Origin of the sequence: Microbacterium sp. MYb72 (genome assembly GCF_002979415.1) — a bacterium.
GTDB classification, from domain to species: domain Bacteria; phylum Actinomycetota; class Actinomycetes; order Actinomycetales; family Microbacteriaceae; genus Microbacterium; species Microbacterium natoriense.
In genome coordinates this window covers 1-100,113 of the sequence record NZ_PCOT01000012.1, presented here as the reverse complement: position 1 = coordinate 100,113, position 100,113 = coordinate 1, and the positions used below count along the sequence as shown (strand labels likewise).

Below are 100,113 nucleotides of genomic sequence, written 5' to 3'. Positions count from 1 at the left end.
AGTGCGCCGCGAGGGCGCGGGGATGACCGTTCCCCTGAGTATTGTCGTGACGTCGCCCCGGACTCTGGTCCGGGGCTGGACATCTAAGCCGAGCCGATCGCGTGGAGCGAGGCCGTGACGTGGTGACGTGGTCGGCACGGTGGATGCTGTCCGTCGCCGTGATCGCGTCTGCGCTGACTCTGACGGGGTGCGCTCTGCGGAACATCGCCTACGACGTCGATGAGCGCGAACTGGTGGGAGTCTGGGGGCAGGAGTCTGGAGATCACGCCGTGAGTCTCGTCATATCGGCGGATGGGACGTTTGTGGCCTCGTCGTGGCCCCGGAATCTCGTCTGCTCGGCGAGATCTGCAGACACCGTTGAGGATCTGAACGGGGACGATCTCGTCGATTTCGGTGGCTCATGGCGAAGCGTCAGCCCGGATCTCGTCTATTCGTTGGTCTTCTCGATCGAGAGTGGCGACTGTGCGCGCACAGGCTGGTCGTCTGACGTCTGGGACAGCGGGTCGGGGGAGCTGGAGCTGAAGATCTTCCTCGACTCCGTGATGGACCCGGACAGTGCGACCGACAGTCAGATCTTCTGGATGCGTAAGGACGCGCGTGTCTCCTGAGGTCATCATCAGTCCGATCATCGTGTTCGGCGCCTTCATCACCGGAATCGGGTTCTTCGGCGGATGAACACCGTCCCGGGAGATCCAGCTTGTCGATGAGTAAGCGCTTGATGCGGGTATTGATCATGATTGCGTTGGCCGCGAGCGCGTCGGTGATCGCAGTTATCGTGATCGTCGGCTCCACGCGTAGCGGGCCCGGAGACCAACTGGTGTTCCCGATCAGATGGACGGCCGCGACGCCGGAGCAGGGCGTGCCCTGGGAGAAGTCGACGATCGAGTTGCGTGAAGACGGTTCGGCTCGCGTTGCAGACCTGCTCGTCGGGGAGATCGGCGAAGGGGATGCCGGGGATCGCTGCGTCGCCGCAGATCCGACGACCTTCTCGGGAACGGGGCGATGGGCGATGGATGCGGATGGTCATCTGAGAATCGACACGGACGCGGGCGTGGCCCTCTTCGCACCGTGGCCGGGGCGATTCGACGGCGTCGATTGGGGGAGCATCCATGAAGAACTCTGCGATGGTTCGCCAGCAGACTTCGCCGCTCGGACTCCGAGCAGACGATGATGTCGTGACCGGGTGGGGCCCTTCGGCGGATTTCCAGCAGACTCAGGGGTGCCTCTCGGCAGTGTGCCGTGAGGCTGAGGTGATGACCGTTTCGCTGAGATCCGCTGATGACTTCGCACGGGGCAGAGACGACGCCGCCGTCTCCATTCCGCCCGTCGATGCGGGAGTCCGAGGGTGAACCCGCGACGGATGCCGTTCACCTCGATGCTGCGTCAGGTCGGGCTCACGCTGGCGATCGGGGCTGTCGTGCTCGTTCTCGATACGTGGATCTTCGGGAGCATCCCTTGGCAGGATGTCCCGGCACGGAATCTCTCTGCGCTGCGGGGCTGCATCGGGGTCGTAGGTATCGGTGCTGTCCTCACGCTGGCGTTCGCACTGGTCGTGCAGGGGTGGAGCCCGGCGACCCCGAGGGCGGCGCTCTCCGCCTGGCTTGTCAGCGGCGCGCTCGTGAGCCTGACCCCGACGGCGGTCTGGCTGGCCGTCGCTCCCGGCTATCTCGGCTCGGAGGGATGGACGGTGAGCTCACTGATGCTGACCGTCCTCCCGCCGGTCGTCGCGACATCGGCATTCATCGCCCTCATCGCCTGCGGTCTCGTCGCCCGAAGGCGGGGGATCTGATGGCCTACGCATCCGATCAGCGCAGCCGAGCATTCGCCGTCGTCATCGTCACGCTCGTCGCCCTCCTCGCGGGGATCGTCGTCGCGTCATCGATAGCAACCGGGGCGTCCAGAAGTCGCATCGAGGAGCTGGCAGGAGTTCCGGTCGAGTTGGCGCCGGAGGACTCCGGCGGTGCCGCAGGCGGGGCGACCGGGCGTCTCACGCTCGACGATGGCGGCGTCGCCGTTCTGCAGGGGTTCCCCGTCGGCTCCACGCGAACGACAGACGGAGACACGTGCGTGGAGTGGGACGGGTCTTCCGTCTACAGCGGTCGGGCGACGTGGCGGCAGATGAAAGGCCAGATGATGCTGGTCGACACCCCTGACGGCGTGGTCGTGATCGGGCCGTACCTGCCGCCGAACAGCGACGCGGTCTGGTACCGGTTCGGGGTCCCCCTGTGCGACGGCGACCCGCTGTGGTACCGGCCTTCGGCCGGATAGAGACCCGTCTCCCATCCCGCCGAGATCGCTCGCGAGCATCACACGCTCTCGCGGATGGGCACTTCTCCCCATTCAGGATCGTGCGTGCGGGTCGATAGTCTCGACGGTGAGACCGGGGGGAACGGCATGAGCGCACAGGACGTCATCATCGACTACGACCTGCTCGACGGCATCCGCTCGTCGATCAGGACGGCGATCGGCGAGTTGGAGGATGCACCGGAGCGCAGTGCCGACATCGCCGGTGCGATCGACCTGCCCTACGACATGGCCGAGCTGAGTGCGGCTGCCGCTGACTTCTGCGGGGCGTGGGAGCCGAAGCGCGAAGACCTGATCGCGACGCTCGAAGACATCTCGACGTACATCTCCGACGTCATCGACTCCTACATCGGCCTGGACAGGTGGTTCTGACATGGGAGGTCAGCAGGTCGCACCGGGTACTGCGGGCGTGGCTCCGGGGCTCGGCGAGGAGATCCGCTCGATGGCGGGCGAACCCGCGACCGTCTTCTCGAGCGGGCGCAAGATGGCCGACCACGGCAACGTGATGAGCCAGCTCGCCACCCGGCTGCGCGCGATCAAGGACTCCGAGATGTCGCAGTGGCGGATCACGGGGCAGGCGGCGGAGAAACTCCGCTCGTCGATCGGCGACACCGCCGATCGGATCGCGGTCGCCGGCGCCATCTACGGACCGGTCGGCCTCGCGCTCGTCAGCTACGGCTCGCAGACCGCCGACTGTCAGGAGAGCCTCGACGCTCTCGCCGTGCAATGCCAGGAGCGCTGGAAGGCGCTGAAAGAACTTCAGGGCGACTACGCCGACGGCGAGGCGCCCGTCGAGGGCTCCGACGACTACGACACGGAGCTCGCGAAACGGCAGCAGCTGGAGGCCGACATCTGGGCGGCGCGCGAGGCGTGGAACGAGGTCGCGACCCAGTGGAACAACAAGGTCGTCGACTGGCGCTCCACGTATGACGAGGCCGTGGCCGCCCTCTCCTCGCCCGATCTCGATGCGATCCGGTCGGGGGAGAAGCTCCCGGGTGACGGATCCTCGAGCCTGTTCCCGAACGGCCAGCCAGAGCCCGGCGACGTCCACCAGGGAGGAGCCGGCGACTGCTACCTGCTGGCCGTGCTCGCCGGTCTCGCCGACGGCGACCCGCAGAAGATCAAGGACATGATCACCGTCAACCCCGACGGCACCTACACGGTGCACTTCGCCGACGGCGACATCACGGTCAGCAGCGACCAGTTCCTCGACAACAGCCAGGCCGACTGGGTGCGCGTCATCGAGGCGGCCTACGTCATCCACGAGGGCAGCTACAAGGAGTTCGAGGGCGGCTGGCCGCAGGATGTCATGGAGGACATCTTCGGGCACGGAGCCGACACCAAAGACGACGACGCCGGATTCTGGGACTTCGTGACCGGAGGCAACGACATCGATGACAGCTTCGGCGAGATGAAGGACGCGCTCGGGAACCACCGACCCGTCGCCGCCTGTGCGACCAACGGCCAGCTCGGCTTCGAGGGCGGCGGCCATGCGCTGACCGTGACCAAGGCGTACGAGGTCGACGGCACGCAGTACGTGGTGATCCGCAATCCGTGGGGTCACAACGCCGGGCACGAGTCGGCGATCACCGATGCCGGAGGCGTGCTGAACAACCCCGACGATGGAAGTTTCACGATGAGCATGGAAGACTTCGCGAAGTCCTTCTCCGACGTGGCGATCGCGAACCGATGAGAAAGTCCCCGTGGCAGGGCTTCGTGGCGGTCATCGCCGCGCTGGTGGTCCTCACCGCGTGCAGTCCAGATCCTGAGGAGGACGCAATGCCCACCCCGCAGCCGTCGACGACGCAGTCCGTCTCCGCACCGAACCCGGCCGAGACCATCACCGAGCTGGTCGCGGGAGCCGACGCGATCCTGTTCGGCACCGTCGAGTCGGTCGACCCCGCGGTCACGGATGCCGACGGCGCCGACTTCCCCGCGCAGACCGCCGTCGTCCGCGTCTCGGACAGTCTGAAGGGTGACGCAGCGGCGACGATCACGGTGACCAAGCCGGCCGGCACCGCGTACTACCTCACAGAGCAGACGGAGTTCTCTTACGACGCCCGTCACGAGGGGATCTTCGTGCTCACGGGCGCGGGCGACGAGGGATACGAACTCCTCGGCTACCTCGGCGTGCACGACGACTGGGGTGACTGGCAGAAGTTCGAGCGGGTCCTCGCCGGCCTCCCCGAGGCGGCCCCGGCTGCGACCGCGGAGGAACTGGCCGCATGGACGGACCAGGCCGACATCGTCGTGTTCGCGAGTGCGCGAGGCGACGAGGACGACATCGTGCTGCACACGTCTCGGGCCGACTATGCGGCGTCGGCGACGCTCTCGCCCATCGAGGTGCTCAAGGGAGAGATGCCGGAACCGCTCGACGTGGTGCAGGGGCCGCAGCCGGACGTGGTCGGCGGCACCTGGGCGTTCCCCGTGACCGACAAGGGTCAGACCGGCGTCTTCTTCATCGACCTGTCCAGCGGCACGCCGACCGTGATCAACACCGTCAACCCGACCTCGATCAGCACGAACAGAGTGCCGCTGGGCTGAGGGGCCCGGGAGCGTCGAGGTCGGCGTCAGCCGAGCATCCGCTCGATCACCCGCGCCACCCCGTCGTCGTCGTTGGATCGTGCGATCTCGTCTGCTGCGTCCCGCACGACATCGTCAGCGCCGGCCATCGCGACCCCGTGACCGGCCCAGCGGAGCATCTCGACGTCGTTGAGCGCGTCGCCGAAGGCGATGACGTCGGACCGTGCGACGCCGAGATGCGCGCACAGGCGCGCGAGCCCCGTCGCCTTGGTCACGCCCTCGGCCATGACCTCGACGAACGGGGCACCGGACAGCGTGGCCTCGAAGCCGCTCAACCCGAGGTCGCGGAGGGTGTCGTACAGCACGGTCGGCGTGAGCTCGGGATGCCGGATCACGAGCTTGAGCGTCGGCGCGGCCAGGACGTGGTCGAGCGGCACCCCGCCCATCGTGAGAGGGTCGCGCTTGTGGTCGGAGTAGTCGGCGACCTCCGCGTAGCCGTGCTGCGCGACGAAGGTCTCGCCGCCCTCGCGCACGCTGGCGAACAGCAGCCCGGGGATGCTGGACCGAAGAGCCTCCGCGAGCGCGCGGATCGTGTCGGCCGGCAGCTCTTCGGCGAACAGCATCCGTCCGTCGGCGAGATGGATCGCGTAGGCCCCGTTGCCGCACAGCGCCCAGCCGTCGAAGCCGGCGTCGGCCGCGATGGCCCGCAGACCGATCGGCTGCCGGGCGGTCACGGGCACGACGTGGATGCCGCGGGCTCGGGCCGCATCGAGAGCCGCGCGCGTGCGCGGAGTGACCGCGGGCGAGGAGTCGAGCAGCGTGCCGTCGAGATCGGTCGCGATCAGTCGGATGGTCATGGACGTCCTTCCTGTCAGCGTGCGCCGTCTCTGCGTTTCGTCTCTGCGTTTCGTCTCGCTTCGCTCGCTCAACGACCGTCGCTCGCTCAACGACCGGGTTGCGAGTCTCGCTCAACGACCGGTGTGAGCGACGACCGGGCGGGTCAGGAGAAGATCATCGGCAGGTCGTCGTCCTCTTCGGCCGAGCCGAAGTCGAGGTCGACGACCACCGGGACGTGGTCGCTGGGCTGCTCGCCCTTGCGCTCGTCGCGGTGGATGGAGGCCCCGGTGACGGCATCCGCCAGGGTCTTCGATCCGAGGATGAAGTCGATGCGGATGCCCTCGTTGCGGGGGAACTTGAGGCGCTGGTAGTCCCAGTACGTGTACCCCTCGGGCAGCAGCGGCCGCACGACGTCGGAGACGCCGGCATCCGCCATCGCGAAGAACGCGTCGCGCTCCTGAGGGGAGACGTGCGTCGAGCGGCCGACGACGATGTCGGGGTCTCCGTTGTCGGCGTCGAAGGGGATGATGTTGAAGTCGCCCACGAGCGCCAGCGGCAGCGCCGGATTCGCCTGCAGCTCGGCGGCGGTGGACTTCTTCAGCTCCTCCAGCCAGTGCAGCTTGTAGGCGTAGTGCGGGTCGTCGAGCGCGCGTCCGTTGGGCACGTAGAGGCTCCACACGCGCACCCCGTCGACCATCACGCCGAGCGCGCGGGCTTCGAGCGGAGCATCCGGACCCTCGTGCCCCTTCGCGAAACCGGGCATCCCGTCGAACGCTGTGCGGACGTCGGTGACGGGCAGGCGGCTCGCGATGGCGACGCCGTTCCACTGGTTCAGGCCGTGGACCTCGACGTGGTACCCGGCCTCTTCGAACGGCCCGTACGGGAACTGCTCGGGCTTGCACTTGATCTCCTGCATCGCCAGCACGTCGATGTCTTCGCGGACGGCGAACTCGACGGTGCGGGTGACACGGGTGCGGATGGAGTTGACGTTCCAGGTGGCCAAGCGCATGAGAACAGCCTATGGGGGAGCGCCGACAATGACGGCACTCCCCGCGGCTCAGGCCTGCTCGGCCTTCTTCTCGCGACGCAGACCGTGCAGCAGCGGCTCGGTGTAGCCGCTCGGCTGGGCGGCCCCCTCGACGATCAGGCGGCGGGCCGCCGTGAACGCGATGCCCGGCTCCGCGTCCTCGGCGAACGCCAGCGGCTCGTAGTTCGGGTCTCCGGCGTTCTGCGCGTCGACGACGGGCGCCAGTCGGCGCAGGCTGTCGTCGATCTGCTCCTCGGTGATCACGCCGTGGGTGAGCCAGTTGGCGAGCAGCTGGCTGGAGATCCGCAGCGTCGCGCGGTCCTCCATGAGGCCGACGCCGTTGATGTCCGGCACCTTCGAGACGCCGATGCCCTGATCGATCCACCGCACCACGTAGCCGAGGATCGACTGCACGTTGTTGTCGATCTCGTTCGCGACGATCTCCGGGGTGAGGTCGCCATCGCCCGCCAGCGGCGGGACCAGCAGGGCGTCCAGCGCGCTCTCGCCCACGGCGGGCAGCGTCGGGCGCACGGCGAACGCATCGACCCGGTGGTAGTGCAGGGCGTGCAGGGTCGCGGCGGTCGGAGACGGCACCCAGGCGGTGGATGCTCCCGACTGCGGGTGCGCGATCTTCTTCACGAGCATGTCGTGCATGAGGTCGGGCTCCGCCCACATGCCCTTGCCGATCTGCGCGCGCCCGTCGAGACCGGAGGCCAGGCCGATCGCCACGTTGCGGTCTTCGTAGGCCTTCATGAACGGCTGCGCCTTGATCGCGGCCTTCGGCAGGAACGGCCCTGCATGCAGCGAGGTGTGGATCTCGTCGCCGGTGCGGTCGAGGAATCCGGTGTTGATGAACACTACTCGATCGGATGCCGCGGCGATCGAGGCCGCGAGGTTCGCCGAGGTGCGGCGCTCCTCGTCCATGATCCCGACCTTCATCGTGAGGGCGGGCAGCCCGAGCAGCTCCTCCACCCGGCCGAAGAGCTCGGCGGCGAAGGCGACCTCCTCCGGCCCGTGCATCTTGGGCTTCACGATGTACATCGACCCGGTGCGGGAGTTGCGTCCGGCATCCGCTCCCTCGAGCTCGGGGAGGGAGCCGAGCGCGGTCATGATCGCGTCGAGGATGCCCTCGAAGATGGGGCCGCCGTCGCGGTCCAGCACGGCATCCGTGCGCATGAGGTGACCGACGTTGCGGACGAACAGCACCGAGCGGCCGGGAAGCGTGACCTCGCCGCCGTCGGCGGTGCGATACGTGCGGTCGGCGGCGAGCGTCCTGGTGAATGTGCGTCCGCCCTTGGTGACGGTCTCGGACAGCGTGCCGTCCATGAAGCCGCGCCAGTTGCGGTAGCCGAGCGCCTTGTCGTCGGCGTCCACGGCGGCGACCGAGTCCTCCAGGTCGAGGATCGCGGTCAGAGCGGACTCCAGGATGATGTCCTGCACGCCGGCGCCGTCGGTGCGGCCGATGCGTCCGTCGTGGTCGATCACGATCTCGGCGTGCAGGCCGTTGTGCACCAGCAGCACGGCGGTGGGCGCATCCGCGTCGCCGGTGTGCCCGACGAAGGCCGCGGAAGATGCCAGGCGGCGATCACCGGATGCCGTCTGCACGATCAGTCCGTCGGCGTCGACGCGATAGCCGGTCGCATCGCGGTGCGAGCCGGTCTCCAGCGGGGCGATCTCGTCGAGGAGCTCGCGGCCGAACGAGACGACGGCGGCGGCGCGGGTGAAGTTGAACTCCGCACCGGGCGCGAGGTCCCCGGTCTGATCGATCGCGTCGGTGCCGTACAGCGCGTCGTAGAGGGAGCCCCAGCGGGCGTTGGCGGCGTTGATCGCGAAGCGCGCGTTCAGGAGGGGGACGACCAGCTGAGGGCCGGCGATGGTCGCGATCTCGGGATCCACGTCCACCGTGGTGACCGTGACCTCGGAAGGCACGGGTACCAGGTAGCCGATCTCCGTGAGGAGCGCGCGGTACGCATCGCGGTCGGGCACGCCGGGATTCGAGCGGTGGAACTCGTCGATGCGCTGCTGCAGTTCGTCGCGCGTGCGCAGGAGCGCGGCGTTGCGGGGGACGAGGTCGTGCACGATCGCACTCGCCCCGGACCAGAACGCATCGACGTCGCGTCCGGCATCGGAGAGCGACGCCTCGGCGAACTCCACGATCGGGGCGGCCACCGAGAGGTCGGCGCGGGTGAGGTACTCGGTCATGATTCCATTCCTTCTACTCGTGCGCCGAGGCGCCTCAGAGTCTCGAGTGCGATGTCCGCATCCTGGGCGGGGCTGCCGCCGGCGACGCCGAGCCCGCCGACGAGGTCGTCGCCGAAGAAGATCGGCACGCCTCCGTCGATCGTGGTCAGCGCTCCGCCCGTGCCCAGCGGCAGGGTCGTCGACAGCGCGTCGGGGATCCGCCCGGTCCGACGGCGCGTGGACGCCGAGGTCGCGGCCTTGCGGCGGCTGGTCTCCGAACTGTGCGGCGTCGCCCCGTCGGCCATGCCGTACGCGATCAGGGTCATCGACGGGTCGGCGACCGAGACCACGGTCTTCACTCCGTGCCGCTCACCGACCTCCATCGCGATGGACACGGCTCGCACGGCCGTCTCGTAGGTGATGGCGACGATCTGGCGGTGGGTAGACATCGGCGTCTCCTCGTGTCGGGCAGGTCGGGGCGTGCGTTCTGATTCTTCACATAGCGAATATTTGATTTCGCATGATGGAATCATATGACATGACACCGAGTCCTGTCCAGACGCGCCCTGCAGCACCGCCCTGCAGCATCGCGTCGGGGGTGGATGCCGGTCGTTCAGCGCTCCGACGGGTCGGCCGTCCCCACGAGGACGCCCCGGGCCAGTGTGTGGAAGTGGCGGTGGAAGCCGAGGGTCCCCGGGGTCTCGTCGCCGGTGAGGTCGAGGTGATCGACATCGAGCGCGTCCACCACGAAGAAGTAGCGGTGCACTCCGGTGCCCGCGGGGGGAGCGGCGCCGATGAAGCGCTGCAGCCGAGCCTCGTTCGGCATGACCTTGGCGCGGGTCGGAAGGCTCGCCGCCGTCCCGTCGATCGAGTCGAGCTCGGTCAGATCGGCGGGGAGGTCGAAGGCCGCCCAGTGCCAGAACCCCGAGCCCGTCGGCGCATCGGGGTCGAAGCAGGAGATCGCGAGGCTCTTCGTCCCCGCAGGGGGAGTCGACCACTGCAGCCGCGGCGTGAGGTCCGCGCCGCCGCGCTCCGACGACCAGGCGAAGACGGGCAGCGCGCCTCCGCCCGCGAAGTCGGGGCTGGACAGTTCCAGGGCGGCGGTCGGACGCAGCTCGGCGAGGGCGGCATAGGGGTCGTATGCGAACACGGGGTCTCCTTCGAGTCGGTCACGGCCACGATAGGGGGATGCCGTCGGCGAATCCATACCCGCCGCATGCGGTTCTCGGCTCCGCTCCTTCTACACTGGATGCCGTGACCGCACTCGACGCAGACCGCCAGACACTTCTCGACCTGATCACGGACGAGGCGGTGTTCCACGGCGACTTCACCCTCTCCAGCGGCAAGAAGGCGACGTACTACGTCGACATGCGCAAACTCACCCTCGATCACCGGGCCGCGCCCGCGATCGGCCGCATCATGCTCGATCTGATCGGCGACCTCGACGTCGTGGCTGTCGGCGGACTGACCCTCGGCGCCGACCCGATCGCGAACTCGGTGCTGCACGCGTCGGTCGCCGCCGGAACGCCGCTCGACGCCTTCGTCGTGCGCAAGGAGCCCAAGGACCACGGCCGCGGCCGGCAGATCGAGGGCGCCGACGTCAAGGGCAAGCGCGTGGTCGTGCTGGAAGACACCTCGACCACCGGGCAGTCCGCGCTCAAGGCGGTCGAGGCGCTGCGCAAGGAGGGCGCCGAGATCGTGGCCGTCGCCGTCATCGTCGACCGCAAGACCGGTGCGCAGGTCGCCATCGAGGCCGAGGGCCTGGAGTGGCGCGCGGCGTTCGATCTCGACGACCTCGGACTCGACCCCCAGTGACTCGCTACGCGCTGGCCGTCGATGTCGGCGGCACGAAGATGGAGGCCGCCCTCGTCGGCGAGGACGGCACTCTGGTCGACGGCAGCCGCAGTCGTCAGGCGACGGGGCGAGAGGCCACGTTCGCCTCGCTCACGGATGCCGTCTCCGCAATCGTCTCGCATGCGCTCGCCGCACTCCCCGCAGGCGCCGAGCTCGTGGGCGCGGGCGTCGGCAGCGCCGGCCCCATCGACCGCGCAGCGGGGGCGATCATGCCGGTGAACATGCCGCTCGCTCGAGGCTTCGGACTCGCGGAGGCCGTGCGCGTCGCGGCATCCCGCGTGCTCGGACGTGAGGTTCCGACCGTGCTCGGGCACGACGGAGGAGCGCTCGCGCTCGCCGAGTCGTGGCTGGGAGCGACGCAGGACGCTGGTGCATCTCTGTCGATCGTGGTGTCGACCGGGGTCGGCGGAGGGTTCGTCGCGAACGGCGCGTACATCCCCGGCGCCACCGGCAACGCCGGTCATCTCGGTCAGGTGCGCCGCGAGGGCGGGCTCACGCTCGAGGAGATCGCCTCCGGGCCGGCGAGTGCCGCCTGGGCGCAGCAGCAGGGCTGGACCGGGGCGACCGGCGAAGACCTCGCCAGGGACGCCGCGGCCGGCGACGCCATCGCGCGCGCGGCGATCGAGCGCTCGGCGCGCGCCGTGGGCGAGGCGCTGGCGGATGCCGCGACCCTCGTCGACCTCGACACGATCGCGATCGGCGGAGGCTTCTCCCGCGTCTCCGCGGACTACATCGACCTCGTGCAGCAGGCCCTCTCCGCGAGCGCGGCACACGAGTACTCACGTCGCGCGCGGGTCGTGCGCTCGGGTCTCGGCGACGAGGGTCCGCTCATCGGCGCCGCGGCTCTCGTTCTGCGCTGACGGCTCACTCGCAGCCGAAGGTTCCGGCTCAGCGGCCTGCCACGACGAGGTGCCGTGGCGGGCCTTCGAGGCGCGCGACGGCGATCTTCACCTCGACGACATCGCTCGCGACGGCATCGATGCGTGCGGTGAGTGTGGTTTCGACGTCGTCGATGCGTGCGGTGAGTTTGGTTTCGACGACGTCGATGCGTGCGGTGAGTTTGGTTTCGACGTCGTCGATGCGTGCGGTGAGTTTGGTCTCGACTCCGTCGATGCGGTGGGTGAGTTTGCTCTCGACCCCGTCGATGCGGCGGACGATCCATCCCGCGCCGGCGAACATGCTGGCGCCGATGCTCACCACCGCACCTACGGCGCCGATGAGGACAGTCAGGGTGTCGAGGGACATCTTCGCCTCCGTTTCGAGATGGGTGGACGAGGACGAATCTACGGATCCGCGACTCCAGCATCCCTCCGTCTCGCGCCTTCGTCCACGATCTGGGGAGAGATCCGTCAGATCGATCGCTGAGGACGACAGGTCTCCTCGGCCGGCGGCGGACGATTCCGTACGCTCTCCTTACAAATTCGTCGTACCCTCGTAGAAGACCCCGGAAGGAAGCGCATGCGCGTACTCGGCCTGCTCTCTGGCACCTCTCATGACGGCATCGACGTCGCCGTCGTCGACTTCGCCGACGCAGACGGCGCGCTGCACGGCACCGTGCTGCACGAGGACAGTGTTCCGTACAGCCCCGACCTCCGTGCCCGACTCGTCGCCGCGCTCCCACCCGCGCCCACCACGCTGGCGGAGGTGTGCGAGCTCGACACCCTGATCGGGCAGGAGTTCGCAGAGGTCGCGGCATCCGCTGCGGCATCCGTCGGCGGAGTCGACGCCGTGTGCACGCACGGCCAGACGGTCTTCCACTGGGTGGATGCCGGCCACGCCCTCGGCACCCTGCAGATCGGCCAGCCCGCCTGGATCGCAGAGCGCGTCGGGGCGCCGGTCGTCTCCGACGTGCGGATCCGCGACATCACCGCGGGCGGGCACGGCGCGCCCCTCGTGTCGTTCCTCGACGAGCTGCTCCTGCGCGGCCGCCCCGGCGTCTCGGCCGCCGTCAACCTCGGCGGCATCGCGAACATCACCATCACGGGGCCCTCGGGTCTCGTCGCCTACGACATCGGCCCCGCGAACGCCCTGGTCGATGCGGTCGTCGTCGCCGAGGGCTTGAACGAGCGCGGCTACGATGCGGATGCCGAGATCGCCCTCGCCGGCACCGTCGACGAGACCCTCCTGGCCGCCCTCCTCGATGATCCGTACTACGCGCTTCCCACCCCGAAGAGCACCGGCAAGGAGCACTTCCACCTCGACTACGTGCGTGCGCACGTCGGCGACAGGGACATCGCGGACGCCGATCTCGTGCGCACCCTCACGGAGCTGACCGTCCGCACCGTGGCGCACGACGTCAGGGCCGCGGGCATCGGCTACCTCGCGGTGTCGGGCGGCGGGTGCCACAACCCGCTGATCATGAGAGGCCTGCGCGACGCGCTGCCCGGAGTGGAGGTCGTCCTCGCGGACGAGCTCGGGGCATCGGCTGACAGCAAGGAGGCGATCCTCTTCGCACTGATCGGCTGGTGCACCATGCACGGGGTCGCCGCGGTGATCCCCGGCGGCACGGGGGCGCGGGAGCCGCGCATCCTCGGAACGATCACGCCGGGCGCAGGCCCGCTGCGGATGCCGGAGCCGGTCGCCCGCGTGGAGAGCCTGACCCTGAGCTGATCGGCCCGCTCCGGATCAGCGTCGTCGGTCGTCGTCGTCCCAGGGGCCTTCCCACCAGCCGGCGCGGCCGTCGTCCGACCCTCCGCGTCGTCGCGACCGCGCGAACTGCACGATGATCACCACGAGCGAGGTCACGAGGATCAGCGTGACCACGAGGAACAGCAGATCGCTCTGATTCACGGTCGCCTCCCTTCTGCGGCATCGGCCACGATCTTCGCGATCCGGGCGCGACGGGTCTCGTCCCGCTTGGCCATCGCGATGTTCGTGAGCCCGAGCTTCTTCACCGACTTCGGGAACGCGTCCCAGTTCTCCCTGGCGGCGGGCACGGCGTCCAGCGCCTGAGTGAGCTCGGGCGGCTCGATCCCGGCCTCCGGGCCGTCGAGCACGCTCCACGAGCCGTTCGCCTTCGCCGCCTCCAGCACGCGGATGCCGGCGGGGGCGAGGAGCCCCTCGGCCTCGAGCTCTGCGATGCGCGCCTTGTTCGTCGCCGCCCAGCCGCTCGACGGCCGTCGCGGAGAGAACCACTGGCCGACGGTCCGATCGTCGAAGGTCCGCACGGGCCCGTCGATCCAGCCGAAGCAGAGCGCCTGGCGCACCGCGTCCTCATAGCCGACGCCGACGTCGTTGTTGCCCCGCACGCTCAGCAGCCAGACGCCCGCCGCGCGCTCGTGGTTCTCCTGGAGCCACGCGCGCCAGACGACGGCATCGGCTGCGGTGACGCGCTCACCTTCGTCGAGGACGCCCATCGCTCACTTCTTCGTCTTGACCGTCGTGATCGTCTCGGTGATGCGCGGGAGCAGGTCGGCCACCGACTGCACGATCTCATCCGGACGGAACGGGTACTTCTCGATCTCGACCTGGTCGCTGATACCCGTGAGCACCAGCACCGTGTGCAGCCCCGCCTCGATGCCGGCGACGACATCGGTGTCCATGCGGTCGCCGATCATGCCGGTGCGCTTGGAGTGCGCCCCGATCTTGTTCAGCGCCGAGCGGAACATCATGGGGTTCGGCTTGCCGACGACGTAGGGCTCCTTGCCGGTCGCCTTGGTGATGAGCGCGGCGATCGCCCCGGTCGCCGGCAGCGGTCCGTCGGCGCTGGGGCCCGTGGCATCCGGATTCGTGACGATGAAGCGCGCACCGTCGTTGATGAGTCGGATCGCCTTGGTGATCGCCTCGAAGGAGTAGTTGCGCGTCTCGCCGACGACGACGAAGTCGGGGTTGGTCTCGGTCATGATGAACCCCGCGTCGTGCAGGGCGGTGAGGATGCCGGCTTCGCCGATCACGAAGGCGGACCCGCCGGGCAGCTGCTGCTTCAGGAAGTCGGCGGTCGCGAGGGCGGACGTCCAGATGCGGTCCTCCGGCACGTTCAGGCCGCTGGTGCGCAGCCGCGCGGAGAGGTCGCGGGCCGTGAAGATCGAGTTGTTGGTCAGCACGAGGTAGGGGATGCCGGAGCTCTCCCATCCGGCGAGCAGTTCGGACGCGCCCGGGATGGCGTCGTTCTCATGGACGAGCACGCCGTCCATGTCGGTGAGCCAGCATTCGATGTCGTCGCGTTGGGCCATGTGCACAGCCTATTGGGCGCGTGTGTCGCGCAGGTGACGAGGTCTGCCGCATCGGGTCGAGGGAGTGCGCGGCGCCCGATGACCGAAGGCCGCCCTCCGGGGGAGCGGAGGACGGCCTTCGTCGGGGAGGTGCGACGGCGGGCCGGGGTCGGCCGTCGCACCGGCTCAGTCGGCCCTGTTGCGGCGGTGGCGGGCGGCGGCCGCGACCGCTGCGGCAGCGGCGCCGGCGGCGAGGAGTCCTCCGCCGATCAGCAGGGCAGCGGTGGGCGCGGTCCCGCCCGTCGTGGCCAGAGAGCCGCCACGGGAGGGCGACGAACCGCCGGCGCCCGTCGCCGGGCCTGCGGGACCCGCGGGATCGACCGGGTCGACCGGATCGACGGGGTCGACGGGGTCGATCGGATCCACCGGGGCGGCGGCGGCGACGGGAAGGCTCTCCACCGCGGCGGCGTCCAGCGCGGTGACGACCCAGGTCTCCCCGGCGGCGGCCGCGACGGTCGGCGGAAGGTCGTAGCCCAGCTCGGCGGACCCTCCGGCCCAGAACGTGTCGATGAGCGTGCCGCCGGTCGCGACGACCTGCGCGGGAGTCCCGGTGCCGCGGTAGATCGCGTACTGGCGTGCCTCCGCGGCATCCCCGGCCTTCCAGGTGATCCGCCCGTCCTTCAGCGTCACGTCGGTCGGGGCGGCGACGACGCCGTCCGACAGCCAGGGCTTGGCGGGGACGATCGTCGGCCGGGCGAAGGCTTCGGACTTCAGCAGGGCGATCGCATCGTTCTTCGCCTGGTTGCGCGGCTGCTGATCGGCCGGGAGCGCGGCGACGGCGCTCGGCTTCATGTCGTTGTAGCTGAACAGCACGCTGCCGTCGATCCCGTCGAGGGTCTGGTTGAACCGGATCTGGTTGGGGACCTCTTCGGGGTTCATCCATGCGGGGTCGAAGCCCCCGTTGCTCACGTGCTTGTAGAGGGCGTGGCCGGTGTAGATCTGCGTGCGGCTGTCGGCGGTGGTGTTGCTCCACCACTGCGCGAGCTCTCCGTAGGGGGCGGCTGCCTGGTCGAAGCTCCAGTAGATCTGCGGGGTGAGGTAGTCGACGAGCTCGTCCTGCACCCAGCCGCGGGTGTCCGCGAAGATCGACTTGCTGTAGCTCTGGGACGAGCCGGTCGGGGTGTGAGACCCCGCGGGGTCGAGGGCGCTGTGCTCCCAGATCCCGAACGGGCTGACACCGAACTGCACGGCGGTGCCGTCCTGGTCGTTGTGGTCGTCGATCGCATCCCCGACCTCGGTGATCAGCGCCGTGACGTTGTCGCGTCGCCACTGCTCGACGCCGGCGACGGTGTCCGGGTAGCCGGCGGCCAGGCCGTACTGCTCGAACGTCGCCCTGTCCTCCCCGGCGTCGCCGAAGAACACGTTCGCTCCGTTGACGCTGATCCGATACGGATAGAAGTAGTCGTCGAAGTGGATCGCGTCGACGTCGTAGTTCGCGACGATCTCCGCCACGGATGCCGTGACGTAGTCCCGGACCTCCGGTCGCCCCGGATTCAGGAAGAGTTTCTCGTCGAACGACAGCACGAGGTCGGGGTGCTGCACGGCGAAGTTGTCATCGGCCAGGACTCCGGCCGCGTTGAGGGCGGCGATGTACTCGGTCGTCGTGAGCGCCTTGACCTGATCCGCCGTCAGCTTCAGCGCCGACAGGATGCTCGCCGCCGTCATCTTGGTGTTCGTCACGCGGTAGGGGTTGAGCCAGGCGTGGTACTCCATGCCGCGGGCGTGGGTCGCCTCGACCATCCGGGCCAGCGGGTCGTAGCCGGGATCCGTGCCCTGAGCGCCCGAGACGAACTCGGACCAGGGGTTGATCTCCGAGGGGTAGTACGCATCGAGGAGCGGGCGCACCTGGAAGATCACGGCGTTCATGTTCCACGCCTCGAAGTCGTCGAGCACCGCGTCGTACTTCGCGTCGAAGTCGGCTGCGCTCGTCGGCTTGCCGAAGTTCAGGTTGCCGATCGTCGCGACCCACGCGCTGGAGAAGCGACGGTTCTCCGGGGCGAGGGCGGCGGGAACCGCGACCTGGGCGCCGGAGCCCGGATACGTGTACACCGGCTTGTCGCCGTAGCCGTATGTGCCGTCGGCGTTCTTGACGTAGGAGTAAAGGAGTTCCGTGTCGGGGGCTGCCGCCGCCATGGCAGCGGGCGCTCCGACCATCAGCAGCGCGGCTGTCGCGGCGACGAGGGGGCGTCTCTTCATCGAGTCCTCTTTCGAGCAGGGTGATAATTGTTTTCAGAGTCTTGCACAAAAGTGGAAACAATTGACACCCCCTGACCTGACGGTACGCGGGGTTCTCGGGCGTGGTCTCAGGACGTGAGCCAGATCACATCGGCCGCGTGGGCGATCTCGGCCTCCGTGCCATCGACGGAGAAGCCGCCGGCGGTCACCGACACCTCGACCCCCACCGCGACGCCGGCGGCCTCGACCGCGCGCAGGATCTCCGGGTCCTGGTCGCTGACCCGGAGGACGCGACCGACGTGGCCCTCGACGGCATCCGCGAGCAGGACGAACGGCTCGCGGATGACCGCGCCGTCGGCATCCGGGATCGCGTCGCCGTGCGGATCGAACCGCGGGCGTCCGAGCCGCGCATCGATGCCCTCGAGCAGCCGGTCGCTGATCGTATGCTCGAGCACCTCGGCCTCGTCGTGGACCTCGTCCCAGCCGTAGCCGAACTCCCGCACCAGCCAGGTCTCGATCAGCCGGTGCCTGCGGATGATCGACAGGGCGCGTGCGGTACCGGCATCGGTCAGCCGCACCGCTCCGTAGGGCACGTGCGAGACGAGGCCCGCCGCCGCGAGCTTCTTGACCATCTCGGTGACGGACGAGGGGGCGATCCCGAGCTTCGCGGCCAGCACCGACGGCGTGATGGGAGCATCCTGCCATTCGGTGTGCGCGTAGACGGTCTTGAGATAGTCGTCAGCTGCCGGGGATGCCACGGTCTCAGCCTACGCGTCGGCGGTCAGTTCGCGACGTCGACGAGGATGCCGAACGCGACCTGTCCGGCGAAGAACACCACGAGGAATCCGAGCAGTGCGGCCGCGAGCGACAGGCGGCCGTCGAAGCCCTCGATGTCGGCGATGCCGATCTTGCGCGCGCGGAACGCCAGCACGAGGGTCGCGATGCCGAGTCCGAGCTGCACCCACGGGCCGCCGACCGGGAGCGTCTTCGGGAAGGCGATGAGGAGTCCTCCGGCCAGGCCGGTCGCGATGCCGATCCAGGTGAGCAGGCGGACCTTGGCTTCGGCAGTCATGGCTTCGAGCCTAACCGCCGAGCGCGAGCCGGACTCACGCCCCCGTGAGCACCAGCCAGAGCAGGGCGCCGTTCAGCGCGATCAGGAGCACGGATGCCGTGACCCCCGCGACCGTCGTCCACACGCGGTTGGCCCACGGGCCGAGGGTGCGCCGCTGCGCGGTGAGCGCCACCAGGGGGATGAGCGCGAACGGGATGCCGAACGACAGCACCACCTGGCTCAGCACCAGCGCGAGCGTCGGGTCGACCCCCGCCCACAGGATGGCGAGCGCGGGGATGAGCGTGACGAGCCGTCGGGCGAGCAGCGGCACGCGCACGTGCAGCAGGCCGTGCATGATCTCCGCGCCCGCATAGGCGCCGACCGAGGTGGAGGCGAGACCGGAGGCGAGGAGCCCGACGGCGAAGAACGTCGCGACGACGGGGCCGAGGCTCGCGGCGAGGGCGGCGTGCGCTCCCTCGAGGGAGTCGGTTCCCGCGACGCCCGCGAGGTTGGCCGCGGCGAGGAGGAGGATGCCGAGGTTCACGGAGCCGGCGATCACCATCGCGATCGACACGTCCCAGCGGGTGGCGGTGAGCAGCCGGCGGATGCGGGAGGTCTCGGTCCGGACCGCCTCGGTCTCGGCGTGCGACGCCGCGGAGCCGAATCGGTCGCGGGCGAGGGAGGAGTGCGCGTAGATCGCGTGCGGCATGATCGTCGCGCCGAGGATGGATGCCGCGAGGAGCACCGAACCCGTGCCCTCGAACCGGGGGACCAGTCCGCCCACGACCCCCGCCGGGTCCGGGGGCGCGACGAATACGCCGGCGACGAAGCCGATGGTGATGATCGCCATGAGGCCGATGATCACGAACTCGAAGTGGCGGGGCCCTCGACGGCTCTGCACCGCGAGCAGGACCATCGAGACCGCGCCGGTGATGAGGCCGCCGAGCAGCAGCGGCACGTTGAACAGGAGGTTCAGCGCCACCGCCCCGCCGATGATCTCGGCGAGATCGGTCGCCATCGCCACGAGCTCGGCCTGCAGCCAGTACGCGCGCCGCGCCCACGGTCGACGCAGGCGGGCCCCCAGCATCTCGGGGAGGCTCTGCCCCGTGACGACGCCGAGCTTGGCGGATAAGTACTGGATGAGCCACGCCATCACGTTGCCTGCGATCACGACCCAGACCAGCAGGTACCCGTACTGGGCGCCGGCGGTCATGTTGCTCGCGACGTTGCCGGGGTCGAGGTACGCGACTCCGGCGACGAGCGCCGGCCCGAGGAGCCAGAGGCTGCGCGGAGCGGTGGTCCGTACGGCGGGGGCGTCGTCGATCGCGGAATTTTTAGGCATGCCGAAATCGTAGCGGATTTTTCGGTCTACCTAAATAGTCGGTCGCCGCGGGACGTCGACGGCCTCAGTGCCGGATAACCTGGCGGGATGGACGAGCAGAGTGCCGAGACGCCGACAGGATCGGCGACGCAGCCGGGATACGGCGTCGGGCCCTGGCCGGATGGTGAATCGGCGTGGCCGGCGGGGGAGCAGTACGACCCCGAGCTGCTGGCCGTCGGCGACACCCGCAACGTCGTCGACCGCTACCGCTACTGGCGCATGGAGGCGATCGTCGCCGACCTCGACACGCACCGGCATCCGTTCCACGTCGCGATCGAGAACTGGCAGCACGACATGAACATCGGCTCGATCGTGCGCAGCGCCAACGCCTTCCTCGCAGACACCGTGCACATCATCGGACGCCGCCGCTGGAACCGGCGCGGAGCCATGGTCACCGACCGGTACCAGCACGTCGTGCATCACGAGGATGTGCAGGCCTTCACCGCCTGGACCGAGGCCGAGGGCCTCCCGATCATCGCCGTCGACAACGTCGACGGCGCCGTGCCCGTCGACCACGCCGAACTTCCCGAGCGGTGCGTGCTGCTCTTCGGGCAGGAGGGGCCGGGGCTCTCCGCCGAGGCGCTCGCCGCGGCATCCTCGCACATCGAGATCACCCAGTACGGCTCGACGAGATCGATCAACGCGAGCGCCGCGGCCGCCGTGATCATGTACGAGTGGTGCCGGAGGTACGCGGGCTGAGTCACCTCACCGGAATCAGTCGCGGTCGATGCCGAAGGTGTTCTTCATGAGCGAGTTGACATCACGGTCGAGGGTGCGGATATCGCCGCGCAGGGAGGCGATGTCGCCCTTCACCTCGGCGCGGAGTTCGTTCATGTCACCGCGGATCTCGGCGCGGAGTTCGTTCATGTCACCGCGGATCTCGCTGCGGAGTCCGCCGATCTCGGTGCGGATGATGCGGACGAACATCGTGGACATGATCGTCAGCATCCCGAACAGTCCGGCGGCGAAGACGCCGATCAGCGTCCAGACCTGAGGTTCGTTCATCGCGAGCACCCTCCCATTCTGTTGCGCTCACGACGAGCGTGCCAGGGATGCGCGGTACACAGATATGACGGATTCCGGACATCCGCGAGCGTGTGGAGAAGTCGTGCGTCGGCCCCGGCTGTGGGCGAGGAGTCGGGGCCTCAGGCGTCCACCGCGACCCAGCGCCCCGACCGCACCCGCCAGCCCAGCGTGCCGAGGCGGGCGAGGAGGTAGACGCCGAAGAAGGCGACCGAGAGCCAGACGAGCCCGGCGCTGCCGTCGACACCGCTCGCCGAGATGATCCACAGCGCGGGGAGGAAGGGCACGAGGTTGAGGCCGCCCGCGACCGCCAGATACCTGGCGTCGCCGGCGCCCATCAGCACGCCGTCGAGGACGAAGACCACCCCGGCGATCGGCTGTGCGACGGCGAGCACGATGAGGGCGGGCTGGACCAGGGACGCGACCTCCGGGTCGCCGGTGAACAGGATCCCGAGCACACCGGACAGCGCGCCGATCACGGCGCCGACGATCACGCCGAACCAGGCGCCCCACGCGACGGTGCGCGCGAGCACGCGATGCACCCTGCGCTCGTCTCCGGCGCCGAGCTCCTTGCCGATCAGTGCCTGAGCGGCGATCGCGAGCGCATCGAGAGCGAACGCCGCGGCGGAGAAGATCGTGAAGACGATCTGCCAGCCGGCGAGTTCCGTGGTGCCGATGCCCGTCGCGATGCCCACGGTGGCGAGCAGGGCCACCCGCAGGCTCACCGTTCGCAGGAACAGCCAACCGCCCGACCTGGCCGTGCCGCGGATGCCGTCGCGCTGCGCCCGCAGGGAGGCGCTGTGCCTCGTCGCGAGGCGCCGCACGACCAGCACGTAGGCGGCGACCATCCCCCATTGCGCGGTCACCGTGCCGACGGCCGATCCTGCGATGCCCCAGTTGAAGCCGTAGATGAAGAGGACGTTCAGCAGGGCGTTGGCGCCGAACCCGAGCCCCGCGATCCACAGCGGCGTCACCGTGTCCTGCATGCCGCGCAGCAGCCCGGTCGCGGCGAACACGATCAGCATCGCCGGCAGACCCCACATCGAGATGCGGAGGTAGTCGTCGGCCTGAGCCGCGACGGCGTCGCTCGCCCCGAACAGGGAAACCAGCCAGGGCGACGACACGGCGCCGATCACGGCGAGCACGGCTCCGAGTCCGAGGGCCAGCCACATGCCGTTCACGCCCACCGAGACGGCGTCTCCCGGCGCGCCAGCGCCGAACCTCCGGGCGACGGCGGGGGTGGTCGAGTAGGCGAGGAAGACCATGAGCCCGACGATCGTCTGCAGGACGGCTCCCGCGATGCCGAGCCCGGCGAGCGGTGTGGTGCCGAGGTGGCCGACGAGGGCGGCGTCGACGATGAGGAAGGCCGGCTCGGCGATTAGAGCGCCCAGCGCGGGCACCGCGAGCCGCAGGATGTCGCGGTTCAGAGAGGCGGGCCTGGTCACCCTCAGAGCCTAGGCGCTGGCGGGGACACCGCGTCTCCGCGCCCTGACTGCGCGGCCGTCGTACGCTGGAGAGCAGTCGGAGGTGCACATGAGCGATCCACGAGAAGCGGCAGCGAGATATCGAGCGCGTCAGCAGAGCGGCGAGGCGGTCGCGGATGCCGAGGCTGACACCGGGACGCCACCCGGAGCCGCCGCGGCGGTCGACCGGGCCGCCTACATCGAGAGCGCGATCCAGGTCGCGATCCGCCGGGGCGACTTCGACGACCTCCCCGGCGCGGGGAAGCCGATCGAGGGCCTCGGCGACCACCACGATCCGGACTGGTGGATCCGCCGGAAGATCGAGACCGAGAACCTCACGGGGCTCGGCCCTCCCGCCATCCTCCTCCGCGCCGAGGACCGCGAGCTGGACGATCAGCTCGACCTCCTCGGCCGCGAGGCCGATGTGCGCGACGTGCTCGCGGACTTCAACCGCCGGGTGCTGGAGGCGAGACGGCAGCTGCAGGGCGGCCCGCCCGTGGTCACGCAGCCGCGGGACATCGATGCGGAGGTCGTCGCGTGGGCGGAGCGCAGGGCGGCGCGCCCGATCCCCCAGGCTCCCGCGATGCCGAAGCGCCGCCGCTTCGGCATCCGACGCAGGGGCTGAGCGCTCAGTCCGGGTCCCGTCGAGAGGCGTTCCGACGTCTCCGCCACCAGCCGTCGACCCCGAACCGTCCCGCCGCCGGCAGCACGAGCACGAGCGCCGACAGCAGCACCATCACGGGATACTGGGCGATCAGCTGGTCTGACGCCCAGTAGAGCATCAGCGTCCCGATCGACGCCAGCGCGACGGGTCTCGTCATCAGGCCGACGAGGAGAAGCGCGCCGAGCAGCGTCTCGAGCGCCGGTATCACCACCCCGAAGAGGCCCGCCGCGCTGTCCATCGCGCCGCCGAGGGGCGCGAACCACCAGGGCGTCCTGCTGTTGCCTGCGGTGCTCCTGGCGACGAGCTCGATATCGGCCGCGCCGAACCCCGCGCGGTACTTCAGGATCCCCTCCAGGAGCCAGAGGACCCCGACGGCGACCCTCGCCGCGCCGCCGAGCAGCGACGAGGCGAGGGCGAGGGACCGTCCGGCGCCGTTCATGACAGCTTCGCGGCGCCGAACACCGCCTTGGCCTTGTCGCAGTGGATCACGACGTAGGTGTAGTCGGCGATGTCGGCGCCCTTCAGGGTGAAGGTCTGCGATGCGGTGTCGAAGGACACCGCATCGACCATCACCCCTGCCGAGACGGCGGCCTCGTCGGTCCCGTTCGTCAGGTAGACGTGCAGGTCGGGTCCCTCGTCGGAGGAGAAGTCCGACAGGACGAGCATCCCGTCTGACACCGACACCGAGCCCTTCACGGTCTTGTCGTTGAGGCCGGCGAAGTCTCCGGTCCGCTCCATCCCCATGGAGGCGCTCTGCGACGTCGAGGGCTCCGGCTTCGTTCCGCTGTCGGCGCCTGGCGAGCTGCAGGCGCTGAGCGAGAGGGCGAGGGCGAGTGCCGCTGTGGCGGCGAGAGCGGTCGTGCGCATGGGATTCTCCTGTTCGCTGTACGGCGGGTGCCGCGGCTGATTGCACTGCCGAGCACGCTACGGAGCGGGGCCGCGCGAAAGGGGAGTCCTTTCAGGATCGTAAGGAACGGGCTGGCCGTGCTCGCCCCGCGACTAGTGTCGACCGCATGGAGGAGGCCGCCCGCGTCGTCGTCGTGGAGGACGACCCGACCGTCAGAGGAGCGGTCGACGCCTACCTGCGCGCCAACGGGTACGCCGTCGCCGCCTACGGCGACGGGATCGCCGCGAGGAGGGCCATCTCGGCCGGCCCTCCCGACCTCGTGATCGTCGATCGGATGCTGCCGGGCATCAGCGGCGACGAGCTCTGCCGTGAGATCCGCTCGATCTCCGACGTTCCGATCATGATGCTGACGGCGCTGGGGCAGGTGGAGGACCGCATCGACGGGCTCGAGGCCGGCGCGGACGACTACCTCGCGAAGCCGTTCTCCCTGCGCGAGCTGCTGCTGCGTGTCGGCGCGCTCGTGCGTCGCGCTCGCGTCGCGGGGTCGGCGGCGGAGATCATCGCCGGGGATTTCCGGGTGGACCCCCTGCGCCGTCGCGTGTGGGTGCGCGGGGTCGAGGTCGTCCTCACGGCGCGCGAGCACGACCTCCTCGTGTTCCTCGTCCGCAACCCGGACCGCGTGATCGGTCGCGACGAGATCCTGCGCGAGGTGTGGGGGTGGACCGTCGGAGACGGCGCCACCGTCACCGTGCACGTGCGGCGCCTCAGGGAGAAGATCGAAACCGATCCGCAGAGTCCGCAGCACCTGCACACCGAGTGGGGCGTCGGCTACTTCTTCTCGCCGCAGGGGAGGGCGGGATGATGGGGCTCGCGGCGGGAGACGTCGCCCTCATCGTGGTGACCGGCATCCTGTGCGCGGCCGTCGTGGCCGCCGTCGCGCTCCTGGCGCTCCGACTGCTGCGTCGCCGCACCATGACCGCCCAGTTCCTCGTGGTGGCGTGCGCGGGTACGGCGGCGATGACGGCATCCGTCCTCGCGATCTCGATCGAGATGTACATCTCCGTGCACGACCTGACGGTGCTCGTCGTCGTCCTCGGCGTCTCCCTCGCACTCGCGCTCGCCGTGGGATGGATCGTCGCCCGCGCGGCGCGGTCGTCGCTCGGCAGGTTCGCCGCGTCGCTCGATCGCGTGGGCGGCGGCGACGTGGTGGAGGCGGAGCCGTCGGGGTGGAGCGAGATCGACGATCTCTCCGCCCAGCTCGCGGCCGTCTCGGCGAAGGTGGAGGCTGCGCGCACGGAGCTGGAGCAGCTGGACTCGGCGCGGCGACGGTTCTTCGCATGGATCTCGCACGATCTGCGCACGCCGCTGACGGCCGTCCGCGCGCTCGCGGAGTCTGTCGAGGCGGGGGCCGCCGATGCGCCGGAGCGCTTCGCCGGAGAGGTGAGGGCGCAGGTGGAGACGATGAGCCGCATGGTCGACGATCTCTTCGAGCTGTCGAAGCTGACGGCGGGCGCGGTGCAATTGCGCACCGAGCAGGTGGGGCTCCTGGACATCGTGTCGGATGCCGTCGCCGATGTCCGCGCGGCGGCCGAGCGTCGAGGGCTGCGCATCGTCGAGCGGGGGATCGCCGGTCAGGTGCTGTGGGCGGATCCGCACCAGCTGGGGCGGATCATCGGCAATCTGCTCACGAACGCCGTCGCCCACGCCCCCGCAGGGACCGACATCGTCATCACGGCGTCGGAGGGAGCCGGCCGCGGCCTGGTGCTCGGGATCCTCGACCACGGGGCGGGGGTGGCCGTCGAGGATCTGGACCGGATGTTCGACATCGGCTGGCGTGCGGATGCCGCGCGCACGACGTCCGGCGACGGTCTCGTGTCGTCCGGGTCGGGGATCGGGCTCTCGATCGCCCGCGGTCTCGCCCGCGCCCACGGCGGGGACGTCGTCGCCGAGCTGACCGCGGACGGGTTCCGCATGAACGTGCTGCTGCCGTACGGGGCGGCGCAGGAGCGGGAGTGAACGGCGCCCGATGTCGGCGTCGCCGCATAGGCTGTTCGCATGACAGACGTCCTCCCCTCTGGCCTGGCCACCGAAGAGTTCAGCTCCGACATCCGTCCGCAGGATGACCTGTACCGCCACGTCAACGGCGCGTGGCTGTCCCGCACCGAGATCCCGGGCGACAAGGCGCGGTGGGGGTCCTTCCACCTCCTCGCCGAGCAGGCCGAGAAAGACGTCAGGGCCATCATCGAAGAGTCGCAGGATGCCGCCGACGGCACCCTCGCTCGCAAGATCGGCGACCTGTTCGCGAGCTTCATGGACACCGACCGCATCGCCGCGGCGGGCGTGACCCCGCTGGCCGACACCCTCGCCGAGATCGACGCGATCGACGGCGTCCCCGCGTTCCTGCGCGTCGCGGGCGCGTACGACCGCGACGGTCGCGCCCACCTGATCGGACTGTACGTCGACGGCGACCCCGGTGACCCCGAGCGCTACGTCCCGGTGCTGCTGCAGGGTGGTCTGTCGCTGCCCGACGAGAGCTACTACCGCCTCGACACCTTCGAAGACACGCGGGCGAAGTACCGCGAGCACCTCGAGCGCCTGCTCGCTCTCGCCGGCGTCTCCGACGCAGCGTCCGAGGCGGAGCGCTCCATCGCCCTCGAGACCGAGCTCGCGGGGCACCACTGGGACAACGTGCGCAGTCGCGATGCCGTGGAGACCTACAACCTCAAGACCTGGGCCGAGCTGCAGGAGCTCGTTGGCGTCGATCTCGGCGCGTGGCGAGACGCGGTCAGCCCGTCCAACCCGGTCGCGCTCGCCGAGGCGGTCGTCTCGCAGCCCAGCTTCTTCGAGGGACTCGGCACGCTGCTGACCGACGAGCGCCTCGACGACTGGAAGGCGTGGCTGCGTGCGCAGGTCGTGCACGCGGCCGCCCCGTACCTGACAGACGACCTCGTGCAGGAGAACTTCTCGTTCTACGGCACCGAGCTGTCCGGCGTCCCGACGATCCGCGAGCGCTGGAAGCGCGGAGTGTCCGTCACCGAGGGCGCGCTGGGCGAGGCCATCGGCAAGGTCTACGTCGAGCGGCACTACCCGCCGACGGCCAAGGCCGCGATGGACGAGCTGGTCGACAACCTGATCGAGGCGTACCGGCAGAGCATCGCCGAGCTCGAGTGGATGACCTCAGAGACCCGTGAGCGCGCCCTCGCCAAGCTCGACGCCTTCACCCCGAAGATCGGACACCCCGAGGTGTGGCGCGACTACTCCTCCCTCGCGATCGACCGCGCCGACCTGTTCGGCAACGTCCGCCGCGCCGCGATCTTCGAGCACGACCGCCACATCGACAAGGTCGGCACGCCGATCGACCGCACAGAGTGGCACATGCCTCCGCAGATGGTGAACGCGTACTACAACCCGTCGATGAACGAGATCGTGTTCCCCGCGGCGATCCTGCAGTACCCCTTCTTCGACGCCTCGCGCGACGCGGCGGCGAACTACGGCGGCATCGGCGCGGTCATCGGCCACGAGATCGGCCACGGGTTCGACGACCAGGGCAGCCGCTACGACGGCGACGGCAAGCTCGAGGACTGGTGGACGGATGCCGACCGCTCGGCGTTCGAGGAGCGCACCAAGGCCCTCATCGCGCAGTACGACGCGCTCGTCCCCGAGGGACTCGACGCCGAGCACCACGTCAACGGGGCGCTCACGATCGGCGAGAACATCGGCGACCTGGGCGGACTCGGCATCGCGCTGAAGGCGTACGAGCTCTCGCTCGGGGGTGCCGAGGCGCCCGTCATCGACGGGTACACCGGCGTGCAGCGACTGCTGCTGTCGTGGGGCCAGGTGTGGCAGCAGAAGAGCCGCGAGGCGGAGACGCTGCGCCTGCTCACGATCGACCCGCACTCGCCGAACGAGTTCCGCTGCAATCAGATCGTGCGCAACATCGACGCGTTCTACGAGGCGTTCGGGGTCACCTCCGACGACGCTCTGTGGCTGCCCGAGGGCGACCGCGTCACCATCTGGTGAACGCCCGCGTGCGCAGCGTCACAGACTTCTGACGCTGCGCACGCCGCGCATGTGACGATCTGATGACCAATCTCCGGAGTTTGTGAGGGTTCCTCACTCGCGGGGGTTACGATATCCGTGCTGCGGGGGAGTGCATCCCGCGGCTTCCCGCCAATCCACCCCCCGTAAGGATCACGCGTGGGCGCTCCCGAGCCTGTCGAAGGGCCGTCGCAGGCGATGCTGCGCCGCTCTCAGCGCACCAGTCGGCGCCTGCCGCGTCGTGCCGCCGCCGGTCGGCGGTCGTTCACCTCGACGCTGCGCGCGCTGGAGGCGCTGGCGGATGCCGGGGCGCAAGTGTCGGTGCACGTCGTCGACCTCGACAGCCACGTGCACGTCCTCTCCGGAGACGACCATGTGACGATGCCCGTGGCCGGGCTGGGCGTGGTGCCCCTGCTGATCGAGGTCGCCGCGGGGTTCGAGGCCGGAACGCTCGACCCGCTCGAGATCGTCGATCGCACCGCGGTGGATCAGGTGTCGACATCGGGGCTGTGGCGTCATCTGCACGCTCCCGCTCTGCCGCTGGAAGACCTCGCCGTGCTCGCCGCCACGGCCGGTGACCCGATCGCCGTGAACGCGCTCCTGCAGAAGGTCGGACACGATCGGGTGCGCGAGCGCATCGAATCGCTGGGGCTGCGCCGCACGGCGCTGCTCGATCGGTTCCGTGATGAGCGGGGCCCCGATGACGCCCCGCATGTCTCCGTCGGCTCGGCGCGCGAGCTCGCCGGGCTCTTCTCGGCTCTCGTGAACTCCCAGGTGGTCGATGCGGCCGTCAGCGCTCAGGTGTCGGAGTGGCTCAGCCTCAACCAGGACCTCAGCCTCGTCGCCGCGTCGACGGGCCTCGACCCGTTCGCCCATGACCACGACGCGCACGGCCTGCTCTTCATCAACAAGACCGGGCGTGATCGCGGCGTCCGCGCCGAGGCGGGAGTCCTCGCGGGGCCCCGCGCCGGCGTGGCCTACTCGCTCATCGTCTGCTTCGACGATCTCTCGATCGCGCACCGGCTGAGGGCGCACGACGCCTTCCGCGTGCTCGGCGTCGAGCTCATGGAGTACACGCACTGACGTTCTGCCGGCCACGGCATCCGGCGGTTAGCATCGGGAGATGCCCTACGCAGACTGGACCCCGCACCGCCGCGACGACGGCGAGCTCCTCGGATGGATCCACCCCGAGGGAGACGACTGGGTCGCCGTCGACGTGCTGGGGCGCACGGCATCCGATCCCGTCGAATGGCTGGACGCCGAAGTCGCGCTGGAGGACCGGGGGATCGCCTGGCTCGCGGACCCGTGGATGCTGGAGGGCGAAGCCGACCGCCCGCTGCGGGTGCGGATCCTCGAGGTGACACCCGACGAGGTGGGCGCTCCGGGGCGGATCGTCGTGAAGATCGACGACTTCGGCGACATGACCCGTCCGGCGACGGCGCAGTTCACGCTGGCGTGGCCGATCCCCGATCGGCTGCGTCCACCGCGCGACGGCGACCCCGACCCGCGCACGATCGGCTGATCACCGACGCACGGCAGGATCCGTTCAGCCGGGAAGCGACGGATGCCGCTCTGCCGCGCGCTGCCGCGGGATGAACAGGGAGAGCACGACGGCCACGGCTCCGGCGGCGATCGCGAGCCAGAAGCAGACGTCGAAGGCCGCGCGGGTCGGCACCGCGACGCCGTCGACCTGCACGCTCATCGCGGCGAGCACTCCGCCCATCACCGCCGAGGCGCTGGACGTGCCGACCGAGCGGAACAGCGCGTTCAGTCCGTTCGAGGCGCCGGTCTCGTTGGCGGGCACGGAGCGCATGATGATCATCGGCATGGCTGCGAACGTGAAGCCGATGCCCACGCCGATGAGGATGTTCGCGACGAAGATGTGCCAGACCTCGCTCGACCACAGCAGCACGAAGACGTAGGCGAGCACGATCGCGACGGCGCCGACGGTGAAGAGCGGGCGCGGGCCGACGGTGCGTTCGAGCCAGCCGGACAGCGGGGAGATGACCATCATCACGAGACCGGCCGGCATGATCACGAGAGACGCCGCCACCATGTCGAGCCCGAACCCCGAGCCGGAGCCGACCGGCATCTCGAGGAGCTGGGGGAACGTCACGTTCGAGGCGAACAGCGCGAAGCCCATGCCGATCGCGGCGATGTTCGTGAACAGCACCGCCGGGCGGGCGGCGACGCGGAGGTCGAGCAGCGGATCCTTCGTGCGCAGCTGGTACCAGCCCCAGAGGAGCAGAACCAGGATGCCCCCGATGATGCAGGTGAGGGTGAGCGGCGCCGTCCATCCCCACTGCGCGCCGCGGGAGACGAAGAGGAGGATGCCGGTCAAACCGATCGCGAGCCCGACGGCGCCGAGGACGTCGAGCCGACCGGGGAAGCGGAGCACGTCCTGGGGGACCGTGACGAGGACGAGCACGAGGCCGATGGCGCCGAGCGCGGCGGCGAGCCAGAACAGCCAGTGCCAGTCGGCGTTCTCGGCGAGGACCGCGGCGACGGGCATCCCGATCGCGCCGCCCACTCCCATCGTCGCGCTCATCAGAGCCACGGCGGTGCCGAGTCTCTCGGGTGGCAGCGCATCCCGCATGACGGCGATGCCGAGCGGGACGACCCCTGTCACGGCGCCCTGCAGGGCGCGGCCGATGATGACTCCGACGATCGATCCGGACAGGGCGGCGATCGTGGAGCCCACGATGAGGAGGGCGAGCAGAACGATGATGACCCGACGCTTGCCGTACATGTCGCCCAGGCGGCCGGAGATCGGCGTGGCGACGGCGGCGACCAGCAGCGTGATCGTGACGACCCACGTGGTGTCCTCGCGAGAGGAGTTCAGCAGGTGCGGAAGCTCGGCCTGCAGCGGGACGACGAGCGTGAACATGAACGACGAGCAGAGTCCGGCGAAAGCCAGCACCGCGACGATCGCCCACTTGGGCGGTGTGCGGGAGAGCCGTTTTCGCGCGCGGTCGTCGTTCTCTCCCATCGGCTCAGGCTATCGGCGTTCGACGGGGGCGAGGCGCGTCGTGAGCGAATCCGTCGCGGTCATTCCGGAAGCACGAACGCCCCGGTCTCGCCGGGGTTGACCGCGATCTCCCAGCGGAAGCCGTCGGGGTCGGTGAAGTACCCGGAGTAGCCGCCCCACACCCGCTGCTGCCCGCGGCTCACCGGGGCGCCGAGAAGCGCGGCCTCGGCGAGCACGTCGTCGACCTCAGCGGGCGTGGCGAGGTTGTGCGCGAGGGTGATCGGGGCAACCCCCGCGGCCGGTGCCTCGCCGATCTCGGCGGTGAAGCCCTCGACCGACCACAGCGAGAGGATCACCTTCTCCGCGACCGGGAACATGAGGACGTCGTCTCCGGCGAAGATCGGCTCCCAGCCGAGCCCGTCGACGTAGAACGCCCTGCTGCGGGCGAGATCGGCGACGGCGAGGGTGATGAAACTGACGCGCTGTTGCATGACACGAGTGTCGCACCGGCATCCGACATCCGCCTGTCGTGTGCAGCGACCGGCTCGACGGCGTGCTTGCATGTGGGGATGAGCGCAGACATCGAGCAGCATCCCGCGGACACCCCCTTCCACCGGCGCCTCGTCTACGGCGAGCGGCCGGACGGATCGTGGATGACGCAGGGCCCGGCCGGTGCCTACGAGTCCGTCGTCATGCGCCCGCTCGAGCCGATGCTCGTTCCCGAGAAGCCGCGCAGCGGCGAGCTCGATCCGGAGAACTGCGGGAGCTGCAAGGCAGACGAGCACACGATCTGGCACGACGACCTGTGGCAGGTGCGCGCGGGCTGGGAGCCGGGTGGTCTGCCGTTCATCGGCGCCATCTCTCCGCGCGATCACTGGCTGCTGGAGGACGCCCCCGTCGAGGTGCTCGCCGCGCTCGGGCCTCTCCTGCAGCGCATCTCAGAGGCCGTCAAGAGCATCCCCGGTGTCGCGCGGTGCCACTTCAGCCGCTTCAACGACGGCTCGGCGCATCTCCACCTGTGGGCGTTCGCCCGACCGGCGGGCATGATGCAGGGGCGCGGCGCCGTGCTCTCGTACTGGGACGGCATGCTCCCGGAGATGAGCGTCGAGATGATGGAGGAGTTCCTCGACATCGTCTCGGAGTCCCTTGCGGCGGGCGGCGGCACCGCCTTCCCGCGGGGCGCGGTTCCGCGAACCGCGTGAGAGGGGGCAGACTGGACCCGTGCGCAGCATCCGTGATCTCGACACCGTTGAACTCATCATCGACGCCCAGGGCCTGCTGGACTCCATCAGGGGCCCCGAACGCGTCGTCGACGCGGGCACTCTGCGTGCCCTGCAGCAGTCCGGCAACTACGTCGTCGGCCTCTTCGACGGCGACGGCGACGAGGAGCGCATGGTCGGAGCATCCATCGCCTTCTTCGGCGAGCCCGGTCGGCGCGCGATGCACTCCCACATCACGGCGCTCGTTCCGGAGTACCGCGGTCGTGGGTGGGGGCGCGAGCTCAAGGAGCATCAGCGCCAGTGGGCCTTCTCGCGCGATGTGGGCCGCATCACCTGGACGTTCGATCCGCTGGTCGCGCGCAACGCGCACTTCTTCCTGACCGTCCTCGGCGCCCGCGCGACCGGGTACTCGGTCAACGTGTACGGCATCTTCGGCGGAGGAGACGCGGGCGACGAGAGCGACCGCCTCGACGTCGAGTGGGCGCTCGCCGACATCGCCCGGCCGCCGGCCGCCGAGACGGTCGTCGAGACGCTGGCGATCCCCGCCGACATCGAGGGACTGCGAGAGTCAGACCCCGCCGCGGCGCACGAGTGGCGCCTGCGTCTGCGCACCGAGATGGAGGCTCTGCTCGGCCGTGGCCTGCGCCTTGCGGGCTTCGACGTCGAGCGCGGCTACCTCTTCACCGCATGAGGGGGTCGTGCTTGACGGTGGGCACGACGCTCGATACCGTGCACGCGGGGGAATAACAAAAACGATCGGAGAAATCATGCGAAGCAAAATCGGGGGATTTGTCGCAGCAGTGGCGCTGGCGGCAGGAGCATTCGTCTTGACAGGACCAGTCGGTCCGGCGGCGGCTGCCACCTGCGATGTCACAGGCTCCTACACGGGAACCACGTCAAGCTACGCGCGCACCGGAGGCACGTGTTCACAGGCGAGGGCCTTCATCTCTCGGCTGAACTCGTCGACAGGAGTCGTGTCGACGTACTACGGCTCGTGGCGGGCGAGTGGGTACTCGACGGTGAGCGCCTCGAATGGCTACCCGTACAACGGCGGATTCCAGATCCGGTGACATTCGCACCATCACTTCTGCGTGGACTGACGCTCGCCCTCATCTTCATGGGGGCGGGCGTCAGCCTCGCCGCATGCGCTCCCGCGGACGACGTGGGCAACGATCGAGTAGACCGCGTGGTCAGCGGGTACGACGGCGTCGAACTGTCGGAGTTCGAATCTGGTGTCCTCGAGGACGGGACGGTTACGCAGGCGGAGTACGACGAGGCGTTCGCAGCGTGGAAGACCTGTGTGGAGGGGCGCGGCCTCACCGCCACCGACGAGCGCGACGAGTTCGGCATCTATCGTCAGGCGATCAACCGCCCCAAGGAACAGGCGACCGAAGAGCAGATTCGGGCTGACGGCGAGGTCGCAGGCGACTGCGGGAAGGGCACTCTCCTGATCGTCGACGCGGTCTATCGGGATCAGGTCATGAACCCTGCATCGCGCGACTGGGACCAAGGCGTCGTCGACTGTTTGATCCACGAGAAGGTCGTGGAACCGGATTTCAACACCGAAGACCTTCTGTCGGGCCAACCACCACTGCCCGAAGCCGCATACGCCACGACGTGTCTGGACAATCCCTTCGGCGTCAGGGCCGGGTCGTAGGGCGGGATCGATGAGAGCGAGCAAGTCGTCTTACGCTGTCGTCGCGGCGGCGCTTCTCTGCCTGGGGGCCGCTGCAGGCATGCTCGCGGTCACCCTGCCGAAACCTGCATCGCTGGAGGCACCCGCGGAGACCACGGTGCTACCGGTGTCAGAGCGGTCCTTCTCAGATGAGCGCGCAGTCGGCGTCGCCGTCGAGTACGGCCCGGCTCGTGCTCTGACAAGCGGCCGCACGGGAATCGTCACAGCATCCACCTGTGAAAAGGGCGCGGCGCTCACCTCGGGGTCGGCCCCCTTCTCTGTCGATGGCTCACCGGTGATCGCACTGGCGACGAGCGTTCCGCTCTGGCGTGATCTCGCGATCGGGGCGAAAGGCTCCGATGTCGTGGCGCTCCGCACCGAACTCGCCCGTCTCGGCGCAGGCGTCGAGCCCGGCGATACAGTGAATCGCGCCACCCTTCTGGCCTTCCGTCAGTTGGTCGTGAATGCCGGGGGCACTGCGGCGGGCGTCGAATCGATCTCGCTCGGCGCAGTCACGTGGCTGCCTGCGCCGTCGATCATCGCCACGGAATGCCCTGTCGCCGTGGGCAGTCAGGTGGGTCAGGGCAGCGCTCTCGCGGGCCTTCCGTCGCTCGTGCTTGGTGCACGGGTGTCGCCGCTCCCGGATGATCTGGCGGAGGGGCAGCGTCTCGTCAGAATCGACGACCAGGAGTTCGCGGTCGACGCGGAAGGCGCCTTCGCACCCGTCGACCTGGACCGCCTCGCAGCCACTCCTGCGTACGCGGCCGCACGGCAGGTGTCCGACGCGGAGAAGATCAAGGCATCGTTGCTGCTGACCGAACCCGTGCAGGTGTACCCGGTGCCGCCGCGCGCGATCATCGAGGCGGGAGGTTCCTTCTGCGTCATCGACGGAGGATCCCCGACGAAGGTTGATGTGCTGGCGTCTCAACTCGGACAGTCCTTCGTCCGTCCGACCGGCGAAGGTGCCGCATTGTCGGAGATAGCCCTCGATCCGCCCTCGAAGACGACATGCGGTTGACGGCGACGGGTCTCGGTCACCGGTTCGGGGAGCAGCCGTTCCTCTTCCGTGGGCTGGATCTCGATCTTCGGAGCGGCCGGACTTACGCCGTCACCGGACCTTCCGGATCGGGCAAGACCACGTTGCTCAGCATCCTGGCCGGATGGGTCGCCCCGGCTGAGGGAGAAGTCGATCGGGGAGAGGCCGGTACCGTCGGATGGGTCTTCCAGAACCCGCATGGCGTGCATCAGCGCTCCGCGCTCGATCACGTGGTGCTTCCCTTTCTCGCGAGAGGGGCGACCCGGTCGGATGCCGAAGCGCGGGCAGCGGTGCTCCTCGACGATTTCGGGCTCGCGCACCGCGCGGAGACGTCCTTCTCGGCCCTGTCCGGCGGTGAAGCGCAGCGGCTTCTGCTCGCGAGAGGACTCGCGGCTGCGCCCGCTCTGCTTCTCGTGGATGAACCGACGGCACAGCTGGACCGGGCCACCTCAGCGACGGTGAACGACGCGCTGGGGGCGGCAGCGGGACGCGACAGCATCGTCGTCGTCGCAACCCATGATGTCGGCACTCGCGACGCGTGCACTGATCACATCGACATGGCCCGGTTCGCGGTGGCGCCGCCGTCATGACCCGAGTTCGAGGATCGATGCGCACGCGTGAAGCGATGCGCGAGGCGCTTCGGAACCTGCGCGCGGGAGTCGGGGGGAGTCCCTGGCTCGCTGCTGTGCTCGTGGTGATCCTTGCCGCCGCGGTGATTCTGCCGCAGCTTGCGCTCCTCGACGCCGATCGTCGCGCGCGGGACTTCCGTGAGTCGGGGGCGGCGACGCTGGTCATACAGGCGCCGGGGCGGATCGATGGACCCCAGTGCGATTCGTTCGGCAACCTCCCGAACGTCGTGGCCGCCGGAGCCGTGCGCGAGTTATCCGATGGTGTGCGGCTCACTCTGCTCCCGAGCACCTCCGCCCGCTTCTACGAGAGCACGCCTGGCTTCGCCGGCGTTCTCGGCGCTGACGTCACGGGAACGGGAGTTCTTCTGTCCACGGAAGTGGTCGATGCCCTCGGCTGGCGATCCGGGCAGGCTGCTCTCATCGCCGGAGGCCGAGTTCCGGTCGCTGGCTCGTTCTCTTACCCCGATGACGGCAGGCGCCCTGGGTTCGGCTTCTCCGTGGTTGCGGAAACGCTCGCCGATCAGGGCCCGTTCGATGAATGCTGGGTCACCGTGTGGCCTCAGACGTCAGACGTGGAGTCCCTAACGGGGCTTGTCGTCATGGCGGCGCCCGGGTCGGACGACGCGGATTCGGGTCCGAAGCTCCTCCGGGTGAACACGTCATTCGGAACGACGTTCGACACGGGACCCGTCGCGTACGTCTGGGAGTACGCTGCGGTCGCCGGTCTCGTGCTCGGTGCGATCGCAGCGGTCACGTTCGTGCGTGGGCGACGCCTTGAGCTCGCCTCCGCGCGCCATGTGGGGGTGCAGCGGGCGGACCAGCTGGCGATGCTCCTGTCGGAGATGATCATCGTGACTCTCATCGCCGCCCTGGTGGTTGCGCCGTTCGCGGTGCACCTCGCCGTCATGGCGGAGCCGACCGCAACAGAGTCCCTTGCTCTGTACGCGCTCCGCGGTCTGTGCGCGACGCTCGCAGGGGTCGTCGCCGGGACGATCCTCGCCTGGTCGGGCATTCGCGAACGACACCTGTTCCGCTACTTCCGGGAGCGCTGAGCGAGCTCCGCGCTGAGCGGAGTCGGAGCGGCTGCTCCCGCCGACATCACCGCGTAGGGCTCAGCTGACGCCCTTCATGAGTCGCAGCACGGGCTTCACCGCGAGCAGCAGTCCGAGTCCGACGACGATCGCGATGCCGCCGAGGATCGAGAAGTAGGGCACCTCGTCGCTCGGGTCGTAGAACTGCACGAGCCATCCCGAGATCGCCGTGCCCAGCGCGATCGACAGGAAGAACAGCGCGACCATCTGCGTGTGGAACGCCGCAGGGGCGAGCTTGGTGGCCACCGAGAGCCCGACGGGCGAGATCAGCAGTTCCGCAACGGTGAACACGAACAGGATGCCGACGATCGCGAGCAGCGGCGTGGAGTTCTCGCCGCCCCCGGCGAACGGGAGGAACAGCAGGAACGCGGCGCCCATCACGATCGCCCCGAGCGCGAACTTCACGGGCGTGGAGGGCTGGCGGCTGCCGAGGCGCGTCCAGATCACGGCGAAGACGCCGGACAGGATGATGATGAACACCGGGTTGATCGACTGCACCCATGACACCGGCATCTCCCAGCCGAAGAGCGAGCGGTCGAGCCTCTTGTCGGAGTACACCGTGAGCACCGTGAACTGCTGCTGGTACAGCGACCAGAAGGCGACGCTCGTGACGAAGAGGGGGAGGAACGCCCAGACGCGCGACCGCTCCGTCCCGTCGATGCGGCGGCTGCCGAGGATCACGGCGAAGTACGCGACCGCGGCGATGATCGTGCCGAAGATCACGATCGTCGCGAGGTTGTCCGGCCGGATCGCGCCCACCAGCACCAGCACGACGACGAGCAGGATGCCGGCGCCGCCGATGATCCACATCAGCGGGTAGCGCGAGGCGGGGAGCGGGTTCGGCACGCGCCTGGCCGCGTCGGGGAGCTTCCGGCGCCCGAAGGAGTACTGCACGAGACCGAGGGTCATGCCGATGGCCGCGAGGCCGAAGCCGAAGTGGAAGCCGAGCGACGACTGCAGGATGCCGGTGAGGATCGGCCCCATGAAGGCGCCCAGGTTGATGCCCAGGTAGAACAGGGAGAACCCGGCATCCCGTCGGGGATCCTCCGCGCTGTACAGGCTGCCGACGACCGAGGTGGCGTTCGCCTTGAGCCCGCCGGAGCCGAGCGCGACGAGGACGAGGCCGACCCCCACACCGAGCACGCCGGGGAGCACGGCGAGGGCGATGTGTCCGGCGACGATGACGATCGCGCTGAGGAACAGCACGCGCTCGGAGCCGAGCAGGCGGTCGGCGACCCAGGCGCCGAGGATCGTCGACAGGTAGACCGATCCCCCGTAGGCGCCGACGATGCCGCCGGCGACCGCCTCGGGGATGCCGAGACCGCCCTGCGTCGCCGAGTAGTACAGGTAGATGAGCAGGATGCCCTGCATGCCGTAGAAGCTGAAGCGCTCCCACATCTCCACGCCGAAGATGTGCACCAGCGCCCAGGGCTGGCCGAAGAAGCGGGTGTCCTCACGGCTGTTCTCGCCGGTCTGCTCTGCGGTGCTCATCCCTCGACGGTACTCCGAGCGCGGAAGCGAGTGCACGCCCGAGGCCGCGAACACGTACGGATGGAGCGACGAACACGCACGGATAGAATGGAGTGCCCGTGTTCACGGGCGTCCTCCCGCATCCGACCATTGGAGCCACCGTGGCCGAACAGTCCCGTCTTGACAAGGTCATCGCCCTCGCCCGCCACCGCGGCTTCGTCTTCCAGGCGGGTGAGATCTACGGCGGTTCGCGTTCCGCGTGGGACTACGGACCCCTCGGCACGGAGCTGAAGGAGAACATCCGCCGGCAGTGGTGGCAGACCTTCGTGCGCGGCCGCGGCGACATGGTCGGTCTCGACTCCAGCATCATCCTGCCCAAGCGCGTGTGGGAGGCCTCCGGCCACGTCGCGACCTTCACCGACCCGCTGGTCGAGTGCCTCAGCTGCCACAAGCGTTTCCGTGCCGACAACCTCATCGAGGACTTCGAGGCGCGCAAGGGCCGCAAGGCCGAGAACGGCCTCGCCGACGTGCCCTGCCCCAACTGCGGCACCAAGGGGCAGTACACCGAGCCCAAGTCGTTCTCGGGCCTCGTGAAGACCTACCTCGGCGTCGTGGACGACGAGTCGGGCCTGCACTTCCTGCGCCCCGAGACTGCGCAGGGTATCTTCGTGAACTTCTCGAACGTGCTCACCGCATCGCGCAAGAAGCCGCCGTTCGGCATCGGCCAGGTGGGCAAGGCGTTCCGCAACGAGATCACCCCCGGCAACTTCATCTTCCGCACGCGGGAGTTCGAGCAGATGGAGATCGAGTACTTCACCCCGCCCGCCGAGGCGCAGGAGTGGTTCGAGCATTGGGTCGAGGCCTGCTGGGACTGGTTCATCGATCTGGGCATCGACGCTGACAACATGCGCCGTTTCGACGTGCCCGAGGAGGACCGCGCGCACTACTCCGCCGGCACCATCGACGTCGAGTACCGCTTCGGCTTCCAGGGCAAGGAGTGGGGCGAGCTCATGGGCGTCGCCAACCGCACCGACTACGACCTGTCGAGCCACAGCGAGGCCTCGGGTTCGTCGCTGTCGTACTTCGACCAGGCGTCCGGCGAGCGGTACACCCCGTACGTCATCGAGCCGTCGTTCGGCCTCACCCGCGCGATGATGGCCTTCCTCGTCGACGCCTACGTCGAAGAGGAGGTGCCGAACGCCAAGGGCGGCACCGATGTGCGCACCGTGCTGCGCCTCGACCCTCGCCTGGCTCCGGTCAAGGTCGCCGTGCTGCCGCTGAGCCGCAACGAGAACCTGTCGCCGCTGGCCCGCGAGGTCGCCGCGACGCTGCGCAGCTCCTGGTCGGTCGACTTCGACGACGCCGGCGCCATCGGCCGCCGCTACCGTCGACAGGACGAGATCGGCACGCCGTTCTGCGTCACGATCGACTTCGACTCCCTCGACGACCGTGCCGTCACGGTGCGCGACCGCGACACGATGGCGCAGGAGCGCATCTCGATCGACGAGCTGCACCAGTACCTCGCGGAGCGCCTCAAGGGCGCCTGAGCATCCTCGTCGGGGTCGCCGCGACCCCCGCCCGTCTCGAGACCCCCGCCTGCGCTCACCGCAGGCGGGGGTCTCGTCGTCACGCCGGGGCGTCGACGGCAGGCGGCTTCGGAGAACCCGCGACCGCACGGGCGTAGCGCTCCGAGAGCAGCTGGAGGCGCGGGATCAGCTCCGGCGGGCTCTCGACCGTGAAGTCCATCATCAGCATCCCGATGTAGGTCGCGACCGTGTCGAGGCTGTCGGCGCCGGTGACGAGGATGCAGTGGCTGTCGTCGACCGGCTCCACGACGCCGACCGCGGCGTGGATGCGGTCGAGCACCGCCTCGGCCGGCGCGTCGATGCGGAGTCGGGCGTGCACGATCCAGCCGCTCACCGCGATGGTGCGCATCGCGAACGCGGTGTAGTCGCCGCCGGGCAGCGGCTGTGGGGAGAAGCGGCGGTGCGTCGCCATCCGCAGGCGCATCCGGTCGACGCGATACGTGCTCCACTCGCCCGACTGCGGATCGCGCGCCACGAGGTACCAGCGCCGGTGCCAGGTGAGCAGGCGGTAGGGCTCGACCAGGACCGGCGTGTCGTCGAGGTCGAAGCGCAGCCACTCCTCGTCGCGGATCGCGCGGGCGATGGCCTGCAGCGCCGCGGCGTCGACCTCGGGGTCGGGAGCATCCGTGTCGTTGTTCTCCGGCGCCCTGTCGACGCTCGACCGCAGCGCATCGACGGTCGGGCGCAGGTGCGAGGGCAGTACCTGCTCGAGCTTGGCCAGCGCGCGGGCGCCGGACTCCGCGACCCCGGCGATCCCGGCTGCCGCGCGCAGCCCCACGGTCACCGCGACGGCCTCCTCGTCGTCGAGCAGCAGCGGGGGGAGCTTGCCGCCGGCGCCGAGCCGGTATCCGCCCAGGGAGCCGCGCGTCGCATCGACGGGATATCCGAGCTCGCGCAGACGATCGATGTCGTGACGGATGGTGCGCGTGGAGACGCCGAGCCGGGAGGCGAGCGTGCTTCCGGAGCGCTCCGGCTCGGCCTGCAGCAGGGCCAGGAGTGCGAGCAGACGGGCGGTCGGATCGGCCACAGAGATCCTCCGAAAAGAAGTTCTTCCATTAGGAACGAATCCAGCCTAATGCGTTCCTACAGTCGAGATATGGAAAACAACACCCTCTCCCTCAGCCCCTTCACCGTCACCGTCTCCGCCGCCGAGGTGGCCGATCTCCACGACCGGCTCTCCCGCACGCGCCTTCCCCAGCCGTCGCCCACGGACGACTGGGACGCAGGAACCCCCAACTCCTACCTCCGCGACGCCGTCGCCGCCTGGCGGGCGTTCGACTGGGAGGCCGCGCAGGAGCGGATCAACTCCTTCCCGCACTTCACGACCGAGATCGACGGACAGCGCATCCACTTCATCCACGTCCGCTCCGCTCACGAGGGCGCGACCCCGCTCCTCCTCGCGCACACCTACCCCGGCTCCGCCGTCGACTACCTCGAGCTGATCGACCTGCTCGTCGACCCGGCCGCTCACGGCGGACGCGCCGAGGACGCGTTCGACGTCGTCATCCCGGACGCCCCCGGATACGGCTTCTCCCAGCCGCTGTCCGCCGCAGGATGGACGACGGCGCGGGTCGCCGCGGCCTACGACACGCTCATGCGCGGCCTCGGCTACGACAGCTACGGCATCCACGGCTCGGACAACGGGGCGATGGTCGCCCGTGAGCTCGGCCTGCTGAACCCCGAGGGGTTCCTCGGACTCCACGTGCTGCAGCTGTTCTCCTTCCCCTCCGGCGATCCGAGCGAGTTCGAGCGTCTGGAGCCGCAGGACTACGCGGGGCTCGAGCACATGCAGTGGTTCCAGTCGGTCGGCGGCTACAACACCATGAACTCGTCCCGTCCGCAGACGGTGTCGGTCGGCATCAGCGACTCGCCCGTCGGTCTGCTCGCCTACAGCGAGCTGTTCAACTCCTTCGGCAACGGCACCTCCCTCGTGCCGCTGGAGAAGATCCTGCTCGAAGTCAGCGTGAACTGGTTCGCCAACGCGGCATCCGGCATGTCCCGCAGCTACCTGGAGAACGCGCGCGCCGAGGCATCGGATGCCGTCAACGCGGCGCCGACCGGAGTCGCGGTGTTCGCCGACGACTTCCAGACGATCCGGGTGTTCGCCGAGCGCGACAACTCGAACATCGTGCACTGGAGCCGCTTCGACGAGGGAGGGCACTTCGCGGCCCTGGAGCGTCCGGACGTGCTGGCCGGAGACATCCGCGCCTTCTTCGCAGGACTGCGCTGACCCATCGACCTGACGCCGAGACCCCCGCGTAGCCGTTCGGTACGCGGGGGTCTCGGCGTCGGATGCTGTGGCTCAGCCGGTGACGGTGAGCTGCACCTCGGGTGTGCCGCCGGCTTCGACCCAGGCGAGCGAGCGCTCCAGGATGCCGCGGAGCACGTCGAGGTCGATCTGCTCGAGGTCCTTGATGTAGAGGCAGCCGGTGCCGGTCGTGTGCGGTCCGAGCGCGGAGAGGGCCTCGGTGTGCGCGGCGACGCCGTCGAACAGGTAGATCGTCGTCGCGGCCTTGCGCGGGGCGAAGCCGAGCAGTCCGCTGTCGCCCTCCGTGCCGGTCGGGTAGCGGTAGTGACAGGAGCCGAAGCCGATGATCGTGCCCCAGGTCGCAGGTTCCCGCCCGGTGATCTCCTGCATCAGCGCGGTGAGGGTCTCGGCATCCCTCCGGCGGATCGCCGGACTGGACCGCGCGATGAGTCCGGCGACGTCGTCGCCCGTCGGCTTCACTTCTCCGCCTTCGCGGCCGCCTTCATCGCCTTCTTGTGCTCGCGGACCTTCGTCAGGGACTCGGGCGAGACGATGTCGGCGACGCTGCGGTACGAGCCCTCCTCGCCGTACGGAGCCGACGCCTCGCGCCAGCCGTCGCCGGTGAAGCCGTACTGCTTGCCGAGCAGGGCGAGGAAGATCTTCGCCTTCTGCTCTCCGAAGCCCGGCAGGGTCTTCAGGCGCTTCAGCACCTCGGCGCCCGAAGGGTCTCCTTCGGTCCACAGGGCGGCGGCGTCGCCGCCCCAGTGGTCCACGAGCTCCTGGCACAGGGTCTGCACGCGTGCGGCCATCGAACCGGGGAACCGGTGCACGGCGGGTGTCTGCTTGAACGCCTCGAGGAACTCGTCGGGGTTCAGGTGCGCGATGGCGGCGGCATCCGTCGCCCCGGTGCGCTGCTCGATCTTGAGGGGGCCTGCGAACGCGGTCTCCATCGGAACCTGCTGATCCAGCAGCATCCCGACCAGCAGGGCCAGGGGGTTCTCGGTGAGCAGGGTGTCGGCGGCGGTGTCTCCGGTGATGTGAAGGGCCATGAACCCATCATCCCTCACGGCGGCCGTCGTGGTCAGAGCCGCTGCAGTCGGGTCAGCGGACCCTCGAGTCGCGCGATGGAGAGCTTCAGGTCGCTCAGCTGACTCTCCAGCTCCTGGAATCGAGCGTCGACCTTCTCGAACCGCGCGTCGACCTTCTCGAACCGTTCATCGATCTTGTCGAACCGCAGGTCGATCTTCTCGAACCGCGCTTCCAGCTCTCGCGACTGCCGCGCGAGCAGTCCGGCCACTCCGCCGAGCACCGTCAGGGTGAAGGCGAAGAGAGCGATGATCATTCCGATCACGTCCGGGGACACGAGCATCCTCCCATCCTGCGCCGATGACGCGGCGCTGTCACGCATCCGACCGTAGGACCGGCAGGGGTGGGGGAGGAGCGGCGGGTGCCGGGAGGCAGCGACTCTGTGGAGAACCGGTGCTCTCCCGGTTCCTGTGGAGAGCGGGTGGAGCTCAGGCGCTCGCCGCGTCGGCGATGTCGTCCTGCGCCGGCTCGATGCCGTACAGGGAGGCGAGAGCCGACGTGAACTCGTCGGCCTTGCCCGATGCGGCGAGCTCGTGGGCGCGCACGGTCGGCGTGTGCAGCAGTACCCCGGCGAGATGGCGCAGCGCCTGCTCGACCCTGCCGTCCTCGTCACCGCGGGCGCGGGCTCGGTCGATCTCGGTGTCGAGCAGGGAGAAGATGTGCGAGCGGAGGGCGACGACCGCCGGAGTCACGCTCTGACGGGAGCCCACGACGTGGAAGGTCTCCGCTGCTTCGCGCACGACGCTGCGCGCGGCATCCGTCGCCTGCAGCTCCTCGAGAGGGGCGTGCAGGCGGATGGTCTCGAGGTCGAGCAGGGCGACGCCCTCGAGCGTCGCGACGGCGGGGTCGACGTTTCGCGGCATGCCGAGGTCGACCACGAGCCGGCTGTGCGAGCCGACGGGGCATCCGACCGCTGCGGCGCCGACCGGCAGCTGCAGGTGCTCGAGGCCGAGGACGGGCTCCGTCGCGGTCGTGCAGGTGATGAGGAGGCTGGAGCGTGCGGCCGTGCGCGCGTAGTCGTCGGCCGACACGGCGCGGATGCCGTGCTTCGCGGCGAAGATCTCGGCGCGCCCCGACGGCGAGTAGACGGAGATGTTCTCGGCGCCGCGCTCACGGAGCGTGGCCAGGGTGACGGCGGCGTAGGCGCCGGTGCCGACGAGCAGCACCCGCTCGGCCGACCAGTCGGCGATGCGGCTGTCGGCAAGCTCCAGAGCGAGGCGGACGAGCGAACGCCCTGCACGGCCCAGGGCGGTGACGTTCTTGACCTTGCGCTGAGCCTGGCTGGCGCGCTGGAACAGGCGCTCGAGCTCGGGAGAGGTCGTGCCGTCCTTGCGGGCGGACTTCAGTGCGCGGCGCACCTGGCCGGCGATCTCGCCCTCGCCGGACACGACGGATTCGAGTCCGGATGCCACGGAGAAGAGGTGCTCGGCGACGCGACGGCCCGAGTGCACGGCGTAGGCGCCGTCGAGTTCGGAGGCGGGAACACCGGTCGCGGACTCGACCGCTTCCAGCACGGCTTCCACGCCGACGGCTCCGGCCGCAGTGACCGGCTCGTCGATCTCCACGTACGCCTCGAACCGGTTGCACGTCGCGAGAACGACCGCACCCTGCACGCACGGCGTCAGCCCCACGAGGGTGGGTGCGACGTCGTCGGGGGTGCGGCTCAGGCGTTCGAGCAGGTCGAAGGAGGCGGTCTTGTGACTCGCCGTCACACACAGCAGCACACGACGATTCTACCCGAGCCGCGGTGGGCCGGGTTCGGCGGCCCTCGCGCGGCTCTCGGACGGGTCGCGCCAGAACTCCGGAGAACCGTCAGCCCGTACGCCGGACAGCTCCGAGCAGGCGCGGGATCATGCGCCCACCCGGGCAGGCGCGGCCTCGGATCTCCGGAGTTCTGGAGCGCAGCCGGCCCATAGATCCCGGATGGGAGGATGGACGCATGGCCCTCTCTGACGCTCCGCTGCTGCGCGCCCTCGCCGGACACCGACCCGAGCAGACCCCGGTCTGGTTCATGCGACAGGCGGGTCGGTCCCTGCCCGAATACCGCGATCTCCGCGTCGGCACGAGGATGCTCGACGCCTGCCTCACTCCGGAGCTCGCGGCGGAGATCACGCTGCAGCCGGTGCGCAGGCACGGCGTCGACGCGGCGGTCTTCTTCAGTGACATCGTCATCCCGCTGCGCCTCGCCGGCGTCGAGGTGGAGATCGAGCCTGGGCGCGGTCCGGTGTTCGCCAACCCGGTCAGGACCGCGGCCGACGTCGAGCGGATCACCGCGATCGACCCCGCCGACCTCGACGGATCCGCCATCGCCGCCGCCGTGGGGATCGTCACGGACGAGCTCGGCGACACCCCCCTGATCGGGTTCGCGGGGGCCCCGTTCACCCTCGCCGCCTACCTCGTGGAGGGCGGGCCGTCGAAGGAGCATCTGCGCGCCAGGGCGATGATGCACGCCGATCCCGAGTCCTGGAACCGCCTCGCCGGCTGGCTCGCCCGGGTCTCGCGCCGCTTCCTGGAGATCCAGAGGGATGCCGGAGCCTCCGTCGTCCAGCTGTTCGACTCGTGGGCGGGGTCGCTCAGCCCGGCGGACTACCGTGCCTTCGTCGCTCCGCACTCGCACGCGGCGCTGGCCGGCATCGGCATCCCGACCATCCACTTCGGCGTCGGCACCGGTCCGTTCCTCGCCGACATGCGCCTGGGCGGCATCGCCGACGGCGTGGGAGTCGACTGGCGCCAGCCGCTCGACGAGGCCGCGGCGATCCTCGGCGACGGCGTCACCGTGCAGGGCAACATCGACCCCGCGCTGCTGAGCGCCCCGTGGCCGGTGCTGGAGGCGCACGTGCGGGAGGTCCTCGAGCGGGGCCGCGCGGCCCGCGCGCACATCCTCAACCTCGGTCACGGCGTGCCTCCGGAGACGGATCCCGACCAGCTCACCCGCATCGTCGAACTGGTGCACGCGGTCTGAGGGGCTCTGCCTCCGTTTCCCCGCGTTGTCGAACTGGTGCACGCGGTCTGAGGGGCTCCGCCCCGGTTTTCCCCACGTCTCCCCGCTGCGCGCAGGTGCGGAGGAGTTCGCGCGTTCGGGAGCACCTCGCGCGTTCGGGAGGAGTTCGCACGTTCGGGAGCACCTCGCGCGTTCGGGAGCACCTCGCGCGTTCGGGAGGAGTTCGCACGCTCGGGAGGAGCCCTGCGCGTGATTCCTCAGCCCGAACGCGCTTTCTCCTCCCGAACGGCGGCGCGGCGGGGGTCGGCACGGCGGCGCGACAGAGGTTCAGCACGGCCACGCGACAGAGGATCGGCACGGCGGCGCGACGGAGATCAGCGGCGGCGGGGGAGTGCGATCCTCAGGTCGCTCAGCCCGAACCGGCCCTCCGGGAGCGCGGCGCGGATCCGCTCGTCGGTGAACCCGCGTGACGGACGGATGCCCACGGGCGGCTCCGGTGCCGGCGGAGCGGCCTCGCTCACGCCCTCCGCGAGCATCCGGGCCTGCGCTCTCGCCACGAGCGGCACGACCATGAGCCGCTCCGTGATCCGCGCGAGGAGGCGGATGGTCCACACCGGCACGGGGAGGTAGGCGGGGCTGCGATCGGCGACGCGGGCGATGCGGCGGATCGCCTCGCCCAGAGTCACCTCGTCGACTCCCATCACGGCCACCGTGGGGTCGGGGATGCGGCCTTCGAGGGCGGCGACGAGGACGTCGACCGCGTCGTCCACGGGGACGGGGCGTGCGGTGCGCTCGCGGAAGCCCACGGTCCAGAAGAACGGCAGCGTCCGCACGGCCTTCGTGACGTGGTCGACCATGTGGTCGCCGGGTCCGTAGATCATGCCGGACTTGAGGATCGTGTGCGGGATGCCGGAGCCGCGGACGATCTCCTCCGCCTCCCACTTCGACTCGTGATAGCCGGAGCCGCAGTCGGGGCGCGCCCGCAGGAAGCTGACCATCACGATGCGGCCGACCCCTGCTCGCCGCGCGGCCTCGACGACCGCGCGGGTCCCTTCGACGTGCACGCGGCGGAAGGTCTGGTCGCCGATCTCGCGATTGATGCCCGCGCAGTGCGCGACGGCGTCGCACCCGCGGAACGCCTCGGTGAGCGCGTCGACGTCGGTGACGTCGACGCCGTTGCGACGGGAGACGACGACCGCATCCTCGAGGCGTGCGGCGAGGTTCCTCCCGACGAAGCCGGTGCCTCCGGTGATGGCGACGCGCATCTTCACTCCTTCGCTTGTTAGCTATCTGGCTAAACAGTAGTCATCACGCGTCCGGACGGCAAGAGGGAACTGTTTCCGACGGGCGGCAGCTCTCGTGACGCGCTCGCGATGAGCGAGGATGGAAGGCATGACCGCACGCCCTGAAGACCTCGCCGCCCTCGCCGCAGAGAAGCACGTCATCGTGATCGGCGGCGGCATCGGCGGGCTGATCGCGGCGCGCGAGTGCGTGAAGGTCGGCATGCGCGTGACGGTGCTGGAGGCGGCGGATGCCGTCGGCGGCGCGATCCGTCGGGCTGACCTCGGAGGCGTCGCGGTCGACGCCGGCGCGGAGAGCTTCGCGACGAGGGGCGGGCACGTCAGGGCGCTGCTCGACGACCTCGGCCTCGCCGACCGCATCGTCGCCCCCGCAGCGGGCGGGGCCTGGCTGGCCGGCATCCCCGGTGTGGGAGCGGCGCCGCTGCCGGTCGGCGGCATCCTCGGCATCCCCGCGAACCCGTTCCAGGACGACGTGCGCCGCATCATCGGCTGGTCCGGCGTCTGGCGCGCCTACCTCGACCGCGTGCGCCCGCCGCTGACTATCGGCCACAACCACAGCCTCGGCAAGCTGGTCTCCTCCCGCATGGGCGCGAAGGTGCGCGACCGCCTGGTCGCCCCGGTGACGACAGGGGTGTACTCGGCGCTCCCCGAAGACGTCGACGTCGACATCGCCGCCCCCGGCCTCAACGCCGCGCTCACCAGCGTCGGCTCGCTCTCGGGCGCCGTGCAGGCGCTGCGCGACGAGGGCGCCGCCCGTTCGGCGAAAGCGCCGGGGTCCGCGGTCGAGGGTCTCGACGGCGGCATGTCAGGGCTGGTCGATGCGCTCGTCGCCGACATCGAGAGCCTCGGTGGGGTGGTCCGCACCGGCGCGGAGGTCTCCGGCGTCTCCCGGTCGGATGCGACGTGGACGGTGACGGCCGAGATCGCTGCGGCTGATACGGACGCGCTCGCCGCACCCGCCGACGGCACGAGCGAGGAGCCCGCCCCCGAGGAGCTCGTCCTCACCGCGGATGCCGTGATCGTCGCGACTCCGGAGGCGACGGCCCGCGAGCTCCTCGCGTCCTCGGCCCCCGCGCTCTCGCGCACCGACGCGGCTGTCGCCCCCGAGATCGAGATCGTGACCCTGCTGCTCGATGCCGCAGAGCTCGCCTCCGCGCCGCGGGGCACCGGGGTGCTGACGGTGCCAGGCTCGCACACCGCGAAGGCGCTCACCCACTCGAGTGCGAAGTGGCGGTGGGTGCGTGAGGCGGCCCGCGAGCGGCAGGTCGTCCGGGTGTCGTTCGGCGCCCAGGGCGAGCCCGCGGCGACGTCGGCGCTGGACGACGCGGATGCGGCGAGGCTCGCGCTGCGTGAGGCATCCGCCCTTCTCGGAGTCCCCCTGGACGAGAGCGCCCTCGTGGCCTCGCATCGCGCCCGGTTCGTGCAGTCGCAGCCGGCGTCGATCATCGGATCGGGCGATCGTCGTGCCGCCGCCCGTGCGGCTGTGCAGGCGGTGCCCGGCCTCGCCGCCGTCGGCGCGTGGCTCGCGGGGACCGGCCTCGCCCAGGTGATCCCCGATGCGAAGGAGGAGGCGGACCGCCTCCGCCGCGCGCTGCTGTGGGGCTGATCGCCCTCCGATGAGGACGTCTTTCGTCATCTGCTTGTCAACCCCCTCACGTGTAGATGCCGAAATCGGCATATGGGGTTACGCTGGGTACCTGGTCGGCGGTTCCGAATCGCCGGTTCGCCTCAGGCGTCCACACCGGAACTACGTAGAGGAGACCCCATGAAGGGGAAGATCGGACTCGTCGTCGGACTCGGCGTCGGATACGTCCTCGGCACGCGAGCCGGGCGCGAGCGCTACGAGCAGATCAAGACGCAGTGGCTCAAGGTCTGGCACCTCGACCCCGTCCAGGAGCAGGTCACCAAGGTCAAGTCCTACGTGGGCGACAAGGCTGCGGCCGTCCCCGGCGCGATCTGGACCGGCGTCGTCAAGATCGCGAAGTCCGCCAGCGGCAACGGCACCCCCGGCCAGCGGCTCGACTCGGCGATCGCCACCGGCAAGGACGCGGCAGACGACCTCGCCAAGGCGACGGAGGATGCGGTGGCCGAGGCCAAGCGCCGAGCGGAGCACGACGCGAAGAGCACGACAGCGAAGAAGCCTGCCGCGGCGAAGAAGCCCGCGGCTCCGAAGAAGGCCGACGACTGACATGCCCCGCGGATATCGGGATCGTGCGGACGACAGTCTGCTGACCCTCATCGGCGACCTCCCCGACCTGGTCACGAACCTCGTCAAGGCCGAGATCGACGCGGCCAAGGCGTGGGTCGCGAAGACCTCGAAGGATGCCGGCATCGGCTCCGTGTGGTTCCTGGTCGCCCTGTTCTTCCTGTTCTGGGCCGTGCCCGTGGTCCTGGTGTTCGCCATCGCCGGGCTCTCGTCCTGGTGGCCGGTCTGGCTCTCGGCCATCGCCGTGTTCGGCATCCTGATCCTGGCGGTGCTGTTCTTCGCACTGCTCGGCATCCTGAAGTTCCGCAAGGTGCTGGCGCGGGAGAACCCTGCTCAGGCGGTTGCCGCCGACATCAAGATCGCGAAGGGCTCAGGCGATGACGAACTCTGACAGCACCGGCTCGCTGCCGAAGACCGCGGTCCCGGCCGGCATCGTCGATCCCGTGGCCTCGGCGAGGGCCGAGCTCAAGGCGGCGCTCGCCGCGATCGAGGTCAAGGGCAACTTCCCCCGGCGCATCGAGAAGGCCTCGGTGCGCGCAGCGGCGAAGGCGCGGCGATTCGCCGACCGCAACCCGGTCGGGGCGATCGCGGGAGCAGTCGCCCTCGCCGCCGTCGTGGGCAGCCTCGTGTGGGTCATCGCGCGCGCAGCCTCGCGCTGAGCATCCTTCCCGCGCCCACGGGGGTCGGGTTCCTCCGCGGGTTCGCACCCGTCGCGCAAAGGGGGCAGACTGGGTGCATGTCCGAAGAGCGCGAAGAGAACCCGTCCGGCTTCACCCTCTGGGCGGTATGGCGACGCAATCCCGACGTCCCGGTGACCGAATCCGACTCCACTGAGCTCGAGACGATCGTCTCGTACATCGAAGACTCCGGCGTGACCGTGCGGGGCTTCTACGACGTCTCCGGCCTCAAGGCCGACGCCGACCTGATGGTGTGGCTCCACGGCGACACCGCCGAAGACCTGCAGAAGGCGCTGCGTCGTCTTCGTCGCACCGAACTGCTGCGCACCCTCCTGCCCGTGTGGAACGTCATGGGCGTGCACCGCGACGCCGAGTTCAACCGTCAGCACGTGCCCGGGTTCCTCCGCGGCATCGAGCCCAAGGACTGGCTCTGCCTCTACCCGTTCGTGCGCACCCCGGAGTGGTACCTCGCCCCGGAGGAGGAGCGTCGGAAGATGCTCGCCGATCACGGCCGCAAGGGCGCCGCGTTCACCGGGGTCATCGCGAACACGGTCGCCGCGTTCGCCCTCGGCGACTACGAGTGGCTCCTTCCCCTCGAGGCCGACGACGTCACCGAGCTCGTCGACCTGATGCGCGACCTGCGCTACACCGACGCGCGTCTGTACGTGAAGGAGGAGGTGCCCTTCTACACGGGGCGCCGACTGCGGTTCGACGAGATCGCGGACGTGCTGCAGTAGGCCCCGCCATGAGCACCCCGATCAGGTTGGGCACCCGCCGCAGCGCGCTCGCGCAGGCGCAGTCCGGTCATGTCGCCGCCGCCCTCGAGAAGGTCGCCGGCCGTCCCGTCGAGCTCGTTCCGATCACCAGCGAGGGCGACACCAACCGTGCGTCCCTGTCGGAGATCGGCGGCCAGGGCATCTTCGCCACCCGTCTTCGTGAGGCTCTCCTCGCCGGGGAGTGCGATCTCCTCGTGCACTCGCTGAAGGACCTGCCGACGGCGATCCCCGAGGGCCTCGTCATCGCAGCCACGCCGGTGCGCGAGGACGCCCGCGACGTCGCGATCACGCGCGACGGCATCCCCCTGCACGAGCTGCCGCCGGGAAGCCTCATCGGCACGGGGTCCCCGCGTCGTATCGCGCAGGTGCGACGGCGGGCCCCGCACGCCAGGGTGGTCGACATCCGCGGCAACGTCGACTCGCGTCTGCAGCGTGTGGCGACGGAGGAGCTGGATGCCGTCATCCTCGCCGCCGCCGGCCTGTCGCGCCTCGGAGCGGATTCGCCCCTGCGGCGCGAGGAGCTCGGTCTCGCCGAGTGGCCGACCGCCCCCGGGCAGGGGTCGCTCGCCGTCGAGACGCGTACGGATGCCGCTCCCGCGCTGCTCGCGGCGCTCGCGGAGCTGGACGACGAGGCGACCCGTGTGGCGGTCACCGTCGAGCGCGCGATCCTCGAAGGACTGGACGCCGGATGCCAGGCGCCGATGGCCGCCCACGCGGTCGTCTCCGGCGCCTCGGTGCGCGTCAGAACGGTCGTCTACGCGGCCGACGGAGGCAGGAGAATCGGCCTCGACGTCACGGAAGACCTGAACGGGGAGTATATTCATCGGAACGGCAGTGGCAATGGAGCGGATGCTGCCGATGGTGCAGACCCGATGCACGCAGCGCGCGAGCTCGGGTTGACTGTTGCCCGTCGGCTGCTCGATCAAGGGGCGGCTGACCTCGTCTCCCGAGAGCATTCCTCATGACTGATTCAAAGCAGGACCGACCGCTGGACGGCTGGCGCATCCTCGTACCCCGCGGCGGACCGTGGGGCGACGGCGTCGCCGCGAGTCTGCGTTCCCAGGGCGCGGTGCCCGTCGTCGCGCCCCTCATCAACTTCGCCCCCACGACCGACCAGGCCGCGCTCGACGTGGCGCTGGAGCAGCTGGCAGCGGGTGCGTACGACTGGCTGACGATCACGAGTGCGACGACCGTCGACGTGATGTTCGCGCATCGCGCCGTCGTCCCCCGCACGACGAGGATCGCCGCGGTCGGCGAGACGACCGCCGCGGCTCTGCAGGCCGTGGGCTACGAGGTCGCGCTGGTGCCCGACGAGGATAACTCCGCCGAGGGCATGGCCGAGCAGCTGATCGGGCTGGAGACGGAGCCCCGTCGCATCCTGGCGCTGCGCAGCGAGATCGCGAAGCCGGTGCTGAGCAAGCTGCTGGAGAAGGCCGGACACGACGTCGACAGCGTGGTGGCGTACCGTACCGTCGGAGTCCCTGTGACCGATCGCATCATGCGCGATGTGCAGAACGGCCGCATCAACGCGATCCTGATCACCAGCGGCTCCGTCGCTCAGCAGGTGCGCGAGCAGTTCCCCGACATCCCCGACGAAACGCTGCTGGCTGCGATCGGGCCCCGTACCGCCCACGACGCCCGTAAGGCGGGGCTGCCGATCACGGTGGTCGCCGACCGGCAGACGGTGGATGCCCTCATCGACGCGGTGTCGCACTTCACGCTTCCGCACGCGGCCGACGAGTTCGCGCCGTGAGCTTCCCCGAGACCCGCCTCCGTCGGCTGAGGCAGTCGCCCGCCGTGCGCGACCTCGTACGCGAGACGTCCCTCGAACCCCGTCAGCTCGTGCTGCCGCTGTTCGTCAGGGAGGGCATCTCCGAGGCCTCTCCGATCGGCTCCATGCCCGGCGTCCTGCAGCACTCCCTCGACTCCCTGCGGGCAGCCGCCGTGGACGCGGCCGAGGCCGGAGTCGGCGGAGTGATGCTGTTCGGCGTGCCCGCGGTGCGCGATGCACGCGGCTCCGGGTCCGACGATCCCGCCGGCATCCTGAACGTCGCGACCGAGGCGCTGGCTGCCGAGGTGGGCGACGCCCTCGTGGTGCAGACCGATCTGTGTCTCGACGAGTTCACCGACCACGGCCACTGCGGCGTGCTCGCGGCTGACGGCTCGGTGGACAACGACGCGACCCTGGAGCGGTACACCGCGATGGCGCTCGCGCAGGCGCGAGCGGGCTCCCAGCTGCTCGGACTGTCGGGGATGATGGACGGCCAGGTCGCCGTCATCCGCGCGGCGCTCGACGCCGAGGGCTTCCACTCGACGCTGCTGCTCGCCTACGCCGCGAAGTACGCGAGCGCGTTCTACGGGCCGTTCCGCGAGGCGGTGGACTCTCAGCTCACCGGCGATCGCCGCACTTACCAGCTCGACCCCGGCAACCGCAGGGAGGGCGTGCGCGAGGCCGTCGTCGACGAGGCCGAGGGCGCCGACATCGTCATGGTGAAGCCGGCCATGTCCTTCCTCGACGTGCTCAGGGAGGTGCGCGACACCGTGCATATTCCGGTCTGGGCATATCAGGTGTCCGGCGAGTACGCGATGATCGAGGCCGCCGCCGCGAACGGCTGGATCGATCGTCGGGCCGCCGTGCTGGAGTCGCTGCTGTCGATCCGCCGCGCCGGAGCCGACGCCGTGCTGACCTACTGGGCGACCGAGGCCGCGCGCTGGCTGCGCGGCTGATCGCCCCTTCGCCATCCGGAGGAGTTCTCATGACCGACCGCAATGACGATCTGTTCGCCGCCGCCCGCGCGGTGACCCCCGGCGGAGTGAACTCTCCCGTGCGGGCCTATGGCTCGGTGGGGGGCACTCCGCGTTTCCTGGCCTCGGCCAAGGGGGCGAGGGTGACGGATGCCGCCGGCATCGAGTACGTCGACCTCGTCGCCTCGTGGGGGCCCGCTCTGCTCGGTCACGCGCACCCGGAGGTCGTCGCGGCGGTGCAGGAGGCTGCGACGCGCGGTCTGTCGTTCGGCGCTCCGACGGAGGGCGAGGTGGAGCTCGCGACGCTGATCGCCGACCGCGTGCGGTTCGCCGAGGCGCGCCCGGTCGAGCGCGTCCGTCTCGTGTCGACGGGCACCGAGGCGACGATGACCGCGATCCGCCTGGCGCGCGGGGCGACCGGTCGCGACCTGCTCGTGAAGTTCGCCGGCCATTACCACGGCCACTCCGACGGCCTGCTGGCGGAGGCCGGATCGGGGATCGCGACGCTCGCGCTCCCCGGATCCGCGGGCGTCCCCGCCCCGATCGCCGCGCAGACGCTCGTCATCGGCTACAACGATCCCGACGCGCTGGCGGCGGTCTTCGCCGAGCACGGCGACCGCATCGCGGCCGTGATCGTCGAGGCGTCGGCCGCCAACATGGGCGTGGTGGCGCCGGTTCCCGGTTTCAACCGCCTGATCGCCGACACCGCGCACGAGCACGGCGCCCTGATGATCCTCGACGAGGTGCTCACCGGATTCCGCGTGCACCCCGCGGGCTTCTGGGGCCTGCAGGCCGCGGCGGGCGAGGACTACCTCCCCGACATCATCACCTTCGGCAAGGTCGTCGGCGGGGGGATGCCGCTGGCGGCCCTCGGCGGACGCGCCGAGATCATGGACCTCCTCGCGCCCCTCGGCCCGGTGTACCAGGCGGGAACCCTGTCGGGGAACCCGCTCTCGGTCGCCGCGGGGCTCGCGACGCTGCGCCTCGCGACGCCGGAGGTGTACGAGACGGTGGACGCGGCATCCGCTCGCCTGGTCGCGGCTCTCGAGGGCGCGCTGACGGAGGCCGGGGTCACCCATTCCGTCGCGAAGGCGGGGAACCTGTTCAACGCTTCGTTCCGAGCCTCGGCGCCGCGCGACTACGCGGAGGCCCAGGCGCAGGAGTCGTTCCGGTACGCGCCGTTCTTCCATTCCATGCGCGAGCAGGGAGTGGCGCTCCCGCCGAGCGTGTTCGAGGCCTGGTTCCTCACCGCCGCGCACGGCGACGAGGAGCTCGATCTCATCGAGCAGGCGCTCCCGGCCGCGGCCGCGGCGGCGGCTCGCGCGACTCGTTCCTGACGACGGCTCCCTCCGCGCGCCTCGGCGGTCTCCGGACCCCCCGAGACTCGAGTATGGTACATATATTCGAATCTCGGCGTGCGGGAAGGGGAGAAGTGGATCAACACGACAAGGGATCGTTGCGTTCCTGTGAGCAAGACCCAGACAACTGGGGGGATGCCGCTGGCAGACTGGTGGCATGGTGACGTTGCTGCTGGACCAGACGCAACTCGAGATCGTGCTCTCGCCGATCGAGCGCGCCGCGAGCTTCCACCGCGACAACATCCGCATCGAGCGCGAGACCATCGCCAAGGTGCAGCTCACCGATGACGCGTGGACGTGGCTCCGTGGAGTGCCGAACCCCGGCACGCACATCCCGGGAGTGCTCGCCGCGGGAACCTGGAAGACCGCGGGCAGCCTCGACTTCGTCCTGATCCGCAGGCGGCGCCCGAGCGTCGTCATCGATCTCGACGGAGACCACGAGTACCGCCGGCTCATCCTGACGACGAGCCACGGTCTCGCGCTGACCCAGGCGCTCCGTCTGGACGTGTCCGACGAGCCCGCCGACGTCGAGGAGATCGTCGCGACCGCTCCGGTCCCGGTGTCCAAGGGAAGCCGCCGTCCCGTGATCCGTCCGCGGCCCGCCTGACCTCGTCAGAGACTCCGCTTCACACGACGAACCTCTCCATGCCCGCAGGCAGGAGGGGTTCGTCGTGTCAGCGGCGTTCAGCCGTGGTGGTGGTCGTGGTGCTCACCGTCGTGGTGCTCGGCCTCGTGGTGCTCCTGGCCCTCGCCCTCGTGGTTCTCGCCCTCGTGGTTGTCACCTTCGTGGTTCTCGCCCTCGGGGTGCTCACCCTCGGGGTGCTCGCCTTCGTGGTGCTCGCCTTCGTGGTTCTCGCCCTCGTGGTGCTCACCTTCGTGCTCGTGGCCCTCGTGCTCGTGGTGGTCGGAGGCCTGGTCGCCCTCGGCGGAGCCTCCGCCGTCAGCGGTAGGAACGGCGTCGATCACTCCGGTCGTGGCGACCGACCAGTGCGCGCCCTCGTCCTGCCCCTGCTCATCGCCCGTGGGCGCCTCGCCGAAGGGGTAGTCCTTCGGCTCATCCTCGTAGTAGGCGCGAGCCGCGGCGGCGAGCATCGACGAGACGGCTGCCGCCCGAGGGTCGGCATCCTCTTCGCTCGCGGTTTCCGACCCCTCGTCGCCCACAGTCTCCGACGCTTCGTCGCCCGTGGTCTCCGACGCTTCGGATTCCGTTGCTTCGGTGTCGGATGCCTCGGACTCGGACTCGGACTCTGCGGTCATCTCCTCCGAGGAGTCGAGGCCCTCGAAGACCTCGAGGCCGGAGTGCTCGGCGCCCTCGTCGGCATCGTGCGGCTCGGTGGCCGTCTCGCCGGCGTCGGCAGACGCGGTGCCGAACAGGATCTCGTCGAACGAGGGTCCTCCGGCGACGTCTGCAGCGGGTGCCTCTTCTGTCTCGGTCGACTCGGCGACCTCGCCCTCCGCCTCTGCGGAGCCGGTGTCAGCGTCGTCGTCTGTCGCGTCGTCGTCTGTCGCGTCGTCGGCCGCATCGGCCGTGTCCTCGGCATCCGCTGCCTCTGCGGCGTACCCGAGCTCAGCGGCCGCGTGATCGACATCGGCTGCGGCATCCTCGGCGTCCGCTGCGGCGTCGACCGCGTCGGAGGCGGCATCGGCCGCATCCTCCGTAGAGGAGGCCTCGGCGATCGCCGCTCCCGCGCCGGCGGTCAGCACGGCGGCGGCCAGCGGGTCTCCGGGAACGGACTCGGCCTCCAGCGGCAGCACGTCCTCGGCGGAGGGATACTCGGCGGACTCCTCGTCGACGGGGGCTTCGGCGGCGGGAGTCTCCTCGGCGGCGTCGTCCGCGGCCGACGCGGGCGCCTCGGGGAGCACGAGCTGCGAGGCGACGGCCTCGGCGTGCGGCGCGAGCTTGCCTCCGCGCACGAGCTCGATGAACACATCCTCCAGCGTCGGTCCTCGCTGCACGAGGGTGCTCAGCGCGACGCCGGCGGCCGCTGCGACCGATCCGACGGTCTTGGCGTCTCCGCCGCGCACGGTGAGACCCGAGCGCAGCACCTCGACCTCGAACCCTGCGGCGGCGAGGGCGGAGGTGAGAGCGGCGCGATCCGCGGCATCCACCACCACCGAACCGGCTGCGGGGTCGGCGAGGCTCTCGATGCCGCTGGACAGGACCAGCCGGCCCTTCGACAGCACGAGCACGTGATCGGCGACCTGCTCGACCTCGCTCAGCACGTGCGAGGAGACGAGGACGGTGCGCCCCTCATCGGCCAGACGGCGCATCAGCAGGCGCATCCAGCGGATGCCCTCGGGGTCGAGGCCGTTGGCCGGCTCGTCGAAGACGAGGGTTCCGGCGTCGCCGAGCAGGGCGTGCGCGACGCTGAGGCGCTGCCGCATCCCGAGGGAGAAGCTGCCGATACGGCCCTCGCCCTCACCGTCGAGGCCCACGAGCGCGAGCACCTCGTCGACACGGGAGAGGGGGATGCCGTTGGCCTTCGCGGCGATGGTCAGCTGCCTGGCCGCGGTGCGCCGAGGGCGGTAGACCGTCTCCTCGAGCACCGAGCCGATCGTGCGCAACGGGGTGCGCAGGTCTGCATAGGGCACGCCGCCGATCGTGGCCGTACCGCTGGTCGGGCGCACCTGGCCGAGCAGGATGCGCAGCGAGGTCGTCTTGCCGGCTCCGTTCGGGCCGAGGAAAGCGGTCACGACACCGGGCTCGACCCGAGCGGAGAAGTCGGACACCGCCGTCACATCGTTGAAACGCTTCGTGACGCGCGTGAACTCGAGCACCTGTCCGTCGGGCATCCGCGACCTCTCCTTGCATGGGCAGTTCTGTCTATCCTGCCGGAAAAGCCGCAGGATCGCGCATTTCCCGGTGAAAAGGGCGCCTCGGAAACGGGAGTAGCCTGGCTCTCGTGACCGATCCCACCGTTGCTCCGCGCGTTCTCGTCCGCACCGAAGGAGCCCTCGGGCGGCTCACGCTCAACCGCCCTGAGGCGATCAACGCCCTCGACCACGACATGATCGTGCAGCTGACAGCGGCCCTCGACGCCTGGCGCGACGACACCGATGTGCAGATCGTCGTCCTGGACGGCGAAGGCGAGCGGGGCCTGTGCGCCGGAGGGGACGTCCGTGCGCTGCACGCGCAGATCGTCGCGGGGAAGGCGGAGGAGACCGCGCAGTTCTTCCGGGCCGAGTACGCCCTGAACGCGATGATCGCCGAGTACCCCAAGCCGGTCGTGGCGATCGCCGACGGCATCACGATGGGCGGCGGCATCGGCCTCGCCGGTCACGCGGCGATCCGCATCGTCACCGAGCGCTCGACCCTGGCGATGCCGGAGACCCGCATCGGATTCACTCCCGATGTCGGCGGCACCTGGCTGCTCGGGCGCGCCCCCGGCCGCTTCGGGGAGTACTTCGGCCTCACCGGCGGCACCATGAACGCCGCGGATGCCGTCTACCTCGGCTTCGCCGACCACTTCGTGCCCTCCGACCGGCTGGAGGCGCTGCGCGAGGCCCTCGCCTACCGTGCCGATCCGACCGGGCCGGCGGAGATCGTGCTGCTCTTCGACGAGACACCAGAGCCGTCGGCCCTGCCCGCATCGCGCGAGTGGATCGACGAGGCGTTCTCCGCACCGTCGGTCGCCGAGATCGTCGAGCGTCTGAAGGCGCAGGGCACAACGGATGCCGCAGCGATCGCCGACCTGCTGGAGGGCCTCGCCCCCACCGGTCTCGCCGTCACGCTCGACGCGGTCCGCGAGGCCAGGGACCTCCCCGGTCTGCGCGCGGCGCTGGAGGGCGAGTACCGCAGGGTGCTGTGGTTCGTGAACGAGCACCCCGACCTCGTGGAGGGCATCCGCGCGCAGCTGGTCGACAAGGACCGCAACCCGAAGTGGAACCCGCCGACCATCGCCGAACTGGCACCGGATGCCGGAGCCGACGCGCGGGCGTACGTGCCGGAGCACCCCCTGTTCTGAATCGGTCCCGTTGTTCTCCCGAGTGCACAAACCGCAGACCGCAGCGAAATAAGGTTCGCTGTGAGCGAAGGTCCCCCCTCAGGGGGATGCGAATGTCCGTGGCACGTGACAATCTGTGATGCGGCTGATTGTCGGTCGGCATCCGCCAGCCGAGAAATCCGCTGTTCCAACCCCTCAAGGAAGTCCGCCTGTGCTGGGAAAAATCCTCGTCCGCTATCTCTCCCGATATCGATGGCTGCTCGTCGGCGTCCTGGTGTTCCAGTTCGCCAGCGCCCTCGCGTCGCTGTACCTGCCGAACCTGAACAAAGACCTCATCGACCAGGGCGTCGCCCAGGGCGACACCGCGTACATCTGGCGCACCGGCCTGTTCATGCTCGTCGTCTCGCTCGGCCAGATCGTCGCGTCCGTCATCGCGACCTACTTCGCCGCCAGGGCCGCCATGGGGGCCGGCCGTGACATCCGCGCCGACGTCTTCGCCAAGGTGAGCGGATTCTCCGAGCGCGAGGTCTCGCAGTTCGGCGCCGGCTCACTGATCACCCGCAACACGAACGACGTGCAGCAGGTCCAGATGCTCGCCATGATGGGCGCGACGATGTTCGTCACCGCGCCTCTGCTCGCCATCGGCGGCATCATCATGGCCGTCGTGACGAACGCCAGCCTGAGCTGGCTGATCGCCGTCTCCGTCCCGGTCATGCTGATCATCGCCCTCCTGATCATCAGCCGCATGGTGCCGCTGTTCCGGAGCATGCAGAAGAAGATCGACAACGTCAACCGCATCATGCGCGAGCAGCTCACCGGCGTCCGCGTCGTGCGCGCCTTCGTGCGCGAGGAGATCGAAGAGGAGCGCTTCCGCGGCGCGAACACCGACATCATGGTGGTCGGCCGCAAGATCGGCTCCCTCTTCGTGCTCCTGTTCCCGCTGTTCATGCTCGTGCTCAACGTCACGGTCGTCGCGGTGATCTGGTTCGGCGGCATCGAGGTCAACTCGGGCACCGTCGAGATCGGCACGCTCTTCGCGTTCATGCAGTACATCGGCCAGATCATGATGGGTGTCATCATGTCGAGCTTCATGGCGATGATGATCCCGCGCGCCGCCGTCTCGGCCGAGCGCGTCGGCGAGGTCCTCGACTCGACGTCGAGCATGACGCGCCCCGAGCACGGCGTCAGCGACTTCCCCGTCCCCGGAGCCGTGGCCTTCGACGCCGTCGAGTTCACCTACCCCGGTGCGGAGTCGCCTGTCCTGCACGGCATCAGCTTCGCCGCGGAACCGGGGGAGACCGTCGCGATCGTCGGATCCACCGGTGCGGGCAAGACGACGCTCGTCTCCCTGATCCCTCGGCTCTTCGACGTCACCGGAGGCGCCGCCTTCGTGGGTGGGACCGACGTGCGCGAAGCCGACGTCGACGCGCTGTGGCAGAGCATCGGCCTGGTGCCCCAGCGTCCGTTCCTCTTCACGGGCACCGTGGCGTCGAACCTTCGCTACGGCCGTGAGGACGCCACCGATGAAGAGCTCTGGCATGCGCTGGAGATCGCACAGGGGCGCGACTTCGTCGAGGAGATGCCCGATGGGCTGAACTCGCGCATCGCCCAGGGTGGCACGAACGTCTCGGGCGGTCAGCGCCAGCGTCTCGCCATCGCCCGTGCGATCGTGCACCAGCCGCAGATCCTCGTCTTCGACGACTCGTTCTCGGCGCTCGATCTCACCACAGACGCTCGCCTGAGGCAGGCGCTGTGGCGGGAGCTCCCGCACGTCACGAAGATCGTCGTCGCGCAGCGCGTCTCGACGATCACGGATGCCGATCGCATCGTCGTCCTTGAAGGAGGAACCATGGTCGGCGTGGGCACCCACGAGGAGCTGCTCGAGACCAACGACACGTACCGCGAGATCGTCGAGTCGCAGCTGGGGGTGGACGCATGAGCGCGCAGAACCCGTCGACTCCCGAGAAGCCGCAGAGCCGTCGGGAGCGCATGGCGGCGGCCAAGGCCGCCGCGACCGTCGAGCCCGAGCTCACCGAGGAGGAGAAGTACGAGGCCGAGCTCGCCGAGCAGGCCCGTCAGAACTCGGGGGACTGGGACAGCGTCGCGCCGGGCAAGGCCGACAACTTCGGCCCGAGCTTCAAGCGGATGATCGGGCTCCTCAAGCCCTCCGCCGTCTGGTTCGTGTTCGTGTCGATCCTCGGCGCCATCGGCGTCTTCCTCTCCGTCGCGGCCCCGAAGGTCCTCGCCGAGGCGACCAACCTCGTCTACGCGGGCTTCTTCTCCAACGAACTGGGACGCAAGACCGACACGTTCCCCGGGTTCCCCGCAGGGACCCCGAAGAGCGAGGTCGTGGAGCAGCTGCGCCAGTTCGGCCAGGACGACTTCGCCAACCAGGTCGCCGCGATGCGCGACTTCAAGGTCGGCGACGGCATCGACTTCGAGGCCATGCGCTGGATCATCCTCGCGGTGCTGGCGATCTACGTGCTCGCCGCGCTCCTCAGCTGGATCCAGGGCTACGTCATCAACGTCATCATGGTGCGCACCATGTGGCGCCTGCGCGAAGACGTCGAGGCGAAGATCAACCGTCTGCCCCTGTCGTACTTCGACAAGGTGCAGCGAGGTGAACTGATCTCGCGGGTCACGAACGACATCGACAACATCACGCAGACCATGCAGCAGTCGCTGTCCGGCGCCCTCACCTCCGTGCTCACGGTGGTCGGCGTACTGATCATGATGTTCTCGATCTCGTGGCAGCTCGCGCTCGTCGCCCTGATCGCGCTCCCGCTGATGGGCGTCATCTTCGGCGTCATCGGTCCGCGTTCGCAGAAGGCCTTCGGCCAGCAGTGGCGCAAGGTCGGACGCCTGAACGCCCGTGTCGAGGAGGCCTTCTCCGGCCACGCGCTGGTCAAGGTCTTCGGACGCGAGCAGGACGCTCTCGACAAGTTCCAGGTCGAGAACGAGGAGCTGTTCCAGTCGGCGTTCAAGGCGCAGTTCCTCTCGGGCATCATCATGCCCGCGATGACCTTCGTCGGCAGCCTCAGCTACGCCGCCCTCGCGGTGCTGGGTGGCCTCATGGTCGCCAACGGCCAGCTGCGCCTCGGCGACGTGCAGGCGTTCATCCAGTACTCGCAGCAGTTCTCCCAGCCGCTGGCAGAGCTCGGCGGCATGGCAGCGGTCGTGCAGTCGGGAACCGCCTCCGCGGAGCGCGTCTTCCAGCTGCTCGACGAAGACGAGCAGGAGCCGGATGCCGACGACGCCCCCACGGTCGTCGACGGCAAGGGCGTCATCGAGTTCGAGAACGTCGCGTTCTCCTACTCGGAGGACCGTCCGCTCATCACCGACCTGTCGTTCCAGGTCGAGCCAGGGCAGACCGTCGCGATCGTCGGCCCGACCGGCGCGGGAAAGACCACGCTGGTCAACCTGATCATGCGGTTCTACGAGCTCAGCGGCGGACGCATCCTGCTCGACGGGCAGGACATCGCGGACATGGCACGCGACGACCTGCGCTCGCGCACCGGAATGGTGCTGCAGGATCCGTGGCTGTTCGCCGGGAGCATCCGCGAGAACATCCGCTACGGCCGCTCCACGGCGACCGACGACGAGGTGCTCGCCGCCGCGAAGGCGACGTACGTCGACCGGTTCGTGCACGCTCTCCCCGAGGGCTACGACACGGTCCTCGACGAAGACGCGTCGAACGTCTCGGCGGGCGAACGCCAGCTCATCACCATCGCCAGGGCGTTCGTCGCGCAGCCGTCGATCCTCATCCTCGATGAGGCGACATCGGCGGTCGACACCCGCACCGAGCTGCTGCTGCAGCACGCGATGGCGGCGCTCCGAGAAGGACGCACGTCCTTCGTCATCGCGCACCGCCTGTCGACCATCCGTGACGCCGACCTCATCCTCGTGATGGAGCACGGCGACATCGTGGAGAAGGGCACGCACGACGAGCTCATCGCCGCGCAGGGCGCCTACTGGCGTCTGTACCAGTCGCAGTTCGAGCAGGCCGCGGCCGACATCGACGCCGAAGCGGCGCTCACCGGAACGACCCCCGTGGTCGTCACCGGCGACGCCGAGGCCGAGGCGGATGCCGCGCGCGTCGGCGCCTCGGTCGGCGCGCAGAGCCCGGCAGCGGAGGTCGCCTCGGCGGAGTCGCTCATCGAGCGTTCGGACTCCGGCGACAACAGGGCCTGAGTTCACTGCGAAAGCCCCGCCCCGGTCACTCGGGGCGGGGCTTTCGCGTGCTCAGGGTTGTGTCCCGGGAGTGGTGCGTCTGGGGCTTTCGCGTGCTCTGGGGCCGTGCGCTCTGGGGCCGTGGGCCCTGGGTTTGTGTGCCTGGCTCCGACTAGCGCTTGTCGGAGGTCAGGCCGAAGAGTTCCAGGGGGTGGGTGAGACGCCACCAGGCGCTGGGCCCCTCGAGCTTCTTCTTCAGAGTGAGCGGCGTCGTCGCCGTGTCGAGGGGGCCGGCGACGGTCAACGTGCCGACCTCGGCGCCCGCCTTGCTCTTCTCGCCCAGATCGAACTCGGGCGTCGCCTCCGCCGCGGCGGCGTCCCACAGCACGACGTCGGCGTCGGCATCCGTCACGATCTCGGTGGACGCACCCCACAGGGTGTCCACCTCTCCGACGACGGTTCCCTTCGCCACCGCGGGGGCCTCGGCCTGCAGCGCGTCCTCGACCTGCGAGAACAGGGACCGCGTCGACGCGAGACGCATGTCGTCATCGGCCTGCGTGAGCACCGAGGCGTAGAGATGCACGGTCGTGCCGTCGACGACCACGTCCTTCGCGGTGAGCAGATTCCAGCTCTCGTGAAGGGTGCCGGTCTTGATACCGACCACACCGGAGTCCGACAGCATCCCGTTCGTGTTCTTCACGAGTCCGGCGCCCGGCAGCTCGACCGAGGGCGTACCGACGATCCCCGCGAACACGGGGTTCTGCATCGCCCGCTCCGCCACGGCGATCAGCGCCTCGGGGGTCGCCGTGTTGCGCTCGTCGAACCCGGAGGGCGAGAGGATCGTGATGCCCTGGATGCCGCGATCTCTGAGCCAGGTCGCCGCGGCGTCCGCGAAGGCCTTGTCCGAGCCCCAGATCTCCTTCGCGAGGCGGTCGATGTAGTTGTTCGCCGAGCCGAGCAGGATGCCCTGCAGCATCTGGAACTCCGTCAGGGAACCCCCGACGGGCACGTCGAGCGCCGACTGGTCGCTGCGCTTGTACGTGAGATACGACTGGCTGTCGGCCTTGGTGAAGGAGAAGGACGGACCCTGCTCGCCGACGGCGAGCGGCATCTGATCCAGCACCATGAGCACGCTGACCACCTTGGTGATGCTCGCGATGACGGCCGGATCCGGCGACGAGGCGACCGTTCCGATGCCCTGGATGCCGACCGCCGCGCTGCCCTGCGTCGGCCAGGTGATGGCCGCTGCCGGAGCGGCCGTCGCCTGGAAATCCGCCGTCTTCACGGTCGGCGCGACCTCGTGCAGCGGCCACAGCAGGGTCGTGCCCGCGTAGGAGGCGGCCAGTGCGGCGAGGATGCCGATCGGCACGAGCACGCCTGGACCCGCCGCGGCGGGGCGCAGCCGGGCGCCCGTCCAGAGCGCGGCCCCTGGTTCGCGCACCTGATCGCCGTCGAGCGTCGCCGTCGGGGAGTGGTCGGCGACGGATGCCGCATCCACCCAGGTGAGTGCGGTCGCCGCTCCGCCCTCGCTCGCCCACTGAGCGGCGGGGGCCTCTGCGTCCGCGACCAGCTGCTCCAGCTCGGAGTCGTGAGCCGCAGCATCCGGGATCGCGGGGACCCGGTCGAGCTCCGCGTCGATGGCCGACGTGTCCGCGTCTGCGGCGGCGTCGATCGGGGCATCGCCCAGGGGAGCGGTGGCCTCGGCGGAGTCAGGAGCGGTCACCTGCTTACGGTACCGAACTCTCCCGTGAGAACCGCGGTGCCGCAACAGGGGAGCGCGGAGTGTCGGCACTGGGTATGATCGAGAGCACAACCACGGGAGTCCGGCGAGCCGGGCTGAGAGGGAGCGAATCGCGCTTCGACCGTCGAACCTGATCCGGATCATGCCGGCGCAGGGAGGAGTTCAGATGAGTACGTCCACGCACCGGTCCAGCACCGAAGCGGCATCCACGGCCACGGGCCTGCGCAACGCCCAGCTCTGGCGGTGGCGCGTCGTCGACATCGTCGTGGCCAGCGTCGTCGCCGTCGCCTGCGCGGCGATCTTCCTGCTGTGGAACGTCGGATACGTGACCCCGAGCGGGGCCCTCGAGGCGCTGCTCCCCGGCGTCCAGGGACTGCTCGCCGGTCCGTGGCTGATCGCCGGCGTCCTCGGCGGGCTGATCGTCCGCAAGCCCGGCGCCGCGCTCTACACCGAGCTGGTCGCCGCGATCATCTCGGCGCTGATCGGCAACGCGTGGGGGCCGCTGACCATCGTCTCCGGACTCGTGCAGGGCATCGGCGCCGAGCTGATCTTCCTCGTGTTCCTGTACGGCGTCTGGCGTCTGCCCGTCGCGATGCTGGCCGGCGCCGGCGCGGGGCTCGCGTGCGGCATCAACGACCGCATCCTCTGGTACCCGGGGGTGGACACGCTCTTCACCGCCGTCTACATCTCCTCGACGACCATCTCCGGTGCGGTGATCGCCGGGCTCGGCGCCTGGCTGATCGCCCGCGGACTCGCCGCCACCGGCGCCCTGAGCCGGTTCGCGGCCGGCCGCGAGGTCACCGCACGAGTGTGACCGCCCGGGTGAACCCCGCCGCGCTCGATGCGCGCGGCTGGGGATGGCGCTACACCACCCGGCTGCGCTGGGCCGTGCGCGAGGTCGAACTGCGAATCGAGCCGGGGGAGCGGGTGCTTCTGCTCGGCGCCTCCGGCTCGGGCAAGTCCACGCTGCTGCAGGGCTTCGGCGGCGTGCTCGGCGGCGCCGACGAGGGGGAGACGCACGGAGCGCTCCTCGTCGACGGCGTTCCCGCGACGGAGAGCCGGGGCCGCGTGGGGATGGTGCTGCAGGACCCCGACACGCAGACCATGCTCGCCAGGGTCGGCGACGACATCGCCTTCGGATGCGAGAACCTCGGCGTGCCCCGCGAGGAGATCTGGCCGCGGGTGCGCGAGGCGATGGATGCCGTCGAGCTCGATGTGCCCCTCGACCGCTCGACAGCGGCGCTCTCGGGAGGGCAGAAGCAGCGGCTGGCGCTGGCGGGCGTGATCGCCATGCGCCCCGGAGCGATCCTGCTCGACGAGCCGACCGCCAACCTCGACCCCGAGGGGGTGCGGGATGTGCGGGATGCGGTCGCCGCCGCCCTCGACGCGACCGGGGCGACCCTCGTCGTGATCGAGCACCGCATCGACGTGTGGCTGCCCCTCGTCGACCGGGTCATCGTGCTCGGCGCGGAGCCCGAAGGCACCGTCGTCCTCGCAGACGGGACTCCCGACGAGGTGCTCGGCGCGCGCGGCGCCGAGCTCGCCGCATCCGGGGTCTGGGTGCCCGGTCATCCGCCGGCCGTTCCCCCTCCGCCGGCGCACGGACCGGGTGAGCTCCTGCTGCATGCGCACGCGCTGTCCGTGGCGCGCAGCCGCGGCATCCCGGTCGCCGGTCCCTTCGACCTCGACGTGCACGCCGGGGAGGCGATCGGCATCACCGGCCCCAACGGGGCGGGCAAGTCGACCTTCGGGCTCACGCTCGCGGGTCTCATCCCGGCGGAGAGCGGGCGGGTCGTCGCCTCGGCAGCGCTGTCGTCGGGGTCGGGAGACGACCCCTTCCGCTGGACGTCCCGCGCGCTGCTCACCCGCATCGCGACGGTGCTGCAGACCCCCGAGCACCAGCTCCTCGCGAAGACCGTTCGGGAGGAGCTCGCCGTGGGCCCCCGCGCTCTGCGGCTGGACGAGGCGGAGATCGCCCGACGTGCCGACGAGCTGCTGGAGCGTCTGCGGCTGACCGCGCTCGCCGAGGCGAACCCGTACACGCTGTCCGGAGGGGAGAAGCGTCGTCTCACGGTGGCCGCCGCTCTCGCCACTCGCCCGCAGATGATCGTGCTCGATGAGCCGACGTTCGGGCAGGACGCCACGACCTGGGCCGAGCTCGTCGCGATCATCGCGGGCCTGAGAGACGACGGCGCCGCGATCGTCGCGATCAGCCATGATGAGGCCGTGCTGCGCGCCCTGCACGCCCGCAGGCTCGAGGTGGGCGCATGATCGATCCTCTCACCGCCCGCATCGAGCGCCGCGGTCCCATCGCTCCGCGCTCGGCGCTCGCCAAGCTCGCCGCGGCGCTGCTCATCGCGGTTCCGCTCATCCTCTCGATCGACGTGGTGTCGGCATCCGTCGCCCTGGTCCTGGAGATCCCGCTGCTGCTGCTCGCGGGCCTCGGCGCACGCGAGTTCTGGACCCGCACCGCCGTGCTCTGGATCGCGGCGCCGCTGAGCGCGGTCACGATCGCCCTGTACGGAGCGCAGAGCGGCGAGGTGCACTTCGAGTGGCTGCTGATGAGGGTGAGCGACGGATCGCTCGCGCTCGCCGCCGCCACCGCGGTGCGCGTGCTGGCGATCGGCCTGCCCTCCGTGGTGCTCTTCGTCACGGTCGATCCCACCGACCTCGCCGACGATCTGGCGCAGCGGCTCCGGCTGCCCGCGCGCTTCGTCGTCGGAGCCCTCGCCGGAATGCGGATGCTCGGACTCCTCGCCGACGACTGGCGGGCTCTCGCGCTCGCCAGGAGGGCGCGGGGCGTCGCCGATCAGGGTCGTATCCGCCGCACCCTCGGCATGGCGTTCGCGCTGTTCGTGCTCGCGATCCGCCGCGGCTCCTCGCTCGCCACGGCGATGGAGGCCAGGGGATTCGGGGGAACCGGTCCGCGGTCGTGGGCGCGGGAATCAGTGTGGACCCGGCGCGACACCGCGCTCCTGCTCGCGTGCGCGGTGATCCCGCTCGTCGCGATCGCCGCCGCCGTCGCGACCGGCTCCTGGAACTTCGTCATCGGCGCGGGCGGGGCGTCGTGACTCAGGTCCTGTTCCACAGCCGCCGGTAGTAGGCGAGCCGTTCACGGTCGGGCTCCACGCCGTACGCCTCGATGAGGGTGTCGGTCCAGCCCGGGCCGGCGTTCCACTTCGTGCTCATCGCGGCGACGGCGATGTCCGCCCAACGGTCGGCGACTCCGATCGCGGCGAGGTCGACGTGCGCGACGGGGCGGCCCGCATCGTCCAGCAGCGTGTTGGGCATGCAGGCGTCGCCGTGGCACACCACGAGCCTGTCGACCGGAGGGTGCGTCCGCAGCTTCTCCGGCACGATCACGCCGCGCGCGGCGGCGCCGCTGATGCGACCTGCGACGCTCCACTCCCACGGGCACTCGTCGACGGGAAGGCTCTCATGCAGCATCCGGAGGCCCTCGCCGACCGCGCGCACGGCCCGTTCCGGATCGTCATGCCAGCGGGGATCCACGGCGCTGCGTGCATCGAGCGCCACCGTGACGAGCCACTCGTGCTCGGCATCCTGCCCCTGCTCGATCACCTCGGGGACGGTGATCCACCGGCGTGCCCAGCGCATCCGCTCGGCCTCGTCCCGCATGTTCGCCTCGGTGTCGTGCGGTCCCCACTTGATGTAGCGGTCGTCGTCGGTGCGGAAGGTCAGCCCGCCGATGCCGTTCACCCACACCGGTTCGAGACCGGCGCCGCCCGCGAGCTCGCGGACCCGTGCGGGTACGGGGAGATCGAGGGAGGGGATGCTCACGTTTCCATCCTGCCGTGCGCCCGCAGCGCCTCCTCCAGCACGACGGCGTGGTTGTGCACCGGGTCGTGCGCCGCGTACACGAGGGTGACGACCGGATGCGGGCGCAGAGCGGCGGCGAGCTCGCGCAGCGCCTCCGCAGACTCGTGCGCGAGCTGCGCGCGGTACCGGTCGGCGTAGACGTCCCACTCGTCGTCGGGGGCCGCGTGCCAGTCGCGGCGGAGGTCGGGGCTCGGCGCGGTGTCCTTCGCCCACAGATCGACGGCGGCGCGCTCCTTCGAGACGCCTCGGGGCCACAGTCGATCGACGAGCACGCGGAAGCCGTCGTCGGCCGAGGCGGTGTCGTAGGCTCGCTTGCGACGCAGTTCCATGCGTCCAGCACACACCACCCACGGTCGCTTCGGCAAGGACGCCGACGACGGATGCCGTGACACTACGAGTCACGTACACTGAGACCGCGTATCACCAGCGGTTGCAACGACGTTCGAAGGAGAACTCCAGATGCAGATCACCGGACAGGGCGCGCTCATCACGGGCGGAGCCTCGGGTCTCGGCCTCGCGACGGCACGGCGCCTCGCCGCGGCCGGCGCCCACGTCACCATCGTCGACCTCGCCTCCTCGAAGGGCGCGGAGCTGGCGGAGGAGCTCGGCGGGCTGTTCGTCGCGGCCGACGTCACGAGCGCCGATGAGGTGCAGGCCGCTGTCGCCGCCGCACAGGCCGCTGCGCCGCTGCGCATCGTCGTGAACTGCGCGGGCATCGCGCCGCCGGCCAAGGTGCTCGACCGCGAGGGCAACCCCGCCGTCCTCGCCGACTTCGAACGGGTCGTCCGCATCAACCTCGTCGGCACGTTCAACGTGCTGTCGCAGGCATCCGCGGTCATCGCGAAGAACGAGCCCACCGAGTCCGGAGACCGCGGCGTCATCATCAACACCGCGAGCGTCGCCGCGTTCGACGGCCAGATCGGCCAGCCCGCCTACTCGGCGTCGAAGGGCGGCGTCCACGCGATGACCATCCCGGTCGCCCGCGAGCTCGCCCGCTACGGCATCCGCGTCTGCACCATCGCCCCCGGGATCATGGAGACCCCCATGCTGATGGGCCTGCCGCAGGCCGCGCAGGACTCGCTCGGCCAGCAGGTGCCGTTCCCCTCGCGGCTGGGCCGCCCCGACGAGTACGCCGCCCTCGCGCAGCAGATCGTCGAGAACGGCTACCTCAACGGCGAGACGATCCGCCTCGACGGCGCGATCCGGATGGCGCCGAAGTAAACACCCCCAGAAGAGCTGTGCCGGTCGCGAAACCGGTCGACGTTCCTCCGGAACGTCGACCGGGTCTGCGACCGGAATCAGGAATCGAGGAGAGACATGAGCACACTGGCAGGAAAGACCATCCTGATGTCGGGCGGCAGCCGCGGCATCGGGCTCGCCATCGCGCTGAAGGCCGCGGCGGACGGCGCGAACATCGCGATGCTCGCGAAGACCGACACCCCGCACCCGAAGCTCGAGGGCACCGTGCACACGGCGGCGGAGCAGATCCGCGCCGCGGGCGGCCAGGCGCTGCCGATCGTCGGCGACGTGCGCGACGACGACGACATCACCGAGGCGGTGCTGAAGGCGCAGGGCGAGTTCGGCGGCATCGACATCGTCATCAACAACGCCAGCGTCATCGACCTGTCGCGCTCGCTCGACCTGAGCGCGAAGAAGTACGACCTCATGCAGGACGTCAACGTGCGCGGCACGTTCATGCTGTCCCGTGCGGCGGTGCCCGTCCTGAAGGACGCCGCGAACCCCCACATCCTCTCCCTCTCGCCGCCCCTGAACCCGACGCCCAAGTGGCTCGGCGCGCACACCGGCTACACGCTCGCGAAGTTCGGCATGACGATGGTCACGCTCGGACTGGCCGCGGAGTTCGCCCGCGACGGCATCGCCGCGAACACGCTGTGGCCGCGCACGACCATCGCCACCGCCGCGGTGCAGAACCTGCTCGGCGGCGACAAGGTCATGGCCGCCAGCCGCACGGCCGACATCTACGCGGATGCCGCGTACGCGGTGCTGCTCAAGCCCGCGGCCGAGTACACCGGACAGACGCTCGTGGTCGAAGACGTGCTGGAGGCGGAGGGCATCACCGACTTCTCGGGCTACGCCGCGGTTCCGGGCACCCCGGACGACCGTCTGTTCCCCGACATCTTCCTCTGAGCCTCGCGCTCGAGTGCGGGCGGGCGCGAGCGCGTTAGAACAGCAGGTACACGGAGCCGACGACCGTCAGCGCGATCACGAGGCGGTCGAACAGCGCCTGCGGAATGCGCCGCGCGATGCGGAGTCCGACCAGCGCGCCGACCACGACCAGCGGCGCGAGGATCAGATCCATCAGCAGCACGGATGGCGTGAAGAGTCCGAGACCCGCGAGGAACGGCACCTTCACGAGGTTCACGATCGCGAAGAACCACGCGGAGGTGCCGAGGAACACCTGCACCTGGGTGCGCGTGGCCAGGAAGTACATCGACATCACCGGGCCGCCCGCGTTCGCGACCATCGTCGTGAAGCCGCCGAGCGCGCCGTAGGTCGACGAGAGCAGGATGCCGCTGCGCGGGGCGGCGACGGCATCCCGGCGGTCCTCCCGCCAACGTCGCCACAGCGTGATCGCGATCATGAGCAGCAGGATCACTCCGACGGCCCTGCGCACGAGGCCGTCGCCGGCCAGCGCGAGGAACGCGAAGCCGACGAGGAGACCGGCGATCACCGCGGGGGCGAGGCGCAGCAGCGTCGGCCAGTGCGCGTGCCGGCGGTAGGCGATCAGCGCGAAGACGTCGCCGACGATGAAGAGCAGCAGCATCGCCGCCGTGGATGTGCGTGCGGGCAGCACTGCGGCGAACAGCACGACGGCCAGGGTGGAGCCGCCGGGGATCGCCGCCTTCGAGAGGCCGGTGATCACCGCGGCGAGACCGAGCGCGGCCCAGGCCCACGCGCTGAGGTCGGTCACCGGTCGATCTCGGCGACGATCGCGTCGTATCCGCGGGAGGCGGCGAGGTCGCGGGGGAGCACGCCGTCGCCGTCGCGGATCGAGACGTCGGCGCCGCCGTCGATGAGCGCCCGCACGACCTCGGCGTAGCGCGCAGAGCCGTCGCCGAGCACGATCGCCTCGTGCAGCGCCGTCCAGTTCAGGTCGTTGACGTGGTTCGGGTCGACCCCCGCGTCGAGCAGGATCTCGACGGTGCGGAGCAGCCCGCGCTCGGACGCGGGGATGAGCGCCGTGCCGCCGAAGCGGTTGGTGCTCCCCAGGTCGGCGCCGTTCTCCAGGGTCAGCTGCAGGATCTCGTCGTGTCCGCGGGCGCCGGCGTAAAGGTAGGCGGAGTCCTGGATGTCGTCTGCGGCGTTCACGTCGGCGCCGGCGTCGATGAGCGCACGGGCGGCCTCCACGTGGTTCTTCTTGGTCGCCGCGACGAGCGCGGTCATGCCGCCGTCGCCGCGGGCCTCGATCTCGGCTCCCGTATCGAGGGCGGCCTGCACGGCGTCGGCATCCCCCTCGGAGGCGGCGGCGAGGAGGTCGTGGGTGGCGGCGGTCATGGCGGATCCTTCGGCGTGCGTCGTGGACGGCGGAGCGGATGCCGTGCACGCCGTCGCGCCGAGCAGTGTCACCGCGACGATCGTGAACGCCTGCAGCATCCGTCCGGTTCTCATGCTTCTGGTATACCAAATGAAACTGAGGGTGTTACCGTCCGGGAGTCCACGCCTCGATCGCGTCCTTGGCCTCCTTGAGGCCGACCCCGGTGTGCTCGCGGAGAGCCTTGATCGCGGTGATCTTCGCGCCCTCGGCGACGAGCCTGTCGATGTCCGCCGCGACCGGCGCGGGCAGAGAGGCGCGGATCGACGACGGCGTGATCGAGGTGCGGGCCGCGTTCGCGTGCGAGACGGCGGCGGCGTGCGGCGCGGTGGTGCTGATCGACCAGTGGTCGATGCGGTCCTTCGCCTCTTTCAGGCCGACGCCGGTGCTCTGGCGGTAGAGCTTGATCGCCTGGATCTTCTGGTCGGACGCGACGAGCCGGTCGATGTCCGCCACGACCCGCGGAGTGAGGCCCGACGTCGGGCTCATCGACGAGGTCGCGGGGGCCGTGCGCGCCGTGGTCGGCGAGGGGCGGTACACCTGCGCCTCCGGCTCCTTCGGGCGCATGCCGCGCAGGGCGGCGGCGACGATGACGATGCCCACCACGACGACGGCCGCGACGACGATGACGACGATGATGGAGTCCACGGGCTCAGTCTATGCAGGCGAGTCTCGCGGCCCCAGGGCCTTCCCACCCGCCACCGCGTACCCTTGAGTCCATGACCGATACTCCCCGCACGCGCCAGACGCGACCGGCATCCGCGTCCCCGCAGGGAGGCATCCGAGAGACGAAGGCTCCGCAGGTGCGCCCCGCGACCGAGGGATGGACCCAGCAGAAGGATGCCGAGGGGCGTCCGCTGCTGCAGTTCGCGAGCCCCAAGCGCGGCAAGCCGCCTGTGCACCTCGCCGACCTCACGCCCGAGGAGCGCGTCGAGAAGGTCAAGGAGCTGGGGCTCCCCGGCTTCCGCGCGAAGCAGCTGGCGACCCACTACTTCCGCCACTACACCTCGGATGCCGAGCAGATGACCGACCTGCCCGCCGGCATCCGCGGCGACCTCGTCGCGGGCATGCTGCCGCCGCTGCTCACCGAGGTGCGCCGCCTGGAGACCGACCGCGGCGACACGATCAAGTTCCTGTGGCGCCTGCACGACGGCGCGCTCGTCGAGTCGGTGCTCATGCGCTACCCGGGCCGCATCACGCTGTGCGTGTCGAGCCAGGCCGGCTGCGGCATGAACTGCCCGTTCTGCGCCACCGGTCAGGCCGGACTCACGCGCAACATGTCGACCGCCGAGATCATCGAGCAGATCGTGCGCGCCAACCGTCTGATCGCCGAGGGCGGCCTCGGCGGCAAGAAGGCCGACGACCACTCGATGGAGCGCGTCTCGAACATCGTCTTCATGGGCATGGGGGAGCCGCTCGCGAACTACAAGCGGGTGATGGACGCCGTGCGCATCATGGTCGCGCCGCAGCCCGACGGCCTGGGCATGAGCGCTCGCGGCATCACGGTCTCGACGGTCGGCCTCGTCCCGGCGATCAAGAAGCTCGCCGACGAGGGCATCCCCGTGACGTTCGCGCTCTCGCTGCACGCGCCCGACGACCACCTGCGCGACGAGCTCATCCCGGTGAACTCCCGCTGGAAGGTCGACGAGGCGCTCGACGCCGCGTACGAGTACTACGCCAAGACCGGTCGTCGCGTCTCGATCGAGTACGCCCTGATCAAGGACATGAACGACCACGCGTGGCGTGCCGACCTGCTCGCAGACAAGCTCAACGAGCGCGGTCGCGGCTGGGTGCACGTCAACCCGATCCCGCTGAACCCGACGCCCGGTTCGATCTGGACGTCGTCCGAGCCGTCGGTGCAGAACGAGTTCGTGCGGCGACTCAACGACGCCGGCATCCCGACGACCCTCCGCGACACCCGCGGCAAGGAGATCGACGGCGCCTGCGGTCAGCTCGTCGCGACCACGGAGGACGAAGCCGCGTCGGCTGCGATGGCCTGAGCCGCGCGGCATCCTTCCCGGCTCGTCGACGTCGCAGGCAGTCGCCGAGTGCACGGGTCGTGTGCATCAGGATGCCGTGCGGTCGGCGAGTTCGCGTGAACTCGGCGCCGGCCTCGTCGTCTCGCCGGTGAGAGGTTCACAACTCCTCAAGAATGGGCCGGATCCTCGCGGATCCGGCCCATTCTGCGCTCGCACGGCGGAACTATGAGGAGTTGTGAACCTCTGAGCGTCGTGTCGACGTCAGGATGCCGTGCTCTCGGCCAGAGCGGGTGGCGTCATCGCCGGGATCGTGCCCTGGGCCCGCGCCGCAGTGCGGGCGCCGTCGCGGCGGCCGAGGGCTGAGGCTCGGTCGAGCCAGGCGGAGATGCGGGCGGGAGTCGCGTCCTTGACCCCGAGCATCCGGTGCGTCCGCACCGAGCGGATGCCGCAGAACCGCATCGTGCCGCGAGCGACGTGGGTCTGCGCGGGGAGCCCGGTGAACGGTGCGAGGTACCACGGGGTGTCCGCGAGGAGGAACAGTCGCCCGGACGAGGCGTCGAGCAGCCCCTCCGGCAGGCCGAGCCGCGTGTACCGGTACTCCTGTTGGGGCAGCAGCGCGCGGTCGAAGAAGCCCTTGAGGATCGCGGGGACGGACCCCCACCACAGCGGGGTGAACACCACGATCGTCTCCGCCTCGTGCAGCGCCTGCTTGGCGTCGACGAGATCGGGCTCGAGGGTCATGCGCTCCCGGTATCCGTAGCGCAGCGACGGGTCGAAGTCGAGGTCGCGCAGCGCGAGCACGCGGGCGTCTCCGTGGGCGGCGGCGTAGCGGCGGGCGAGTTCGGCCGTGAGGGATCGGGCGTCGGGGTGGCCGTCGATGACGAGTGCGGTGGACATCGCGTCTCCTATCTGGACAGTGTCAACTTGCTGGACAGTGTCAAGATACGAGAGGATGTTGCTCGTGTCAAGTTCTCGGTCGGGCTATCACCACGGCGATCTCGCTCATGCGCTGGAGAGCGCCGCGATGCAGCTGCTCGCCGAGAAGCCGGCGCAGGAGATCAGCCTCCGCGAGGTCGCCCGTGCCGCGGACGTGAGCCACAACGCGCCGTACCACCACTTCGCCGACCGGCGAGGGCTGCTGAAGGTGCTCGCCGAGCGCAGCATGGCCGAGCTCGTCGACTCCGTCCGCTCCGCCGTCGCCGGCGCTCCGGATCCGGTCGCCGCGCTGATCGCCGGGGGCTCCGCATACCTGCGCTTCGCCGTGGAGCATCCGCACGGCTTCGACGTCGTCTACGACCCGACCGTCTGCATCCCGGGGGAGCCCAGCGCGACCATGGGCCCGCTGATCGTCGAGCTCGAACAGCTCCTCGGCGCGGCATCCATCGCCGCCGGCCTCTCGGATGCCGAAGACGTCCTCGGCATCTGGGGTCTCGTGCACGGACTCGGCACCCTCTGCGCCGCTGGTCACTTCCCCCTGGACGCGGCGCTCGCCGCCTGCGCCGCCAGCATCCGTCGCATGCTCCCCGCCTGACCGGCCCCCGCGTTATCTCGCGTCTCGCGCGTCGACGTCGCGTGCGTCGCGTCTCGCGCGTCGACTTCGCGTGCACTCGCCGAACGCACGGGTTGTCGACGTGGAGTTCCCGTGCACTCGGCGGGATGCCGTGCACTCGGCGACGCGGGAACTCCGCGACGCGGCGACGCGGCGACTCGGCGACACGGCGGCACGCGGAGGAGGCGGGAGGCGCGGGGGTCAGGCCTCGCCGACCAGCACGCCCCTCACGTCGTCGAGGCGCTCGTGCAGGGCCTCCAGGAAGGCGGCGACGGAGCGCTGCTGCAGGGCGTCGGGCCGCGTGACGAGCCAGTAGGGCAGGCGCTGCTCGATCCGCTCCGGCAGCACGCGCACGAGATCGTCGTGCTGGTCGGCCAGGAAGACCGGCAGCAGCCCGAACCCTGCGCCGCCCCTGGTCGCATCGACGTGCACGTACACGTTGGTGCTGGCGACGGCATCCGTCATGCCGGGGACGACGCGGCGGGCGTCGTCGAGCGAATCGACGTGCAGCATCGACTCGATGAAGTACACGAGCGGCTGACCGACGAGGTCATCGGGGGAGGCGGGGGTCGGATGCCGGCGGAGGAAGTCCCTGCTCGCGTAGAGGCCGAGCGCGTAGTCGGCGAGGTGCACGGCCTTGGCTCTGTGCACCTGGGGTCGCCCGACCACGACCTCCAGGTCGGCGGCGCCGCGCTGCTGCGAGGCCTGACGGGTGCCCGTGACGATCTCCAGGGCGATGCCCGGATGCCGCTGCTGCAGCGCCGCCATCGCCGGGGCCGCGACGAAGCCGCTGAAGCCGTCGGTCGCCGAGAGGCGGATGAGGCCCTCGATGCGATCGCCGCCGCCGTCGTCGAGCCCGCCCAGCGCCTGCTCCACGGCCTCGGCCGCAGCGAGCGCGCGGGTGCCGAGCGGCGTGACCTCCCAGCTGCCGCCGTCGCGCGAGAGCACGCGGCCGCCCAGCTGCGCCTCGAGTGCGGCGATGCGGCGGGCGATCGTGGTGTGGTTGAGTCCGAGGCGCTGGCCGGCGGTGGTGAACCGCCCGCTGCGCGCGACGGCGAGGAGCACGAGGAGGTCGTCAGCGCTCAGCGGCGGTGCAGGGAAATGCGCCATCATCTGTGCAGTTTTGCACATTCGCTTGCCCATGACGCTGAACTACTCTGCACATGTGATGAAGAAGCTGGGGACCGCGCACGGCACCGATCTGGGCGGGAGGACCGCGCTCGTGACGGGGGCTGCGAGCGGGATCGGTGCCGCGTGCGCGACCGCCCTGGCGGCGGCGGGAGCCCGGGTGATCGTCGTCGACCGGGACGCCGAGGGCGCCGCAGCGGTCGCCGCGGAGATCGGGGGAGAGCCGCTCGCGCTCGACCTCGGCGACCTCGACGCACTTGCAGCGCGGTCGTTCGACGCCGACATCCTCGTCAACAACGCCGGCATCCAGACCGTCGCCCCGATCGTGGACTTCGATCCGTCGACGTTCCGCAGGATGCTCGACATCATGGTCACCGCGCCCTTCCTCCTCACCCGCGCTGTGCTCCCCGGCATGTACGAGCGCGGCTGGGGCCGCATCGTCAACATCAGCTCGGTGCACGGCATCCGCGCCTCCGCGTTCAAGTCGGCGTACGTCACGGCGAAGCATGCGCTGGAGGGACTGTCCAAGGTCACCGCCCTCGAGGGGGCGGAGCACGGGGTGACCAGCAACTGCATCAACCCCGGCTACGTGCGGACCCCGCTCGTCGAGACGCAGATCGCCGATCAGGCGAGGGCGCACGGCATCCCCGAGTCCGAGGTCATCGAGAAGGTGATGCTCGTCGAGTCCGCGATCAAGCGCCTGCTGGAGCCCGATGAGGTCGCCGACCTCGCGCTGTGGCTGTGCGGCGCGACGTCGACGTCGGTCACCGGTTCGTCGTACGTGATGGACGGCGGATGGAGCGCGCGATGAGCGGACTCGCGACCACGTCGTACGGGCGCACGACCGACGAGCGGGTGATGCTGGCCGTGCACGGCATCACCGCCAACGGCCGCTCCTGGGGAGCCGTCGCGGCGCACCTCGACGAGCACCCCCTCCTCGCTCCCGACCTGCGAGGGCGCGGACGCAGCAACCGACTGCCAGGGCCCTACGGCCTCCGCCGGCACGCCGACGACCTCGCCGACCTGCTCGATGACGACGGCGGCGAGCCGCGCATCGTCCTCGGGCATTCCATGGGGGCGTTCGTCGTCGTGATGCTCGCTGCGCAGCGCCCCGACCTCGTCGATCGGCTCGTGCTGGTCGACGGAGGGTTCCCGCTCGCGCTCCCGTCCGGTGCGGAGAGCGCCGACGACCTCGACATCGCCGCGCTCCTCGGTCCTGCCGCGCGACGGCTGGAGATGGACTTCGCCGATGCCGACGCCTACCTCGGGTTCTGGCGACAGCATCCGGCCTTCTCGCGCGACTGGTCGGACGTCGTGGAGGACTACGCGCGGTACGACCTCGACGGCACCCGTGCGTCGACCGTGGCCGCGGCCACGATCGAGGACGGCGCGGAGCTCTACGGACCCGCGTGGTACGTCGAGGCGCTCCGATCGCTGCGGATGCCGGTCACGGTGCTGCGGGCTCCGCGCGGTCTGACCGACGCCGAACCGCTGTACGCCCCCGGCGCTCTCGAGGGCTTCCGTGCGCTCGTGCCCCAGCTGGAGGTCGTCGAGATCGACGACGTGAACCACTACACGATCCTGTTCGCCGACCGCGGGGCCTCCCGCGTCGCGGCATCCGCCCTGGCCGGGCGACCGGCCTGAGCCGAAGATCACCGACGAAGGAGTCGACATGAGCACTGCATTCGAGGGCATCACGGCCCACCGCGTCGAGACCCCGCGCTACGTCGCGAACGTTCTCGAACGGCCGGGCGAGGGGCCGGCGGTCGTCTTCGTGCACGGCAACGTGTCGTCGGCCGCGTTCTACCAGCCGACCATGCTCGCCCTCCCCGCCGGGGTGCGCGCCCTGGCGATCGACCTGCGCGGGTTCGGCGACAGCGAGACCAAGCCGGTCGATGCGACCCGTGGGCTGCGGGACTTCTCCGACGACGTGCTCTCGGTGCTCGACGCCCTCGGGCTCGACGCCGTGCATCTCGTCGGCTGGAGCATGGGCGGCGGCGTCGTGATGCAGGCCGCGTTGGACGCCCCTGAGCGCGTGCTGTCGCTCACCCTGGAGGCTCCGGTGTCGCCCTACGGCTTCGGAGGCACGCACGGTCCTGACGGCATCCGCAACGACGCCGACGGCGCCGGCACCGGCGGCGGGGGCGCCAACCCCGACTTCGTGGCCCGGCTGGAGGCGGGCGATACGAGCGCAGACGAGCAGACCTCGCCGCGCACGGTCTACCGCACCGCGTACGTCGCGAAGCCCGAGCAGCAGGAGGCCCATGAAGACGCCTGGGTCGCCTCGATGCTCACCACGAGGACGGGCGTCGACAACTACCCCGGGGATGCCGCGGCATCCGAGAACTGGCCCGGCTTCGCCGCCGGCACCCGCGGCGTGCTCAACACGATGGCGCCGCAGCACTTCGACACGTCGGGCATCGTCGACCTCGCGGTGAAGCCGCCGATCCTGTGGATCCACGGCGACAAGGACGCGATCGTCTCGGACGCCTCGTTCTTCGACCTCAACCAGCTCGGCCTGCTCGGGGTGATCCCCGGCTGGCCCGGCGTCGACATCGCCCCGCCGCAGCCCATGATCACGCAGACCAGGGCCGTGCTCGACCGGTACGCGAGTGCGGGCGGCGTCTATCGCGAGGTGGCGCTGGCGGATGCCGGTCACGCCCCGCATCTCGACGAGCCCGAGGTCTTCGTCGCGGAGCTCGTGCGCCACATCGGCGCGTGACGGGCGCGGGCGTTCTTGCGCGTCGACTTCCCGTGATATCGACGAGTGCACGGCCTGTCGACGTGTGCACGGTCTGTCGACGAGTGCACGGTCTGTCGACGAGTGCACGGCCTGTCGGCGTGAACGTCTCGTGCGTTCGGCGGGATCCCGTGCACTCGCGGGACGTCGAGCGCGCGATGTCGGGGCTAGCGCGGCGAGGCTAGTCGCCGTCGCGAGGGGTGCGCAGGCGCAGCAGGCGACCTGAGCCCTCGACGAGCTCGGCCCACGTGTCGACGTCGACGGCGCACTCCGCGATGGCGCACGTCGGAAGCTCCGCCCAGTCGCCCGTGAGCTCCGCGACCGCGTCGCTCATGCCGGGGTTGTGCCCGACGAGCATCGCGACGCTGCTCTCCTCGGGCAGCGCGGACGCGATCGCGAGGATAGAGCGGACGGATGCCGCGTACAGCAGCGGCTCCTCGATGATGTCGAGTCCGAAGGCCGCGGCGTACTCGGCGGCGGTGCTCCGTGCGCGCACGGCGCTGCTCGACACGACGCGGTCGAGCAGGATGCCCTCGTCGACCAGCCGCCGCGCCATGACGGGCGCGTCGCGGCGACCGCGGGAGTTCAGCGGACGATCGTGGTCGGACAGACCGGGAACGCCCCAGTCGGACTTCGCGTGGCGGGCGAGCAGCAGCGTCTTCACGCATCCAGCCTGGCACCGTCGCGGCCCTGGCGCACTCCCAACCTGAGAGCGCCTCGCAGGTATCGTCCGGGCGATGCACAGGCGGAGTTTCCTACCCTCGAAGGATGGCTTACTCTGCGCATCGCCCCGGGCAGATGGACTCCCAGGGGCGGATCTCGTTCGAGTCCGACGCCCCAGGGGGCTCGGTCACCGACGAGGACCTCGACTTCCTCCGGGCGTTCGAGCCGTCCGGCGGCGGTGCGTCGAGCGACGCCGCAGACACGGCGACGAACCCGACGGCCGTCATCGACCCGGCAGACGCGGAGCCTGAGCGCGACCCGGCACCTGCGGCATCCGCTCCTCGGGAGAAGACGCCGAGGGCCCCGCGGCCGAAGCGGGAGAAGAAGCCGCGCGTGCGCGGATCGCGCATGCGCACGCTCGCGATCCTCGGCGGGGCCGAGGGGGAGATCCTCGACCGGGTCCCCGGTGAGACCCCCCGCTTCGTGCAGATGTTCTTCGTGCTCGCCGGCACCGCCCTGGTCTCGGCGATCTCGATGCTCTTCGCCCTGACCACGGGTGTGCAGGCGGCGATCTGGCTGGCCGTGCCGCTCGCGATCGTGTGGGCGCTCATCATCTTCAACCTCGACCGCTTCCTCACCTCGACCATGGCGTCGACGAAGAACGTCTGGCGGCTCATCGGTCTGGCGATCCCGCGAGTGATCATGGCGGCGATCATCGGCTTCGTCGTCGCCGAACCGCTCGTGCTCCAGATCTTCCACAACGACATCGCCCGCGAGGTCGCGTCGACCAACATCACCCAGGCGCAGTCCGATCAGGACGCGCTGGAGTCCGGGCCCGAGAAGAAGGCGCTCGACGCGGCATCCGACCGCCTCGCCGAGCTGCAGAACCAGGCCGCGACGGGCATCGTCGCCGGCACCGATTCCGCGTCGGCGAGCGAGGCCGCCGCGCAGGCGACCGTCGACGACCTCACCGCCAAGATGACGGCGCAGCAGGCCGTGATCGACCAGGCGCGCGTGCTGTACCAGTGCGAGCTCACAGGTGAGGGCGCCGGCACCGTGCCCGGCTGCACGGGCGTGAACGGGCAGGGCGCGAGCTCGGATGCCGCGAAGGCCCAGCTCGCCGAGGCCCAGCAGACCTACGACGCGCTCGCCGCGCAGCTGCGCACGGCGAACGACGACCTCGCGACCGCGGGCACGTCGGCCAAGGAGAACACCGCGTCCTCCGAGAAGCAGAACCGCGACGAGGCCGAGTCGCAGCTCCCCGCCGCGCAGAAGAGCTACGACGCCGCGCTCGCCGCGTACAACACGCGGGCGGATGCCGTGGCCCAGGGCAACGCGGGCGCCATCGGCCTGCTGAGCCAGATCAGCGGACTGAACCGGCTCAGCGAGAAGGAGCCGACGATCCTGTGGGCGCACTGGCTGATCGCGGCGCTGTTCTTCATGATCGAGCTGCTTCCGGTGCTGGTGAAGGTGCTCACGAGCTACGGCGACCCGACCCTGTACGAGAAGGCCGCGGCGATCCGCAAGCAGGTCGCGCTCGACAAGGTGACGGCGGAGGGCTTCCGCGACCGTGCGGACATCGTGGCCGTGCAGTCCGCGGAGATCGCGACGAGGGCGGATGCCGAGTCCGCTCAGCAGCCGCTGACGCGGGCGGAGCAGCGCCGGGCCGCGCAGGCCGAGTCCGAAGGCGCGCGTGCGGCCGAGGCGGCGGATGCGGATGCGGTGACCGCGCCGGTGGTGGCGCGCGAGGCTGCGACCGCGCCGGTGGGTGAGTCCGGTTCCGTGCCGGCGGGCGATCCGGAAGCCGATCCTGCCGCAGAGGCCGCAGCTCGCGTCGGGTGATCCGTTCCGGCGTCGGGTGATCGGTCTGGCGCGACAGCGCACCGCCTAGGCGACGAGCGACAGCTCCATCGGCGACGGCAGCAGGAGCTCGGCGACCGTGACGGAGCCGCGCGTGCGTGCGGCGGCGGAGATCGAGCGGATCAGGGCGACGGTGGACGGCACTCCCGACCAGGGTTCCGCGGTGAGGGCTCGCTCGATCAGCGAGAGCGGATGCTGCAGACCGGGGTCGTGCTGGCGGGAGTCGTCGGCGAGCCAATCGACGAGCTCGGCGATGGTCCAATCGGGGCTGATTGGCGCAAGATCCGAGGATGCGGTGGTCAATGGTGTGCTCATTGGTCCAGAATCGGGGCTCATGAGCATCGATGGCAGGGCCAATGATCGTCCGGTGGACCACCGATCGGCAGACGGACCCCTCGTGCACGCCGGCGACGTCTCCGCCGAGCGCCTGGCGGCGCGGCTGGGGCGCTGGACGCACGGCGAGGGCACTCTCGCCGCACGACTGTCGCAGGCCGTCGCCGCGCTGATCCACGGCGGCGAGCTGCGGCCGGGCGACCGCCTCCCCGCCGAGCGCGCTCTCGCCGCCACGACGTCCGTGTCGAGGGGCACGGTCGTGGCGGCCTACGCGGATCTCGCCGAGGGCGGTCTCGTCGAGCGCCGGCAGGGTAGCGGCACGCGGGTCGCGGGCGCCGCGGCATCCGCTGTCCCTCCGCACCGACCGGGGCGCGGTGAAGCGCTGTTCTCGGCGCTGCCCAACGCGATCGACCTGCTGCGCACGGTGCCGCAGATCCCGGAGCTCGCCGTGCAGCTCATCACCGAGCACACGCCGCGGCTCGAGCTCGCCCTGCTGCCGGAGACAGATCCGGCGGGGCTGGCCGTGCTGCGCGAGCAGATCGCCGACCTGTTCCGCGCGGAGGGGACGCCGACGACGCCGGAGCAGATCCTCGTCACGCACGGGGCGCAGCAGGCCATCAGCCTCGTCGTCAACGCGCTCGTCGGACCGGGCGACGTCGTGCTCGCAGAGGAGATCACCTGGCCGGGCGTCACCGACTCCGTCGGGCTGCGCGGCGGGACGGTGCACGGCATCCCGATGACCGCCGACGGTCTCGACGTCGACGCGCTCGAGGTGGCGATGGCTCGGTTGCGTCCCGCGCTCCTGGCCGTCAACCCGCACCATCAGAACCCCACGGGCACCCGGCTGCCGCAGGCCGCCAGACACCGCGTCGCCGAGCTCGCCGCCCAGTACGGCGTGCCCGTGATCGAGGATCGCGTGGTCGCCGGGATCTCCTTCGACGGCGTCGTGCCGCCCTCGCTGGCCGCCGAGCGTCCGGACGCCCCGGTGATCGTCGTGGAGTCGGTGTCGAAGTGGGCGTGGGCGGGTCTGCGCATCGGATGGCTGCGGGCCGACCCCGTGCTCGTGCGGCGGCTGCGGGGCGCCAGGCAGCTCGCCGATCAGTCGACGAGCGTGCCGGCGCAACTGCTCGCGATGGACCTGCTCGCCCATGCCGACGAGCTGAAGCGGCAGAACAGCAGGATCCACCAGGAGCGCCTCCGGCTGCTGCAGGACCTCATGGCGACCCACCTGCCCGACTGGTCGGCCGCTCCGCCCAGGGGAGGCCTCTCGCTGTGGGCGCGGCTGCCGGTCGGCTCGGCGGCGGCGCTCGCGAGGGTCGCGGCCACGCACGGCGTCTCGGTCGCCGGAAGCGCGGAGTTCGCGGCATCCGTCTCCCCTGACGATCACATCCGCATCCCCTTCACGGCGCCGGAGGAGGTGCTCGCCGAGGGTATCGCGCGGCTCGGGGCGGCGTGGCGGGAGTACCGCGCGACGCTGTGAGTCGCGCACGGCGGGGAGCATCGTCGCGCCCCGCCCTCGTGTCCCCGGTGGCCGGTAGCGTGGAGACATGGTCAACTATCGCTATCTCGGCAACAGCGGTCTCAAGGTCTCTGAGATCACCTACGGCAACTGGGTCACGCACGCTTCGCAGGTGGGCGACGACGCCGCGGTCAAGACCGTGCACGCCGCTCTGGATGCCGGCATCACCACGTTCGACACCGCAGACACGTACGCCAACACCGCCGCGGAGGTCGTGCTCGGCGACGCGCTCAAGGGCCAGCGTCGCGAGGGCCTGGAGATCTTCACGAAGGTCTACTTCCCGACCGGCCCCAAGGGTCCCAACGACACCGGACTCTCGCGCAAGCACATCATGGAGTCGATCAACGGCTCGCTGAAGCGACTCGGCACCGACTACGTCGACCTGTACCAGGCGCACCGCTACGACCACGAGACGCCGCTGGAAGAGACCTTCCAGGCCTTCGCCGACGTCGTCCGACAGGGCAAGGCGCTCTACATCGGCGTCTCGGAGTGGACGGCAGAGCAGCTGCGCGAGGGCCACGCGCTCGCGAAGCAGCTGGGAGTGCAGCTCATCTCGAACCAGCCGCAGTACTCGATGCTGTGGCGCGTCATCGAGGGCAAGGTCGTGCCGGCGTCCGAAGAGCTCGGCATCTCGCAGATCGTCTGGTCGCCGATGGCGCAGGGCGTGCTCAGCGGCAAGTACCTCCCCGGTCAGCCGGTGCCCGAGGGCTCGCGCGCGACCGACCCGCACAGCGGCGCGCACTTCATCAAGGACCTGCTCCGCGACGACATCCTCGAGGGCGTGCAGCGGCTGAAGCCGATCGCCGCCGAGGCCGGCCTCACGATGCCGCAGCTCGCGATCGCCTGGGTGCTGCAGAACCCGAACATCGCCGCGGCGCTGGTCGGAGCATCCCGCCCGGAGCAGCTCGCCGACACCGTCAAGGCCTCTGGCGTGAAGCTCGACGCCGACACCATGGCCGCGATCGACGTCGCCCTCGGCGACGTCGTGAACCGGGATGCCGAAGACACGTACACCGTGTCGCCGAAGACCCGCCTGGTCTGAGTGCGCCGACGGGCATGGGTTCCGAGGCGCTGTACTGGGAGCTCGCCGCCGCGGCGAGCCGAGGTGACATCGCCCGCGTCCAGGCACTGAGCAACGACGGTCTGCACCCTGCGCTCGGCCTCGCCTTCACCGGCGGGGCCGAGTTCGTGGTCGGCGACTTCGAGCGCGCGGTGATCACGACAGAGCGCGCCAGGATCTCCTCGGCGGACGCCGGCGCGCTCGTTCAGCTGTTCGCGCTGTCGTTCCGCGTGCTCGCCTCGGCGGGCGTCGCCTGGGAGGACCCGACCACCGACGACGGGTTCCCGGAACTGTGGGGCCGCCGCGGAGCTCTGACGGCGATCGACCACAGCATCCTGCCCGTCGCCCGGTTCGCGATGGTCGAGGCCGCTTTCGCGACCGGTCGATTCGAGCAGGCGGCAGAGGTGCTCGGGCCTGTCGACGACGTGCTGCAGGTCGGAGCCGGCATCCGTCCCTTTCCCGCCCTGCTGCTGCAGCCGGCCCGACTGATGATGTTCCGTGGCGATGCCGCCGCGGCGAGGCCGCACCTGGACGCGGCCCTCCGCTGCGCCGAGGATCAGGGCGACGACATCTGGACGCGCTGCGTGAAGGCGGCGACCGTCTTCGCCGCGGTCCAGTGCGGCGAGACCGCCGGCCTCGATGAGGCCGACCGCGAGCTGTTCGATCTGAGCATCGCCCCATCCGGATATCTCGACGCCGCGGCTTTCGCCTTCCTGGCTTACGCGCGGGCCGCCGTCGGTCAGCTGTCGAAAGCCGAGGAGATCCTCCGCGTCGCCGGCGGTCCGCGGTTCGGCTACCTGCAGGTCGCCGACCGCGCCCTCTGCTGCGACATTCTGATCGCAGCCGCCCTCGAACGGGGCGACGTCGCCGAGGCCGAGCTGATCGTCGCCGAACTGCTGCCGCTGACCGCTCATCCCGGTGCCCACGTCGTCGTCGAACAAGCGTTCGCGCGCATCGACGCCGCGGGCGGGCGGATGATCGAGGCGGCCGAACGCGCGGCCGTCGCGGCTGCCCGCGCCGAGCTCGCCGGCCGGTATCGCGACGCGGCGAACGTGCGCATGGTGCGCGCTCGTGCTCTCGCCGCTCTCGGTCAGTCTGAGCAGGCCGTGCAGGAGTATCTGTCGACGCTCGCCGGCTCAGGCGACCACGGCGTCGAACGCCAGGCTCTGCGACAGTTGCGTCTGCTGGGCAGGCGCCCGAGGCCCGCTCTCGGATCGGGATGGACGGCGCTCAGCCCCCGAGAGCGCGAAGTGGCCGCGCTCGTCGCCGGCGGGCAGAGCAATCGGGTGATCGCGGCGACCCTGTTCGTCTCCGAGCGCACCGTCGAAGGCCACGTGTCACGCATCCTCTCGGCACTCGGCGTCACGTCCCGCAGTGGGATCCCAGCGCGGATGCTCGGGCATCTCGATGCGGCGTCGCCACCGGCACAGCAGCTCACGCCGCGCCAGCAGCTGACCGCCGAGCTGGTCGCGACCGGACTCGGGAACATCGAGATCGCCGGGCGTCTCGGCGTGAGCGTCAAGACCGTCGAGAAGAACATCACCGAGATACTGCGGCGGTGGCAGCTGACCTCGCGCACGGGGATCGCGCGGATGATCATCGACGCGCCTGTGTTCTCCGACCTCTGAGTGAGGACGTCTCGGGCTGGCACGGGGTTTCCCTACTCACGCTCGCCAGTATTCCGGTGGAATCATCGAGGCATGAAGCACATGAAGGTTGCAGCCGTCCTGGTCCTCGCGGTGCTTCTGGCGGGTTGCGCCTCGGGGGCGGCGCCGGCCGGAGGCGGAGAAGGGTCCGCCTCCGGCGCCCAGTCCGTCGAATCAGGGGGCGACGACGCTGCAGTCGGCGGTGACTGCGCCGGCGACCTCGATGCCGATCTGAAGCCGTTCAGCAGCGACCTCGTCACCGAGCCGATCCCCGATCATGCCGTGTACGGCGACGGCAGCGAGATCTCGTTCACCACCTCGCTGGGAGCGGATCTCGCGCCGGGCTACGAGCTGCTGAAGTTCGTCGACGGCACCCCGACCAGCTACACGGGCGGCTTCTGGGAAGACGCGGGCGACGGTCGCTACACGCTGAACCTCAACGTGTTCGACAGCGACCTGGACGGGAAGGAAGGTCTGATCGAGGTGACCGCTTTCCCCGAGGGGGTCACCTTCGACGGTGAGCGCTACGAAGGGGACAACGTGGTGCTCGGCATCTACTGCGTCACCTACGCGGTCGCCGACTAGCCCTCGATCCCATGGTCAGGCGACGGTGATGTCGACCTGGATCTCGGAGGCGAGGCGCTCGAGGTCGGCGCGCAGAGCATCGAGGTCGACGGACGCCGGTACCCGCGCCCGCACCGACGCCTCGAACAGGCGTCCTCCGGCCATCGCGGCATCCCGGGTCTCCGTCGCGAGCTCTTCGATGCTCAGCGCGTGAGCGTTGAGGACCGCCGACACCTCGCGCACGATGCCCGGGCGGTCGTTGCCCAGAACCTGGAGCTCCAGCACGCGGCCGTCGGTGTGAGTGGCATCCGATCCGGTGTGCACGGCCACGGTCAGCAGACCCTCGAGTCCGCGCAGCGCCTGCTCCAGCTCGGCGGAGCGCTCGGCCGCGACCGAGACCTCGATCACACCGGCGAAGGTGCCGGCGAGTTCGGCGAGCTGGCTGTTCTCCCAGTTGCCGTCGTGGGCGTCGACCACATCGGCGACGGCGGCGACGAGGCCGGGGCGGTCGGCGCCGGCGACGGTGAGGATCAGAATCGTCATGGCCACAGCGTAGCCGGAGCGGGGCGGCCGGTCAGCGGCTCAGGCGAGGTCACCGCGGCTCCAGAACTCCGGAGAAGCAGCGGGATTCGGATCCACCGGATGCTGTCCGGCCTCTGAGCCCGCGGAGCTCCGGAGTTCTGGCGCATGCGCGGTGCACAACTCCTCACAAACCACCCGGATCGCCGCTCAGAACCACCGAATCGGGCACGCGGCGCCGATTCGTGAGGAGTTGTGATCGCGCGACGGCGGTCACTCCACCCAGTCGCCGGTCTCCAGGAACCGTTCGAGCCGCGCGCGGTGCGGGGCGAGGTCCCACCCCTGCTCCGCCACCCAGGCGTCGGAGTAGTACGTGCCGGCATAGCGGATGCCGCTGTCGCAGATGAGCGTCACGACGCTGCCGGTCTCGCCCGCCGCCCGCATCCGGGCGATGAGCTGGAAGGCGCCGTAGAGGTTCGTGCCGGTCGATCCGCCGGCCCAGTGCAGCGTGCGCTCCTTCAGGAGGCGGATGGCCGCGACGGACCCGGCATCCGGGATCCGCAGCATCTCGTCGATCACGCTCGGCACGAACGACGGTTCGACCCGCGGGCGTCCGATGCCCTCGATGCGACTCGGCCGTCCGGCCGGTGCATCCGGGGTTCCGGCCCAGCCGTCGTAGAACGCGGACCCCTCCGGGTCGACGACCGCGATCCGGGTCTCGTGCCTGCGGTACTTCACATAGCGGCCGAACGTCGCGCTGGTGCCGCCCGTGCCGGCTCCCACGACGATCCAGTGGGGGATCGGATGCCGTTCCTGCGACAGCTGGCTGAACACGCTCTCGGCGATGTTGTTGTTGCCGCGCCAGTCGGTCGCGCGCTCGGCGAACGTGAACTGGTCGAGGTAGTGGCCGTGGCAGTCGGAAGCCAGGCGCTGCGCCTCGGGGGAGATGTCCTCCGCGCGGTCAACGAAGTGGCAGCGTCCGCCGTAGAACTCGATGAGGTCGATCTTCTCCTGGCTCGTCGAGCGCGGCACGACCGTGATGAAGGTCAGCCCCAGCATCCGGGCGAAGTACGCCTCAGAGACGGCGGTCGAACCGCTGGAGGACTCGACGAGCACGGTGTTCTCGTGGATGCGGCCGTTGACCAGTCCGTAGAGGATCAGCGAGCGCGCGAGGCGGTGCTTGAGGGAGCCGGTCGGGTGCACCGACTCGTCCTTCAGGTACAGGTCGATGCCCCACTCGGCGGGCAGCGGGAACAGGTGCAGGTGCGTGTCGGCGCTGCGGTTCGCGTCGGCTTCCAGCAGGGCGATCGCGGTGCTGGTCCAGTCGCTCATGCTTCGAGGGTACCGGGCGGCGTCCGCGGCGTCAGGCGGATGCCGCCTGGCGCAGCCACCGCTCGACGCCGGCGATGTGCGCCGTGGTCAGCGAGGTCGCGAGCGACGGGTCGCGCTGGGCGATGGCGTCGGCGATCGCGCGGTGCTCGGACAGGGTCCGCTCCACGGCGCCGCCCTCGGTGAGCCCGCGCCACACCCGCGCGCGCACGGTCTGGCTGCTGAGGTGCTCGATGAGGCTGGCGAGGTAGGCGTTGCCGGCCATCTGGACGATGTCGCGGTGGAAGCGGATGTCGTGCTCGACGAGCTCCTCGATGCTCACCGAGGCGTCGACGCCGTCGACCTCGCTGATGAGCGCGGCGATCTCCTCGTCGGTGCCGAGGGTCGCGGCGAGACCGGTCGCCTGCGACTCCAGCATCCGTCTGACGGCGAAGATCTCGAGCATCGAGTCGTCGTCGTGCATGTCGACGACGAACGAGATGGCCTCCATCAGCAGGTGCGGTTCGAGGCTCGTCACGTAGGTGCCGTCGCCGCGGCGCACGTCGAGGACGCGGATGACCTCCAGCGCCTTGACCGCCTCGCGCATGGAGTTGCGGGAGAGCCCCAGCCGTTCGGAGAGCTCCTTCTCGGGAGGGAGTCGGTCGCCGGGGGCGAGCTCGCCCGACACGATCATCGCCTTGATCTTCTCGATCGCCTCGTCTGTCACTGCCATGGCGTCATCCTTGCACATTGATCGGATGTCTGGGGCAGGATGGTGGTATGCGCGTCGTGGACAGTCATCTGCACCTGTGGGATCCGTGGGAACTCGACTACGAGTGGCTCGACGGCGCCCTGCACGGCCGCTTCGCCGAGGAGGAGATCTTCGAGGAGCAGCTGCCCGGCGTCTCCGAGGAGGTGTCGATCTTCGTGCAGGCGGAGACCGTCGAGCGGCGCTTCCTGGACGAGGTGGCGTGGGTCGACCGGATCGCGGATGCCGCAGGAGTCGTCGCGATCGTCGCCGGCGCGCGGCTCGACCGCGGAGCGGCGACCACGGCGCACCTCGAGAGCCTGGCCGCGCACGAGCGGGTCGTCGGCGTGCGCCATCTCCTGCAGGGGGAGCGCACCGGCCTCGCGGCCTCGCCCGACTTCGTGGCGGGCGCGCGCCAGGTCGCCGAGCGCGGGTGGAGCTTCGACGCCTGCGTGCGGCCCCACCAGCTCTCCGACGTGACCGCGCTCGCCGCGGCCGTCCCCGAGCTCTTCCTCGTGCTCGACCACCTGGGCAAGCCCGCGATCGGCACGGCGGAGTCGCCGCTGCGCCCCTCGGCCGAGTGGCTGCGCGATCTGCACGCACTCGGACGGCAGCCCCGCGCCCACGTCAAGCTCTCGGGCCTCCCCGCCGAGACGGGCGGGGACTGGACGGATGCGCAGGTCATCCCGTTCCTCGACGCCGCGCTCGAGGCGTTCGGCGCGGAGCGGCTCCTGTGGGGCAGTGACTGGCCGGTGTCGTCGGTCGACACGGCCTACCGGCCCGGTTCCCGCGCTCGCTGGTTCCACACGGTCGCGGACTGGGCGACGTCACGCGGCATCTCGTCCGACGCGCTGTTCTGGTCGACGCCTCTCACCTTCTACGGCATCCGCTGATCGCCTGCTGAGGCACTCCCGTCGCAGAAGATCCCGGTATCCAGGGCGGATACCGGGATCTTTCGCGACGGGAACACCCGAGCCGGGCGGGGCGGAGGTCAGCCGATCGGGCGCGCGTCGAAGGCCGGGTACGCGATGGTCCTGGTCTGCGGTGCGCCCGACCCGCGCACGTGGGTCCTCACGGTGGCGGTTCCGGATGCCAGGGCGAGGCCCTCTGCACGGAAGGTCAGCGTGCCGGTGTCTCCCGCGGCCAGCTTCGCGATCCGCTCCGCGCCCAGCGGGGTGGTGACCCGCACGTCGGTCTCGCGTCGGCCGTCGCCCTGCACGCTCACCACGAGCGCTGCTCCCTCGCCTTCGCGTCGGGCCTGGACGGTCACGCCGTCCGATGTCTGAGCAGGGCCCGCATCGGGCCCGTCGAGGAGCAGGCCCCGGTAGATCCGAGGAGCGCCGTCGAGCGTGAGCTGCACCTGCCCGCCGGTCGAGGGGATATGCGCGGTGCGTCCGAAGGAATCGGTCTCCGTGACCACGGCGGTCGCCGGGAGGGACACCGACGTCTTCGTCGCCCACGGATCCTGCCAGATCTCGGGCTCAGGGAAGCGCCAGTCGACACGGGCGCCCTCGGTGTTCAAGACGTACCCGTCGGCACGGTTCCACAGCACGGCGAGCGGTCCGTCCGGAGTGGAGAACAAGAGTCCGTGGGTGGTGCCGTCGGCCAGATGCACCCAGCGCACGAACTCCGCCTCGTCCAGTGCGCGGGCCGCCGTCGCATAGGCGAGCAGAGACGGCTTGGGGCCGAGGTCGCGGTTCACGAGGCCGAAGTGGTACTCGGTGTCCTCCGGATCGGCCCCCATCGGACTGATCGTGTACGAGTCGAAGAACTGATACCAGCACACCGCGCGAACCCCCTCTGCCTTCGCGAGCGCCAGTGACAGCAGCACGTTCTCCGCCGCGTGCCGGTACGTGTCGTTCCACCATGCGTTCGGCCGCGTGCACGCGTAGGCCTCGGTGAGCCAGATCTCCTTCTCCCCGTACTCCGCCATCAGCTCCTTGAGCTGGCGCAGCCCGCCCAGGAAGTTCCAGTAGGTCCCCGTCGCCCCAGGACTCCACTCGCCTCCGTCGCCGGTGGGGATGAAGTCCGGCGTGAAGTTCCCCCGCCCGGGGTGGAACGCGATCCCGTCGACGAGGTCCCACCCGCCCGCGGCGTGGAAAGCCTCGAGCCACGGGCGGTCCATGCCGGCGAGGCCGTTGTTCATGAGCTGGAACGTCCCGCCCTGCGCTGCGCGGGCCGCGTGCACTGGCTTGAGCACCCGCTCCACGTACCCGGGCGCGGCATCGCCGGTGTTGAAGGGCCGGTTGAGCTCGTTGCCGATCTCGAACCAGGACGCGCCCGCCGCGGTCGCCGTGGTGCAGCTCGACGACGCCCATGAGACCAGAGCCGCATCGGATGCCGTGAGGTCGGGCTGCAGTTCGAGGTTGTGGTCCATGCCCCTGGCGTCGTATGCCGAGGGCGGCAGTCCCGGACCGCCGTCGTAGGCGATGCGCACCCACTGGATGCCGATCTTCTGCCAGAGGTCGAGCGTCGCCTGCTCTCCGGCGTTCAGCAGCCAGGGGTAGTTGGCGATGCCGAACATGCTCGCCGACCCGGCCGTGTACGAGAACGGAGCGAGCGCGGCGAGCGTGGTCCTGGCGAATGCGGTGTCGCCCGAAGGGGAGTCGACCGCTGCCTCGAGCAGGACCATGCCCTGGGCGTCCAGCGGAACCGTGATCGTCGCGTCGGCGGTGGACAGCGCGGCGACGGTGAGGGCCGTCGTGCCGGACGACACGGTCGTCCCCTGATCGGTCCGCGCCCACCAGGACAGCGTGACGACGTCAGCCGTCTCCGTGGCGTTCGTGACGGTCACGTTCACCGCGGCATCCCCTGCGGCATCCCAGATGTTGTACGGACGCGCGGTGGAGAGCTCCACGGCGATGCCGTCGCCTCGCCCGATCGCGGCCCCCGAAGCGGGGCGCGCCTCGGTCAGGATCAGGCTCGCCCTGGTCACCGCGGTCGTCGCGTCGATCTGAGTGCCGGGGGCGTGCACCCAGGTCGACGTGGTCCAGGCCTTGCGCGAGGAGTCCAGCAGGAGGAGGCCGTGCCCCGATGCCCAGGACGACCGGTACATGACACCGGTCGGCTCCTCGTAGGGGATGCCTCCGGCGGGGTCGCGCCTCCACTCCGAGGTGGGGATGTACTCGTCAGGGCCCGTCGGCGCGTTGACGGCGCGGCTGAACATGAATCCGGCCGGGTTGAGGGTCGTGGTGCCCGAGACGGTCCACTCGAGGTGGACCTGGGCGGTCTGCACCGTGATGAGAGCGGAGACGACCGCGCCCCCCGCACTCGCCGGCATCGTGTAGTCCATGCGGATCGCCGCCTGGCCGTTCGAGGTGATGAGCGTCGGGGTCCCGCCAGTGGAGGTCTGGATGCCGTGGACGGTGTCCTTCGTCTGGAATCGGGAACCCGCCATGAGGAGGGCGCCGTTCGCGGCGTGCACCGCGATGCGGCCGCCCACCGATGCGACCACGCGGATGCCGTCGGCGGTGAGCGTCACGTCACCGGCGGCGGCCGTGGCGGAGACGGTGCTCGGCGGGAGCACGACGAGCGCGCCCGCGAGGAGTCCGGCGCCGAGGAAGTGGCGGCGGGACAGGGTGAGGTGCAGAGGATCAGGGGACATCATCGTCCTTCCGTGATGATAGGGATTATCAGAGCACTATGCACCGGACGTCACTTCCTGCACAAGAGCTTGACAAGCATTCGCCGGGTTCTGTTATCGTCGTGTCAGGATTCTGATAATCCGAACTATCAGGAGAGGTCGATGACGACGAACAAGAACGGGCGAGTCACGCAGCGAGAGATCGCGAAGATCGCCGGAGTGAGCCAGGCGACCGTGTCGATGGTGCTCAACGACAAGGACTACTCCAACGTCCGCATCCCCGCGGCGACGAGGGAGCGCGTGATGCGGGCGATCGAGCAGACCACGTACGTGGCGGACCCCGCCGCGCGCCGGCTGGCAGGCCTCGACAACAAGATCCTCGGGATCTTCACCTACGAACCCGCGCTGTCGGCGGAGAGCATGGACTTCTACGGTCCCCTGCTCAACGGCATCGAGCGGGCGGCCGAACGTCTGAGCTGCGACCTGCTCTTCTTCACCGCCTCTCCGCTCGTCGACGGCTCGCGCAGCCTCTTCCACAAGAACACCCGGTTCCGCCTCGCCGACGGCTGCCTGCTGCTCGGACAGCAGATGAACAGCGCAGAACTGGCCCGTCTCGTCGCCGAGGACTTCCCGTTCGTCGCCATCGGGCGCAGGGACGAGCCCGACGTTCCCTACGTGGGAATCGACTACCTCTCCCTCACCGGCGGGATCATCCGCCGACTCGACGAGCGCGGCCATGAGCGCGCCGTCTACCTCCACCGAGGAACCATCGCGCCGGCGGCCGCAGACCGTCGATCGGGGATCGCCCAGGCCGCATCGGGGCTCCGCATCGCGGTCACCTCCGTCGATGTCAGCGGGCTCGACCGCCAGACGATCGCCCGCCGGGTCATCGAGGCCGACGTCACCGCGGTGATCGCGGAGGACGCGTTCCTCGCCGAGGCGGCCGCGGACGCGCTCCGAGAAGCCGCACCGGATGCCGCGCACAGCTACGTGGCGCTCGCCGACGTCGCCGGGCACTCGATCGACGGCGCCGCGCTCAGCGGATTCGATCTGCGCCGCGAAGCCGTCGCCTCGCGGGCGCTCTCCCTGCTGCAGGACATCGTGCTCGCCGAACCGGACGAGCAGGCCGACCTTCAGAAGCAGGTGCTCCTCGCGGGCGAGCTCGTCGACGGGGCGACGCTCCGAGAGGTGCGCCGGTGACCCGTCTGGACACCGACGTCCTCATCGTCGGAGGAGGGCTCGGCGGCGTGGCCGCGGCGCTCTCCTCGCTGCGCCGGGGCCAGCGCGTCGTGCTCACCGAGCAGTACGCCTGGCTCGGGGGCCAGCTCACCTCGCAGATCGTCCCTCCCGACGAGTCCTACTGGGTCGAGCAGTTCGGGATCACCGCCTCATATCGCGCGCTGCGCGACGGCATCCGCGACCACTACCGCCGGCACTACCCGCTCACCGAGACGGCACGGGCCGCACGCGATCTCAACCCCGGTCTGGGCAGGGTCAGCCGGCTCTGCCACGAACCGAGGGTCGCCCTCGCCGTCATCGAATCGATGCTGGCGCCGTACCGCGCCAGCGGGAGACTCACGGTGCTGCAGCCCGCCATCCCGGTCGCGGCGTCGGTCGACGGAGCCGTCGTCACGTCGGTGACCGTCGACCACGCCGGTGCGCGGCACGAGATCGCGGCGTCCTACGTCCTCGACGCCACCGAGACCGGTGACCTCCTCCCGCTCACGGGCGCCGAGTACGTGGTCGGCGCAGAGTCGCGTGCCGACACGGGTGAGCCGAGCGCTGCAGAGACCGCAGACCCCCGGAACGTGCAGGCCATCACCTGGTGCTTCGCCTTCGATCACGAGGAGGGCGCAGACCACACCATCGCCCGACCGGACGGGTACGAGCGCTTCCGGCGGATGCAGCCGGACTTCTGGGGTGCACCGCTGCTGTCCTTCACCGCACCGGATCCGCGCACCCTCGAACCGATCACCCGGACCATGCGCGTGAACCCGCCGCTCGACGAGCGGACGGCAGTGGATCAGCGCACGGATGCCGGAGACCGCGACCTCTGGGAGTTTCGTCGCATTCTCGCCAGGGAGAACTTCACCGAGGGCTTCCTCGACAGCGATGTCGTCGTCGCGAACTGGCCGATGCTCGACTATCTCGACGGCTCCGTCATCGACGACCCGCAGGCGGAGATCCACCGGGAAGGCGCCAAGGAGCTCGCCCGCTCCTACGTCTACTGGCTCCAGACGGAGGCCCCGCGCCCCGACGGAGGCACAGGGTTCCCCGGCCTCCGGCTGCGCCCCGACGTCGCCGGAACCGACGACGGCTTCGCGCAGGCGCCGTACATCCGCGAGTCCCGGCGCATCGTCGCGAAGAGGACGATCGTCGAGCAGGACATCTCCGTGCGACTGCGCGGACACGGCGGCCCCGCCCGATTCGACGACACCGTCGGCGTCGGCATGTACCGCATCGACATCCACCCCTCGACCGGAGGGGACAACTACATCGATGTCGAGTGCGCGCCCTTCGAGATCCCCCTCGGCGCGCTGATACCCGTGCGGATGCGCAACCTGCTCCCCGCTGCGAAGAACATCGGCACCACCCACATCACGAACGGCGCCTACCGGCTGCATCCCGTGGAGTGGAACATCGGCGAATCCGCCGGCGAGCTCGCGGCGTTCTGCGCCGAGCGCGGACTCGCCCCGAGCGACGTCGCCGGCGACGGTCAGCTCGTCGCCGAGCTCCAGTCCCGCCTCGTCGAGGCGGGCATCGAGATCCACTGGCCCGAGATCATCGGCTACTAGAGAAGAGAAGAGCATGACATCAGCAAAGAAGCTGGGTGCGGCCGCTGCGGTGGCCGCGCTGGGCCTGACTCTGGCGGGGTGCGGAGCATCCGCTCCCGAACCCGTCGAGACCACCGCGGCTCCGGGCAGCGTGGACCTGCGCATGTCGGTGTGGACGTCGAACGAGGACCAGCTCGCGCTGTTCGACGAGATCGCCGACGCCTACAAGGCCGATCACCCGGAGATCGGGACGATCACCTACGAGTCCCTGCCGTTCGCGGACTACAACACCACGCTCACGACCCAGATCGCGGGCGGCAACGCACCTGACCTGGCGTGGATGGGCGACCTGTCGCGCGACCTGATCGACGCCGACGCGCTCGTGCCCCTCACCGACGTCCTGAAAGGCACGAAGGGGTGGGGATACGACGATCTCCTGGACAGCGTGACGGCGGAGTTCAGCGCTGACGGCGAGCTCTATGCCTACCCGTTCTCGAACTCCCCGTTCGCTCTCTATGTCAACAAGGACCTCCTGGCTCAGGCCGGAGTCACCCTCGACGCCGACCCCACCTGGGCGGACGTCAGCGAACTCGGCGCCGCCGTGCACAAGGCCACGGGCAGAGCCGGCTTCGTGATCCGCGACTTCGACTACGCCAACTGGGGGCAGCTCGCCACGGTGTGGACCGGGTGGGGAGCGAGCGCGTGGAGCGAAGACGGCGCCACCTGCACGTTCGACAGCCCGGAGATGGTGGAGGCGTTCACCTTCCTGCACGACGCCGCCTTCGTCGACCAGTCGATGCCGGGCCCCGGCACCACCGCGGACTTCTTCGCCGGTGATGCGGCGTTCACCGTCGCCCAGGTCTCCCGCGCGGCTCTGCTCGACGACTCGTTCGCCTACGACGTGATTCCCCTGCCGAACGGGCCCGAGGGGGACTACTCGGTGATCGGCCAGGCCGGTGTGGGCGTGCTCTCCTCGAGCGCGCACGTGCAGGAGGCGACGGACTTCCTCGCCTTCCTCACCGACCCCGAGAACGCCGAGAAGCTCGCCCAGTACTTCCCGCCGCCCCGCGAGTCCCTCCTCACGGGCGAGAAGCTCGCCGCTAACAACCCGAAGCTCGCCGCCGAGCAGCTGCAGACCGTGGTGGTCGATCAGCTGCCCGACGCGGTGACGCTGCCGAACCACACCGGTCCCGCCGAGATCAAAGCGGCAGGCAAGACCGCACTCGACGCGATGTGGACAGCCGACGCGGATGTGAAGGCCGTGCTCGGCGCGACCTGCGACGCACTCGCGCCGCTGCTGTCGAAGTGACCGCTGCCGACACCGTGGCCGGGTCCCGGGGAGCGCACGCGCCCCGGGACCTGCACCGCCCGTTCTGGACGACGAGGCGCCGCGACCAGCTCACGGGCTACCTCTTCATCGCGCCTCAGCTGGCCGGGGTCGTGCTCTTCGTGCTCGTGCCCGTCGGCCTCGGCATCTGGTACAGCCTGAACGAGTGGAACATCTTCCGCGGCGAGCTCACCTTCGTCGGCGGGGACAACTACGCAGCACTGCTGAGCGACCCGCAACTGCCGGCCGTGCTCGGCGCGACCGCGATCTTCTCGATCGGCATCGTCGTGTTGAACATCGCGCTCGGTCTCGGTCTCGCCGTCCTGTTGAACAGGCGCTTCCGCGGGGTCACCTTCTTCCGCACGATCTTCTTCTCGCCCGTCGTGGTGTCGGTGGTCGCGTGGACCCTGGTCTGGGGCTTCCTGCTGCAGGACAACGGCGGTATCAACGGGCTGCTGGCCGTCTTCGGCATCGACGGTCCCAACTGGCTGCTGTCGGGAGACACGGCGATGATCTCGGTGATCGTCACGCAGGTCATCCGCAGCGTCGGCGTCAACATGGTGCTCTTCCTCGCCGCGCTCCAAGGGGTGCCGTCCGAGCTGTACGAAGCGGCCCGCATCGACGGCGCAGGGCCGGGGCGCATCTTCTTCCGGATCACCCTGCCCCTGATCTCGCCGACCCTCATGCTCACGGCGGTGATCACGATCGTCGGCGCCCTGCAGGCGTTCGCCAACGTCGCGGTGCTCACCGGGGGAGGCCCGGGGCTGTCGACGACCGTGCTCGTCTACTACGTGTTCCAGCAGGCCTTCGAGTTCAACGACATCGGCTACGGGTCGACGCTCGCGCTCATGCTGCTGACGTTCGTGATGCTGCTGACGCTTCTGCAGTGGCAGCTGCGGAGGAAGTGGGTGTTCTATGAAGACTGAGGCCCGAACCCGCAGCGAGGGCCGCGGCATCCGTCAGGTGATCCTGTTCGCGGCGCTGATCGTCCTCGCCATCCCCTTTGCGATCCCGACGATCTGGATGATCACGTCGTCGTTCAAGCCCCTGGCGGAGATCTTCCGTTCTCCGCCCTCGCTCTTCGCGGAGAATCCGACCTTCGCCGCCTACGCCGAGGCGTTCACGTTCCAGCCCTTCGCGCGGCAGTACTTCAACAGCGTGTACATCGCCGTCGTCGTCACGGCGGTCGTCATGGTCGTGTCGAGCCTCGCCGGTTACGCCTTCGCGCGCATTCGCTTCCGAGGGGCGAACGCGCTGTTCCTCGTCGTGCTCGTCGGGCTCCTCGTGCCGGGGGAGGTGACGATCGTGCCGCTGTTCCAGATGTTCAAGAGCTGGGGGATGATCAACACCCACTGGCCCCTGATCCTGGTGACGGCGCTCGCGGCGCCGTGCGTGCTCGCGACCTTCATCATGCGGCAGTTCTTCCTGTCGCTGCCGGTCGAGCTCGAGGAGGCCGCGCGGATCGACGGACTGGGCAGGCCTGCGATCTGGTGGCGGATCTGCCTTCCGCTCTCCAAGCCCGCGCTCTCGGCCGTCGCCATCCTCACCTTCCTGGCGTCGTGGAACCTCTACCTGGAGCCGACCGTCTACCTGACCTCTCCCGAGCTGTTCACGCTCCCGCAGGCGTTGACGCGGTACACCGACGCCTACGGCGGGCAGATGTGGAACACGCAGCTCGCGGCGGCGACGATGACCGTGGTGCCGATGCTGATCGTGTTCGTCGTGGCGCAGCGTCAGTTCGTCGAGGGTCTCGCCCACTCGGGCCTCAAGGGCTGAGGCAAGTCTGAGGCGCTCCCGTCGCGAAAGATCCCGGTATCCAGGGCGGATACCGGGATCTTTCGCGACGGGAGCACCCGGGCGGGGCGGGGGTCAGCTGCGACCCCGCAGTGCGGCGCGCACTCGGGCCACGAGTCCATCGGGAGTGCGGAAGAGGGCGGCGGTGACCTCGATCACGATCCACCCGGCAGCGCGCAGCGCCGCGATGCGCTCGACATCGGCGGCATAGCGATCACGGTGCAGCATCCCGTGATACTCGATCGCGACCCTGCGCTCGGGGTAGGCGAGATCGACGCAGGCGAGGAAGCGCCCAGAGTCGTCGTACACGTCGTGGTTGAGCTCGGGCTCGGGGAGACCCGCGAGCACGAGGTGGCAACGTACGGCGGATTCCCGAGGCGACCAGGAATCCGTGCGAATCAACTTGATCGCCTGGCGGAGTCGACGGATGCCGACACGGCGGCCCGAGTCGACCGCGATGCGCAGCTCGTCCGGAGTCGCGATCGACGGCATGCCCGCGTTCGGGCGGCCGGGGCCAGGCCGCCAGGCTCGGCAGAAGTAGTCTCCGAGTGCCACGAGATCCAGCAGCGCGAGCCCGCCGAGGCTGGCCCATGTGCTCGCGGCGGTCGTCGCGGGCATGCCGTCGATCACCGTGACGGCGGATGTGGCTGCCCGTGCGCGATGCGCAGCGACACCTCGGGTCCTGACGAGAGGCGCAGCGCCGAGGCCGCTCACGTGCACGGGGATCTCCTCGCCCGTCGCGAGCCGCGGCCCGATGCGGGCAAGGGGGAGAGGGGCGCGCCATAGTGCTGCCGCGGTCTCATGAGAGAAGAACTGCCCAGGGCGAAGCCGCGGCGCATACTCGCGTGCTCGGCGGCGGCGCTGCTCCGCCTGCGCCTCGAACGGATCGTCGGACTCCTCGCCATGCTCATGCAGGCGTCGTGCGCGCACCCCGTGGAAGGGCGTCCGGAGGTCGCTGCGCGAGAGACGCTCGCGGCTCACTCCTGCAGCGAGAGCCTCCGATACGGGGAAGACGTTCCCCAGTCCGTCCGGTAACCCCCGCGGTGCGCGCATCCGAGAACTGTCGCACGACCTGGGTCCGAGCATCCGCCGTTATCCACACCCGGCACTCCCGTCGCAGAAGATCCCGGTATCCAGGGCGGATACCGGGATCTTTCGCGACGGGAGCACCCGGGCGGGGCG

Annotated in this window: 102 protein-coding genes, 1 pseudogene and 1 riboswitch; of the genes and pseudogenes, 61 read left to right on the top strand and 42 right to left on the bottom strand. The window is 70.0% G+C overall.

The genetic code is table 11. The features are described 5' to 3' along the window. Nucleotides 1-143: 143 nt before the first annotated feature. The 7 genes from CQ047_RS08935 (at nucleotide 144) to CQ047_RS08905 (ending at nucleotide 4,848) form a co-directional block, all read left to right on the top strand. Nucleotides 144-608 (top strand): hypothetical protein, encoded by a 465-nt coding sequence (locus tag CQ047_RS08935; RefSeq protein WP_146114307.1) that lies wholly within the window; start codon nucleotides 144-146, stop codon nucleotides 606-608. Between the two features lie 95 nt (nucleotides 609-703). Then, on the top strand, nucleotides 704-1,171 hold the full coding sequence (locus tag CQ047_RS08930; protein ID WP_105674358.1) for a hypothetical protein: 468 nt from the start codon (nucleotides 704-706) through the stop codon (nucleotides 1,169-1,171). Nucleotides 1,172-1,360: 189 nt separating this feature from the next. Then, nucleotides 1,361-1,789: a hypothetical protein gene (locus CQ047_RS08925; protein WP_105674356.1), complete on the top strand. Its 429-nt coding sequence runs from the start codon at nucleotides 1,361-1,363 to the stop codon at nucleotides 1,787-1,789. Beyond that, nucleotides 1,789-2,268, top strand: coding sequence for a hypothetical protein (locus tag CQ047_RS08920; protein ID WP_105674354.1), 480 nt, complete (start codon nucleotides 1,789-1,791; stop codon nucleotides 2,266-2,268). Before CQ047_RS08925 ends, CQ047_RS08920 begins: the two co-directional genes overlap by 1 nt. 126 nt (nucleotides 2,269-2,394) lie before the next feature. Next, nucleotides 2,395-2,676 (top strand): hypothetical protein, encoded by a 282-nt coding sequence (locus CQ047_RS08915; protein ID WP_105674352.1) that lies wholly within the window; start codon nucleotides 2,395-2,397, stop codon nucleotides 2,674-2,676. A 1-nt stretch (nucleotide 2,677) separates the two neighbouring features. Then, entirely contained in the window at nucleotides 2,678-3,997 is a 1,320-nt protein-coding gene (locus tag CQ047_RS08910; RefSeq protein WP_105674350.1) for a C2 family cysteine protease, read from the top strand. Between the two features lie 86 nt (nucleotides 3,998-4,083). Continuing rightward, entirely contained in the window at nucleotides 4,084-4,848 is a 765-nt protein-coding gene (locus CQ047_RS08905; protein ID WP_105674348.1) for a hypothetical protein, read from the top strand. A 26-nt stretch (nucleotides 4,849-4,874) separates the two neighbouring features. On the opposite strand, the gene CQ047_RS08900 is transcribed toward CQ047_RS08905, so the two are convergent. From CQ047_RS08900 to CQ047_RS08880, 5 genes are all read right to left on the bottom strand, one after another. Further along, nucleotides 4,875-5,684 carry an HAD family hydrolase gene (locus tag CQ047_RS08900; protein ID WP_105674346.1) on the bottom strand — a complete coding sequence of 270 codons (810 nt, stop codon included), beginning with the start codon at nucleotides 5,682-5,684 and terminating at the stop codon, nucleotides 4,875-4,877. Nucleotides 5,685-5,827: 143 nt separating this feature from the next. Next, nucleotides 5,828-6,673 carry an exodeoxyribonuclease III gene (locus tag CQ047_RS08895; protein WP_105674344.1) on the bottom strand — a complete coding sequence of 282 codons (846 nt, stop codon included), beginning with the start codon at nucleotides 6,671-6,673 and terminating at the stop codon, nucleotides 5,828-5,830. A 48-nt stretch (nucleotides 6,674-6,721) separates the two neighbouring features. Then, nucleotides 6,722-8,893, bottom strand: coding sequence for a malate synthase G (locus tag CQ047_RS08890; protein ID WP_105674342.1), 2,172 nt, complete (start codon nucleotides 8,891-8,893; stop codon nucleotides 6,722-6,724). Then, a complete protein-coding gene (locus tag CQ047_RS08885) occupies nucleotides 8,890-9,321 on the bottom strand; it encodes a heme-binding protein (RefSeq protein WP_181155887.1) in 432 nt (143 codons plus the stop codon). Before CQ047_RS08885 ends, CQ047_RS08890 begins: the two co-directional genes overlap by 4 nt. Before the next feature lie 164 nt (nucleotides 9,322-9,485). Then, nucleotides 9,486-10,022, bottom strand: coding sequence for a YbhB/YbcL family Raf kinase inhibitor-like protein (locus CQ047_RS08880; protein ID WP_258132561.1), 537 nt, complete (start codon nucleotides 10,020-10,022; stop codon nucleotides 9,486-9,488). 104 nt (nucleotides 10,023-10,126) lie between these two features. Here CQ047_RS08880 and pyrE point away from each other — a divergent pair, with 104 nt between their 5' ends. Both pyrE and CQ047_RS08870 read left to right on the top strand, forming a co-directional pair. After that, nucleotides 10,127-10,687 carry an orotate phosphoribosyltransferase gene (pyrE, locus tag CQ047_RS08875; protein WP_105674336.1) on the top strand — a complete coding sequence of 187 codons (561 nt, stop codon included), beginning with the start codon at nucleotides 10,127-10,129 and terminating at the stop codon, nucleotides 10,685-10,687. After that, nucleotides 10,684-11,586, top strand: a complete 903-nt coding sequence (locus tag CQ047_RS08870) for an ROK family protein (protein ID WP_105674334.1) — start codon at nucleotides 10,684-10,686, stop codon at nucleotides 11,584-11,586. Before pyrE ends, CQ047_RS08870 begins: the two co-directional genes overlap by 4 nt. Nucleotides 11,587-11,614: 28 nt before the next feature. On the opposite strand, the gene CQ047_RS08865 is transcribed toward CQ047_RS08870, so the two are convergent. Beyond that, a complete protein-coding gene (locus CQ047_RS08865) occupies nucleotides 11,615-11,923 on the bottom strand; it encodes an apolipoprotein A1/A4/E family protein (RefSeq protein WP_258132560.1) in 309 nt (102 codons plus the stop codon). Nucleotides 11,924-12,184: 261 nt separating this feature from the next. Between CQ047_RS08865 and CQ047_RS08860 the strand changes: the two genes are divergently transcribed. Then, complete coding sequence (locus CQ047_RS08860; RefSeq protein WP_105674331.1) at nucleotides 12,185-13,336, top strand: anhydro-N-acetylmuramic acid kinase; 1,152 nt, start codon at nucleotides 12,185-12,187, stop codon at nucleotides 13,334-13,336. 15 nt (nucleotides 13,337-13,351) lie between these two features. Here CQ047_RS08860 and CQ047_RS18845 read toward each other — a convergent pair whose 3' ends face one another. From CQ047_RS18845 to CQ047_RS08830, 7 genes are all read right to left on the bottom strand, one after another. Next, a complete protein-coding gene (locus tag CQ047_RS18845) occupies nucleotides 13,352-13,516 on the bottom strand; it encodes a hypothetical protein (RefSeq protein ID WP_181155886.1) in 165 nt (54 codons plus the stop codon). Then, entirely contained in the window at nucleotides 13,513-14,082 is a 570-nt protein-coding gene (locus tag CQ047_RS08855; protein WP_105674328.1) for a YdeI family protein, read from the bottom strand. Before CQ047_RS08855 ends, CQ047_RS18845 begins: the two co-directional genes overlap by 4 nt. Before the next feature lie 3 nt (nucleotides 14,083-14,085). Next, entirely contained in the window at nucleotides 14,086-14,898 is an 813-nt protein-coding gene (locus CQ047_RS08850; RefSeq protein WP_105674326.1) for an HAD-IIA family hydrolase, read from the bottom strand. Nucleotides 14,899-15,063: 165 nt separating this feature from the next. Next, nucleotides 15,064-17,133, bottom strand: coding sequence for a glycoside hydrolase family 10 protein (locus tag CQ047_RS19185; protein ID WP_105674324.1), 2,070 nt, complete (start codon nucleotides 17,131-17,133; stop codon nucleotides 15,064-15,066). A gap of 107 nt (nucleotides 17,134-17,240) precedes the next feature. Then, the gene (locus tag CQ047_RS08840) at nucleotides 17,241-17,870 is read right to left on the bottom strand and encodes a metal-dependent transcriptional regulator (RefSeq protein WP_105674322.1); all 630 of its coding nucleotides are present in this window, start codon (nucleotides 17,868-17,870) and stop codon (nucleotides 17,241-17,243) included. A 23-nt stretch (nucleotides 17,871-17,893) separates the two neighbouring features. Continuing rightward, on the bottom strand, nucleotides 17,894-18,184 hold the full coding sequence (locus tag CQ047_RS08835; protein ID WP_105674320.1) for a hypothetical protein: 291 nt from the start codon (nucleotides 18,182-18,184) through the stop codon (nucleotides 17,894-17,896). Nucleotides 18,185-18,218: 34 nt separating this feature from the next. Further along, nucleotides 18,219-19,505: an Nramp family divalent metal transporter gene (locus tag CQ047_RS08830; protein ID WP_105674318.1), complete on the bottom strand. Its 1,287-nt coding sequence runs from the start codon at nucleotides 19,503-19,505 to the stop codon at nucleotides 18,219-18,221. An 87-nt stretch (nucleotides 19,506-19,592) separates the two neighbouring features. Here CQ047_RS08830 and CQ047_RS08825 point away from each other — a divergent pair, with 87 nt between their 5' ends. After that, complete coding sequence (locus CQ047_RS08825) at nucleotides 19,593-20,243, top strand: TrmH family RNA methyltransferase (protein WP_105674316.1); 651 nt, start codon at nucleotides 19,593-19,595, stop codon at nucleotides 20,241-20,243. A 15-nt stretch (nucleotides 20,244-20,258) separates the two neighbouring features. On the opposite strand, the gene CQ047_RS08820 is transcribed toward CQ047_RS08825, so the two are convergent. Together CQ047_RS08820 and CQ047_RS08815 are read right to left on the bottom strand one after the other, a co-directional pair. Beyond that, nucleotides 20,259-20,549, bottom strand: coding sequence for a DUF2730 domain-containing protein (locus tag CQ047_RS08820; protein ID WP_223585726.1), 291 nt, complete (start codon nucleotides 20,547-20,549; stop codon nucleotides 20,259-20,261). Nucleotides 20,550-20,689: 140 nt separating this feature from the next. Beyond that, nucleotides 20,690-22,012, bottom strand: coding sequence for an MATE family efflux transporter (locus CQ047_RS08815; RefSeq protein ID WP_105674312.1), 1,323 nt, complete (start codon nucleotides 22,010-22,012; stop codon nucleotides 20,690-20,692). An 88-nt stretch (nucleotides 22,013-22,100) separates the two neighbouring features. Here CQ047_RS08815 and CQ047_RS08810 point away from each other — a divergent pair, with 88 nt between their 5' ends. Beyond that, nucleotides 22,101-22,655, top strand: coding sequence for a DUF1992 domain-containing protein (locus tag CQ047_RS08810; protein ID WP_105674310.1), 555 nt, complete (start codon nucleotides 22,101-22,103; stop codon nucleotides 22,653-22,655). A gap of 4 nt (nucleotides 22,656-22,659) precedes the next feature. Here the strand turns inward: CQ047_RS08810 and CQ047_RS08805 are convergent, their stop codons facing one another. Continuing rightward, the gene (locus CQ047_RS08805) at nucleotides 22,660-23,133 is read right to left on the bottom strand and encodes a TQO small subunit DoxD (RefSeq protein WP_219844605.1); all 474 of its coding nucleotides are present in this window, start codon (nucleotides 23,131-23,133) and stop codon (nucleotides 22,660-22,662) included. Further along, complete coding sequence (locus tag CQ047_RS08800; RefSeq protein WP_105674308.1) at nucleotides 23,130-23,561, bottom strand: DM13 domain-containing protein; 432 nt, start codon at nucleotides 23,559-23,561, stop codon at nucleotides 23,130-23,132. The genes CQ047_RS08805 and CQ047_RS08800 overlap by 4 nt, the downstream gene beginning before the upstream one ends. 146 nt (nucleotides 23,562-23,707) lie before the next feature. On the opposite strand from CQ047_RS08800, the gene CQ047_RS08795 reads away from it, so the two are divergent. The 5 genes from CQ047_RS08795 to CQ047_RS08775 all read left to right on the top strand — a co-directional run bounded on the left by CQ047_RS08795 (nucleotide 23,708) and on the right by CQ047_RS08775 (nucleotide 29,101). Beyond that, nucleotides 23,708-24,403 (top strand): response regulator transcription factor, encoded by a 696-nt coding sequence (locus CQ047_RS08795; protein WP_105674306.1) that lies wholly within the window; start codon nucleotides 23,708-23,710, stop codon nucleotides 24,401-24,403. Then, the gene (locus CQ047_RS08790) at nucleotides 24,400-25,557 is read left to right on the top strand and encodes a sensor histidine kinase KdpD (RefSeq protein WP_105674304.1); all 1,158 of its coding nucleotides are present in this window, start codon (nucleotides 24,400-24,402) and stop codon (nucleotides 25,555-25,557) included. Before CQ047_RS08795 ends, CQ047_RS08790 begins: the two co-directional genes overlap by 4 nt. 39 nt (nucleotides 25,558-25,596) lie before the next feature. Then, nucleotides 25,597-27,561, top strand: a complete 1,965-nt coding sequence (locus CQ047_RS08785) for a M13 family metallopeptidase (protein WP_105674302.1) — start codon at nucleotides 25,597-25,599, stop codon at nucleotides 27,559-27,561. A 216-nt stretch (nucleotides 27,562-27,777) separates the two neighbouring features. Next, a complete protein-coding gene (locus tag CQ047_RS08780) occupies nucleotides 27,778-28,662 on the top strand; it encodes a serine hydrolase (RefSeq protein WP_105674378.1) in 885 nt (294 codons plus the stop codon). Nucleotides 28,663-28,702: 40 nt separating this feature from the next. Beyond that, entirely contained in the window at nucleotides 28,703-29,101 is a 399-nt protein-coding gene (locus CQ047_RS08775) for a hypothetical protein (protein WP_105674300.1), read from the top strand. A gap of 24 nt (nucleotides 29,102-29,125) precedes the next feature. Here CQ047_RS08775 and CQ047_RS08770 read toward each other — a convergent pair whose 3' ends face one another. Next, entirely contained in the window at nucleotides 29,126-30,568 is a 1,443-nt protein-coding gene (locus CQ047_RS08770; protein ID WP_105674298.1) for an MFS transporter, read from the bottom strand. A 59-nt stretch (nucleotides 30,569-30,627) separates the two neighbouring features. After that, entirely contained in the window at nucleotides 30,628-31,038 is a 411-nt protein-coding gene (locus CQ047_RS08765) for a VOC family protein (protein WP_105674296.1), read from the bottom strand. Between the two features lie 78 nt (nucleotides 31,039-31,116). Here CQ047_RS08765 and CQ047_RS08760 point away from each other — a divergent pair, with 78 nt between their 5' ends. The 6 genes from CQ047_RS08760 (at nucleotide 31,117) to CQ047_RS08735 (ending at nucleotide 36,159) form a co-directional block, all read left to right on the top strand. Further along, nucleotides 31,117-31,749: a hypothetical protein gene (locus tag CQ047_RS08760; RefSeq protein ID WP_105674294.1), complete on the top strand. Its 633-nt coding sequence runs from the start codon at nucleotides 31,117-31,119 to the stop codon at nucleotides 31,747-31,749. Between the two features lie 19 nt (nucleotides 31,750-31,768). Further along, a complete protein-coding gene (locus CQ047_RS08755) occupies nucleotides 31,769-32,458 on the top strand; it encodes a GNAT family N-acetyltransferase (protein WP_105674292.1) in 690 nt (229 codons plus the stop codon). Between the two features lie 231 nt (nucleotides 32,459-32,689). Further along, nucleotides 32,690-33,424: a hypothetical protein gene (locus tag CQ047_RS08750; protein WP_146114306.1), complete on the top strand. Its 735-nt coding sequence runs from the start codon at nucleotides 32,690-32,692 to the stop codon at nucleotides 33,422-33,424. Between the two features lie 79 nt (nucleotides 33,425-33,503). Beyond that, the gene (locus CQ047_RS08745) at nucleotides 33,504-34,460 is read left to right on the top strand and encodes a hypothetical protein (protein WP_146114305.1); all 957 of its coding nucleotides are present in this window, start codon (nucleotides 33,504-33,506) and stop codon (nucleotides 34,458-34,460) included. Beyond that, the gene (locus CQ047_RS08740; RefSeq protein ID WP_105674286.1) at nucleotides 34,451-35,068 is read left to right on the top strand and encodes an ATP-binding cassette domain-containing protein; all 618 of its coding nucleotides are present in this window, start codon (nucleotides 34,451-34,453) and stop codon (nucleotides 35,066-35,068) included. The genes CQ047_RS08745 and CQ047_RS08740 overlap by 10 nt, the downstream gene beginning before the upstream one ends. A gap of 17 nt (nucleotides 35,069-35,085) precedes the next feature. Next, nucleotides 35,086-36,159, top strand: a complete 1,074-nt coding sequence (locus CQ047_RS08735) for a hypothetical protein (protein WP_105674284.1) — start codon at nucleotides 35,086-35,088, stop codon at nucleotides 36,157-36,159. Between the two features lie 60 nt (nucleotides 36,160-36,219). On the opposite strand, the gene CQ047_RS08730 is transcribed toward CQ047_RS08735, so the two are convergent. Further along, on the bottom strand, nucleotides 36,220-37,689 hold the full coding sequence (locus CQ047_RS08730) for a peptide MFS transporter (RefSeq protein ID WP_105674282.1): 1,470 nt from the start codon (nucleotides 37,687-37,689) through the stop codon (nucleotides 36,220-36,222). Nucleotides 37,690-37,829: 140 nt separating this feature from the next. On the opposite strand from CQ047_RS08730, the gene CQ047_RS08725 reads away from it, so the two are divergent. After that, complete coding sequence (locus CQ047_RS08725; protein WP_105674376.1) at nucleotides 37,830-39,215, top strand: glycine--tRNA ligase; 1,386 nt, start codon at nucleotides 37,830-37,832, stop codon at nucleotides 39,213-39,215. A gap of 79 nt (nucleotides 39,216-39,294) precedes the next feature. Here the strand turns inward: CQ047_RS08725 and CQ047_RS08720 are convergent, their stop codons facing one another. Beyond that, complete coding sequence (locus CQ047_RS08720; protein WP_105674280.1) at nucleotides 39,295-40,281, bottom strand: YafY family protein; 987 nt, start codon at nucleotides 40,279-40,281, stop codon at nucleotides 39,295-39,297. Nucleotides 40,282-40,350: 69 nt separating this feature from the next. Here CQ047_RS08720 and CQ047_RS08715 point away from each other — a divergent pair, with 69 nt between their 5' ends. Next, a complete protein-coding gene (locus tag CQ047_RS08715) occupies nucleotides 40,351-41,484 on the top strand; it encodes an epoxide hydrolase family protein (RefSeq protein WP_105674278.1) in 1,134 nt (377 codons plus the stop codon). Nucleotides 41,485-41,556: 72 nt separating this feature from the next. On the opposite strand, the gene CQ047_RS08710 is transcribed toward CQ047_RS08715, so the two are convergent. From CQ047_RS08710 to CQ047_RS08695, 4 genes are all read right to left on the bottom strand, one after another. Further along, a complete protein-coding gene (locus tag CQ047_RS08710; protein ID WP_105674276.1) occupies nucleotides 41,557-41,982 on the bottom strand; it encodes a DUF1801 domain-containing protein in 426 nt (141 codons plus the stop codon). After that, nucleotides 41,979-42,551 (bottom strand): HhH-GPD-type base excision DNA repair protein, encoded by a 573-nt coding sequence (locus CQ047_RS08705; protein WP_105674274.1) that lies wholly within the window; start codon nucleotides 42,549-42,551, stop codon nucleotides 41,979-41,981. The genes CQ047_RS08710 and CQ047_RS08705 overlap by 4 nt, the downstream gene beginning before the upstream one ends. Nucleotides 42,552-42,583: 32 nt before the next feature. Beyond that, the gene (locus CQ047_RS08700) at nucleotides 42,584-42,871 is read right to left on the bottom strand and encodes a hypothetical protein (protein WP_105674272.1); all 288 of its coding nucleotides are present in this window, start codon (nucleotides 42,869-42,871) and stop codon (nucleotides 42,584-42,586) included. 145 nt (nucleotides 42,872-43,016) lie between these two features. Continuing rightward, on the bottom strand, nucleotides 43,017-44,312 hold the full coding sequence (locus CQ047_RS08695; protein WP_105674270.1) for a glutamyl-tRNA reductase: 1,296 nt from the start codon (nucleotides 44,310-44,312) through the stop codon (nucleotides 43,017-43,019). A gap of 215 nt (nucleotides 44,313-44,527) precedes the next feature. On the opposite strand from CQ047_RS08695, the gene hemE reads away from it, so the two are divergent. Beyond that, complete coding sequence (hemE, locus tag CQ047_RS08690; RefSeq protein WP_105674268.1) at nucleotides 44,528-45,550, top strand: uroporphyrinogen decarboxylase; 1,023 nt, start codon at nucleotides 44,528-44,530, stop codon at nucleotides 45,548-45,550. A 353-nt stretch (nucleotides 45,551-45,903) separates the two neighbouring features. On the opposite strand, the gene CQ047_RS08685 is transcribed toward hemE, so the two are convergent. Further along, on the bottom strand, nucleotides 45,904-46,794 hold the full coding sequence (locus tag CQ047_RS08685; RefSeq protein WP_105674266.1) for an NAD(P)H-binding protein: 891 nt from the start codon (nucleotides 46,792-46,794) through the stop codon (nucleotides 45,904-45,906). 127 nt (nucleotides 46,795-46,921) lie between these two features. Between CQ047_RS08685 and CQ047_RS08680 the strand changes: the two genes are divergently transcribed. The 11 genes from CQ047_RS08680 to CQ047_RS19230 all read left to right on the top strand — a co-directional run bounded on the left by CQ047_RS08680 (nucleotide 46,922) and on the right by CQ047_RS19230 (nucleotide 55,542). Further along, complete coding sequence (locus CQ047_RS08680; RefSeq protein WP_105674374.1) at nucleotides 46,922-48,436, top strand: NAD(P)/FAD-dependent oxidoreductase; 1,515 nt, start codon at nucleotides 46,922-46,924, stop codon at nucleotides 48,434-48,436. 159 nt (nucleotides 48,437-48,595) lie between these two features. Continuing rightward, nucleotides 48,596-49,018, top strand: coding sequence for a hypothetical protein (locus tag CQ047_RS08675; RefSeq protein WP_105674264.1), 423 nt, complete (start codon nucleotides 48,596-48,598; stop codon nucleotides 49,016-49,018). Nucleotide 49,019: 1 nt separating this feature from the next. Beyond that, nucleotides 49,020-49,427, top strand: a complete 408-nt coding sequence (locus CQ047_RS08670; RefSeq protein WP_105674262.1) for a phage holin family protein — start codon at nucleotides 49,020-49,022, stop codon at nucleotides 49,425-49,427. Next, on the top strand, nucleotides 49,414-49,695 hold the full coding sequence (locus tag CQ047_RS08665; RefSeq protein WP_105674260.1) for a hypothetical protein: 282 nt from the start codon (nucleotides 49,414-49,416) through the stop codon (nucleotides 49,693-49,695). The genes CQ047_RS08670 and CQ047_RS08665 overlap by 14 nt, the downstream gene beginning before the upstream one ends. A 77-nt stretch (nucleotides 49,696-49,772) precedes the next feature. Beyond that, a complete protein-coding gene (gene hemQ, locus CQ047_RS08660) occupies nucleotides 49,773-50,450 on the top strand; it encodes a hydrogen peroxide-dependent heme synthase (RefSeq protein WP_105674258.1) in 678 nt (225 codons plus the stop codon). An 8-nt stretch (nucleotides 50,451-50,458) separates the two neighbouring features. Then, nucleotides 50,459-51,454 (top strand): hydroxymethylbilane synthase, encoded by a 996-nt coding sequence (hemC, locus tag CQ047_RS08655; protein ID WP_105674256.1) that lies wholly within the window; start codon nucleotides 50,459-50,461, stop codon nucleotides 51,452-51,454. Next, entirely contained in the window at nucleotides 51,451-52,242 is a 792-nt protein-coding gene (locus tag CQ047_RS08650) for a uroporphyrinogen-III synthase (RefSeq protein ID WP_105674254.1), read from the top strand. Before hemC ends, CQ047_RS08650 begins: the two co-directional genes overlap by 4 nt. Then, nucleotides 52,239-53,216: a porphobilinogen synthase gene (gene hemB / locus CQ047_RS08645; protein WP_105674252.1), complete on the top strand. Its 978-nt coding sequence runs from the start codon at nucleotides 52,239-52,241 to the stop codon at nucleotides 53,214-53,216. Before CQ047_RS08650 ends, hemB begins: the two co-directional genes overlap by 4 nt. A 29-nt stretch (nucleotides 53,217-53,245) precedes the next feature. Continuing rightward, on the top strand, nucleotides 53,246-54,571 hold the full coding sequence (locus CQ047_RS08640; protein WP_105674250.1) for a glutamate-1-semialdehyde 2,1-aminomutase: 1,326 nt from the start codon (nucleotides 53,246-53,248) through the stop codon (nucleotides 54,569-54,571). 178 nt (nucleotides 54,572-54,749) lie between these two features. After that, nucleotides 54,750-55,199 carry a hypothetical protein gene (locus CQ047_RS08635; RefSeq protein ID WP_105674248.1) on the top strand — a complete coding sequence of 150 codons (450 nt, stop codon included), beginning with the start codon at nucleotides 54,750-54,752 and terminating at the stop codon, nucleotides 55,197-55,199. Nucleotides 55,200-55,263: 64 nt separating this feature from the next. Continuing rightward, the gene (locus tag CQ047_RS19230; protein ID WP_374954057.1) at nucleotides 55,264-55,542 is read left to right on the top strand and encodes a pentapeptide repeat-containing protein; all 279 of its coding nucleotides are present in this window, start codon (nucleotides 55,264-55,266) and stop codon (nucleotides 55,540-55,542) included. A 1,285-nt stretch (nucleotides 55,543-56,827) separates the two neighbouring features. On the opposite strand, the pseudogene CQ047_RS19225 reads toward CQ047_RS19230, so the two are convergent. Next, nucleotides 56,828-57,385 (bottom strand): annotated as a pseudogene (locus CQ047_RS19225) (ATP-binding cassette domain-containing protein); the annotation flags it as partial. Nucleotides 57,386-57,495: 110 nt separating this feature from the next. Between CQ047_RS19225 and CQ047_RS08625 the strand changes: the two are divergent. The 3 genes from CQ047_RS08625 (at nucleotide 57,496) to CQ047_RS08615 (ending at nucleotide 62,727) form a co-directional block, all read left to right on the top strand. Next, nucleotides 57,496-58,557: an enoyl-CoA hydratase/isomerase family protein gene (locus tag CQ047_RS08625; protein ID WP_105674245.1), complete on the top strand. Its 1,062-nt coding sequence runs from the start codon at nucleotides 57,496-57,498 to the stop codon at nucleotides 58,555-58,557. A 190-nt stretch (nucleotides 58,558-58,747) separates the two neighbouring features. Then, nucleotides 58,748-60,475: an ABC transporter ATP-binding protein gene (locus CQ047_RS08620; RefSeq protein WP_105674243.1), complete on the top strand. Its 1,728-nt coding sequence runs from the start codon at nucleotides 58,748-58,750 to the stop codon at nucleotides 60,473-60,475. Between the two features lie 50 nt (nucleotides 60,476-60,525). Then, nucleotides 60,526-62,727, top strand: coding sequence for an ABC transporter ATP-binding protein (locus tag CQ047_RS08615; protein WP_105674372.1), 2,202 nt, complete (start codon nucleotides 60,526-60,528; stop codon nucleotides 62,725-62,727). Between the two features lie 151 nt (nucleotides 62,728-62,878). Here CQ047_RS08615 and CQ047_RS08610 read toward each other — a convergent pair whose 3' ends face one another. After that, nucleotides 62,879-64,429: a D-alanyl-D-alanine carboxypeptidase gene (locus tag CQ047_RS08610; protein WP_105674241.1), complete on the bottom strand. Its 1,551-nt coding sequence runs from the start codon at nucleotides 64,427-64,429 to the stop codon at nucleotides 62,879-62,881. Between the two features lie 82 nt (nucleotides 64,430-64,511). After that, nucleotides 64,512-64,623, top strand: a riboswitch (TPP riboswitch). Here CQ047_RS08610 and CQ047_RS08605 point away from each other — a divergent pair. The 3 genes from CQ047_RS08605 (at nucleotide 64,614) to CQ047_RS08595 (ending at nucleotide 67,518) form a co-directional block, all read left to right on the top strand. Next, nucleotides 64,614-65,261, top strand: a complete 648-nt coding sequence (locus tag CQ047_RS08605; protein WP_105674239.1) for an ECF transporter S component — start codon at nucleotides 64,614-64,616, stop codon at nucleotides 65,259-65,261. (Overlaps the previous riboswitch by 10 nt.) Further along, entirely contained in the window at nucleotides 65,258-66,718 is a 1,461-nt protein-coding gene (locus CQ047_RS08600) for an ABC transporter ATP-binding protein (protein WP_258132553.1), read from the top strand. Before CQ047_RS08605 ends, CQ047_RS08600 begins: the two co-directional genes overlap by 4 nt. Further along, nucleotides 66,715-67,518 carry an energy-coupling factor transporter transmembrane protein EcfT gene (locus CQ047_RS08595; RefSeq protein ID WP_105674237.1) on the top strand — a complete coding sequence of 268 codons (804 nt, stop codon included), beginning with the start codon at nucleotides 66,715-66,717 and terminating at the stop codon, nucleotides 67,516-67,518. Before CQ047_RS08600 ends, CQ047_RS08595 begins: the two co-directional genes overlap by 4 nt. A 1-nt stretch (nucleotide 67,519) precedes the next feature. On the opposite strand, the gene CQ047_RS08590 is transcribed toward CQ047_RS08595, so the two are convergent. Both CQ047_RS08590 and CQ047_RS08585 read right to left on the bottom strand, forming a co-directional pair. Continuing rightward, complete coding sequence (locus CQ047_RS08590) at nucleotides 67,520-68,245, bottom strand: aminoglycoside 3'-phosphotransferase (protein WP_105674236.1); 726 nt, start codon at nucleotides 68,243-68,245, stop codon at nucleotides 67,520-67,522. After that, nucleotides 68,242-68,613, bottom strand: a complete 372-nt coding sequence (locus CQ047_RS08585; protein ID WP_105674234.1) for a DUF488 domain-containing protein — start codon at nucleotides 68,611-68,613, stop codon at nucleotides 68,242-68,244. The genes CQ047_RS08590 and CQ047_RS08585 overlap by 4 nt, the downstream gene beginning before the upstream one ends. Before the next feature lie 130 nt (nucleotides 68,614-68,743). Between CQ047_RS08585 and CQ047_RS08580 the strand changes: the two genes are divergently transcribed. Both CQ047_RS08580 and CQ047_RS08575 read left to right on the top strand, forming a co-directional pair. Beyond that, a complete protein-coding gene (locus tag CQ047_RS08580) occupies nucleotides 68,744-69,505 on the top strand; it encodes an SDR family NAD(P)-dependent oxidoreductase (RefSeq protein WP_105674232.1) in 762 nt (253 codons plus the stop codon). A 96-nt stretch (nucleotides 69,506-69,601) separates the two neighbouring features. Further along, nucleotides 69,602-70,432 (top strand): NAD(P)-dependent oxidoreductase, encoded by an 831-nt coding sequence (locus CQ047_RS08575; RefSeq protein WP_105674231.1) that lies wholly within the window; start codon nucleotides 69,602-69,604, stop codon nucleotides 70,430-70,432. Nucleotides 70,433-70,466: 34 nt separating this feature from the next. On the opposite strand, the gene CQ047_RS08570 is transcribed toward CQ047_RS08575, so the two are convergent. From CQ047_RS08570 to CQ047_RS08560, 3 genes are read right to left on the bottom strand one after another with little or no spacing between them, the layout of a single operon-like run. Continuing rightward, nucleotides 70,467-71,216: a sulfite exporter TauE/SafE family protein gene (locus CQ047_RS08570; protein WP_105674229.1), complete on the bottom strand. Its 750-nt coding sequence runs from the start codon at nucleotides 71,214-71,216 to the stop codon at nucleotides 70,467-70,469. Next, nucleotides 71,213-71,914: an ankyrin repeat domain-containing protein gene (locus tag CQ047_RS08565; RefSeq protein ID WP_105674227.1), complete on the bottom strand. Its 702-nt coding sequence runs from the start codon at nucleotides 71,912-71,914 to the stop codon at nucleotides 71,213-71,215. Before CQ047_RS08565 ends, CQ047_RS08570 begins: the two co-directional genes overlap by 4 nt. 31 nt (nucleotides 71,915-71,945) lie before the next feature. Further along, entirely contained in the window at nucleotides 71,946-72,485 is a 540-nt protein-coding gene (locus tag CQ047_RS08560) for a ribosomal protein L7/L12 (RefSeq protein ID WP_258132552.1), read from the bottom strand. A gap of 71 nt (nucleotides 72,486-72,556) precedes the next feature. Here CQ047_RS08560 and rlmN point away from each other — a divergent pair, with 71 nt between their 5' ends. After that, on the top strand, nucleotides 72,557-73,837 hold the full coding sequence (gene rlmN, locus CQ047_RS08555) for a 23S rRNA (adenine(2503)-C(2))-methyltransferase RlmN (RefSeq protein WP_105674225.1): 1,281 nt from the start codon (nucleotides 72,557-72,559) through the stop codon (nucleotides 73,835-73,837). Between the two features lie 240 nt (nucleotides 73,838-74,077). Here the strand turns inward: rlmN and CQ047_RS08550 are convergent, their stop codons facing one another. After that, nucleotides 74,078-74,713 carry an NAD(P)H-dependent oxidoreductase gene (locus CQ047_RS08550; RefSeq protein ID WP_105674223.1) on the bottom strand — a complete coding sequence of 212 codons (636 nt, stop codon included), beginning with the start codon at nucleotides 74,711-74,713 and terminating at the stop codon, nucleotides 74,078-74,080. A gap of 55 nt (nucleotides 74,714-74,768) precedes the next feature. Between CQ047_RS08550 and CQ047_RS08545 the strand changes: the two genes are divergently transcribed. Beyond that, nucleotides 74,769-75,347: a TetR/AcrR family transcriptional regulator gene (locus CQ047_RS08545; protein WP_258132550.1), complete on the top strand. Its 579-nt coding sequence runs from the start codon at nucleotides 74,769-74,771 to the stop codon at nucleotides 75,345-75,347. A 219-nt stretch (nucleotides 75,348-75,566) separates the two neighbouring features. Here CQ047_RS08545 and CQ047_RS08540 read toward each other — a convergent pair whose 3' ends face one another. Continuing rightward, nucleotides 75,567-76,478: a LysR family transcriptional regulator gene (locus CQ047_RS08540; protein WP_223585757.1), complete on the bottom strand. Its 912-nt coding sequence runs from the start codon at nucleotides 76,476-76,478 to the stop codon at nucleotides 75,567-75,569. Nucleotides 76,479-76,533: 55 nt separating this feature from the next. On the opposite strand from CQ047_RS08540, the gene CQ047_RS08535 reads away from it, so the two are divergent. Genes CQ047_RS08535 through CQ047_RS08525 form a run of 3 tightly spaced genes read left to right on the top strand, consistent with a single transcriptional unit; the run spans nucleotide 76,534 to nucleotide 79,215 of the window. After that, the gene (locus CQ047_RS08535) at nucleotides 76,534-77,304 is read left to right on the top strand and encodes a 3-hydroxybutyrate dehydrogenase (protein ID WP_105674219.1); all 771 of its coding nucleotides are present in this window, start codon (nucleotides 76,534-76,536) and stop codon (nucleotides 77,302-77,304) included. Continuing rightward, nucleotides 77,301-78,137: an alpha/beta fold hydrolase gene (locus CQ047_RS08530; RefSeq protein ID WP_181155884.1), complete on the top strand. Its 837-nt coding sequence runs from the start codon at nucleotides 77,301-77,303 to the stop codon at nucleotides 78,135-78,137. Before CQ047_RS08535 ends, CQ047_RS08530 begins: the two co-directional genes overlap by 4 nt. 28 nt (nucleotides 78,138-78,165) lie before the next feature. After that, the gene (locus CQ047_RS08525; protein ID WP_105674215.1) at nucleotides 78,166-79,215 is read left to right on the top strand and encodes an alpha/beta fold hydrolase; all 1,050 of its coding nucleotides are present in this window, start codon (nucleotides 78,166-78,168) and stop codon (nucleotides 79,213-79,215) included. A gap of 199 nt (nucleotides 79,216-79,414) precedes the next feature. Here the strand turns inward: CQ047_RS08525 and CQ047_RS08520 are convergent, their stop codons facing one another. Then, on the bottom strand, nucleotides 79,415-79,897 hold the full coding sequence (locus tag CQ047_RS08520) for a histidine phosphatase family protein (RefSeq protein WP_146114304.1): 483 nt from the start codon (nucleotides 79,895-79,897) through the stop codon (nucleotides 79,415-79,417). A gap of 104 nt (nucleotides 79,898-80,001) precedes the next feature. Here CQ047_RS08520 and CQ047_RS08515 point away from each other — a divergent pair, with 104 nt between their 5' ends. Continuing rightward, the gene (locus CQ047_RS08515) at nucleotides 80,002-81,738 is read left to right on the top strand and encodes a DUF4407 domain-containing protein (RefSeq protein ID WP_105674211.1); all 1,737 of its coding nucleotides are present in this window, start codon (nucleotides 80,002-80,004) and stop codon (nucleotides 81,736-81,738) included. A gap of 45 nt (nucleotides 81,739-81,783) precedes the next feature. On the opposite strand, the gene CQ047_RS08510 is transcribed toward CQ047_RS08515, so the two are convergent. Continuing rightward, nucleotides 81,784-82,071, bottom strand: a complete 288-nt coding sequence (locus CQ047_RS08510; RefSeq protein WP_146114303.1) for a hypothetical protein — start codon at nucleotides 82,069-82,071, stop codon at nucleotides 81,784-81,786. Between the two features lie 19 nt (nucleotides 82,072-82,090). On the opposite strand from CQ047_RS08510, the gene CQ047_RS08505 reads away from it, so the two are divergent. From CQ047_RS08505 to CQ047_RS08490, 4 genes are all read left to right on the top strand, one after another. Then, the gene (locus tag CQ047_RS08505; RefSeq protein ID WP_181155883.1) at nucleotides 82,091-83,569 is read left to right on the top strand and encodes a PLP-dependent aminotransferase family protein; all 1,479 of its coding nucleotides are present in this window, start codon (nucleotides 82,091-82,093) and stop codon (nucleotides 83,567-83,569) included. A gap of 67 nt (nucleotides 83,570-83,636) precedes the next feature. Further along, a complete protein-coding gene (locus CQ047_RS08500; protein WP_105674207.1) occupies nucleotides 83,637-84,650 on the top strand; it encodes an aldo/keto reductase family protein in 1,014 nt (337 codons plus the stop codon). A gap of 14 nt (nucleotides 84,651-84,664) precedes the next feature. Then, nucleotides 84,665-86,296: a LuxR C-terminal-related transcriptional regulator gene (locus tag CQ047_RS08495; protein WP_105674205.1), complete on the top strand. Its 1,632-nt coding sequence runs from the start codon at nucleotides 84,665-84,667 to the stop codon at nucleotides 86,294-86,296. 72 nt (nucleotides 86,297-86,368) lie between these two features. Further along, nucleotides 86,369-86,899: a hypothetical protein gene (locus CQ047_RS08490; RefSeq protein ID WP_105674203.1), complete on the top strand. Its 531-nt coding sequence runs from the start codon at nucleotides 86,369-86,371 to the stop codon at nucleotides 86,897-86,899. A gap of 15 nt (nucleotides 86,900-86,914) precedes the next feature. Here CQ047_RS08490 and CQ047_RS08485 read toward each other — a convergent pair whose 3' ends face one another. The 3 genes from CQ047_RS08485 to CQ047_RS08475 all read right to left on the bottom strand — a co-directional run bounded on the left by CQ047_RS08485 (nucleotide 86,915) and on the right by CQ047_RS08475 (nucleotide 89,438). Then, complete coding sequence (locus CQ047_RS08485) at nucleotides 86,915-87,421, bottom strand: glycine cleavage system protein R (RefSeq protein WP_105674201.1); 507 nt, start codon at nucleotides 87,419-87,421, stop codon at nucleotides 86,915-86,917. Nucleotides 87,422-87,670: 249 nt separating this feature from the next. Next, nucleotides 87,671-88,729 (bottom strand): PLP-dependent cysteine synthase family protein, encoded by a 1,059-nt coding sequence (locus CQ047_RS08480; RefSeq protein WP_105674199.1) that lies wholly within the window; start codon nucleotides 88,727-88,729, stop codon nucleotides 87,671-87,673. 31 nt (nucleotides 88,730-88,760) lie between these two features. Next, nucleotides 88,761-89,438 carry a FadR/GntR family transcriptional regulator gene (locus CQ047_RS08475; protein ID WP_105674197.1) on the bottom strand — a complete coding sequence of 226 codons (678 nt, stop codon included), beginning with the start codon at nucleotides 89,436-89,438 and terminating at the stop codon, nucleotides 88,761-88,763. 47 nt (nucleotides 89,439-89,485) lie between these two features. On the opposite strand from CQ047_RS08475, the gene CQ047_RS08470 reads away from it, so the two are divergent. Beyond that, nucleotides 89,486-90,346 (top strand): amidohydrolase, encoded by an 861-nt coding sequence (locus tag CQ047_RS08470; RefSeq protein ID WP_105674195.1) that lies wholly within the window; start codon nucleotides 89,486-89,488, stop codon nucleotides 90,344-90,346. A 98-nt stretch (nucleotides 90,347-90,444) separates the two neighbouring features. On the opposite strand, the gene CQ047_RS08465 is transcribed toward CQ047_RS08470, so the two are convergent. Further along, complete coding sequence (locus tag CQ047_RS08465; protein WP_181155882.1) at nucleotides 90,445-93,057, bottom strand: hypothetical protein; 2,613 nt, start codon at nucleotides 93,055-93,057, stop codon at nucleotides 90,445-90,447. Nucleotides 93,058-93,198: 141 nt separating this feature from the next. Between CQ047_RS08465 and CQ047_RS08460 the strand changes: the two genes are divergently transcribed. Genes CQ047_RS08460 through CQ047_RS08440 form a run of 5 tightly spaced genes read left to right on the top strand, consistent with a single transcriptional unit; the run spans nucleotide 93,199 to nucleotide 98,913 of the window. Next, nucleotides 93,199-94,236 carry a LacI family DNA-binding transcriptional regulator gene (locus tag CQ047_RS08460; RefSeq protein WP_105674193.1) on the top strand — a complete coding sequence of 346 codons (1,038 nt, stop codon included), beginning with the start codon at nucleotides 93,199-93,201 and terminating at the stop codon, nucleotides 94,234-94,236. Continuing rightward, the gene (locus CQ047_RS08455; protein WP_219844604.1) at nucleotides 94,233-95,831 is read left to right on the top strand and encodes an FAD-dependent oxidoreductase; all 1,599 of its coding nucleotides are present in this window, start codon (nucleotides 94,233-94,235) and stop codon (nucleotides 95,829-95,831) included. The genes CQ047_RS08460 and CQ047_RS08455 overlap by 4 nt, the downstream gene beginning before the upstream one ends. A 13-nt stretch (nucleotides 95,832-95,844) precedes the next feature. Next, nucleotides 95,845-97,119 (top strand): sugar ABC transporter substrate-binding protein, encoded by a 1,275-nt coding sequence (locus tag CQ047_RS08450; protein ID WP_105674191.1) that lies wholly within the window; start codon nucleotides 95,845-95,847, stop codon nucleotides 97,117-97,119. Continuing rightward, nucleotides 97,116-98,063 carry a carbohydrate ABC transporter permease gene (locus CQ047_RS08445; protein ID WP_105674189.1) on the top strand — a complete coding sequence of 316 codons (948 nt, stop codon included), beginning with the start codon at nucleotides 97,116-97,118 and terminating at the stop codon, nucleotides 98,061-98,063. The genes CQ047_RS08450 and CQ047_RS08445 overlap by 4 nt, the downstream gene beginning before the upstream one ends. Next, nucleotides 98,053-98,913, top strand: coding sequence for a carbohydrate ABC transporter permease (locus tag CQ047_RS08440; RefSeq protein WP_105674187.1), 861 nt, complete (start codon nucleotides 98,053-98,055; stop codon nucleotides 98,911-98,913). The genes CQ047_RS08445 and CQ047_RS08440 overlap by 11 nt, the downstream gene beginning before the upstream one ends. 93 nt (nucleotides 98,914-99,006) lie before the next feature. On the opposite strand, the gene CQ047_RS08435 is transcribed toward CQ047_RS08440, so the two are convergent. Then, nucleotides 99,007-99,984, bottom strand: coding sequence for a hypothetical protein (locus CQ047_RS08435; RefSeq protein WP_146114302.1), 978 nt, complete (start codon nucleotides 99,982-99,984; stop codon nucleotides 99,007-99,009). Nucleotides 99,985-100,113: the final 129 nt, after the last annotated feature.

Bases quoted from the DNA above. Each gene is read 5' to 3' on its own strand.
- CQ047_RS08435 (WP_146114302.1), bottom strand. From the start codon at position 99,984: ATGCGCGCACCGCGGGGGTTACCGGACGGACTGGGGAACGTCTTCCCC.
- CQ047_RS08575 (WP_105674231.1), top strand. From the start codon at position 69,602: ATGAGCACACTGGCAGGAAAGACCATCCTGATGTCGGGCGGCAGCCGC.
- CQ047_RS08910 (WP_105674350.1), top strand. From the start codon at position 2,678: ATGGGAGGTCAGCAGGTCGCACCGGGTACTGCGGGCGTGGCTCCGGGG.
- CQ047_RS08525 (WP_105674215.1), top strand. From the start codon at position 78,166: ATGAGCACTGCATTCGAGGGCATCACGGCCCACCGCGTCGAGACCCCG.
- CQ047_RS08860 (WP_105674331.1), top strand. From the start codon at position 12,185: ATGCGCGTACTCGGCCTGCTCTCTGGCACCTCTCATGACGGCATCGAC.
- CQ047_RS08745 (WP_146114305.1), top strand. From the start codon at position 33,504: ATGCTCGCGGTCACCCTGCCGAAACCTGCATCGCTGGAGGCACCCGCG.
- CQ047_RS08640 (WP_105674250.1), top strand. From the start codon at position 53,246: ATGACCGACCGCAATGACGATCTGTTCGCCGCCGCCCGCGCGGTGACC.
- CQ047_RS08530 (WP_181155884.1), top strand. From the start codon at position 77,301: ATGAGCGGACTCGCGACCACGTCGTACGGGCGCACGACCGACGAGCGG.
- CQ047_RS08715 (WP_105674278.1), top strand. From the start codon at position 40,351: ATGGAAAACAACACCCTCTCCCTCAGCCCCTTCACCGTCACCGTCTCC.
- CQ047_RS08510 (WP_146114303.1), bottom strand. From the start codon at position 82,071: ATGAGCACACCATTGACCACCGCATCCTCGGATCTTGCGCCAATCAGC.
- CQ047_RS08500 (WP_105674207.1), top strand. From the start codon at position 83,637: ATGGTCAACTATCGCTATCTCGGCAACAGCGGTCTCAAGGTCTCTGAG.
- CQ047_RS08460 (WP_105674193.1), top strand. From the start codon at position 93,199: ATGACGACGAACAAGAACGGGCGAGTCACGCAGCGAGAGATCGCGAAG.
- CQ047_RS08805 (WP_219844605.1), bottom strand. From the start codon at position 23,133: ATGAACGGCGCCGGACGGTCCCTCGCCCTCGCCTCGTCGCTGCTCGGC.
- CQ047_RS08565 (WP_105674227.1), bottom strand. From the start codon at position 71,914: ATGAGAACCGGACGGATGCTGCAGGCGTTCACGATCGTCGCGGTGACA.
- CQ047_RS08615 (WP_105674372.1), top strand. From the start codon at position 60,526: ATGGCGGCGGCCAAGGCCGCCGCGACCGTCGAGCCCGAGCTCACCGAG.
- CQ047_RS08475 (WP_105674197.1), bottom strand. From the start codon at position 89,438: ATGGCAGTGACAGACGAGGCGATCGAGAAGATCAAGGCGATGATCGTG.
- CQ047_RS08605 (WP_105674239.1), top strand. From the start codon at position 64,614: ATGAGTACGTCCACGCACCGGTCCAGCACCGAAGCGGCATCCACGGCC.
- CQ047_RS08700 (WP_105674272.1), bottom strand. From the start codon at position 42,871: ATGCTCGTGTCCCCGGACGTGATCGGAATGATCATCGCTCTCTTCGCC.
- hemC (WP_105674256.1), top strand. From the start codon at position 50,459: ATGAGCACCCCGATCAGGTTGGGCACCCGCCGCAGCGCGCTCGCGCAG.
- CQ047_RS08760 (WP_105674294.1), top strand. From the start codon at position 31,117: ATGAGCGCAGACATCGAGCAGCATCCCGCGGACACCCCCTTCCACCGG.
- CQ047_RS08890 (WP_105674342.1), bottom strand. From the start codon at position 8,893: ATGACCGAGTACCTCACCCGCGCCGACCTCTCGGTGGCCGCCCCGATC.
- CQ047_RS08705 (WP_105674274.1), bottom strand. From the start codon at position 42,551: ATGGCCCTTCACATCACCGGAGACACCGCCGCCGACACCCTGCTCACC.
- CQ047_RS08930 (WP_105674358.1), top strand. From the start codon at position 704: ATGAGTAAGCGCTTGATGCGGGTATTGATCATGATTGCGTTGGCCGCG.
- CQ047_RS08465 (WP_181155882.1), bottom strand. From the start codon at position 93,057: ATGTCCCCTGATCCTCTGCACCTCACCCTGTCCCGCCGCCACTTCCTC.
- CQ047_RS08490 (WP_105674203.1), top strand. From the start codon at position 86,369: ATGAAGCACATGAAGGTTGCAGCCGTCCTGGTCCTCGCGGTGCTTCTG.
- CQ047_RS08440 (WP_105674187.1), top strand. From the start codon at position 98,053: ATGAAGACTGAGGCCCGAACCCGCAGCGAGGGCCGCGGCATCCGTCAG.
- CQ047_RS08550 (WP_105674223.1), bottom strand. From the start codon at position 74,713: ATGTCCACCGCACTCGTCATCGACGGCCACCCCGACGCCCGATCCCTC.
- CQ047_RS08485 (WP_105674201.1), bottom strand. From the start codon at position 87,421: ATGACGATTCTGATCCTCACCGTCGCCGGCGCCGACCGCCCCGGCCTC.
- CQ047_RS08765 (WP_105674296.1), bottom strand. From the start codon at position 31,038: ATGCAACAGCGCGTCAGTTTCATCACCCTCGCCGTCGCCGATCTCGCC.
- CQ047_RS08480 (WP_105674199.1), bottom strand. From the start codon at position 88,729: ATGAGCGACTGGACCAGCACCGCGATCGCCCTGCTGGAAGCCGACGCG.
- CQ047_RS08795 (WP_105674306.1), top strand. From the start codon at position 23,708: ATGGAGGAGGCCGCCCGCGTCGTCGTCGTGGAGGACGACCCGACCGTC.
- CQ047_RS08920 (WP_105674354.1), top strand. From the start codon at position 1,789: ATGGCCTACGCATCCGATCAGCGCAGCCGAGCATTCGCCGTCGTCATC.
- CQ047_RS08885 (WP_181155887.1), bottom strand. From the start codon at position 9,321: ATGTCTACCCACCGCCAGATCGTCGCCATCACCTACGAGACGGCCGTG.
- hemE (WP_105674268.1), top strand. From the start codon at position 44,528: ATGGCCCTCTCTGACGCTCCGCTGCTGCGCGCCCTCGCCGGACACCGA.
- CQ047_RS08835 (WP_105674320.1), bottom strand. From the start codon at position 18,184: ATGACTGCCGAAGCCAAGGTCCGCCTGCTCACCTGGATCGGCATCGCG.
- CQ047_RS08580 (WP_105674232.1), top strand. From the start codon at position 68,744: ATGCAGATCACCGGACAGGGCGCGCTCATCACGGGCGGAGCCTCGGGT.
- CQ047_RS08825 (WP_105674316.1), top strand. From the start codon at position 19,593: ATGGACGAGCAGAGTGCCGAGACGCCGACAGGATCGGCGACGCAGCCG.
- CQ047_RS08855 (WP_105674328.1), bottom strand. From the start codon at position 14,082: ATGGGCGTCCTCGACGAAGGTGAGCGCGTCACCGCAGCCGATGCCGTC.
- CQ047_RS08670 (WP_105674262.1), top strand. From the start codon at position 49,020: ATGCCCCGCGGATATCGGGATCGTGCGGACGACAGTCTGCTGACCCTC.
- CQ047_RS08450 (WP_105674191.1), top strand. From the start codon at position 95,845: ATGACATCAGCAAAGAAGCTGGGTGCGGCCGCTGCGGTGGCCGCGCTG.
- CQ047_RS08730 (WP_105674282.1), bottom strand. From the start codon at position 37,689: ATGAGCACCGCAGAGCAGACCGGCGAGAACAGCCGTGAGGACACCCGC.
- CQ047_RS08800 (WP_105674308.1), bottom strand. From the start codon at position 23,561: ATGCGCACGACCGCTCTCGCCGCCACAGCGGCACTCGCCCTCGCCCTC.
- CQ047_RS08535 (WP_105674219.1), top strand. From the start codon at position 76,534: ATGAAGAAGCTGGGGACCGCGCACGGCACCGATCTGGGCGGGAGGACC.
- CQ047_RS08545 (WP_258132550.1), top strand. From the start codon at position 74,769: ATGTTGCTCGTGTCAAGTTCTCGGTCGGGCTATCACCACGGCGATCTC.
- CQ047_RS08900 (WP_105674346.1), bottom strand. From the start codon at position 5,684: ATGACCATCCGACTGATCGCGACCGATCTCGACGGCACGCTGCTCGAC.
- CQ047_RS08850 (WP_105674326.1), bottom strand. From the start codon at position 14,898: ATGGCCCAACGCGACGACATCGAATGCTGGCTCACCGACATGGACGGC.
- CQ047_RS08915 (WP_105674352.1), top strand. From the start codon at position 2,395: ATGAGCGCACAGGACGTCATCATCGACTACGACCTGCTCGACGGCATC.
- CQ047_RS08785 (WP_105674302.1), top strand. From the start codon at position 25,597: ATGACAGACGTCCTCCCCTCTGGCCTGGCCACCGAAGAGTTCAGCTCC.
- CQ047_RS08830 (WP_105674318.1), bottom strand. From the start codon at position 19,505: ATGCCTAAAAATTCCGCGATCGACGACGCCCCCGCCGTACGGACCACC.
- hemQ (WP_105674258.1), top strand. From the start codon at position 49,773: ATGTCCGAAGAGCGCGAAGAGAACCCGTCCGGCTTCACCCTCTGGGCG.
- CQ047_RS19185 (WP_105674324.1), bottom strand. From the start codon at position 17,133: ATGAAGAGACGCCCCCTCGTCGCCGCGACAGCCGCGCTGCTGATGGTC.
- CQ047_RS08665 (WP_105674260.1), top strand. From the start codon at position 49,414: ATGACGAACTCTGACAGCACCGGCTCGCTGCCGAAGACCGCGGTCCCG.
- rlmN (WP_105674225.1), top strand. From the start codon at position 72,557: ATGACCGATACTCCCCGCACGCGCCAGACGCGACCGGCATCCGCGTCC.
- CQ047_RS08775 (WP_105674300.1), top strand. From the start codon at position 28,703: ATGCCCTACGCAGACTGGACCCCGCACCGCCGCGACGACGGCGAGCTC.
- CQ047_RS08585 (WP_105674234.1), bottom strand. From the start codon at position 68,613: ATGGAACTGCGTCGCAAGCGAGCCTACGACACCGCCTCGGCCGACGAC.
- CQ047_RS08515 (WP_105674211.1), top strand. From the start codon at position 80,002: ATGGCTTACTCTGCGCATCGCCCCGGGCAGATGGACTCCCAGGGGCGG.
- CQ047_RS08505 (WP_181155883.1), top strand. From the start codon at position 82,091: ATGAGCATCGATGGCAGGGCCAATGATCGTCCGGTGGACCACCGATCG.
- CQ047_RS08735 (WP_105674284.1), top strand. From the start codon at position 35,086: ATGCGCACGCGTGAAGCGATGCGCGAGGCGCTTCGGAACCTGCGCGCG.
- CQ047_RS08770 (WP_105674298.1), bottom strand. From the start codon at position 30,568: ATGGGAGAGAACGACGACCGCGCGCGAAAACGGCTCTCCCGCACACCG.
- CQ047_RS08680 (WP_105674374.1), top strand. From the start codon at position 46,922: ATGACCGCACGCCCTGAAGACCTCGCCGCCCTCGCCGCAGAGAAGCAC.
- CQ047_RS08495 (WP_105674205.1), top strand. From the start codon at position 84,665: ATGGGTTCCGAGGCGCTGTACTGGGAGCTCGCCGCCGCGGCGAGCCGA.
- CQ047_RS08740 (WP_105674286.1), top strand. From the start codon at position 34,451: ATGCGGTTGACGGCGACGGGTCTCGGTCACCGGTTCGGGGAGCAGCCG.
- CQ047_RS08540 (WP_223585757.1), bottom strand. From the start codon at position 76,478: ATGATGGCGCATTTCCCTGCACCGCCGCTGAGCGCTGACGACCTCCTC.
- CQ047_RS08895 (WP_105674344.1), bottom strand. From the start codon at position 6,673: ATGCGCTTGGCCACCTGGAACGTCAACTCCATCCGCACCCGTGTCACC.
- CQ047_RS08790 (WP_105674304.1), top strand. From the start codon at position 24,400: ATGATGGGGCTCGCGGCGGGAGACGTCGCCCTCATCGTGGTGACCGGC.
- CQ047_RS08780 (WP_105674378.1), top strand. From the start codon at position 27,778: ATGCTGCGCCGCTCTCAGCGCACCAGTCGGCGCCTGCCGCGTCGTGCC.
- CQ047_RS08935 (WP_146114307.1), top strand. From the start codon at position 144: ATGCTGTCCGTCGCCGTGATCGCGTCTGCGCTGACTCTGACGGGGTGC.
- CQ047_RS08635 (WP_105674248.1), top strand. From the start codon at position 54,750: ATGGTGACGTTGCTGCTGGACCAGACGCAACTCGAGATCGTGCTCTCG.
- CQ047_RS08905 (WP_105674348.1), top strand. From the start codon at position 4,084: ATGCCCACCCCGCAGCCGTCGACGACGCAGTCCGTCTCCGCACCGAAC.
- CQ047_RS08595 (WP_105674237.1), top strand. From the start codon at position 66,715: ATGATCGATCCTCTCACCGCCCGCATCGAGCGCCGCGGTCCCATCGCT.
- CQ047_RS08820 (WP_223585726.1), bottom strand. From the start codon at position 20,549: ATGAACGAACCTCAGGTCTGGACGCTGATCGGCGTCTTCGCCGCCGGA.
- CQ047_RS08470 (WP_105674195.1), top strand. From the start codon at position 89,486: ATGCGCGTCGTGGACAGTCATCTGCACCTGTGGGATCCGTGGGAACTC.
- CQ047_RS08925 (WP_105674356.1), top strand. From the start codon at position 1,361: ATGCCGTTCACCTCGATGCTGCGTCAGGTCGGGCTCACGCTGGCGATC.
- CQ047_RS08650 (WP_105674254.1), top strand. From the start codon at position 51,451: ATGACTGATTCAAAGCAGGACCGACCGCTGGACGGCTGGCGCATCCTC.
- CQ047_RS08685 (WP_105674266.1), bottom strand. From the start codon at position 46,794: ATGCGCGTCGCCATCACCGGAGGCACCGGCTTCGTCGGGAGGAACCTC.
- CQ047_RS08675 (WP_105674264.1), top strand. From the start codon at position 48,596: ATGAAGGGGAAGATCGGACTCGTCGTCGGACTCGGCGTCGGATACGTC.
- CQ047_RS08810 (WP_105674310.1), top strand. From the start codon at position 22,101: ATGAGCGATCCACGAGAAGCGGCAGCGAGATATCGAGCGCGTCAGCAG.